At 66.8% G+C, this 110579-nt stretch carries 116 protein-coding genes, 1 tRNA gene and 4 pseudogenes (1 of these 121 only partly in view); 56 read left to right on the forward strand and 65 right to left on the reverse strand.

The features are described 5' to 3' along the window. The 3 genes from F6X53_RS10680 to F6X53_RS10690 all read left to right on the forward strand — a co-directional run. On the forward strand, positions 1–162 hold the final stretch of the coding sequence (locus F6X53_RS10680; protein ID WP_373876014.1) for a sigma-70 family RNA polymerase sigma factor. Its footprint begins 366 nt before the window's first position; the window shows 162 of its 528 coding nt (coding positions 367–528); its start codon lies off the left edge, out of view; its stop codon occupies positions 160–162. Next, positions 159–980, forward strand: coding sequence for a zf-HC2 domain-containing protein (locus tag F6X53_RS10685; protein ID WP_151000013.1), 822 nt, complete (start codon positions 159–161; stop codon positions 978–980). The genes F6X53_RS10680 and F6X53_RS10685 overlap by 4 nt, the downstream gene beginning before the upstream one ends. A gap of 295 nt (positions 981–1275) precedes the next feature. After that, positions 1276–1764 carry a lipocalin-like domain-containing protein gene (locus F6X53_RS10690; protein ID WP_151000014.1) on the forward strand — a complete coding sequence of 163 codons (489 nt, stop codon included), beginning with the start codon at positions 1276–1278 and terminating at the stop codon, positions 1762–1764. Between the two features lie 94 nt (positions 1765–1858). Here F6X53_RS10690 and F6X53_RS10695 read toward each other — a convergent pair whose 3' ends face one another. The 4 genes from F6X53_RS10695 to F6X53_RS10710 form a co-directional block, all read right to left on the reverse strand. Then, the gene (locus F6X53_RS10695) at positions 1859–2056 is read right to left on the reverse strand and encodes a hypothetical protein (protein ID WP_151000015.1); all 198 of its coding nucleotides are present in this window, start codon (positions 2054–2056) and stop codon (positions 1859–1861) included. 408 nt (positions 2057–2464) lie between these two features. Further along, complete coding sequence (locus F6X53_RS10700; protein WP_151000016.1) at positions 2465–4156, reverse strand: arylsulfatase; 1692 nt, start codon at positions 4154–4156, stop codon at positions 2465–2467. A 59-nt stretch (positions 4157–4215) separates the two neighbouring features. Beyond that, positions 4216–4503: a hypothetical protein gene (locus F6X53_RS10705; RefSeq protein ID WP_151000017.1), complete on the reverse strand. Its 288-nt coding sequence runs from the start codon at positions 4501–4503 to the stop codon at positions 4216–4218. A 294-nt stretch (positions 4504–4797) separates the two neighbouring features. Next, positions 4798–6216 (reverse strand): TAXI family TRAP transporter solute-binding subunit, encoded by a 1419-nt coding sequence (locus F6X53_RS10710; RefSeq protein WP_151000018.1) that lies wholly within the window; start codon positions 6214–6216, stop codon positions 4798–4800. Between the two features lie 634 nt (positions 6217–6850). Between F6X53_RS10710 and F6X53_RS10715 the strand changes: the two genes are divergently transcribed. The 4 genes and pseudogenes from F6X53_RS10715 (at position 6851) to F6X53_RS10730 (ending at position 11384) form a co-directional block, all read left to right on the forward strand. Then, positions 6851–7702 carry a S1 family peptidase gene (locus F6X53_RS10715; protein WP_191970790.1) on the forward strand — a complete coding sequence of 284 codons (852 nt, stop codon included), beginning with the start codon at positions 6851–6853 and terminating at the stop codon, positions 7700–7702. A 514-nt stretch (positions 7703–8216) separates the two neighbouring features. After that, positions 8217–9086 (forward strand): annotated as a pseudogene (locus tag F6X53_RS10720) (sulfatase-like hydrolase/transferase); the annotation flags it as partial. 151 nt (positions 9087–9237) lie between these two features. After that, positions 9238–10068, forward strand: coding sequence for an LssY C-terminal domain-containing protein (locus tag F6X53_RS10725; RefSeq protein ID WP_151000020.1), 831 nt, complete (start codon positions 9238–9240; stop codon positions 10066–10068). Positions 10069–10682: 614 nt separating this feature from the next. Then, positions 10683–11384, forward strand: a complete 702-nt coding sequence (locus F6X53_RS10730; RefSeq protein ID WP_151000021.1) for a hypothetical protein — start codon at positions 10683–10685, stop codon at positions 11382–11384. Positions 11385–11414: 30 nt separating this feature from the next. Here F6X53_RS10730 and F6X53_RS10735 read toward each other — a convergent pair whose 3' ends face one another. Together F6X53_RS10735 and gcvA are read right to left on the reverse strand one after the other, a co-directional pair. Then, positions 11415–11738 carry a hypothetical protein gene (locus F6X53_RS10735; protein WP_151000022.1) on the reverse strand — a complete coding sequence of 108 codons (324 nt, stop codon included), beginning with the start codon at positions 11736–11738 and terminating at the stop codon, positions 11415–11417. Between the two features lie 1107 nt (positions 11739–12845). Continuing rightward, positions 12846–13811, reverse strand: a complete 966-nt coding sequence (gene gcvA / locus F6X53_RS10745) for a transcriptional regulator GcvA (RefSeq protein ID WP_151000023.1) — start codon at positions 13809–13811, stop codon at positions 12846–12848. A 95-nt stretch (positions 13812–13906) separates the two neighbouring features. On the opposite strand from gcvA, the gene F6X53_RS10750 reads away from it, so the two are divergent. Continuing rightward, a complete protein-coding gene (locus F6X53_RS10750) occupies positions 13907–14863 on the forward strand; it encodes a zinc-dependent alcohol dehydrogenase family protein (RefSeq protein ID WP_151000024.1) in 957 nt (318 codons plus the stop codon). 119 nt (positions 14864–14982) lie between these two features. Here F6X53_RS10750 and F6X53_RS10755 read toward each other — a convergent pair whose 3' ends face one another. From F6X53_RS10755 to F6X53_RS10770, 4 genes are all read right to left on the reverse strand, one after another. Further along, entirely contained in the window at positions 14983–15378 is a 396-nt protein-coding gene (locus F6X53_RS10755) for a nuclear transport factor 2 family protein (protein WP_151000025.1), read from the reverse strand. Between the two features lie 48 nt (positions 15379–15426). Beyond that, the gene (locus F6X53_RS10760; protein ID WP_191970791.1) at positions 15427–15675 is read right to left on the reverse strand and encodes a hypothetical protein; all 249 of its coding nucleotides are present in this window, start codon (positions 15673–15675) and stop codon (positions 15427–15429) included. Positions 15676–15774: 99 nt separating this feature from the next. Next, positions 15775–16515 carry an SDR family NAD(P)-dependent oxidoreductase gene (locus tag F6X53_RS10765; protein WP_151000175.1) on the reverse strand — a complete coding sequence of 247 codons (741 nt, stop codon included), beginning with the start codon at positions 16513–16515 and terminating at the stop codon, positions 15775–15777. Positions 16516–16558: 43 nt separating this feature from the next. Next, complete coding sequence (locus tag F6X53_RS10770; RefSeq protein WP_151000026.1) at positions 16559–17209, reverse strand: hydrolase; 651 nt, start codon at positions 17207–17209, stop codon at positions 16559–16561. A gap of 142 nt (positions 17210–17351) precedes the next feature. Here F6X53_RS10770 and F6X53_RS10775 point away from each other — a divergent pair, with 142 nt between their 5' ends. Together F6X53_RS10775 and F6X53_RS10780 are read left to right on the forward strand one after the other, a co-directional pair. After that, complete coding sequence (locus F6X53_RS10775) at positions 17352–18266, forward strand: LysR family transcriptional regulator (RefSeq protein WP_151000027.1); 915 nt, start codon at positions 17352–17354, stop codon at positions 18264–18266. Between the two features lie 139 nt (positions 18267–18405). Beyond that, complete coding sequence (locus F6X53_RS10780) at positions 18406–19341, forward strand: pirin family protein (protein ID WP_151000028.1); 936 nt, start codon at positions 18406–18408, stop codon at positions 19339–19341. Between the two features lie 32 nt (positions 19342–19373). On the opposite strand, the gene F6X53_RS10785 is transcribed toward F6X53_RS10780, so the two are convergent. Both F6X53_RS10785 and F6X53_RS10790 read right to left on the reverse strand, forming a co-directional pair. Then, on the reverse strand, positions 19374–19757 hold the full coding sequence (locus tag F6X53_RS10785; protein WP_151000029.1) for a nuclear transport factor 2 family protein: 384 nt from the start codon (positions 19755–19757) through the stop codon (positions 19374–19376). A gap of 87 nt (positions 19758–19844) precedes the next feature. Continuing rightward, positions 19845–20255 (reverse strand): DUF2867 domain-containing protein, encoded by a 411-nt coding sequence (locus tag F6X53_RS10790; RefSeq protein WP_151000030.1) that lies wholly within the window; start codon positions 20253–20255, stop codon positions 19845–19847. Positions 20256–20302: 47 nt separating this feature from the next. Here F6X53_RS10790 and F6X53_RS10795 point away from each other — a divergent pair, with 47 nt between their 5' ends. After that, positions 20303–20647: a hypothetical protein gene (locus F6X53_RS10795; RefSeq protein ID WP_151000031.1), complete on the forward strand. Its 345-nt coding sequence runs from the start codon at positions 20303–20305 to the stop codon at positions 20645–20647. Between the two features lie 151 nt (positions 20648–20798). Beyond that, entirely contained in the window at positions 20799–21047 is a 249-nt protein-coding gene (locus F6X53_RS10800; protein WP_151000032.1) for a DMT family transporter, read from the forward strand. Between the two features lie 215 nt (positions 21048–21262). Here the strand turns inward: F6X53_RS10800 and F6X53_RS10805 are convergent, their stop codons facing one another. Then, on the reverse strand, positions 21263–21682 hold the full coding sequence (locus F6X53_RS10805; RefSeq protein ID WP_238298781.1) for a zinc-binding dehydrogenase: 420 nt from the start codon (positions 21680–21682) through the stop codon (positions 21263–21265). A 447-nt stretch (positions 21683–22129) separates the two neighbouring features. On the opposite strand from F6X53_RS10805, the gene F6X53_RS10810 reads away from it, so the two are divergent. Both F6X53_RS10810 and F6X53_RS10815 read left to right on the forward strand, forming a co-directional pair. Then, positions 22130–23098 carry a sulfurtransferase gene (locus F6X53_RS10810; RefSeq protein WP_373876023.1) on the forward strand — a complete coding sequence of 323 codons (969 nt, stop codon included), beginning with the start codon at positions 22130–22132 and terminating at the stop codon, positions 23096–23098. 16 nt (positions 23099–23114) lie between these two features. After that, positions 23115–24356, forward strand: a complete 1242-nt coding sequence (locus F6X53_RS10815) for a YeeE/YedE thiosulfate transporter family protein (RefSeq protein WP_238298779.1) — start codon at positions 23115–23117, stop codon at positions 24354–24356. A gap of 7 nt (positions 24357–24363) precedes the next feature. Here F6X53_RS10815 and F6X53_RS10820 read toward each other — a convergent pair whose 3' ends face one another. The 5 genes and pseudogenes from F6X53_RS10820 to F6X53_RS10840 form a co-directional block, all read right to left on the reverse strand. Beyond that, positions 24364–25689 carry an LLM class flavin-dependent oxidoreductase gene (locus F6X53_RS10820; RefSeq protein WP_151000033.1) on the reverse strand — a complete coding sequence of 442 codons (1326 nt, stop codon included), beginning with the start codon at positions 25687–25689 and terminating at the stop codon, positions 24364–24366. 19 nt (positions 25690–25708) lie between these two features. Beyond that, entirely contained in the window at positions 25709–26278 is a 570-nt protein-coding gene (locus tag F6X53_RS10825) for a cupin domain-containing protein (RefSeq protein ID WP_151000034.1), read from the reverse strand. Between the two features lie 19 nt (positions 26279–26297). After that, positions 26298–27236, reverse strand: coding sequence for an ABC transporter substrate-binding protein (locus tag F6X53_RS10830; protein ID WP_191970792.1), 939 nt, complete (start codon positions 27234–27236; stop codon positions 26298–26300). Next, positions 27236–28333, reverse strand: coding sequence for an LLM class flavin-dependent oxidoreductase (locus F6X53_RS10835; RefSeq protein ID WP_151000036.1), 1098 nt, complete (start codon positions 28331–28333; stop codon positions 27236–27238). Before F6X53_RS10835 ends, F6X53_RS10830 begins: the two co-directional genes overlap by 1 nt. Positions 28334–28359: 26 nt before the next feature. Beyond that, a pseudogene (locus F6X53_RS10840) lies at positions 28360–29503 on the reverse strand (acyl-CoA dehydrogenase family protein). A 551-nt stretch (positions 29504–30054) separates the two neighbouring features. Here F6X53_RS10840 and F6X53_RS10845 point away from each other — a divergent pair. From F6X53_RS10845 to F6X53_RS10855, 3 genes are read left to right on the forward strand one after another with little or no spacing between them, the layout of a single operon-like run. After that, on the forward strand, positions 30055–31137 hold the full coding sequence (locus F6X53_RS10845; protein WP_151000037.1) for an ABC transporter substrate-binding protein: 1083 nt from the start codon (positions 30055–30057) through the stop codon (positions 31135–31137). 10 nt (positions 31138–31147) lie between these two features. Further along, a complete protein-coding gene (locus F6X53_RS10850; RefSeq protein WP_151000038.1) occupies positions 31148–32149 on the forward strand; it encodes an ABC transporter permease in 1002 nt (333 codons plus the stop codon). After that, positions 32143–32943 (forward strand): ABC transporter ATP-binding protein, encoded by an 801-nt coding sequence (locus F6X53_RS10855; RefSeq protein ID WP_151000039.1) that lies wholly within the window; start codon positions 32143–32145, stop codon positions 32941–32943. Before F6X53_RS10850 ends, F6X53_RS10855 begins: the two co-directional genes overlap by 7 nt. A 7-nt stretch (positions 32944–32950) precedes the next feature. Here the strand turns inward: F6X53_RS10855 and F6X53_RS33140 are convergent. Next, positions 32951–33288: pseudogene (locus F6X53_RS33140) on the reverse strand (fumarate reductase/succinate dehydrogenase flavoprotein subunit); the annotation flags it as partial. Between the two features lie 194 nt (positions 33289–33482). Between F6X53_RS33140 and F6X53_RS10865 the strand changes: the two are divergent. Genes F6X53_RS10865 through F6X53_RS10885 form a run of 5 tightly spaced genes read left to right on the forward strand, consistent with a single transcriptional unit; the run spans position 33483 to position 37961 of the window. Next, positions 33483–34223 carry an ABC transporter ATP-binding protein gene (locus F6X53_RS10865; RefSeq protein ID WP_151000040.1) on the forward strand — a complete coding sequence of 247 codons (741 nt, stop codon included), beginning with the start codon at positions 33483–33485 and terminating at the stop codon, positions 34221–34223. Positions 34224–34251: 28 nt separating this feature from the next. Next, entirely contained in the window at positions 34252–35478 is a 1227-nt protein-coding gene (locus tag F6X53_RS10870; protein ID WP_151000041.1) for an ABC transporter substrate-binding protein, read from the forward strand. Further along, positions 35475–36320, forward strand: a complete 846-nt coding sequence (locus F6X53_RS10875) for an ABC transporter permease (RefSeq protein WP_151000042.1) — start codon at positions 35475–35477, stop codon at positions 36318–36320. Before F6X53_RS10870 ends, F6X53_RS10875 begins: the two co-directional genes overlap by 4 nt. A gap of 10 nt (positions 36321–36330) precedes the next feature. Continuing rightward, positions 36331–36876 carry an OsmC family protein gene (locus F6X53_RS10880; protein ID WP_151000043.1) on the forward strand — a complete coding sequence of 182 codons (546 nt, stop codon included), beginning with the start codon at positions 36331–36333 and terminating at the stop codon, positions 36874–36876. An 8-nt stretch (positions 36877–36884) separates the two neighbouring features. Further along, the gene (locus tag F6X53_RS10885) at positions 36885–37961 is read left to right on the forward strand and encodes an acyl-CoA dehydrogenase family protein (protein WP_151000044.1); all 1077 of its coding nucleotides are present in this window, start codon (positions 36885–36887) and stop codon (positions 37959–37961) included. Between the two features lie 822 nt (positions 37962–38783). Here F6X53_RS10885 and F6X53_RS10890 read toward each other — a convergent pair. Genes F6X53_RS10890 through F6X53_RS10910 form a run of 5 tightly spaced genes read right to left on the reverse strand, consistent with a single transcriptional unit; the run spans position 38784 to position 44252 of the window. Beyond that, complete coding sequence (locus tag F6X53_RS10890) at positions 38784–39779, reverse strand: ABC transporter ATP-binding protein (protein ID WP_151000045.1); 996 nt, start codon at positions 39777–39779, stop codon at positions 38784–38786. Further along, positions 39742–40758 carry an ABC transporter ATP-binding protein gene (locus tag F6X53_RS10895; protein WP_151000046.1) on the reverse strand — a complete coding sequence of 339 codons (1017 nt, stop codon included), beginning with the start codon at positions 40756–40758 and terminating at the stop codon, positions 39742–39744. The genes F6X53_RS10890 and F6X53_RS10895 overlap by 38 nt, the downstream gene beginning before the upstream one ends. Continuing rightward, positions 40755–41627 (reverse strand): ABC transporter permease, encoded by an 873-nt coding sequence (locus tag F6X53_RS10900; RefSeq protein WP_151000047.1) that lies wholly within the window; start codon positions 41625–41627, stop codon positions 40755–40757. Before F6X53_RS10900 ends, F6X53_RS10895 begins: the two co-directional genes overlap by 4 nt. A gap of 4 nt (positions 41628–41631) precedes the next feature. Next, positions 41632–42618 carry an ABC transporter permease gene (locus tag F6X53_RS10905; RefSeq protein ID WP_306426597.1) on the reverse strand — a complete coding sequence of 329 codons (987 nt, stop codon included), beginning with the start codon at positions 42616–42618 and terminating at the stop codon, positions 41632–41634. 14 nt (positions 42619–42632) lie between these two features. Then, positions 42633–44252 (reverse strand): ABC transporter substrate-binding protein, encoded by a 1620-nt coding sequence (locus tag F6X53_RS10910; RefSeq protein ID WP_151000048.1) that lies wholly within the window; start codon positions 44250–44252, stop codon positions 42633–42635. 519 nt (positions 44253–44771) lie between these two features. Here F6X53_RS10910 and F6X53_RS10915 point away from each other — a divergent pair. Together F6X53_RS10915 and F6X53_RS10920 are read left to right on the forward strand one after the other, a co-directional pair. Beyond that, positions 44772–46142 carry an LLM class flavin-dependent oxidoreductase gene (locus F6X53_RS10915; protein WP_151000049.1) on the forward strand — a complete coding sequence of 457 codons (1371 nt, stop codon included), beginning with the start codon at positions 44772–44774 and terminating at the stop codon, positions 46140–46142. Between the two features lie 702 nt (positions 46143–46844). Next, positions 46845–47492, forward strand: coding sequence for a 2-hydroxychromene-2-carboxylate isomerase (locus F6X53_RS10920; protein WP_151000050.1), 648 nt, complete (start codon positions 46845–46847; stop codon positions 47490–47492). A 1266-nt stretch (positions 47493–48758) separates the two neighbouring features. On the opposite strand, the gene F6X53_RS10930 is transcribed toward F6X53_RS10920, so the two are convergent. The 3 genes from F6X53_RS10930 to F6X53_RS10940 form a co-directional block, all read right to left on the reverse strand. Next, positions 48759–49127: a hypothetical protein gene (locus tag F6X53_RS10930; protein WP_151000051.1), complete on the reverse strand. Its 369-nt coding sequence runs from the start codon at positions 49125–49127 to the stop codon at positions 48759–48761. Positions 49128–49304: 177 nt separating this feature from the next. Continuing rightward, a complete protein-coding gene (locus F6X53_RS10935) occupies positions 49305–50309 on the reverse strand; it encodes a hypothetical protein (protein ID WP_151000052.1) in 1005 nt (334 codons plus the stop codon). Positions 50310–50758: 449 nt separating this feature from the next. Next, on the reverse strand, positions 50759–52036 hold the full coding sequence (locus F6X53_RS10940; protein WP_244965556.1) for a Y-family DNA polymerase: 1278 nt from the start codon (positions 52034–52036) through the stop codon (positions 50759–50761). A 116-nt stretch (positions 52037–52152) separates the two neighbouring features. Here F6X53_RS10940 and F6X53_RS10945 point away from each other — a divergent pair, with 116 nt between their 5' ends. Continuing rightward, complete coding sequence (locus F6X53_RS10945; RefSeq protein ID WP_151000054.1) at positions 52153–52875, forward strand: glutathione S-transferase family protein; 723 nt, start codon at positions 52153–52155, stop codon at positions 52873–52875. A gap of 14 nt (positions 52876–52889) precedes the next feature. Here F6X53_RS10945 and F6X53_RS10950 read toward each other — a convergent pair whose 3' ends face one another. Beyond that, complete coding sequence (locus F6X53_RS10950; protein ID WP_151000055.1) at positions 52890–53345, reverse strand: LexA family protein; 456 nt, start codon at positions 53343–53345, stop codon at positions 52890–52892. 405 nt (positions 53346–53750) lie between these two features. On the opposite strand from F6X53_RS10950, the gene F6X53_RS10955 reads away from it, so the two are divergent. Next, positions 53751–54338 (forward strand): response regulator transcription factor, encoded by a 588-nt coding sequence (locus F6X53_RS10955; protein WP_191970794.1) that lies wholly within the window; start codon positions 53751–53753, stop codon positions 54336–54338. 282 nt (positions 54339–54620) lie between these two features. Here F6X53_RS10955 and F6X53_RS10960 read toward each other — a convergent pair whose 3' ends face one another. The 9 genes from F6X53_RS10960 to F6X53_RS11010 form a co-directional block, all read right to left on the reverse strand. Then, positions 54621–55277: a LuxR C-terminal-related transcriptional regulator gene (locus F6X53_RS10960; protein WP_151000057.1), complete on the reverse strand. Its 657-nt coding sequence runs from the start codon at positions 55275–55277 to the stop codon at positions 54621–54623. Positions 55278–55452: 175 nt separating this feature from the next. Beyond that, the gene (locus F6X53_RS33655) at positions 55453–63882 is read right to left on the reverse strand and encodes a peroxidase family protein (protein WP_191970795.1); all 8430 of its coding nucleotides are present in this window, start codon (positions 63880–63882) and stop codon (positions 55453–55455) included. Positions 63883–64262: 380 nt separating this feature from the next. Next, positions 64263–64739, reverse strand: a complete 477-nt coding sequence (locus tag F6X53_RS10980; protein WP_151000058.1) for a hypothetical protein — start codon at positions 64737–64739, stop codon at positions 64263–64265. A 53-nt stretch (positions 64740–64792) separates the two neighbouring features. Further along, on the reverse strand, positions 64793–65218 hold the full coding sequence (locus tag F6X53_RS10985; protein WP_151000059.1) for a lysozyme: 426 nt from the start codon (positions 65216–65218) through the stop codon (positions 64793–64795). Then, positions 65215–65523 (reverse strand): DUF7940 domain-containing protein, encoded by a 309-nt coding sequence (locus F6X53_RS10990; protein ID WP_151000060.1) that lies wholly within the window; start codon positions 65521–65523, stop codon positions 65215–65217. Before F6X53_RS10990 ends, F6X53_RS10985 begins: the two co-directional genes overlap by 4 nt. Positions 65524–65556: 33 nt before the next feature. Next, the gene (locus F6X53_RS10995) at positions 65557–65916 is read right to left on the reverse strand and encodes a septal ring lytic transglycosylase RlpA family protein (protein ID WP_151000061.1); all 360 of its coding nucleotides are present in this window, start codon (positions 65914–65916) and stop codon (positions 65557–65559) included. A gap of 72 nt (positions 65917–65988) precedes the next feature. Beyond that, complete coding sequence (locus tag F6X53_RS11000; RefSeq protein WP_151000062.1) at positions 65989–66600, reverse strand: DUF4376 domain-containing protein; 612 nt, start codon at positions 66598–66600, stop codon at positions 65989–65991. A 9-nt stretch (positions 66601–66609) separates the two neighbouring features. Next, complete coding sequence (locus F6X53_RS11005) at positions 66610–67551, reverse strand: DUF7483 domain-containing protein (protein WP_151000063.1); 942 nt, start codon at positions 67549–67551, stop codon at positions 66610–66612. A 1-nt stretch (position 67552) separates the two neighbouring features. Next, positions 67553–69979, reverse strand: coding sequence for a LamG-like jellyroll fold domain-containing protein (locus tag F6X53_RS11010; protein WP_151000064.1), 2427 nt, complete (start codon positions 69977–69979; stop codon positions 67553–67555). Positions 69980–70025: 46 nt separating this feature from the next. Here F6X53_RS11010 and F6X53_RS11015 point away from each other — a divergent pair, with 46 nt between their 5' ends. Then, positions 70026–70304, forward strand: a complete 279-nt coding sequence (locus F6X53_RS11015) for a hypothetical protein (protein ID WP_151000065.1) — start codon at positions 70026–70028, stop codon at positions 70302–70304. A 459-nt stretch (positions 70305–70763) separates the two neighbouring features. On the opposite strand, the gene F6X53_RS11020 is transcribed toward F6X53_RS11015, so the two are convergent. Next, positions 70764–71027, reverse strand: coding sequence for a hypothetical protein (locus F6X53_RS11020; protein WP_151000066.1), 264 nt, complete (start codon positions 71025–71027; stop codon positions 70764–70766). 500 nt (positions 71028–71527) lie between these two features. Continuing rightward, positions 71528–72418: a LysR family transcriptional regulator gene (locus F6X53_RS11025; protein WP_191970796.1), complete on the reverse strand. Its 891-nt coding sequence runs from the start codon at positions 72416–72418 to the stop codon at positions 71528–71530. A 278-nt stretch (positions 72419–72696) separates the two neighbouring features. Here F6X53_RS11025 and F6X53_RS11030 point away from each other — a divergent pair, with 278 nt between their 5' ends. From F6X53_RS11030 to F6X53_RS11050, 5 genes are read left to right on the forward strand one after another with little or no spacing between them, the layout of a single operon-like run. Continuing rightward, positions 72697–73749, forward strand: a complete 1053-nt coding sequence (locus F6X53_RS11030; protein ID WP_151000068.1) for an SDR family oxidoreductase — start codon at positions 72697–72699, stop codon at positions 73747–73749. 44 nt (positions 73750–73793) lie between these two features. Continuing rightward, entirely contained in the window at positions 73794–74228 is a 435-nt protein-coding gene (locus F6X53_RS11035) for a cupin domain-containing protein (protein ID WP_151000069.1), read from the forward strand. Next, on the forward strand, positions 74225–75010 hold the full coding sequence (locus tag F6X53_RS11040) for an SDR family NAD(P)-dependent oxidoreductase (RefSeq protein ID WP_151000070.1): 786 nt from the start codon (positions 74225–74227) through the stop codon (positions 75008–75010). The genes F6X53_RS11035 and F6X53_RS11040 overlap by 4 nt, the downstream gene beginning before the upstream one ends. Before the next feature lie 51 nt (positions 75011–75061). After that, positions 75062–76069, forward strand: coding sequence for a TRAP transporter substrate-binding protein (locus tag F6X53_RS11045; RefSeq protein WP_244965554.1), 1008 nt, complete (start codon positions 75062–75064; stop codon positions 76067–76069). Between the two features lie 35 nt (positions 76070–76104). Further along, entirely contained in the window at positions 76105–77958 is a 1854-nt protein-coding gene (locus F6X53_RS11050; protein ID WP_238296000.1) for a TRAP transporter large permease, read from the forward strand. A gap of 178 nt (positions 77959–78136) precedes the next feature. Here the strand turns inward: F6X53_RS11050 and F6X53_RS11055 are convergent, their stop codons facing one another. Then, complete coding sequence (locus tag F6X53_RS11055) at positions 78137–78877, reverse strand: hypothetical protein (protein WP_151000073.1); 741 nt, start codon at positions 78875–78877, stop codon at positions 78137–78139. Positions 78878–79173: 296 nt separating this feature from the next. Here F6X53_RS11055 and F6X53_RS11060 point away from each other — a divergent pair, with 296 nt between their 5' ends. Next, complete coding sequence (locus tag F6X53_RS11060) at positions 79174–79686, forward strand: hypothetical protein (RefSeq protein ID WP_151000074.1); 513 nt, start codon at positions 79174–79176, stop codon at positions 79684–79686. Here the strand turns inward: F6X53_RS11060 and F6X53_RS11065 are convergent. The 13 genes from F6X53_RS11065 to F6X53_RS11125 form a co-directional block, all read right to left on the reverse strand. Beyond that, on the reverse strand, positions 79649–80044 hold the full coding sequence (locus F6X53_RS11065; RefSeq protein ID WP_151000075.1) for a hypothetical protein: 396 nt from the start codon (positions 80042–80044) through the stop codon (positions 79649–79651). The genes F6X53_RS11060 and F6X53_RS11065 overlap by 38 nt on opposite strands. 2 nt (positions 80045–80046) lie before the next feature. Further along, positions 80047–80709: a metallophosphoesterase family protein gene (locus F6X53_RS11070; RefSeq protein ID WP_151000076.1), complete on the reverse strand. Its 663-nt coding sequence runs from the start codon at positions 80707–80709 to the stop codon at positions 80047–80049. A 50-nt stretch (positions 80710–80759) separates the two neighbouring features. After that, entirely contained in the window at positions 80760–81191 is a 432-nt protein-coding gene (locus F6X53_RS11075) for a Ros/MucR family transcriptional regulator (protein ID WP_151000077.1), read from the reverse strand. Between the two features lie 267 nt (positions 81192–81458). Beyond that, complete coding sequence (locus F6X53_RS11080; RefSeq protein ID WP_151000078.1) at positions 81459–82898, reverse strand: primase-helicase family protein; 1440 nt, start codon at positions 82896–82898, stop codon at positions 81459–81461. Beyond that, positions 82895–83482, reverse strand: coding sequence for a hypothetical protein (locus F6X53_RS11085; RefSeq protein WP_151000079.1), 588 nt, complete (start codon positions 83480–83482; stop codon positions 82895–82897). Before F6X53_RS11085 ends, F6X53_RS11080 begins: the two co-directional genes overlap by 4 nt. Further along, positions 83479–84600 carry an ATP-dependent DNA helicase gene (locus F6X53_RS11090; RefSeq protein ID WP_151000080.1) on the reverse strand — a complete coding sequence of 374 codons (1122 nt, stop codon included), beginning with the start codon at positions 84598–84600 and terminating at the stop codon, positions 83479–83481. The genes F6X53_RS11085 and F6X53_RS11090 overlap by 4 nt, the downstream gene beginning before the upstream one ends. Then, positions 84597–84905 (reverse strand): hypothetical protein, encoded by a 309-nt coding sequence (locus tag F6X53_RS11095; protein WP_151000081.1) that lies wholly within the window; start codon positions 84903–84905, stop codon positions 84597–84599. Before F6X53_RS11095 ends, F6X53_RS11090 begins: the two co-directional genes overlap by 4 nt. Positions 84906–84909: 4 nt before the next feature. Further along, entirely contained in the window at positions 84910–86184 is a 1275-nt protein-coding gene (locus tag F6X53_RS11100; protein ID WP_151000082.1) for a DNA-methyltransferase, read from the reverse strand. Beyond that, complete coding sequence (locus tag F6X53_RS11105) at positions 86181–86429, reverse strand: hypothetical protein (protein WP_151000083.1); 249 nt, start codon at positions 86427–86429, stop codon at positions 86181–86183. The genes F6X53_RS11100 and F6X53_RS11105 overlap by 4 nt, the downstream gene beginning before the upstream one ends. Then, entirely contained in the window at positions 86426–87022 is a 597-nt protein-coding gene (locus F6X53_RS11110) for a RuvC family protein (RefSeq protein ID WP_191970797.1), read from the reverse strand. Before F6X53_RS11110 ends, F6X53_RS11105 begins: the two co-directional genes overlap by 4 nt. Positions 87023–87059: 37 nt before the next feature. Continuing rightward, positions 87060–87452 carry an Acb2/Tad1 domain-containing protein gene (locus tag F6X53_RS32335; protein WP_191970798.1) on the reverse strand — a complete coding sequence of 131 codons (393 nt, stop codon included), beginning with the start codon at positions 87450–87452 and terminating at the stop codon, positions 87060–87062. Positions 87453–87462: 10 nt separating this feature from the next. After that, entirely contained in the window at positions 87463–87678 is a 216-nt protein-coding gene (locus tag F6X53_RS11120) for a hypothetical protein (protein WP_151000084.1), read from the reverse strand. After that, positions 87675–87911: a hypothetical protein gene (locus tag F6X53_RS11125; protein WP_151000085.1), complete on the reverse strand. Its 237-nt coding sequence runs from the start codon at positions 87909–87911 to the stop codon at positions 87675–87677. Before F6X53_RS11125 ends, F6X53_RS11120 begins: the two co-directional genes overlap by 4 nt. Before the next feature lie 172 nt (positions 87912–88083). Here F6X53_RS11125 and F6X53_RS11130 point away from each other — a divergent pair, with 172 nt between their 5' ends. Beyond that, positions 88084–88383, forward strand: a complete 300-nt coding sequence (locus tag F6X53_RS11130) for a hypothetical protein (RefSeq protein ID WP_151000086.1) — start codon at positions 88084–88086, stop codon at positions 88381–88383. 85 nt (positions 88384–88468) lie between these two features. Further along, positions 88469–88702 carry a hypothetical protein gene (locus tag F6X53_RS11135; RefSeq protein ID WP_151000087.1) on the forward strand — a complete coding sequence of 78 codons (234 nt, stop codon included), beginning with the start codon at positions 88469–88471 and terminating at the stop codon, positions 88700–88702. A gap of 268 nt (positions 88703–88970) precedes the next feature. Here the strand turns inward: F6X53_RS11135 and F6X53_RS32340 are convergent, their stop codons facing one another. Further along, positions 88971–89117: a hypothetical protein gene (locus F6X53_RS32340; protein ID WP_191970799.1), complete on the reverse strand. Its 147-nt coding sequence runs from the start codon at positions 89115–89117 to the stop codon at positions 88971–88973. Positions 89118–89239: 122 nt separating this feature from the next. Between F6X53_RS32340 and F6X53_RS11140 the strand changes: the two genes are divergently transcribed. Next, complete coding sequence (locus F6X53_RS11140) at positions 89240–89572, forward strand: hypothetical protein (RefSeq protein WP_151000088.1); 333 nt, start codon at positions 89240–89242, stop codon at positions 89570–89572. Here F6X53_RS11140 and F6X53_RS32345 read toward each other — a convergent pair. Next, on the reverse strand, positions 89550–89939 hold the full coding sequence (locus F6X53_RS32345) for a hypothetical protein (protein ID WP_191970800.1): 390 nt from the start codon (positions 89937–89939) through the stop codon (positions 89550–89552). The two genes, F6X53_RS11140 and F6X53_RS32345, sit on opposite strands and share 23 nt — an antisense overlap. Positions 89940–89996: 57 nt before the next feature. On the opposite strand from F6X53_RS32345, the gene F6X53_RS11145 reads away from it, so the two are divergent. From F6X53_RS11145 to F6X53_RS11175, 7 genes are all read left to right on the forward strand, one after another. Then, complete coding sequence (locus F6X53_RS11145) at positions 89997–90719, forward strand: LexA family protein (protein WP_191970801.1); 723 nt, start codon at positions 89997–89999, stop codon at positions 90717–90719. A gap of 594 nt (positions 90720–91313) precedes the next feature. After that, entirely contained in the window at positions 91314–91700 is a 387-nt protein-coding gene (locus F6X53_RS11150; protein WP_151000090.1) for a hypothetical protein, read from the forward strand. 103 nt (positions 91701–91803) lie between these two features. Beyond that, positions 91804–92187 (forward strand): hypothetical protein, encoded by a 384-nt coding sequence (locus tag F6X53_RS11155; RefSeq protein ID WP_151000091.1) that lies wholly within the window; start codon positions 91804–91806, stop codon positions 92185–92187. A 5-nt stretch (positions 92188–92192) separates the two neighbouring features. Further along, on the forward strand, positions 92193–93170 hold the full coding sequence (locus F6X53_RS11160; RefSeq protein WP_151000092.1) for a PD-(D/E)XK nuclease family protein: 978 nt from the start codon (positions 92193–92195) through the stop codon (positions 93168–93170). Next, positions 93167–94141, forward strand: a complete 975-nt coding sequence (locus tag F6X53_RS11165; RefSeq protein WP_151000093.1) for a DEAD/DEAH box helicase family protein — start codon at positions 93167–93169, stop codon at positions 94139–94141. The genes F6X53_RS11160 and F6X53_RS11165 overlap by 4 nt, the downstream gene beginning before the upstream one ends. After that, positions 94141–94362: a hypothetical protein gene (locus F6X53_RS11170; protein WP_151000094.1), complete on the forward strand. Its 222-nt coding sequence runs from the start codon at positions 94141–94143 to the stop codon at positions 94360–94362. The genes F6X53_RS11165 and F6X53_RS11170 overlap by 1 nt, the downstream gene beginning before the upstream one ends. Before the next feature lies 1 nt (position 94363). Next, complete coding sequence (locus tag F6X53_RS11175) at positions 94364–94810, forward strand: helix-turn-helix domain-containing protein (RefSeq protein ID WP_151000095.1); 447 nt, start codon at positions 94364–94366, stop codon at positions 94808–94810. 127 nt (positions 94811–94937) lie between these two features. Here F6X53_RS11175 and F6X53_RS11180 read toward each other — a convergent pair whose 3' ends face one another. Then, complete coding sequence (locus F6X53_RS11180; RefSeq protein WP_151000096.1) at positions 94938–95225, reverse strand: hypothetical protein; 288 nt, start codon at positions 95223–95225, stop codon at positions 94938–94940. A 56-nt stretch (positions 95226–95281) separates the two neighbouring features. Between F6X53_RS11180 and F6X53_RS11185 the strand changes: the two genes are divergently transcribed. The 6 genes from F6X53_RS11185 (at position 95282) to F6X53_RS11210 (ending at position 98307) form a co-directional block, all read left to right on the forward strand. Further along, positions 95282–95599 (forward strand): hypothetical protein, encoded by a 318-nt coding sequence (locus F6X53_RS11185; RefSeq protein ID WP_151000097.1) that lies wholly within the window; start codon positions 95282–95284, stop codon positions 95597–95599. A gap of 420 nt (positions 95600–96019) precedes the next feature. Continuing rightward, the gene (locus F6X53_RS11190) at positions 96020–96241 is read left to right on the forward strand and encodes a hypothetical protein (protein ID WP_151000098.1); all 222 of its coding nucleotides are present in this window, start codon (positions 96020–96022) and stop codon (positions 96239–96241) included. Further along, positions 96234–96443 (forward strand): hypothetical protein, encoded by a 210-nt coding sequence (locus tag F6X53_RS11195; RefSeq protein WP_151000099.1) that lies wholly within the window; start codon positions 96234–96236, stop codon positions 96441–96443. Before F6X53_RS11190 ends, F6X53_RS11195 begins: the two co-directional genes overlap by 8 nt. Positions 96444–96446: 3 nt before the next feature. Beyond that, complete coding sequence (locus tag F6X53_RS11200) at positions 96447–96695, forward strand: hypothetical protein (protein WP_151000100.1); 249 nt, start codon at positions 96447–96449, stop codon at positions 96693–96695. Further along, the gene (locus tag F6X53_RS11205) at positions 96692–97726 is read left to right on the forward strand and encodes a tyrosine-type recombinase/integrase (protein WP_151000101.1); all 1035 of its coding nucleotides are present in this window, start codon (positions 96692–96694) and stop codon (positions 97724–97726) included. The genes F6X53_RS11200 and F6X53_RS11205 overlap by 4 nt, the downstream gene beginning before the upstream one ends. Continuing rightward, positions 97723–98307 (forward strand): hypothetical protein, encoded by a 585-nt coding sequence (locus tag F6X53_RS11210; RefSeq protein ID WP_151000102.1) that lies wholly within the window; start codon positions 97723–97725, stop codon positions 98305–98307. The genes F6X53_RS11205 and F6X53_RS11210 overlap by 4 nt, the downstream gene beginning before the upstream one ends. Before the next feature lie 19 nt (positions 98308–98326). On the opposite strand, the gene F6X53_RS11215 is transcribed toward F6X53_RS11210, so the two are convergent. Beyond that, positions 98327–98400 (reverse strand) — tRNA-Gln (locus F6X53_RS11215). A 504-nt stretch (positions 98401–98904) separates the two neighbouring features. Between F6X53_RS11215 and F6X53_RS34220 the strand changes: the two are divergent. Both F6X53_RS34220 and F6X53_RS11220 read left to right on the forward strand, forming a co-directional pair. Further along, positions 98905–99207: pseudogene (locus tag F6X53_RS34220) on the forward strand (PAS domain-containing protein); the annotation flags it as partial. 42 nt (positions 99208–99249) lie between these two features. After that, positions 99250–100683: a methyl-accepting chemotaxis protein gene (locus F6X53_RS11220; protein WP_483403760.1), complete on the forward strand. Its 1434-nt coding sequence runs from the start codon at positions 99250–99252 to the stop codon at positions 100681–100683. A 111-nt stretch (positions 100684–100794) separates the two neighbouring features. On the opposite strand, the gene F6X53_RS11225 is transcribed toward F6X53_RS11220, so the two are convergent. The 3 genes from F6X53_RS11225 to F6X53_RS11235 all read right to left on the reverse strand — a co-directional run bounded on the left by F6X53_RS11225 (position 100795) and on the right by F6X53_RS11235 (position 101858). Continuing rightward, the gene (locus F6X53_RS11225; protein ID WP_151000103.1) at positions 100795–101067 is read right to left on the reverse strand and encodes a PilZ domain-containing protein; all 273 of its coding nucleotides are present in this window, start codon (positions 101065–101067) and stop codon (positions 100795–100797) included. A gap of 175 nt (positions 101068–101242) precedes the next feature. Further along, complete coding sequence (locus F6X53_RS11230) at positions 101243–101464, reverse strand: hypothetical protein (protein WP_151000104.1); 222 nt, start codon at positions 101462–101464, stop codon at positions 101243–101245. Between the two features lie 100 nt (positions 101465–101564). After that, complete coding sequence (locus F6X53_RS11235) at positions 101565–101858, reverse strand: DUF1488 family protein (RefSeq protein ID WP_151000105.1); 294 nt, start codon at positions 101856–101858, stop codon at positions 101565–101567. 370 nt (positions 101859–102228) lie between these two features. Here F6X53_RS11235 and F6X53_RS11240 point away from each other — a divergent pair, with 370 nt between their 5' ends. The 3 genes from F6X53_RS11240 to F6X53_RS11250 all read left to right on the forward strand — a co-directional run bounded on the left by F6X53_RS11240 (position 102229) and on the right by F6X53_RS11250 (position 103657). Beyond that, positions 102229–102645, forward strand: a complete 417-nt coding sequence (locus F6X53_RS11240; protein WP_151000106.1) for a hypothetical protein — start codon at positions 102229–102231, stop codon at positions 102643–102645. A gap of 43 nt (positions 102646–102688) precedes the next feature. Further along, positions 102689–103102 (forward strand): VOC family protein, encoded by a 414-nt coding sequence (locus tag F6X53_RS11245; RefSeq protein WP_151000182.1) that lies wholly within the window; start codon positions 102689–102691, stop codon positions 103100–103102. A 150-nt stretch (positions 103103–103252) separates the two neighbouring features. Further along, positions 103253–103657, forward strand: a complete 405-nt coding sequence (locus tag F6X53_RS11250; protein ID WP_238297148.1) for an MliC family protein — start codon at positions 103253–103255, stop codon at positions 103655–103657. Between the two features lie 29 nt (positions 103658–103686). Here the strand turns inward: F6X53_RS11250 and F6X53_RS11255 are convergent, their stop codons facing one another. The 3 genes from F6X53_RS11255 to F6X53_RS11265 all read right to left on the reverse strand — a co-directional run bounded on the left by F6X53_RS11255 (position 103687) and on the right by F6X53_RS11265 (position 108591). Continuing rightward, entirely contained in the window at positions 103687–104856 is a 1170-nt protein-coding gene (locus tag F6X53_RS11255) for an amidase (protein ID WP_238297146.1), read from the reverse strand. Positions 104857–105065: 209 nt separating this feature from the next. Then, on the reverse strand, positions 105066–105926 hold the full coding sequence (locus tag F6X53_RS11260) for an outer membrane protein (RefSeq protein WP_151000107.1): 861 nt from the start codon (positions 105924–105926) through the stop codon (positions 105066–105068). Between the two features lie 232 nt (positions 105927–106158). Beyond that, on the reverse strand, positions 106159–108591 hold the full coding sequence (locus F6X53_RS11265; RefSeq protein ID WP_342353993.1) for a PAS domain-containing protein: 2433 nt from the start codon (positions 108589–108591) through the stop codon (positions 106159–106161). Positions 108592–108976: 385 nt separating this feature from the next. On the opposite strand from F6X53_RS11265, the gene F6X53_RS11270 reads away from it, so the two are divergent. Next, positions 108977–109438, forward strand: coding sequence for a Ros/MucR family transcriptional regulator (locus F6X53_RS11270; RefSeq protein WP_151000109.1), 462 nt, complete (start codon positions 108977–108979; stop codon positions 109436–109438). Positions 109439–109540: 102 nt separating this feature from the next. Beyond that, positions 109541–109975 (forward strand): CHRD domain-containing protein, encoded by a 435-nt coding sequence (locus F6X53_RS11275; RefSeq protein WP_151000110.1) that lies wholly within the window; start codon positions 109541–109543, stop codon positions 109973–109975. Between the two features lie 24 nt (positions 109976–109999). Here the strand turns inward: F6X53_RS11275 and rmf are convergent, their stop codons facing one another. Together rmf and F6X53_RS11285 are read right to left on the reverse strand one after the other, a co-directional pair. Continuing rightward, the gene (gene rmf / locus F6X53_RS11280) at positions 110000–110182 is read right to left on the reverse strand and encodes a ribosome modulation factor (protein WP_151000111.1); all 183 of its coding nucleotides are present in this window, start codon (positions 110180–110182) and stop codon (positions 110000–110002) included. Between the two features lie 95 nt (positions 110183–110277). Continuing rightward, positions 110278–110553, reverse strand: coding sequence for a hypothetical protein (locus F6X53_RS11285; RefSeq protein WP_151000112.1), 276 nt, complete (start codon positions 110551–110553; stop codon positions 110278–110280). Between the last annotated feature and the right edge of the window lie 26 nt (positions 110554–110579).

Consider the following 110579-nt stretch of genomic DNA (forward strand, 5'->3'; position numbering starts at 1 on the left):
TTCCGGGAGGTCCTCGTGCTGCGCGAGTTCGACGACCTGTCCTACCGGCAGATCGCGGAGATCACCGCGACCCCGATCGGCACCGTGATGTCGCGTCTTGCCCGGGCGCGACAGATGCTGGGCGCGGCCTGGCGCTGCCAGGATGATGGGGGCCGGCCATGATCGGCGAACCTGCCGGGTCCTGCGGGCAGGAGGCCACGTCGCTGAACGCGCTCCTCGACGGAGAGCTCGACGCGGCCAACAGCCTGCGCTGCGAGACCCATGTCGCGCAATGTCCGGCCTGCGCCGCCGAGCTCGAACGCCTGCGCGCGCTGCGCGCGCGCCTCGCCCGCGACGGGATCGCCTGGCGCGCGCCCGCCGCTTTGCGCGCGCGGATCCTCACCACCCTCGCGGAAGAAGCAGGACGGGCTGCGCGCGACGGGAACGCCACCCCGGCGCAGACGCAGGCTCCGGACCGATGGGCCGCGCGCCTGCGCGCCGCGGCGACGCGATGGGGCGGCGTGCCGGCAGGCCTCGCGCTCGCCGCGAGCCTCGCCCTCGCCGTCCTGGTCACGCGGCCCGACGAGGGGCCGGACCTGTCGAGCCAGCTCGTCTCAGGGCACGTGCGCTCCCTTCTGGCGAGCCACCTGACCGATGTCCCGAGCTCCGACCAGCACACGGTGAAGCCGTGGTTCTCCGGAAGGACCGACTTCTCGCCCCCGGTCGTCGACCTCGACGCCCGGGGGTTCACCCTGGTCGGCGGGCGCCTCGACTACATCGAGAACCGGGTCGTGGCGGCGCTGGTCTACCGGCGGCGCAAGCACGTGATCAATCTGTTCCTGTGGCCGTCCGACGGACGGAGGCCGAGGGCGTCCGCCAGGGAGGGCTACAACATCCTGGGCTGGCAGCAGGCCGGGCTGTCCTACTGGGCCGTCTCCGATCTCAATGCGGTCGAGCTCAAGGAATTCCAGGACGACTTTGCCGAGGGCGCCCCGCGCTGAGATCTCCCGTGAGACTGGCTCCGGCGCGGGCGCCGCCTCGTCACGGCTCGCCCAGGACGACGCGTCGAGCTTAGGGAGCGCGTCACATCACAGACCGAGCACACACCGGTCCCGTTGCGTGGTGACCCGTTCGACGTCAATCCGCCAATGATCGCACAAAATCTCCGAAGCTTTCATCGTCGTCAGGTGCATTGCGGTCCGATCTGCAGGTCTTGTCCAACGGCGAAACCACAGTTTATAAATCGATGGTGATTTGGCGTAAGGAGCCAAGTAGTCACATTCGCGGGAGGGTGCGATGCGCAAAGCTGTGGTGCTGGCATTGGCATGCTTTGGTGTAAACACAGCCTACGCCCTGGAGGCTGAGGAAATACTGGGAACGTGGAAGCTGGTCAGCAGCACGCGGAAAATTCTCGAAACCAACGAGGAGTTCAACACCTACGGACCCCGCCCGGTTGGGTGGATAAATTATGGGCGAGACGGGCGGATGATGGCTCTGATTGTCAACGATGACCGCCCGAAGCCCGAAAGCATCGAGAAGATGACCGACCCAGATCGTGTCAAGCTGTTCAAGACGGTTCTGGCGTATAGTGGGACATACACGTTCGACGGCAAAAGCGTGACGCACAAAATCGACACGTCCTGGAACGAGGTTTGGACCGGAACTTCGCAAATTCGGGATGTTGAGCGGCAGGGCAACCGCTTGGTTTATAGAACGAGGCCGGCCCCATTCAGTGGCGACGGCAAAATGAGCGTTGTGACTTTGATCTGGGAGAAATCACCCTGAACGGGCACGACCGATCGGCGGTGTTCCATCGGGGCGGGGCAGGCCAGGAGGGGCCATTGCCGGCAGAGTCCAAGCATCACGGGCCGTCACGCGTTCAGACCTGGCAAAGGGCCGCGACGGCCTCTTTGCCCGCGTCGGTGATGACCAGCACGCTGCCGCCCGCGTCAAGCTTGGCATAGCCTCGCTCGCGAAGTTTGATCGAGGCCGCATCGTATATGGCACGCTGAGGCCCGAACTTATCGAGGATGCGCAGGATCCGGCACTCTTCGGTCGAAAGCGGATCAAGGCTCACACTGATCTCCACCGGTTGAAAACCGAGCATTGCCCAGGCCGGCGCATTCTGATCTCCTCCTGACGGGTCGGCACAGAGAGGCGTTTACACCGCACGAACCGTATCCCTGTCCATCTCCTCAGCCACCATTTCGGCATTGAGAGCCGTTCCGGATCGCATTGCAATCGGGAGCGGCTCTCCGTCGTTGATGTGATGCGCGCTCGCGCGCCGAAGCGGTCTCGGCTTCGGAGGCGAGCGCTCGGGGGGCCGGGCGTCGACAAGTTCGGACCGTGCGCGCCGAGGCCAGCGCGCAGGATCCGCAGGACGGGACCGGCGGTCAGGAGCCGCCGCAGCGGCCGGAGAGGCGTGACAGTCCGGGCTCCCGGCCAGGCGCCGGCGCCGCGCCAATCCGCAGGCGCGGCTGATTGTTCACTTGGCCATCGCGCTCCTGGCCGCCTGGATCTTCTCCTTCACCGCCTCGAGGTTGAAGCTCGCGCCCTTCTGCATCGGCGGGAACTCGATGGCGGTCCTGGCGAGCTTCTCCACCTCCTGCTGGACGAAGACGAAGCGCCAGAACTCGTAGAGGAACCAGCTCATGTAGTTCTGCGCCCCGCCCTTGGTGCCGTTGTCGGGCCAGCCGGTCCGCTCGAAGGGGTCGAGCCGCAGGTTGGTGATGTAGGGCACGTCGGGCTTGGTCTTATCGCCCAGCCATCCGGCCGGCTGGTCGATGAAGCGGTACTTGTAGTCGCCGATCCGAACGGCGCCCAATTCGCTCTCGCCGAAATACCAGATCTCCTTGCGCTTCGACGGGCCCTTGCCGGTGAGCATGTCGAGTTGGTTGTAGCCGTCGAGATGCACCTTGTAGGTCCGGTCGCCGATCGTCTTGCCCTTCTTCAGCGCCTCGCCGATATCCGGGTCGCCCGCCGCCGCGACGAGGGTCGCGAACCAGTCGAGGCCCGAGATGACGCCGTTCTCGACCTTGCCGGCCGGCACCTTGCCGGGCCAGCGGATCATCGCCGGGGCGCGGAAGCCCCCCTCCATGACCGTGCCCTTCGATTGCGCGAATGGGGTCTGCCCGCCATCCGGCCAGGTGAAGACCTCGGTGCCGTTGTCGGTGGTGAAGACCACGATGGTGTTGTCGTCGATCCCCAGATCCGTCAGCTTCCTCATCACCGCGCCGACGACGTCGTCGAGCTGCGCCATGCCAGCTTCCTGGATGCTCCAGCCGTTCTGGGAGTTGCGCATTCCCTGATATTTCGGCGACAGGTGCGTGGTGACGTGCATGCGGGTCGGGTTGAGCCAGAGGAAGAACGGCTTGCCGTCCGCCTTGGCCTTGTCGACGAAGCCGAGCGCCAGGTCGCGGATCTCCTCGTCCACGGTCTCCATCCGCTTCGGGTAGAGCGTGCCGGCATCCTCGATCCGCTGCTTGCCGACCTTGCCCCAGCGCGGGTCCTCGGTGGGATCGTCGACGCTCGTCGCCCAGGAATGAACCATGTTGCGCGGGCCAACCCGGTTCAGCAGATCCTGCGGGTAGGCGGGATGGGCCGGGTCCTCCATCGCGTCGAGGTGGTAGAGGTAGCCGAAGAACTCGTCGAAGCCGTGCACGGTCGGCAGGAACTCGTTCTTGTCGCCGAGGTGGTTCTTGCCGAACTGGCCGGTGGCGTAGCCCATGCCCTTCAGGGCGGTGGCGATCGTCACGGCCTCCGCCGGAATCCCGATGGGGGCCCCGGCCTGGCCCACGGTGGTCATGCCGGTCCGGATCGGCAGCTCCCCGGTGATGAAGGCGGCGCGGCCCGCCGTGCAGCTCGCCTCGGCGTAGTAGTCGGTGAACAGCATGCCCTCGGCGGCCAACCGGTCGAGGTTGGGCGTGCGTCCGGCCATCATGCCGCGATGATAGGCGCCGATGTTCCAGATGCCGATGTCGTCGCCCATGATCACGACGATGTTCGGCTTCTGCCCGGCGGGCGTCGGCTGCTGCTGGGCCTCCGCGGGGGTGGTCGCGGCGGCCGAGACCAGGGCGGAGGCCGCGAGGGCCGAGGTCCCCGTGAGAAGCATGGTGCGGCGGCTGAGGGTGCTTCCCGGACCCGCCTGGCCCGCCGCATGCGTGTCCTCGTGGCTCATGGTCAGCTCCTCTCCTGGACGATGCCGCCGAAGCCGAGACCTTCCGAAAGCGGGCTCGCTTACATTTGCAGGCATGTCAGCAAGGCGACGTAGCTCGGTGGCCCCCCGATGCTCGATTCCTGGACGCAGGCCTCGCGGCGTTGCGCGTTGAAGCCGGACCAGTGCTGCGCAAGCTGCTCGCGAGCCTGCGTTTCATCCCGGACGCAACTCCGGTCGGTGTTTCGGGCGCCGGCTTCCAGGCTCGGAGCCGCGCGGCACATCGCTTCGACGTCGTAACGTGGAAGCTCGCCGCCGAGAGCAGGCGTGATCGCCAGAGCAATGAACGCCAGACTTGCAGGGCGAATCATTTGGCCGCCTCCTGATGAGCGGGGCGCCTGGAGGGCTCTCGCCGAATGCGGGCGTCGTAATTATAGTGTATGACGCCTGCGAAATCTCGTCTGGTCTTGGGAGAGGATCAAGGTTGTTTTGACCGTACGCTGATGCCCGGCGCGCTTCGCCGGGAGTACTCTTCGAGACCCAACCTGCGCGCGCCGCACCCCTTCAGGTTCGGTGGAGCAGGTCCTATCGGGGCGATCACGACGGCCGGAGACCTGCTCGACCGGCAGGGTCGCTGCCTCATAGGGCCGCCTCATGGGGCCGTCTCATGGGGCCGCCGCTCGGGTCGGCATGGCCATGGGCCCGGTGCTCGGCCCCAGCCTTGGGCCGAGGGCCGACTTTCGGGCGTCGAGGGCGTGCCTTGCATGGGCGAGCGCCGTCGAGAACGCCGATAACCGCTCGGCGCCGACAGCCCCTGCCTGCCTGCCGAGCACGGATGAGGCGATCGCCTGGGTCTCGTGCTCCAGAGCCCCCAACGCGATCCACTCGGCGCCGGGCGCCTCGTCGGCGATCTCGACCAAGCGCTTGATCGGCCGCCAATCCTCGTCCGACCTCCGCCGGTTCCAGTAGCTCGAAACCAGGGCGAACAGGGATCCGGCGACGCTGATGCCGATCCCGATGACGTAGAAGTATTTCTGGAACTGGTCGAGGAAGCTCTGGTCACCCCCGCTGAGATAGGCCGCCACGCCGGGGTGAACCGGGAGAAGGGGACTCTTGTCGTCGGGGTCGGGCGCCTCGATCTGGTTGGCGAGCGGGGTCGCGGCCATCAGCTTCGCCTTCGTGGTCAGGATCGAGCGCGCGATGGCGGCCGCCACGACATTGCTCATCAGTTCCGAGGCGGCGAAGCGATAGGTGACGGCGAGTGTCGTGACGGTGTCGCTCGGCGTGGCTGGCCTGGCCCGGAACGCGCCGACAGGAACGTCGATGGATTCGAAGCCGGGGAAGCGCTTGCCGATGGTCTCCGCCTCGTCGATGGCCAGAATGCCGGGGGTCCCCTTCGTCGCGCGTGCGATGGCGGCCACGACATCGACCACCTCGCCCGGGGCCATCGGGCCGACCGCGAGCACCGCCGCGACCTTCTTCTGCTGGACGGCCTGCCCGAGCTCAGCGACGGGCAGGAAGACCCGACCGACGTCTTTCGCCGGGATGTCGAAGAAGCTGAGAAGCGTGTCGAGGGCCTGCGCATTGTTCGCCTGGACCGGCCCGGCCACGATCCCGACGGTCTTGCCCGCCAGCCCGGCGACGGAACCGACCTTGCTGTGGGGCGGCAGGACGAGGGCCACCACGTCCCGGCGCAGGATCACGATGGTCTGCCCGTTTGCCGGCGCCGCCGCATCGCTGCGCACGATGGCCAGATCCGTCCGGTCATCCTCCAGGGCCTTGGCGCTCGCGCCGAGGTCAGGAACCGGCACGAGGTCCAGGTGAACGCGGGGGTGCTGGATTGCCGACACGGACACGAAGGCCGCCATGAAGCGCTGCGCGGCACCGCCCTGTGGACCTGTGGTCACGCGCAGGTTGGCATGCGGCGACCAGACGTGAGCCAGCGCGAACCCGGCGGCGGCCAGCAGCAGCACTCCGACGATGGCGAGGAGGCGCCCCCATCGCCGCCGCGGCAGGCGCAGAACCGGACTTTCCGGGCGACCCGTCTCAGGACCGGGACCTGTGGCATCCGTGTCTCGCAACATCGGCGCGCTCCTGGCGCTTCTGCCCCACGATCATCTTGGCCTGTCGCGGGTCGATGCCGGCCTGGCGGGAAAGCGGACCTCCGGATCTGCGCCCGTTGCCGCCCTGCCGGCGACCCGAGCGACCTCTCCGGAGCGGTCGTTGCTGCAGCCCGGCTTACCGGCCTGTGATCCGCCGCGAGACGATCGAAAGCGTCACGCTCGGTCGGAATCTCTCGGCGCGCACTGCCTCAAATCAGGTTCTCAGCCTGTCGATGACGGCACATCTGTACCAGCTGCGGCTGCCGGAGCACACGGTTGGTCCTGATCCGACAATCGGTCCCCGCAATGCGCGAGGTGTCCGGGCATCCTGCCAGCGTCGTACCTGGCTGCCGAGCGCCGGTGTCCGCACGGGGACATATTGGCGGCTCGGAATCGGGCAGGCCGATCGGTCGGAGCGGACAGCAGGCCTGGGAGCGGGGCAGCCCGATAAGTGTCGGCACAGTCAAGATTTTCCCGTGCGAAGCGCCCGGTCGCACGGCCACTGCGCCAGGAACAACCGGCCTCCTCCGAGGGTTGAAATCGTACCTCCTGGTCCTGTGCGCGTCAGCGTCGTCCCGATGTTCCGCAGCTCCAGCAGCGGAAGATGGGGAAATGCATGGTCCCGCCATGGCAGGTCCGAGGAAAGCTGCGCGCCATCGGCCTGGCGCTGATCCCGATCCTGTTCAGTCTGCAAGGACTTCCCGCTCGCGCGGGATCGCCGGAGGGCGGAGGACCTTGCGTCGATCCCGCGGCATCCGCCCGGGCTGTCGTCAGCATCTTCTGGCGCTTCGGCGCGCCGCGCCGTGACGGGTGGGAGGAGATCGTCGGAGAACGGGCCACCGCCTGGTTCTACACGTCGCCCCGGCTCCTGGTGACCGCTGCCCATTTCGCGAATGAGCTGCCGACGGACGGATGGCAGGAGGCCGAGTTGCGCCAGGCTGTCCGTGAGGGAGAGCCGGAGGTCACGGCGCGGGTCAGGCTTCGCGTTGCCGTCAATGGCAGGCTGTCCGGCCGACGCGACGGCGGGGCAGGCCGGAATGCAGGCTTGGCGGACGATGTCGCGATCATCGAACTCCAGGAGCCCTTCCCGCACGCGACCGTGCTCGAGGTTCAGCCGAGACCGCCGGAGGAGGACGCGGCGGTGCTGGTCCTTGGCTATCCGGGGGGGCGGATGGAGGCTGCGCAGGGCATCGTCCGCAGGAACGGAGAGCTCGCCGCGCGGTATGCGGGTTTGGCTCTCTTCGAGGTGCAGGGCTCGAACCGCCTGCTGCTCGGGGGCGGCGCCTCCGGGGCGCCGGTGCTCGATTGCGGACAGGGGCGGGTCGTCGCGGTGCTCAACGGGCTCCTGACCGGTCCGGCCTTGCCATTCCTGCCGCCGGGCAGGGTGATTCCGACGCCCTGGGGCAGCCCGACCAACACTGCGGTCCCGGCTTCCGCCTTGGCCGCCATCCGGAACTGCATCCCCTGAGAGCTGCCGAGCCGGGGCAGGGCTCGGCCGGATCGGACGCTGTCCCGCTCGGGTTGAGGAGCGGCAGGCTGGCCCCGCCTTCGCCCGCATCTGGCGGACGCTCCGATGGGGATCCAGGTTCGGCAAAGGCGCGTCAACACAATCATCGGGAGCATGTCCCGACTGCATGTGTTCGAAGACGGATCCAGCATAAGGCATAGATGACACGCTCGGGCGCAGCGTCCTGAGTTTGATTCCCGGATGAACAGCCGAGCGCGGTCTCGCACAATAGCCGCGAATGCATGGCGCGATGCACGCATTTTCTGTAAGATGCGCGCCCGGGAGGACCCTTCAGTCCATAAGAGTAAAGCCGAACAGCAGTATCGGACTGGCGCCAAATTGGGGCTGGGCGTGTTCGGCCGACCCGACGCTGACAGCGTCACGGCTCCCGCGGGGCTGGTGCCCGTACGCTTGACGGGCGCGGACGAGGCCGCCGCCCGGAGCCGCGAGGCAGGAAACCTGAAGGAGCGCCGCCATGAGAACGAGCCGTTCTGCCTGGTTCGGCTTGGCCGCGTTATGCGCCGCTTCCACGGCGGCGCCGGCCTTCGCCCAAGCGCAGCCCCAACAGACGCCCAACATCCTCTTCATCATGGGCGACGATATCGGCCTGATGCAGCCGAGCATCTATCATCGCGGCTGGATGGTCGGGGAGACGCCCAACATCGACCGGATCGGGCAGGAGGGCGCGGTCTTCATGGACTACGTCGCCATGCAGAGCTGCACCTCCGGCCGCAACGCGTTCTTCACCGGCATGTACCCGCTGCGCACGGGCATGATCCCGCCGCAACTGCCGGGCAGCCCCTCCTACCTGCGCCCCGGCACACCGGCGCTCGCCAAGTTCCTGCGCGATCTCGGCTACAACACCGGCGAGTTCGGCAAGAACCACCTGGGCGACCACACCGAGTCGCTGCCGACGGCGCACGGCTTCCAGGAATACTGGGGCTATCTCTATCACCTCGACGCCATGCAGCAGGTGAGCTTCCCCGACATCAACAAGACCGCGACGGAGCAGGGCATCGCGCCGCCCTGCAGGAACACGCCGATCCCCGGCCTGCCCGAGGTGCCCGGCGCCGTCGACCGCAAGACGACGCGTTGCCTGACCCCCCCGCGTCCGGTTCTCGCGTGCAAGTCCTCGGACGGGACGGCCAAGAACCAGACCTGCACGGATGAAGGACCGCTGATGCTGGAGCGCTCCAGGACGGTGGACGAGGAAATCTCGGCCAAGGTCGTCGACTTCCTCGACCGCAACGATCCCAGGCGGACCAACAAGCCCTTCTTCGTCTGGTACAACCCGGCGCGCATGCATGTCGTGACGATCCATCCACTGGCGGGCAGGCCGCGGGGCGTCGGTTAGGCCGGGGCCCGCCGGTGAGGCGGTCGGGAGCTTCGCCGTCTCGCGCGGCGTGCTCGCGCCGCCTCCGGACATCGAGGCCGGGCACGCACCTCCGAGCGACGCGCGCCGGTCCCGGACGGCAGGCGCAGGAAGGGAGCACCCCGTGCGACGCCTGAAACGGCTTGGCCAACGCGCGCTGGTGGCACTCCTCGGCCTCGTGACGGTCTGGCTGATCCTGGTGCTGTTCTACGACGTCGCCGACCGTCGCCTTCCCCTCATCCTGGCGCTGGCCTCCACCTACGCCGCCGCTGCCTACCTGATCCTGCCGCGTGCGATCCGGCTCGGCGCGCGCATCCTCAACCGGGGCCAAGTCCCCTCCTACGCGCTGACCGGCGATGGCCTGCCGGGCGATCCCGTCAACATTGCCCTGATCGGCACCTCCGAGGCATTGCGCAGCGCGTTCCTCCGGGCTGGTTGGACGCAGGCGGATCCGCTCGGGATCGGCAGCTCGTGGAGGATGGCATGCGCCTTCATCCTCAACCGTCCCTATCCGGGTGCCCCGTTCAGCACGCTCTACCTGTTCGATCGGGGACAGGATGTCGGCTTTCAGAGGCCGATCGGCGACAGCCCGCGCAAGCGCCACCATGTCCGCTTCTGGGGCATCCCGATTGAGCGCGCGGAGGATACCCTCGACACCGCGGCCTTCTGGCTCGCGTCGCACCCGCCGATCGGCGCGGAGCGCGCTTTGTGGATCGGCGCTGCGACCAAGGATGTCGGCATCTCCCTGACGCGCCTCAGTTTCCAGATCACCCACGCGACCGACGCTGACACCGATGCGGAGCGCGCGTTCCTCGTCGGCGAACTGACGGAGCATGGAGGGATCGGACCGGTGCGCTATCACCGCCCCGGCGAGCGGCTGTCGATCGGCACGGTGAACCGCTACGTCAGCGACGGCTTGGTCGCCGTGGCGGATCTGGGCCGGCAATCCCGGTGATGCGCCTCTGGACGGCTCGGCTGCGTGAGAGAGGCGCGTTCACGCTGACGCAGACCTCAGGGCGTCCTGTCGTGTCGGTGGCGGAGCCATCGGCCTGTCGCCTGCGGACATCGGATCTTGCAATCGAACGTCCGAAAACCAATCAGGGGCGGACATTCGGCCCATTCACGCCCGTTGCAGCAATCCAGAAGCAGATGAGGGGAAGGCTCCCGCTCCCGGCTTGGCGAAGAAGGGTGAGCGACTGTCACCTGCGATCAAGCAACACGCCACCGCTCCGCTCTCGTGGGATTGTTCAGGATCGTCGGCCACAGCCGGGAGGGGCCGATGCACTTGCGGGCGCGCTCCTTCACGCAGCTGAGCGGCCTGACGGCGGCCCCTGTTCTCGTTCCGTCCCTCGGCGACACCATGAAGCCAGCCGCGCTCCCGCCCGAGAGGGCCTCCATGGGCGAGGCTCCAGACGGCAGCTCGGCGACGCCCGCCGACGACCTTCAGAGCGGTGCCTGCGGGTGTTGCCGCTGGCCGGTCCGCCCCTTGTTCGAGTGCCCCTTCGGGCACTTAACCGAATCCATACCGATCACCGCTAGGCGTGATGCACTGGCCCCGGGCTCCCGCGCATGCGACCGCAAAAAGATCGTCCGAGATTGTTCTGGCGCTGCCGGGTTCCTGATCTGGCGCCGGCCCGGGGGCCGGCCCTCGGCTTTGCTTTCACCCTCTCGGCCCTGATCCTGGGCCCGACGCAGCCGCGGGCGGAGGATTCTGCGCGCGCCGCGGAGCCGGTAACCATCGATTCCCCGGCCCTGGCAGTCCGGATCTCGCCCGCGCCGGAAACGACCGGCGCCCTGCCCAATCCGTCGGCGGCCGAGGTCGGGACCCTGGCGGGAGGCGACCCGTTCGCGGGCATCTATCTCGGCGGCGGGCTGATCGAGTTCTTGCTGACCGGTGAGATCGCACCGCGGCGGCGCGCCGGCACCTTGCCCCCGCCTGTCGCTCCCTCCGGGCGCGATCCGGGGGCGGCCCCCGTGACGGTCCCGGCTCCCCGCATGGTGGTGGTGCCGTATGACGGCGACCTGCCGCCCGGGACCGTGATCGTCAACGAGACGCGGCGGGAGGTCTATCGAATCCTGCCGGGACGGCGGGCGGAGTGCCACAGCGCCGGCGAAGCCTTTCTCGATCTCGCCAAATCCCTGACCGACAAGTCCCGATCCGGCCAGTCTTCACCCGACACGCCGAAGGCGGGAATTGCGTCGCGCGGACGCGTGTCGAGCGGGTCGGAACCGCGCCGGCAGAGTCAGGAGCGCCGGCGCGGCTCCGTGTAATGGCCCCAGGGCCGAATGCGCAGCTGAAGATCAGCGCAGGCGACGCGGGCAGCCCGTCGGGCGCATCGAGTAATATTCCGGGCTCACCACCGTGCGGGTCTCGAGATAGATCGCAGGGTTGTAGACGTTCCGAGCGACGCCGCCATGCTGATAGATGATGTTGGACCGGAACTCGTTCGACGAGGGCTGCTGCAGAACGCCCTGGGGGTTCACCAGATCGACCTGCTTCTTGTACATCACCCGGTAGCACGTATCGTTGTTCGGAACGACTTCCTCGGTGTAGCTCTGTGCCAGAGCCGAAGTCGTGGCCGAGACTGAAAGGGCCAGTGCGGCCATTGCCAGAAACCCGCGCATGTCATCCCCTATACAAGTGTTAAGGTGTCGCTAAGAATTTTGGATTAAGCGTACAAAATCGTACGGTCACTCCGTATTCTCTACCGACCGGAGGCCCTTCGAGAATTGATTCTGTTCCGCCGCCGGCGCGCGGTTGGCTCGAATCATGTCTCGGCTGCCGACAGGGGCGCGACGCTGATCCGCGACGTTTTGCGGGAGGAGAGGGCGCGGCGGTGGGGCTCGGGACGACGAGAGGCCGCAGTCCCGGGGGCATGTGGACAACCTGTAGACAGGCTGGGGATCGTCAGGCCATCCCGAGCGTCCGGGACCCCAACGCGCCGCCTGTCGCGATCCCTTCCAGCCCCGGCATGATGATCGCCCAGGCCGCCTGGATCCGGTCTTGGTCCGGTTCCCCTCAACCGTGCCGCGGCGCTCACCATGCCCACCGCGTCGCCGTGCGAGATCGCGTTTGTCCGCCTCGATCTCAGCGCGAGGGATGCTTGAACTCGGGAAGACGGATCGGGAGATCGCCGACACGCTCGGCCAGCGCACCACCTCCGCGAGCCGACCTGTCACCGGAGGGCCGACATGAAGCGCTCAAACGCCCGCGTTCCGGCGGACCTGCGCGGCCCCGACCGTTCCGGCAAGGCGGAACTACATGGAAAAACCCGCCGAGGCGGGTTCATGGGATGAGGCTAAGTCGTTGATTTGATTTGGCTGGGAGACCTGGATTCGGACTCGACGGCCAGCAGCCAAATATCCTGAGTGATCGCAACGGTTTAGGTCAACACCGCCGTCCCCCTGTGTAGCACTCAGAGGGGACACCGTGTCAACCGGACGGCTGTCGTAGGGCTGTGGGAACTCCTTCCGGTTCAAGCAGCACATTCGGCAGAAATCTGACCCAACACCCTCTACGTTGACCGCAGCCCGCAGGTGCAGGACCACGCTGAAGGGGGAGGGGGCTCCAGCCACTTCATTCGCTTGCCGAGTTGCTCCTCTTCTCAGGATTGAAGTCCGTGAACAGTGTCCCGCCCAGGAAGCGAGTGCCGCCGATCACCGCCACGTCGTCGAGCAGCACGCAACAGCTTAGGCTGGTCTCAGCGAAGCCGCTCCGCAGCGGCGCGGCTGTTATGCACTATCGGCGCGAGCGTTGACTTGGAGCAGCCCCAACGCGCCCAACTCGGGGGCTTGCGCGTCATAGGAGCGCCGCCGACCTGCGGAGCCTAGCCAGTCGACCAGCTTCCCGACATCCCTCGCCCGAGCCGGATGTCGTGGGTGGACGACCCAGTAGGGGTGGGCGTCGAGGACCGGCCCGAAGGGTTGGACCAGTGCGCCGCTTGCCAGGTCGTCGGCGGCAAGCACGACCGACAGGAGCGCTATCCCCTGACCTGCAATCGCGGCCTGAATGACGTGACCTTCGTCGCTGAAGTGAATACCCGCGCCGGCATCGACGTCCGTGATCCCGGCCTTCCGCAGCCAGGCCGGCCATGTCGGCGTCTCGTCGGTCAGGTCGGGCCACTCGAAGTGCAGCAGCGGGTAACTTGCCAGATCTCGCTCGGATCGAACCGCGAGGCGAGGACTGCAAGCGGGTGTGACCCGGTCGACCACCAGCCTGTGAGCGTCGAGGTCAGGGTAGGGACCGGGTCCGTATCGGACGGCGACGTCCACTCCGTCGCGAGCGAAGTCGATCAGGCTGTCGGACGCGTGCAGGCGAAGGTCGCAACCGGGATGCGCGGCACGGAAGTCGGCAAGCCGTGGCACGAGCCACTTCGCGACGAAGGCAGTCGGGGCCGAGAGCGTGAGAAGACCGGCCGAGTGTCGGCCGCGGATCTGGTCGATGGCTTCGGCGAAGGCGTCGAAACCGTCGCGAAGCACGGGCAGCAGCACGGCTCCCTCGACGGTCAGCCGGACCCGGCGCGTCTCGCGGTGGAAGAGGCGAAGCCCCAAGGTCTGTTCGAGGAGCCGGATCTGATGGCTGATGGCGGTCGCCGTGACGCCAAGCTCGTCGGCGGCACCGCGAAAGCTCAGGCGGCGCCCGGCCGCCTCGAAGGCCCGCAGCGCCGCGAGCGGGGGGAGTGGTCTCCGCATCATCATGGTTGAACGTAGCTCATCCATCCCCTGAGGAAAACGAGTTCGTCATCCCGCCTCCCGGCTGACACGAGGGCGCCTGCCAAGGACAGGAGGCTCACTTGAAAGCGATGGTGTTGACGAGGTTCGGCCGGCCGGACAGCTTCGAGCTTCGGGACCTTCCCGACCCCCGACCGGGACCTCGGCAGGTCCGTGTGGCCGTGCATGCGACGTCGATCAACCCGCTCGACTGCCAGATCCGGCGCGGTGACTACGCCGACCAGGTCGAGCTGCCGGCCATCATCGGGCACGACGTCTCCGGGATTGTCGACCAGATAGGATCCGACGTGACGGAGTTCAGCGTCGGGGATGAGGTCTACTACACACCGAGGATCTTCGGCGGCCCGGGTTCGTACGCGGAGTACCACGTGGCGGACGCCGGCATCGTGGCGCGAAAGCCGGTCAACCTAACCCATTCCGAGGCCGCGAGCGTCAGTCTCGTCGGCGTGACCGTCTGGGAAGGTCTGGTCGAGCGCGCTCGATTGCAGGTGACCGAGACCGTCTTGGTCCACGGCGGCGCGGGGGGCGTCGGGGCCATCGCCGTCCAGGTCGCGAAGGCCATCGGCGCGCGGGTCCTGGCGACGGCGCGAGGCAGCGACGCGGCACTCGTCGAACGGCTCGGCGCCTCGGCAGTCATCGATTTCGAGCGCGAGGATTACGTGGACGCCGTCGATCGCCTGACCGAAGGTAGGGGCGTCGACGTCGTCCTGGATACGATCGGGCGGGACACGCTCTCGCGTTCCCCACGCATCCTGCGCGAGGATGGGCGCGTGGTCACCCTGGTCGACACCTCCACGCCCCAGAACCTCATCGACGCCTGGGGCCGGAACGCGACCTACCACTTCGTCTTCTCTCGCCAGAACGGCAGCAAGCTCGGCGCCCTGACGCGCCTCCTTGAGCGAGGCCTGGTGGTGCCGCAAGTCGGCTTGGAGTTTCCCCTCGACGAAGTCGCACACGCTCACGCGCGCTCCGAGGAGGGCCGGCTCAAGGGCAAGATCGTGCTCCGCGTGAGATCGTGATGCCGTCGGATTCCTGCCGAAGTCCCTAACCTGACACCGGCGGGGCCGGCGCCACGAAAGGGAAGCGGGCCGCTTTGAGATCGAGCCCGCTGAGACCGTGATTTCGCACGGTGGCGGTCTCAACTGGCCGGCGGGTTGAGCAGCACCCAGAGGCGCGCGATCCTGCCGCCGACGACCTCGGCAACGTCCGTTCCGGTGACCGCGACCGGTCCGCCTTCCGGACCCGCCTTCCACCGCAGGGAACCCAAGCCGTGGTGCCCGACGGCCACGCCAACCGGGGTGAACCGGAAAGTGGGCCCGAACTGGTCCAAGAGCTTGCCGGCGACGGCGGCGATGGCGGCCCGCCCCCGCACGACATCGGCCGGCTCGAACATGACCGGCTCGTCGACGAAGAGCTCGTCGAGGGCCGCAGCCCGCTTGCCGGCGTCCCGCTCGTTGAAGACACGCTCCAGGTTGGTGCGCAGCAGTTTGTCGTAATCCGGCTCCTCCGCCGGCGGGTCCTTGGTGTCGGGCAACGATCTTCTCCTACGAATCGCGACGCGAGGTTAGCTGGCGACGCGAGGTTAGCTGGATCGTGTCGGCGGCCCACCGGGGATCTTCAGGTCAGGTAAGCCGCTGTCCTCGGTCAAGGCGGCGCCCGCGATGAAGCCGGCCTCCAGAACAAGCGGGAACGCCGCCAGGGCCGCAATCGCGGTGTCCTGCCTGATACGGCCGAGCGAGATCACCAGCGTGAGCATCGCCTGCATGCCGGCCATGGGGGCCCGAGGTCGCGCGAGGCGGCGGGTCAGGGAGGCAACGGCCGCCTTGATCATGCTGTAGACCCTCGCCGCCTTCTGGTTTGAGGGCCACTGTCGCGCCTCGGCCGCCAACCTCCACGGCAGCCCCCCGAACCGAGAGCGCTTGGTGCAGCCTCAGGCGTTGGCACCGCCATCGACGGTGATGGCCGAGCCCGTGATCTGCCGCCCCGAGGGGCCGGCGAGGAACACGACCGCCGCGCCGACATCCTCAGGCTTCCCGAACCTGCCGAGGGCGTTGAAGCCCAGCTGCGCCTCGGCGTCGGGCCCCGTGGCCGGGTTGGCGTCGGTGTCGGTCGAGCCGGGATGGATCAGGTTGACCGTAATGCCGCGCGGGCCGAGCTCCCGCGCGAGGCCCTTGTTGAAGGATATGAGGGCCGACTTCGTCATCGCGTAGGCCGTCAGCCCGCCGAAGGGCACGCGCTCGGCGAGAGTGGAGCCGACCGAGACGATGCGCCCGCCGTCGGGAAGGTGGAACAAGGCCGCCTGCGAGGCCAGGACGACCGCACGCACGTTGACGTTCAGCAGCGCGTCGATGTCGGCGAGCGGGATCTCGGCGACCGGCCCGGCCCGACCGATGCCGGCGTTGTTGACCAGGATGTCGAGGCCGCCGAGCTTCTCGGCCGCCTCGTCCACGGAACGCCTGACGGCCGCCGGATCGGCGCTGTCCGCCTGGATCGCGAAGCCCCGACCGCCGAGACGCTCGATCCTCGCCACCACCTCTGCGGCCCGCCCGGCAGATTTCTCGTAGGTGACCGCGACGTCGGCCCCGGCCTTGGCAAGGGCCGCCGCGATGCCCGCGCCGATGCCGCGCGAACCCCCGGTCACCAGCGCACGCCTGCCCTTCAGGTCACTCATCATGCTCACTCCGTTACCGAGGGTCGCGCGTCCGCGGGCAAAATCACCCGGCGGCTGGCACCGGCGTGTTGAGGAGCTGCTGCTCCCAGAGGTAGGCGATGCCGCTGCCCGCGGCGTGCTGCTTGAGCACCTCGGTGAGGCCGATGGCGGTATCCAGCCGGGCCCAGTCGCGCTGCCATTCGGCCGCCAGCGCCAGCCAGGTCATCATGTTCACGCCGGCCCGGGCCATGCGCTGGATGGCGATCTCGTGAGCCTCCACCGAGGTGCCGCCGGAAGCGTCGGTGACGACCGTTACGTCCCAGCCCTCGCCCGCGGCCTGGATCGCCGGCATCGCGACGCAGATCTCGGTCCACAGCCCGGCGATGATCAACTGCTTGCGGCCCGTGGCCTTGACGGCGTCCACGGCCTTCGGGTCCTCCCAGGTGTTGATGAAGGTCCGGTCGATCACCTCCTGGCCCGGGAACACGTCGGTGACCTGCGGGAAGATGACACCGCCGCGCTCTGCGATGACGCTGGTCAGGATGGTGGGCACGCCGAACACCTTCGCCGATTTCGCCAGGGCGGCCGTGTTGTTCACGACCATGTGCGGGTCGTGGCTGTTCAGGTTCGTGAGCTGGTAGGGCTGGTGGTCGATCAGGACGAGGACCGAATCCTCGGGGCGAAGGAGTGAGTCGAGTCCGTTCCGAAAAGCCATGTGCGAGTTCAACCTCCGTTGGCGTCGGCCTGCGCGCGCCGCGCTTCGGCCGCCGCATCGACGCGCAAACAGTGGCGGTTCCGATATTCGCGCGGTAGGCTGGCGTTCGGCTACACCGTGTCGCCGAACGGGGAACGGCATCTTGGAGATCGAGGACCTGCGCACCTTCGTCGAGGTCGCCGACACCGGAGGCGTCTCGTCCGCCGCGCGCCGGCTCGGCGTGTCGAAGTCCATCGTCAGCCGCAGGCTCATGCGGCTGGAGGCCGATCTCGGTGTCCTGCTCCTCGCCCGCACCACGCACGGCGCCTCGCTAACGGAGGCCGGGACCACGTTCCGGGATCACGCGGCGCGGGTCTGCGCCGAGATCGACGTCGCCAGGGAGACGGTGTCACCCGGCGGCGATCTTCGAGGCCGCCTGCGCGTGGCCGTGCCGCTGACGTTCGGCCCGACCCATTTCGCGCCCGTGGTCGCGGCGATGGCCCAGCGCCATCCGCTGCTCCACGTCCATGCGAGCTACGGCGACCGCTTCGTCGACCTCGTCGCGGAGGGTTTCGATTGCGCGATCCGCGTCGGGTACCTCGCCGATTCCAACCTAATCGCGCGGCGTGTGGGACCGATCCACGGGAGCTTCGTCGCGAGCCCGGACTACGTCAGGGCGCACGGCTCGCCGGAGACGCCCGAGGAGCTCGCCGGCCACCAGGCGCTCATGCAGGGAACCGAGACCTGGCAGTACACGGACGGCGACGGGGTCAGGACGGTCCGTCCGCAGGGCCGGTTCAAGGCGGACAATGGGGTCGCCCTCGCGGCTGCGGCTGCGGCCGGCCTCGGCATCGCCTGGCTGCCGGACTGCATCACCTACGAGTACGTCGCCTCGGGCAGGCTCGTACGCGTTCTGACGCGTCATCCGCCGCCGCCGGCGGCCGCCTACGTGGTTCGGCCACCCGGCCCCCATGCCTCCCGCAAGGTGCGGGTCCTAACCGAGTTGCTGATGGAGTATTTCCAGGGGGCACCGGAGCTTTGGGGCCTGGACGCTGCGGCGCGCGGGCCGGGCACCTGAAGGAAGGCGTTCCGCATCCCGCGACATGGTTCTGCATTCCGCGCGACTACCCGCACGACGTGACCGCCGGCTAGACAGGAGGTCCGGCTTCTCGACGGGACGACCCGTCCACGCCGCTCCGGGCCGAGAGGATGACGTCATGAGCTGGAACCCGGCCCTGGAACCGGGCTGTCCCGACGAGATCGGCATCGACGCGGTCGAGACGCTCATCGTTCCCCGCGCGCGGGACCTTGGTGGCTTCGAGGTCCGGCGCGCCTTGCCGGCGCCGAACCGGCAGATGGTCGGGCCGTTCATCTTCTTCGACCAAGCCGGCCCCGCCGAATTCCTGACGGGCCAGGGCATCGACGTCCGGCCGCATCCGCATATCGGTCTGGGCACCGTCACCTATCTCTATCGCGGCGACTTCCATCATCGCGACAGCACCGGGGCCGACCAGGTCATCCGTCCCGGCGCGCTGAACTGGATGGTGGCGGGGCGCGGCGTCACCCATTCGGAACGCACCACGGCGACGGCGCGCGGCGGGCCCAACGGCCTGTTCGGGATCCAGACCTGGCTCGCCCTGCCGGAAAGCCACGAGGACGTGGCGCCGACCTTCGAGCACCACGGCAAGGAGGCGCTGCCGGTAATCGAGGACGGCGGTGTCTCCCTGCGCCTGATCCTCGGGACCGCCTATGGCAAGGCCGCCCCCGCGACGATGTTCTCCGAGACCTTCTATGCCGACGTGAGGCTGGAGGCGGGAAGCCTGCTGCCGCTGCCGGACGATCACGAGGACCGGGGCATCTACGTCGTCGAGGGCTCGATCTCGGTCGCTGGCCGGGAGTACGGGGCGTCCCGGATGATGGTCTTCCGCCCCGGCGACAGGATCACCGTCGCCGCCGGCGACCGTGGCGCGCGGCTGATGATCCTGGGCGGCGCGACGCTCACGGGGCCGCGCTACATCTGGTGGAACTTCGTCGCCACCTCCAAGGAGCGCATTGAGGCGGCGAAGGCCGAATGGCGCGCGCAGAAGTGGGGCGAGGGTTGCTTCGATCTACCGGCCGACGATCGGGAGGAGCACATCCCCCTTCCCGATTGAGGGGACTGGGGCATTCGGATGCGCTTCGTCGCTCAGAACATCCCGTTTGAGTTGGCGGACGTTTCGGGCAGGACCTGAAGCACATCCCAGTGCTCGACGATCCTGCCGTCGCTGTCGAGCCGGAAGATGTCGATGGCCGCATAGTCGTGGTCGCCCGGCCAATGCTGGAGGCAGTGCAGCACGACCAGGTCGCCCTCGGCCATGGCCCGCTTCACCTCGACCCGCTTGCCCGGCCACTCACGGGCCATGCGTTCGAAGTAGGCGACGAAGCCGTCCTTGCCGGTCGCCACGTGCGGGTTGTGCTGGATGTAGTCGGCGCCGACGTAGCGCTCAATGGCCTCGCGCGGCCGGCAGTCGTTGAACATCAGCTCGTAGAAGGCGATCACGTTCGCCTTGTTCTGCGCGAGATCGGTCATGCCATCCCTCTGAGGGTGGGCTTGGGACGACCGGATGATACGGCTGAAGCCGGGCCCGCGGTCAACGGCAACAGCCAAGCATGCCGCTCAACGCCTCCCGGCCCTTGCTAGGGCGGACCAGACGACGAGCACGTGTCCAGGGTGGATGGCGGCGAGGTAGGCGCGTCCCCACAGGTTATGGCAGCGGACCACGCTGGTGACGGTGAGGACTTCCTGACCATCGTCGCGCGTGTGCAGGAAGAGCGGCAGGCGGAAGTCAAGGTGGCGGTCGTCCTCGCCGAACACGATCTCCCGTGCCGACCGGGAGAGGACGGGAAGGAAGCCGAACCGGTCCCGACCGTCGCGCTCAAGTTGGTTTCGCATCTCGCCCGACGTCAGCACGCCGAACGGGCGAACCCCGAGATCGCGGACCGCCAGCGCGTTCGAGAACCAGGGGGCCGGATGCCGGAGCGCGCGCTCGGCTAGGCTCGACAGGTCGCGCGGGCCTGGCCCAGCCAGCGTCCCTGCGCGAGGCCCAGATCGCCACGATCTTCGCGGAGGCGGAGATGGCCCGCGCCAAGATCGAAGGCCTCTTCAGGCTCTACGTCGACCTCAGCCAGGGCAAGGATGGTGAGCTCGGCGGCATGGTCGTATCCGGGATCACCGCCCTCGATCAGGTCGGGCGCGGTGCCGACGTCTTGCGAGCCCAGATATCGGGCCGGCGGGACATGCTCGCCCGGCTGGTCGAGGAGGGCCAGCGCGACGGCTCGGTCTCGGCGCATGACGAGCCTCATACAATTGCTGCCGTCCTGCTCGCCCTTCTTCACGGCATACGCGTCGTCGGTAAGGCCGGCGGCCTGGCGGTGGACCGGAACGCGTTCGTCGCACGCGCCCTCCGGGTCCTGGACTGACGATGTCGCTCCTCGCGCTCCTTGCAGGGACGATGCTGCCTCTGCAGGCCGCGTCCAACGCGCGGATCGGGTGCGCTCGGTTCGCCGGTCCGGGCGGCGTCGGGGTCCGGCGTCGTGATCACGCTGGCGCTTGTCGTGACCGGCTGCCGCATTGCGCCGAGCTCCGCCTCGGACCGCGGCAGCCAGCCACCCGCCCTGGCGTGCGTGGGCCGGAGGCTTCCGCGGCGTGCTCGCGCTCTTCGGCATGACGGCGCCGCCGCGCCTGGGCGTCGCCACCATGATCGCGGCGGTCGTGTGCAGCCAGGCGGTCCTCTCGCTGCTGCTCGCCCGCTTCAGCCTGTTCGACCTGCCTGCCCAACACCTGTCCGCGCGACGCACGCTGGCCGCCACCACGCTGTGACGACGCCCGGCGGCTCATGGCGGACCCAGGACACGTGGTGGGCCGGGAGGTCATAGGGCGTCTCCTCCGCACACTCGACGGTGTCGGGGTCGATCCCGTTCGCGCGCATGCCGGGGGCGACCAGCGCGCCATGACGGTGGAGCCCGTCACCTTGTGGGTCCAGCCGCATGACGCAACAAACTCGAGCCGTTCGTTCGGGCTGCGTTCGAACGGCATCACGTTCTTACCCAAAGCACGCTTTTGCCTTTGAGCCGGCCCTGTTCCGAGCGCACATGCGCCCGCGCAACTTCGTGGAGAGGACATTTCATACCGACTTGCGGCACAACCAGGCCCCGCTCAAGGAGTGGCGTGAGCGCATCGAACTTGCTCCTGTTCTGGCGAGAGAACACGAAGTGGTCGGTCGCATTCCGGCCCCAAGCTTCGATGAGGTTTTGAGGCGCTGCGGTATCGACCACCGAGACCACCCGGCCATCGACACGCAGGATGCGGGGAGAGCGCGAAAGCGTGTCGCGCCCGATGGTATCCAAGACGACGTCCACGCCTCTGCCTTCGGTCAGGCGCATGACGGAGTCCACATAGTCCTCGCGTTCGAAATCGATGAGAGCCGAGGCGCCGAGTTGCTCGACGAGCGCCACGTCACTGCATGGCTGACACCGGCGTTGCCCCGATGTCGCTCGGCGACGAGGCCGTCTCCGAGACCGCCACGCCCGCGCAGCTGCCGGATCTCTCGCGGCGCAGTCGACCGGATGCCTGAACCGAGCCGCAATCTTGCGCTGTGCGGCGTACGTCCCAAAGGCCAAGATAGTCCTTCGTGTATTGCGGCCAGCAGAAGATGAAGTCCAAGCCTGAATTGCCCCAAAAAGAAAGTTAATTTTCTTGACTGGAGCCGGAAGAAATCAATAGTATTCCTCTCAGGTTGGTCCTTACCTGAGAATAGAGCGATATGAGAACTGTCTTGCGCCCGTATTCAGGCGGGCGCTTGGCGACAAGCTCAACCATATCGTGATGAATCCTGCATGGCGCGCGGCACGATGCCCGTACCGGCTCGCAGGATCGTGTCGAACTCACCCGGAGTCTGTCCTGTGTCGCGCTTTCCCGTCCGCCTGCTCGCGATCCTCGCAGCTACCCTCTTGCCCGTCACCGGGGTCGCTGCGCAGGAGCCGTCCGCGCGCCCAGAGGCCGTCGTGAACGACCCGAAGGCGAGCCCCCTCGTCTCCACCGTATGGCTGGAGAACAACCTCGACGCGAAGAACCTGCGCATCGTGGAAGTCAGTGTCGAGCCCGGCGTCTTCGAGCGCGGACACATCCCGGGCGCCCAGAATGTCGTCTGGCACACCGATCTCGTCGAGACGGTGAGCCGTGACATTGCCGGCCCGGAGAAGTTCACGGCCCTCGCGCGCCGCCTCGGGATCGACAAGGACAGCACGGTGGTCCTCTACGGCGACAACAACAACTGGTTCGCCGCTTGGGGCGCGTGGGTTCTGGCCCAGTATGGCCTCGTGGACAACGTCAAGCTGCTCGACGGCGGACGCAGGAAGTGGGAGGCCGAGAAGCGTCCCCTGGACACGCGTACGCCCGAGGTCGCGGCCTCCGGCTTCACGGCGTCAGCGCCTTCCCCGGCCTTGCGCGCACGCTTCGGCGACGTTCTGGCAGTGGCGAAGAGGGAGCGTGATGAGCAGATCCTCGACATCCGCTCGCCGGACGAGTTCAGCGGCAAGATCATCGCGCCCGCCGGCGTGCAGGAGCTTGCCATCCGGGCCGGCCACATCCCCGGCTCCGTCAACGTGCCCTGGGCCAAGGCCGTCAACCCGGACGGGACGCTCAAGTCGCCCGCGGAGCTGAAGGCACTCTACGCGGCGGCTGGGATCGACGGCACCAAGCCGATCATCACCTCCTGCCGCATCGGCGAACGCTCCAGCCATTCCTGGTTCGTGCTGAGCCGGGTCCTGGGCTACAGCGTGCGCAATTACGACGGGTCCTGGACCGAGTACGGCAATGCCGTCGGCGTACCGGTCGTCAACCTCGCCGGAACGATCTGGGGCGGCAAGTGACAGCCCGGAGGGGCCGGTGACGGACCGCGTTACCGAAGGGACCATGCCGCTCCGGTGGGAGCGGCATCTCGTTGCCTGGACTTGGCGGGCAGCGTGCCTGCGCTGGGGATTGTCGCTCGCCGTCGTCCTCGGGCTCGCGGGCGCAGCCTGGCGGCTGTCGAGCGAGCCCGGGGGATCCCGGCTCGCTTTGTCGCTGACCTTCGGCGCGCTGTTCGGCTTCGTGCTGCAGCGCAGCCGATTCTGCTTCTACTGCCAGTGGCGGGATCTGCTCATCCATGGCGATCCGCGCGGGATGCTCGGCATCTTAGCGGCGCTCGCCGCGGGGCTCGCGGGCTATGCAGTGGTCCTCGGCGCCTGGATGCCGGACCCGTCCGGCGCGCGTCTGCCGCCGGACGCCCACATCGGTCCGGTCGGCCCGGTCCTCGTCCTGGCAGGCGTGGCGTTCGGCGCCGGGATGGCGGTGTCCGGCTCCTGCATCAGCGCGCATCTCTACCGGCTCGGCGAGGGCTCGTCGACCGCACCCTTCGCGCTTCTCGGGACTGCGCTCGGCTTCGTGCTCGGCTTCGCGAACTGGAACACGCTGTATTTCGGGGGCGTGTCCGACGCGCCGGTGGTCTGGCTGCCACGGCATCTCGGCTACGCAGGCAGCCTCACTCTTGGCCTCGCGCTGCTGGCCGGGCTCGCTTGGCCGCTGCTGAGGCGGTTGCCGGAGACCCGGACGGGTGAGCCCGGCCCGGGGGGCGATCCTCTTCGCGCAATATTCTCCGGACGCTGGCCCGTCTGGCTCGGCGGCCTCGCCGTCGGGGCGATCGGCACGATGGCCTATCTGCGAACCGGCCCCCTCGGTGTTACGGCGGAGATCGGTGGACGGGCGCGGCAGGCGGCTGCCGCCTCAGGTCTCCTGCCCGCGCGCCTCGAGGGTCTCGACACGTTCCGCGGCTGCGCGACGGCGGTCCGCGATGCGGTTCTCACGCCGAACGGGCTGTTCGTGGCTGGGCTGGTGTTCGCCGCTTTCGCGGCCGCGCTCGCGGCCGGGCAATTCCGCCCCGAACGGCCGCGCCTCGGCCACGCAGTTCGCGGCCTGCTCGGCGGCCTGCTTCTTGGATGGGGCGCGATGACGGGCCTGGGCTGCAGCGTCGGCACTCTCCTGTCCGGCATCATGGCCGGAGCCCTCTCGGGCTGGGTTTTCGGCTTTGCCATGTTCGCGGGCGCGGCCGCGACGCTCTGGCTCGGCCGGCGTGCGGGCCTCCTTGCGTAGCGCGGCGTCAGGCGAAGAAGCGATTGCCGGGGCGCGGCAGACCGAGATGGTCGCGCAGGGTCGTGCCCGCGTAATCGCGGCGGAACAGGCCGCGGCGCTGCAACTCCGGCACCAATCTGTCGACCACGTCGTCGAGCCCTTCCGGTACGAACGGAAACATCACGTTGAAGCCGTCGCAGGCACGGCCCTCGAGCCACTCCTCCATCCGGTCGGCGACTTGCGACGCCGTGCCAACCATCTGCAGCCCGCCATAGCCGCCAACCTTGCGGGCGAGTTCGCGCACGGTGGCGCCGGTCCGGTGCGCGTAGTCAACGATCTGCGCCTGCCCGCTCTTGCTGGCATTCGTCTCGGGGATCCCGGGGAGCGGTGCGTCGAGGTCGAAGCCCGAGGCATCGACGCCGAGCCGAACCGAGAGGTTGGCGAGCCCGCTGTCGGGGTGGACAAGGTCGTCGAGGCGCGCCTTCTTGGCCCTGGCCTCCGCCTCCGTCTCTCCCAGCACCACGAAGCAGCCGGGCAGGATCTTCAGGTGCTCCGGGTCGCGGCCCGCGGCCGGCATCCGGCTCTTCACGTCGGCATAGAAGGCCTGCGCGGCCTCCAGCGTGGAGCCCGATCCGAACACCATCTCGGCGGTCTCGGCCGCGATCTGGCGGCCGGCCTCGGAGGCGCCGGCCTGCACGATCACCGGCCAACCCTGGACCGGGCGCGCGATGTTGAGCGGCCCCTTCACCTTGAGGAAGTCGCCCCGATGATCGAGGACGTGCATCTTCTCGGTCTCGAAGAACAGGCCGCTCTCCGCGTCCATCCGGAAGGCGTCGTCGGCAAACGAATCCCATAGGCCCGTCACCACGTCGAAGAACTCGCGCGCGCGGGCGTAGCGGGTGGCGTGGTCGAGATGCGCATCGCGCCCGAAGTTCAGCGCCTCGTCCGGATTGCCCGAGGTGACGAGGTTCCAGCCGGCGCGCCCCTTCGAGATGTGGTCGAGCGAGGCGAACTTCCGAGCCACATGATAGGGCTCGTTGTAGGTGGTCGAAGCGGTCGCGATTAGTCCGATGCGCTCGGTCAGCACGGCGAGCGCCGGCAGCAGCGTCAGCGGATCGAACGAGGTCACGGTGGCCGAGCGCCGGAGTGCGGCCATCGGCATGTTCATCACGGCGAGGTGGTCGGCCATGAAGAATGCGTCGAACTTCGCGGCCTCCAGACGCCGCGCGAAATGCGCCAGGTGCTCGAAGTTGAAGTTCGCATCCGGATAGCCGCCCGGATAGCGCCACCAGGCGGTGTGGATCCCGATCGGGCGCATGAAGGCGCCGAGATGCAACTGGCGGTCCTGGCTCATGCGTGCGCGCTCCGGCGGATCAAGGATGCTTGTGGATGGGATCGATCCAGTGGACGGCCTCGGGCCGCTCCACCGGCTCGACATCGGGCAGGTTGACGACGACCGCCTCGTTGTCCGAGCGCACCAGCACGCAATGCAGGGGCTCGTCCGTCGAGGCATTGATCTCCTGATGCGGCACGAAGGGGGGCACGAAGATGAAGTCGCCGGGCCCCGCCTCGGCGACGTATTCGAGCCGCTCGCCCCAGCGCATCCGGGCACGGCCCGAGACGATGTAGATCACGCTCTCGAGCGCCCCGTGGTGGTGCACGCCGGTCTTGGCGTCGGGCTCGATCGCCACGGTGCCGGCCCAGATCTTCTGCGTACCCACGCGCGCGTGGTTGATCGCCGCCTGGCGGAACATGCCGGGCGTCTGGGCGGTGTTCGGATCGAGCTGGCCGCCCGGGATCACCCGAACCCCGTCATGCTTCCAGCGCGCTTCCCCGGCCGGGCCGGCGCGGGCCTCTCCGGCCTCGGGGGCAGCCTCCCCATGCGCGTGGTCAGGGTCGTCGGCTTCGTGGTGGTGCGTGTGGCCGTCGCCGCTATCGTGCATGTCGCTTCCTCTGGCCGCATCATCGCACGGCTGCGAGCGCTTCGGAGAACGAGGCATCGAGGATTGCCTCGGCGCGGGGTGACCTGGCCTGCGGGATCAGCCCGGCGCGGACGTAGAGATCGATGATGCGCTGCTCGTCGGCGATCACCGCCGCGTCGATCGGCACGGCGCGATACTGCGCCCGCCCAAACCAGCGCAGCGGCACTGCCTCGGGCATGCCGATCAGCTTCGACCAGAGAGCGGCATAGGGCGCGGGATCCTTGAGCGCCCAGGCCCGGGCCTGAGCGAGGCGGCTCGCATAGTCGGCGAGCAAAGCGCGCTTCGCCTTCAGCGCCGTGTCGCTCGCCACCGCAAAGCTCAGGCCCGGCGTGATGCCGTTGCCGTCGCGTACTACGCGCACGAGGCCGGCGAGCTCGGCCGCCGAGGTGTAGGGCTCCCAGGTTGACCACGCGTCGACGGCGCCCGAGGCCAGCGCGAGCTTGGCGTCGGCCGGGGGCAGGAAATGCAGGCGCGCGCCGCCGGCCGGCAGGCCTGCCTCTTCGAGGGCCGCCAGCACGACCTGATGGCCGATCGAGCCGCGATTGGTGGCGATGCGCTTGTCCTTCAGGTCCTGCACGCTGCGGATCGGCGAATCGGGTCGGACCAGGATCGCGAGCCCGTCCTGCCGGTTGCGGAAGGCCAGGAAAGCCTTCACCGGCACACCGGCGGCCGCCGCGAAGGTGAAGGGCGCGTCGCCCACTCCGCCAGCGTCGATCGCGCCGGCATTGAGCGCTTCCAGCAGCGGCGCCGCCGCCGGGAACTCGCTCCATTCGAGCCTGTAGGGCAGCCCGTCGAGGACGCCCGCGGCCTCCATGAGCGCCCGGGCGTTCCCGCGCTGATCGCCGACCCGCAGCACCTCCCCGGCCCAGGCGGGCGCAAGGGCGAGAAGTGCCAGGAACGCGAGGATGAGGGCCCGCATCAGGCGGCCTCCGCCGTGCCGCCGCGGCGCGCGAGCAGATCCTTGAAGGCCGGCAGCAGCGCCCGACCGAATTGGAGTGCGTCCTCCAGGGGGTCGAAGCCGCGGATCAGGAAGGTGCGCACGCCGAGATCGTGGTAGTCGAGGAGCGCGTCCGCCACCTGTTCGGGCGTGCCGACGAGGGCGGTGGAATTGCCGGCCGCGCCGGTCTCGGCGGCGATCGCCGTGTAGAGGCGCTTATCGAGCCGCGGCCCAGCCGCTGCCGCCGCGAGGAGGCGGCGCGAGCCCTCGTTCTGCGGCGCGGTCGCCGGGCCGAGGCCCTTGGCCGCCCGCTGCGCTCGGGTTTCGGCGAGGATGCCCTCGGCCCGCGCCCAGGCCTGCTCGTCCGTCTCGGCGAGGATCGGGCGCAGCGACAGGCTGAAGCGGGGCGCGCGCCCGTGCGGGGCCGCTGCCGCCCGCACCCGGGCGATCAACTCGCGGACCTGATCCTGCGTCTCGCCCCAGAGAGCGTAGGTGTCGGCGTGTCGCCCGGCGACCGCGAGCGCTGCCGGCGAGGCACCGCCGAAATAGACCGGGATCTCGGTGATGGGCTTTACCTCCGAGAAGCCGCCCGCAACGCGGTAATACGCGCCCGCGTAGTCGAAGGGCGCCTCCGACCTCCAGGACAAGCGCAGGATGTCGAGGAATTCCTGCGTCCGGGCATAGCGCTCGTCCTTCGTCAGGTGGTCGCCGTCCCGGGCGAGGTCGCGGTCGTCACCGCCGCTGATCGCATGGATCGCGACGCGCCCGCCCGTGAGCTGGTCGAGCGTCGCGAACTGGCGCGCGGCGACCGTGGGCGCGACGAAGCCGGGGCGGTGCGCGATCATCAGGCCGACCCGCTTCGTCACCGCCGCGATCTCGGCGGCGATCAGCAGCGGGTCGGGCGCCGTGGAGTAGGAGGCGACCAGCACGCGGTCGAAGCCGCCCCATTCGTGCGCCTGGGCCAGGAGGCGCAGGTAGTCGCGGTCGATGACCCCGCCCTCCGGCGCGTGGGTCTCCGACACCTCGCGCGGGGCGACGAAGCCGATGAACTCGGTCTGCTCGGGGTTCAGCAGGCTCATGGGGAAGGTTCCTGTGCGCTCTTCGGTCAGCGGTCGAGGACGGCGCGGCCGGCGGCGGACCGCACGGCATCGCCTTGCGGCCAGTGGATGCGCGCGCAGAGCACGTCGCGCAGGTGGCGTTCCAGCGGGTTCTTCCGCGACAGCGCGGCGTTCCCGCAGAGTTCGGCGACGCGCTGCACCGCCTGGATCGCGTTCTCCGTGACGGTGACCTTCACGAAGCCGGCTCCGCGCGGCCGGTGGGCGTCCGGCATCGGTCTCCCCGGCGAGGCTCGCGACGAGGCGCAGATTCACTGCGAGCAACCGCTCGTTCTCACCGACGGCCTCGTGGAAGCGCGGCAGGCTCGCGAGCGGCGCACCGAGGCTACCGGGCCGGCGCTCGCGCAGGAAGCGAATGAACCAAGCTTGCGCCGCCTGCGCGACGCCGTCGTAGAGGGCGGCGAGGAGCGCGCAACTCCAGGCCTGCTGCAGCGCGTCCGGGGCCTGCCAGCCGGCGGGCGGTCGCAGGTCCACAGCGTTCGCGCCCGGCACAAAGACGTTCTCGAAGACCACGTCGTGGCTGCCCGAGGCACGCAGGCCCAGATGGTCCCAGGTCTCCTCGATCCGGATGCCCGGCGCGCCGAACGGGACGAGCAGGTTGCCGATCCAGGGTTTGGGTTCGTCGGTGCGGACAAAGACGACGCCGTAGGCGAGCGCCGGCGCGCCCGTGGAGTAGATCTTGCGGCCTGTGACCCGCCAGCCGTCGCCGGTGCGTCGCGCCACCGTCTCCGGCAGGCCGCCGCGGGCCGGGGTGCCGAGTTCGGGCTCGACGCGGAGCGCGTTGATGAGCGCGCCGCTGGACACCGCCTCCCGCCCGACCCTGTCCGAGAGGGCCCGCGGCCAGGGCGAGCCCTCGCGGTGGATCAGCCCGTGATTGAGCAGCGTCATCGCCAGGACGAGGGCGGTGCCCGGATCACCCGCGCCGATCGTCCCGACGACCTCCGCGGCGCGCGCGAGCCCTGCGCCGCCACCGCCGAGCCGGCGTGGCACCGTGAGGGCGAGGAGACCGGCCTCATGCAGGGCCGCGAGGCTGGCATGCGGGAAGGCGCCGCTGCGGTCGTGCTCGGCCGCGTGGGCTGCGAAGCCCTCGGCGAGCGTGCGGGCGGGATCGGGCGGCGGGACGGCGACGGTCATGGGGATTCGCGAAGGCAGAGGCCGCCGCGGCGAAACCCGGGAGCCAGGGCCTCAGGATCGGACCGGATCGTCAGGTCGTCAACGCAGTCGATTTCTAAAAATCAGTCTACAGGGGGGGATATTCTTCGCGGATTAGATGATGGGCGAGCATAAAAATGCGATCTCGGTTCGATGGTGCGCAAGATATCATCTTCCGATCTTCCAGGAATGCCGCTCGAAACCGCCGGCGGCATGATCGTCGATCGGTCGGCTAGCTCGCGAGCCGCCGATCCGACCCAAGCTGCAGGCGTGCCGGTCTAAGGCAGGACCGATGCCAGCGCACAAGAACGTTCTCGCGGAGCAATCCTGGGCGAATATACACATGCTGCGGATGGACAAGAATGAGAATACGCTTTCGTTGACATCGTGGTCTCGTGATTGAAAATTAAATACATCGGTTCCCCCAGAGAGCCGTTCTCAGAACTGCGCCGGCACGCTGCCCGAATGACCGGACGGTGTCGCCTGCGCGCCGTCCGCCCGTGCCCACCGCCGCGCGGCACCCGGAGACCATGATGACTGACAAGCCTCAGCGCCCCGGCATCGCGCCGTCGCGCCGGTTCCTGCTGAGCGCAGGCGCGGCCGCGGCGGCTTTGCCCCTGTTCGGCGTGAGCGCCGGCCGCGCCTGGGGGCCCGGCCCGGCCGCCCCGTTCGATCCCGGTCCGCTCTGCCAGCCGGCCGCCGCGGAGGGGCCGGCGGGCCCGCTGAAGCCGATCAGGCTCGCCTGGAACGCCACAGCGATCTGCACCGCCGCGGCGCCGCTCGCCAAGGAGCGGGGCATCTTCGCGAGGCACGGGCTCGACGTGGAGTTCGTCAATTTCGGAGGCTCCACCGAGGCGCTGCTCGAAGCAATCGCCACCGGCAAGGCTGATGCCGGCATTGGCATGGCTCTGCGCTGGCTGAAGCCTCTGGAGCAAGGCTTCGACGTGAAGATCACCGCAGGCCTCCATGGCGGCTGCCTGCGCCTGCTCGGGGCGAAATCCGCCGGCATCACCGAGATCGCGGCCCTCAAGGGCAAGACCATCGCGATCAGCGACCATGCGAGCCCGGCCAAGAACTTCTTCGGATTGTTGCTGGCCAAGGCTGGGATCGACCCCGAGAGCGGCGTCGAGTGGCGGCCATACCCGGCCGACCTCCTGAACCTCGCGGTCGAGAAGGGCGAGGCGCAGGCGCTCGCCGATGCCGATCCGCGCACCTGGATCTGGCTGAAGGATCAGCGCTTCACGGAGGTCGCCACGAATCTGTCTGGCGAATACGCCGACCGCACCTGCTGTGTCGTAGCGTTGCGCGGCAGCTTGATCCGCAACGACCGCGCCGCCGCGGCCGCCCTGACCCGCGCGGTGCTGGAGGCCGGCCACCGCGTCCACGAGAACCCGGAGGATGCCGCCCGGATCTTCTCCGGCTACGGCGGCAAGGGCTCGGTGGAGGACCTCGCCGCGATGCTGCGCAGCCAGCACCACGGCGACCGCCCGGTCGGGGCCGACCTCAAGCGGCAACTCGTCCTCTACGGCGACGAGTTGAAGCAGGTGAACGTTCTCAAGCGCACCACCGATACGGCGAAGTTCGCCGAGCGCGTCTACGCCGACGTGCTGAGCTGAGGGCGCCCGCATGACAAGCCTAACCAGCTTCGTGGGCACCATCCCGCAAGGCACCAGCCATCGCTTCCTGCATCTGCCGTTGCGCGCCCTCGCGGTGGGGGCGGCCTGGCTCGCGCTCGCGGGGGCGACCTACGCCCTGCCGGAAGAGGGCGACTTCCCCTACACAGCCACGCTCGCGGGCGCTGCCCTCTTCCTCGGAGCGGCGACGCCGCTCGCGGCGGCGTTCGCCAACCGGCTTGGGCGGTTCGGCGCGTCCCTGGCCCACTGGACACCCTGGCTCGCCGTGCTGGCGCTCGCCTTCCTCGCCTGGGAACTCGTGACCGCGAAGTTCGCGCTCCTGCCGATGCCGTTCTTCCCGCCGCCGCAGGCGATCCTGGAGGTCTTCCTGGAAGACTGGCCGAAGCTCGGCGGCAGCATCCTGAACTCGCTGAAGCTGCTGGCCGGCGGCTACCTGATCGGGGCCGCGCTCGGCTTCGCGGCGGGCGTCGCCATCGGCTGGTCGAAGACGGTGGGGTATTGGGCGCATCCGATCCTGCGCTTCGTCGGCCCGCTGCCCGCGACCGCCTGGCTGCCGCTCGCCTTCTTCGTCTTTCCCTCCTCGTGGTCGGCGAGCACCTTTCTCGTCGCGCTCGCCACGGGCTTCCCCGTCACCGTACTGACCTGGTCGGGGGTGGCAGGGGTCAACAAGGCCTATTTCGATGTGGCGCGCACCCTCGGCGCCTCGCCGGCCTTCCTCGTCCTGCGGGTGGCGATCCCGGCGGCGCTGCCGCACGTCTTCGTCGGCCTGTTCATGGGGCTCGGCGGGTCCTTCGCGGTGCTGGTGGTGGCCGAGATGCTCGGCGTGAAGTCCGGCCTCGGCTGGTACCTGCAATGGGCGCAAGGCTGGGCGGCCTACGCCAACATGTACGCGGCGCTGATCGTGATGGCACTGATGTGCTCCGGGCTGATCACCTTGCTGTTCCGCCTGCGCGACCGGGTCCTCTCTTGGCAGAAGGGGCTGGTGCAATGGTAGCCGCAACGCGCGAGCGCCCCGCCGCCGAGATCGACCCCGGGAGGGGCGGTGCCCGGCTGACGGTCGAGACCGTCTCCCATGCCTTCGACATCCGCGGCACTCCCCTGCCGGTGCTCGAGCGGGTAAGCCTCACGGTGGAGCCTGGCCGCTTCGTGGCGCTGCTCGGCGCCTCGGGCTGCGGCAAGTCCACCCTGCTGCGGCTCGTCGCCGGCCTGGAGCCGCCGGACGCGGGCCGCATCGCGGTCGACGGCACGGCGGTGACCGGGCCCGATCCATCGCGTCTCCTCGTCTTCCAGGACCCTACCCTCTATCCTTGGCGCACGGTGCGCGGGAACGTGGCTCTGGGCCTGGAGGCGCGGGGCCTCGGCCGCGAGCGAGCGGCCCGTGCGGACGCGGCCTTGCGCCTCGTGGGTCTCGATGGGTTCGCCGAGGTCTATCCGCACCAGCTCTCGGGCGGCATGGCCCAGCGCGCAGCGCTCGCCCGAGCCCTGGTGAACGAGCCCCGCCTGCTCCTGCTCGACGAGCCCCTCGGCAAGCTCGACGCGCTGACCCGGCTCGCCATGCAGGCTGAGATCCTGCGCCTCTGGCAGAAGGCGCGCTTCACCGCGCTCCTCGTCACGCACGATGTCGAGGAGGCGCTGGTGCTCGCCGAGCGAGTCGTCGTGCTCTCCGACCGCCCGGCCGCGATCCGGGCCGACATCCCTGTCGAGCGGCCCTATCCGCGCCACCGGGACGATCCAGAACTGGTGCGCCAGCGCCGCGAGATCCTGGGGATCCTCGGCCAGCCCGCCTGAGCCGCATCTGCTCGCTGACTCCGCGCCCATCCACTTTCCGCAAGATCGTGTGGCAGAACCATTCTGCGTCGTTCTTGCCCGGGAAGTCGGTGCGGTTGTGGTAGAGGCCCGAGCGGCTCCCGTGCGCTGGAGCGAGGCGCGGGCGACCGTCCCGGCGCAGTCGCGGATCGAGAAAGCTTCGAGTGCCCGCATCGGTTCGTGGCTGTCGCGGGCGACCATGCAGGTCTCAAGATCCTCGCGGATCTCACCCAGGCGGCGCCGCCGGATCTCCATCTTCGCCGTCACCTTCGGCGGCTGAAAGTCGTCGTTCACGAAGCGGCGGGTCTTGTACGCGATCTGGTTGGGAGCAGGCAACGATGCAATCTATCTTCATCTCTTGGTCGCAAAGAATAATCTCGCCGAGTTGGCGCAATGTTTAGATTTTGTATCCATTGATATTCCCGTCTCTCATCGGTCATTTTGGCCTTACGCGGCCCTCGGTGCCGATCGTCGGCTCGTTCGGCCGGGGGCGGTGCGGCCGCGCCCAGTTTTCCGGATCGATGACACGCTCCAGCCCCCAGCTCTCCCTCGTGGCCGTCGCCTACCGCTACGGCCGGCATTCGGTGCTCGACCGGGTCGATCTCGCAGTTCGACCGAGCGAGCGTGTCGGCATCCTCGGTCGCTCGGGTGTGGGCAAGTCGACCCTGCTGCAGATCCTCGCCGGGCTCGTCGCGCCGTCCTCCGGCACCGTGCGGGTCGATGGCGCGCCCGTGCGCGGGCCGGTGCCGGGCTGCACCGTGATGTTCCAGCGCCCCGCCTTGCTCCCCTGGGCCAGCGTCCTCGACAACGTCCTGCTGCCCGCCCGCCTCGCCGGGCGGCTCGGGCGCGAGCGGGCCGACAGCGCGGCGGAAGCCCACCGCCTTCTCGACGATCTCGGCCTGGCCGAGCGGGCGCAAGCCAAGCCGCACCAACTCTCCGGCGGGCAGCAGCAGCGGGTGGCGCTCGCTCGGGCGCTCGCGAGCCGGCCGCGCATCCTGCTCCTCGACGAACCGTTCTCGGCGCTCGATCCCGAGATGCGCGGCGCCTTGCGCACCGACGTGCTGCGGCTCGCCCGCGAGCGCGGCCTCACCCTCATCGTCGTCACCCACGACCTCGCCGACGTCGCCGCCCTGGCCCAGCGCGCGGTGGTGCTGAGCGGGCGCCCGGCCCGCGTCTCCGACGATTTCCTGCTGTCGGACGACGCCGAGGCGGAGCTCCGCCGCCGCCTCGGCCCATCCGCCCCCGAGCGTGCCGCTGCCTGATCCGTTTTCCGAACCCTCACGAGACCCGATGAGCGCCCCCGACGACCTCTCCGCCCTATGGACGCATGAATGGGCGCGCGCCGACTGGACCCGGCGCGACACCCTCGACGCGCTCGCCCGCGGCGGGCTCGCCGCGCTCTTCGGTGCTGGAGCGCTGGCGCTCTCGGGTCGGACCGCCCACGCGGCCGACGACGAGACCGTGCGCATCGGCTACCTGCCGATCACCGACGCGACCGCGCTGCTCGTCGCCCACGCCAAGGGCTATTTCGAGGACGCCGGCCTCAAGGTCGCCGAGCCGACGCCCGTGCGCTCATGGTCGGCACTGGTGGAGGGTTTTGCTGCCGGCAAGTTCAACCTCGCCCATCTGTTGAAGCCCATCCCCGTCTGGATGCGCTACAACAATAAGTTTCCGGTCAAGGTCCTGGCCTGGGCCCACACCAACGGCTCCGGCATCGTCGTCGGAGGAAAAAGCGGCATCGCGGACTTTCGAGGGCTCGCGGGCAAGCGCGTCGCGGTGCCCTACTGGTACTCGATGCACAACGTCGTGCTGCAATACGCGCTGCGTGAATCCGGCGTGACGCCGGTGATCCGCGGCGGGCCCGGACCGAACGAGTGCGCCCTCCAGATCCTGCCGCCCCCCGAGATGCCGGCGGCGCTCGCGGCGGGCAAGATCGACGGGTACATCGTCGCCGAGCCGTTCAACGCGCTGGGCGAACTCAAGGCCGGGGCGCGGATGCTGCGCTTTACCGGCGATATCTGGAAGAACCATCCCTGCTGCGTCGTCGTCGCCCACGAGCGGCAGGTGACGGGCAACCCCGAATGGACGGGCAAGGCGGTCGACGCCATCGTGCGCGCGCAGGTCTATTGCGTGAAGAACCGCGAAGAGGTCGCCCGCCTGATCTCGAAGGATGGCCGCGGCTACCTGCCGATGCCGGCCGACGTGGTCATCAAGGCCACCACCGATTACGGGCCCGCCTACGAACAGAGCGGGGCGATCCGCCACCGCGACTGGGCTGCGAGCCGCATCGACTTCCAGCCCTGGCCTTATCCTTCCGCGACACGGCTCATCGTCGAGGCGATGGGCAAGACCCTGGTCGAGGGCGACGCCACGTTCCTCAAGGGGCTCGACCCAGATTTCGTGGCACGGGACCTCGTCGACGATCGCTTCGTTGCGGCCTCGTTGAAGCGCTACCCCGAATGGCCGGGCGCCGCCGATCCGGTCGCGCTGACCCGCCAGGAAACCTTGAGCCTGTGAGCGGGCGCGCGCTTCCCACCGCCCTCGCCGTCGAGGGAGGTGTCGCGGCGGACCCGGCGCGCCGCCGGGCCGGGCTCCGCCCCGCACTCGACCGGCTCGCGCCGCTCTTCGGGCTCGCCGGTCTCGGGCTCATGTGGTTCGCCGCCGGCCTCGTGCTGGTGAGCGTGCCGGCCTACTCCGCCTTCGCCGGCTTCGCGCCGGGCCCGGCACTCGCCTCCTTCGCCGAACTCCTCGCCTCCGGCGAGGCCTGGCGGGCCGCCGCTCCGAGTCTCCTGCGAGTTGGCCAGGGGCTGCTCGTCGCCTTCCTGCTCGGTGCGCCGCTCGGATTGCTCATGGGTGCCTCTCCCCTGGCCGAGCGCGCGCTGCAGCCGCCGTTCCAGCTCCTGCGCATGGTCTCTCCGCTAGCCTGGATGCCGGTGGCGGTGCTGGCCTTCCCGAACTGGGACGGTGCCATCGTCTTCCTCATCACCGCTGCCGCCATCTGGCCGATCCTGTTCTCCACCGCCGCCGGAGTGAAACGGATCGACCCCATCTGGCTCACCCTCGCACGCAACCTCGGCGCGAGCCGCGTCGGCACTCTGAGGAGGATTATCGTCCCGGCCGTGCTCCAGGACATTTTGACGGGCCTGCGCCTGTCGCTGGGCGTCGCCTGGATCGTGTTGGTGCCGGCCGAGTATCTCGGGGTTACCAGCGGCCTCGGCTACGCCATCAACGACGCTCGCGATACCCTCTCCTACGACCGGCTTGCGGCCCTCGTCCTGCTGATCGGACTGATCGGCTACGCCCTCGACAGCGGCCTGGGGCGCCTCGCCGCCCGCGCCCGCTGGATACCCGCAACCTGAGGAGTTTCCCATGACTGCTTCGGCCACACGTGAAATCATCCAGACCTTCGAGCCCATCGACCGCGACGCGCTCGCCGCCTTATCCGAGAAGGGTCGCGCCGATCCGAGCGCCGTGCGTACCGTCCGCGCCCGCACGGTCGCCGAGGGGCGCCGCTTCCGCCACCTCAACTATGTACGCAACCTCGACGCTCACATCGTCGACGAACCGCCGGGATTGCTGGGCGACGACACCGCCCCGAACCCGACCGAGGCGTTGCTCGCGGCGCTCGGCACCTGCGTGGCGGTGGGCATCCAGGCCAACGCCGTCGCGCGGGGCTGGGTCGTGCGTGGCATCGAGATCGAGAGCGAGGGCGACATCAACATCACCTCCGTCTGGGGTACCGGCGACCTTTCGCCGAAGTCGGTCGGGCTGACGGCCGTGCGGCTGAAGGCTCATCTCGACATCGAGGGCGCGAGCCCGGCGGAACTCGACGAACTCGTCGCCCATGCCGCGCTGTGGTCGCCTGTCCTCAACACCGTGAAGAACCCGGTCGCAGTCACCCTGGCCCGGGCCTGAGAGGCAGGATGAGCGCAGCTCTCTCGCTCGGACCGGAACGCGCCCCCGACGTCGCGGAAATCGTGCGCTCCGCCCTGCAACCGCAGGTCGGAGCGATTGATCGTGGCCTCTACCCGGAGGCGGTGCTGCGCGCGTTGGGCTCCGCGGGCGCCTTCACGCACCACGTCGACGGCTCGACGGAGGGCCTCGTGCGAGCGGTCGATGCAATGAGCGAGGTCGCGACCGCCTGTCTCTCCACCGCCTTCTGCACTTGGTGCCAGGACGCGTTGGTCTGGTACCTCGCCCGCAGCGAGGAAGCCGGCGCTGCTGACCAAGTCGCGGCTGTCGCAAGCGGAGCTCGGCTCGGCGGCACCGGCCTGTCGAACCCGATGAAGTCATTCTCGGGGATCGAGCCTCTGGCACTCAACGCCCTGCGGGTGCAGGGCGGCTACCGGGTGCGGGGGCGGCTACCCTGGGTCTCGAATCTTGCGCCGGGACACCGCTTCGCCGCCATCTTCGCCTTGGAGGACGGCACCCGGGTCATGGCCGTGCTCACCGCGGGCACGGAGACGGTGGGGCTTGTCGCCAACACGCGCTTCGTGGCGCTGGAGGGTACAGGCACCTACACGGTACTGGTGAGAGACGCCTTCGTGCCCGATGTCGACGTGATCGCACCCGACGCTTCGACCTTCGTGCCGCAGATCCGCAATGGCTTCGTCCTGCTCCAGACCGGAATGGGCCTCGGCCTTGCCCGGGGCGTCGTCGCCCTGATGCGAGCGGACGTTCGCGGTCGACAGCAGGCGGCCGCCCTGCCGCTCGGGCCGGCAGCAATCGAGGATCGTGCGGAGGGGTTGCACGCACGGGTGGCAGCCTTGGCGGACCGGCACGCCGACCCGGCCCGCACGACCTTCCTCGACGTGCTGAGGCTACGCCTCGAAGTCTCCTGGCTCGCGCTCGAAGCGGCGCAGGCTGCGATGCTTCAGTTCGGCGCCCGTGGCTATCAAGAGGGCTCCGAGCCCTTCCGGCGCCTGCGAGAGGCGCAATTCGTGGCCATCGTCACGCCGTCGGCGAAGCACATCACTGCCGAGCTTGCGCGTGCCGCATAAGGACCTCGGGCATCCCGGATCCTTCGGCGCGGATACGCCAGGATCGACTCACAGCGCGTCGTCGAACAAGTGGAATGCGAAATGCTGACCCCTTGCGGACCTTCGACCTCGCTTCGGACGTCCGCTCACGAGCTGGAAACGGACACAGCAATGGCCGCCACAACATCAGGATGTTGTTCCTTGGCCGGGGCGCTTTGAACGCTCCCGCGGCTTGAGGCAGACACAAGCGCTGAGGTCGGTGCCCCGGCAAGAACCAGCGCTTCGACACCCACGACGTATATCGAGGGGCGAGACCCTGCGCGAGCCGATCGAGCACGACCACCAGCGTGGGACCATCTGGATCTCAGACAACAACACGGCCGCGCCCGCGTCAGAGGACGACCGGTTGGTCACGTTCGGTGAGTACGGGACGAAGATGGCCACCATCGAGCCTTCTTTTGCGCGAGGCGCGGAGGACCGGCGTCCCGATCACGGTCTTCCGGCCGGGCCACATCGTCGGGCTGGGCGCCGATGAACCCGGTTGCGAGCGCCAATCCGGAGGTGTTGACCGACTCCGCGCGCCGAGGCGCTTGCACTTCCAAGGTCTGGCCTGGAATGCGAGCACAACGTCGTCGGTTACTGCCGCTCCATTGGAAAGGCATGTCACCGGTTAAGCTAAGGGCCGCGCGACGCCTGCGAGGCGGCCGTCTAGGAGATTGTCGCCGCCCGTGTCGCTGAGGGCCAGATCGAAGCGTCAGTCTCGGTGGAGGCGGTCTCACCCTGCCCGCGTGCCGGGATGACCGGATTCGTGGCGGCCCGGCGCTGCTTGCTGGGGGCTGACGCTCAGGCGAGGTGACAGGCAACGCGATGGCCTGCTCCGGAGGTCACTCGCAGCGACGGCACCTCCGCTCTGCAGCGCTCCACCGCCATCGGGCAGCGCGGATGGAAGTGGCACCCCGAGGGGGGTGAGTAGGGGCTCGGCAGCGTGTCGTGATGATCGATTCCGCGCCCGGCCCTCCGGCCCCGACGCTCAAGCGACGGGACGGCCGCGAGGAGCTTGCGCGTGTACGGGTGAGCCGGCGCCCGCCACAGCGCCTCGCGCGCAGCGATTTCGACGATCCGGCCGAGATACATCACCGCCACCCGGTCGGAGACGTGCTCGACGACGGAGAGATCGTGGCTGATGAACAGGAAGGCGACGCCGCGCCGTGCCTGCAGGTCGTGCAGGAGATTCAGGATCTGGGCCTGGATCGAGACGTCGAGGGCCGAGACCGGCTCGTCGCAGACCACGAGATCGGGTTCGAGGGCAATTGCGCGGGCAAGGCCGATGCGCTGGCGCTGACCGCCCGAGAACGCGTGCGGGTAACGCGCCGCTGCATCGGCCGGAAGCCCCACATCGGCGAGGAGCCGCGCGACCCGCGCCCTACGCTCGGCGAGCGAGCCGATGCCGTGAACCCGCAGCGGTTCCTCGATCAGCTGGCCCACGGTCCAGCGAGGGTCGAGAGCGGCGCCGCTGTCCTGGAACACCATCTGCAGGCGCCGCCTCTCGCCTCGAAGGGCCGTTTGTGAGAGCCCCACGAGTTCTCGCCCGTCGAGGCGGATCGAGCCTCGGCTCGGCTCGACGAGACGCAGGATCGCCCGACCCAAGGTGGACTTGCCGCAGCCCGACTCGCCGACCAGTCCCAGGGTCTCACTCTGGTGGATCTCCAGGGAGATCCCGTCCACCGCCCGCGACGTACCGCGCGCGGTCCGGTAATGGACCGCGAGATCTTCGACGGCGAGCAGCGGCTTTGCCTTGAGCTCAGGCGTCGAGCGATACAGGGGATTGCTCTGGAGCATGAAGATCCTTCCAGCGGAGGCAGGCAACCCGCTCTGCCGCGGCGCCAGCGGCTTCCAGGAGCGGTAGGGTCTCGCGACAGGGAGCGCCGGCCGCCGGGCAGCGCGGCGCGAAGGCACAACCACGCGGCACCGCGCCGAGCGATGGCACCTGGCCCGGGATCTCCGCGAGCCGCTGCCGCGCCCCGGACCCGATGCGCGGGCGGGCCGCGATGAGGCCGCGCGTGTAGGGGTGGCGGGGCGTGGCGAACAGGCTCGCCGCGGAGCCGGTCTCCACGGCGCGGCCCGCATACATCACCAGAACCCGGTCGGCATGCTCGGCCACGAGGCCGAGATCGTGGGTGATCAGCACGACCGCCATGCCGGTCTCCCGGCGCAGGTCGTCGATCAGGTCCAGGATCTCCGCCTGCACCGTGACGTCGAGGGCCGTCGTCGGCTCGTCCGCGACGAGGACGGCCGGCGAGCAGGCGAGCGCCATCGCGATCATCACCCGCTGGCGCATGCCGCCCGACAACTGGTGGGGATACTCGACGAAGCGGCGCTCCGGGTCCGGAATGCGGACGCGCGCGAGAAGCGCGCCCGCGCGCGCGCGGGCTTCGGCGGCGCTCACCGCATCGTGCTCGCGGATCGCCTCGACGATCTGCGCTCCGACCGTGAGGACGGGGTTCAAGGCCGTCATCGGCTCCTGGAAGATCATGGCGATGCGCGCGCCGCGCAGACGCCGCATTGCCTCGCCCTGGAGACCGAGGATGTCGTGGTCCTCCAAGCGGACGCGGCCGCGGGCCCGAGCGTTGCCGGGCAGCAGGCCGAGCAGCGCAAAGGCGGTGAGCGACTTGCCGCAGCCGGATTCGCCGACGATCGCCAGGGTCTCCCCGGCGGCCACCGAGAATCCGATGCCGTGAACGGCCGCCCGCTCGGCAGCGCCCTCGCGGAAAGCAATTCTGAGATCTTCGACCTGCAGGACGGGTGAGTCGGCGCTCATCGCAGCTCACGCTTCAGGTCGAGTGCGTCGTTGAGACCGTCGCCTAGCAAGTTGAGGGCGAGCACCGCCGCGACGATCGCGAGCCCAGGGGCCGCTGCAACGAACCAGTCCGTGCGAATCACCTCGCGCCCGGCGCCCACCATGGCGCCCCAGCTGACGACGTTCGGATCGCCGAGGCCCAGGAAGGCGAGGCTCGACTCGGTCAAGATAGCGTTCGCCACCAGGATCGAGGCGGAGACGATCACCGGGGCGAGCACGTTCGGCAGGATGTGGAGCCCGATGATGCGGGCGTCCGAGGCGCCGATCACGATCGAGGACTGGACGAGTTCGCCGTCGCGCAGGCGCAGCACTTCGGCGCGGACCAGCCGAGCCAGCGCCGGCCAGCCGGTCAGCCCGATCGCCAGCACGATGGTCGGGATGGAGGGCTGCAGCACCGCGACGATCGCCAGGGTGAACAGGAAGGGCGGAATGGTCTGAAAGAGTTCGGTGAGCCGCATCAGCGCGGCCTCGATGTGCCCGCCGTAATAGCCCGCGGCGGCCCCGATCCCGACCCCGATGACGAGCGCCACCAGGGTCGCGACCGCGCCGATCATCAGCGAGATCCGGGCGCCGTGCGCGATCCCGGCGGCGATGTCGCGCCCGAGCATGTCGGTGCCGAGCGGGAAGGCCGGATCGGTGCCTGGCCATTGCAGCGGGGCGCCGACCATGTCGAGCGGATCGCCGGGAAAGAGGACAGGCGCAGCCAGGCCCGCCCCGGCGACGAGGCCGAGCAGGACCAAGCCGATGCAGGCCGAGGGGCGCCGCGCGAGGCGAGCGAGAAGCCCGACCCGGCGCGGTCCGGTCGCTGGAAGCGTGAGCACACCGGCCATGGCGTCAGGCCCGCGCGGTCCGCGGATCGAGCACCGCGTAGAGCAGGTCGACCGCGAGGTTGGCGAGCACGACCACGACCGAGCTGCAGAGCAGGATGCCGAGCAGTAGGTTGAGGTCGCGTTGGAACAGCGCCTCGAAGGCGAGACGCCCAAGGCCCGGCCAGGCGAAGACCGTCTCGACGAGGACTGCGCCGCCCAGGATCGCGCCGAGCTGCAGCCCGAGTTGCGTCACCACCGGCAGAAGCGCGTTGCGCAGGACGTGCCGGTACGCGATGCGGCGCGGGCGGACACCCTTGGCGACGGCGGTGCGCACGTAATCCTGGCCGTAGGCCTCCAGCATCGCGGCCCGGGTCAGGCGCGTGTAGATCGCCAGGTAGTAGAGACTGAGGGTCAAGGCCGGGAGCGCGAGGTGTCGGGCGACGTCAACCAGATGGGCGAGGCCGGTGAGGCCCGTCCCGATCTCAGCCATACCGCCGACCGGCAGCCAGTCGAGCCAGACCGAGAACACGACGATCAGCATAACGCCGATCCAGAAGACTGGCGTCGCGTAGAACAGGAGCGCCAGAACCGAGATCGCGGTATCGAGCGGCTGGCCGGCATGGCGGGCCGCGACGAATCCGAGCGTGCCCCCGACGAGCACCGCGAAGGTGATGCTCACCCCCATCAGGACGAGCGTTGGCCCGAGCCGGTCGAGGATCAGCTGCGACACCGGGAGTCCCTGACGGAACGAGAAGCCGAGATCGAAGGTCAGCACATTGGCGAGGTACTTGGCGAACTGCACTGCCAGAGGCTGATCGAGACCGAACTGGGCGCGGAGCGCCGCGATGTATTCCGGCGTGGCCGAGCCCGCTTCTCCTGCCAGCACCTGGGCGGCATCGCCCGGCGCCAAGTGCAGCAGGAAGAAGTTGATCACCGCGATGCCGACCACCACCGCCACCATCTGGCCGAAGCGTCGAATTGCGGCCAGCGGGCCGCCCACGCGCATCTGCATCGGAACCCGCTCACTCAGTTGGCGCTGGCGCGGGTTTGGCCGGGGGCCGGATTCTCAAAGCGGAAATCGCGAAAACTTCCGTAGACCTGATCGCCGCGGGCGCCGTGGCGCAGCGCGGCCGCTTCGACCGTGAAGAATTTGAGCTCAAGCAGCGGCAGGGTCGGCAGGTCGGTGAGTACGATCTCCTGGAAGCGCCGAAACAGGTCTTGCCTCTTGGCCGGATCGGCTTCCCCCTGCACCGCCGCGATGATGCTATCGATCTCCGGGTTGCGGTAGCCCGAGCCGTTCGTCCAGGGAATGTTCTTGCCGACGGAGGCCGACCAATAGGCGCGGGTGACGCCGACCTGCGGATCCGAGAAGGCGGCGAACCACGTGATGGCGATGTCGAAATCGCGGTCGCCGTAGATCCGGCGCGTATAGCTCGGCGTGTCCTGGCTGCGGATATTGGCCTCGACGCCGACGCGCCGCAGGGAGGCCTTCAGGAACTCAGCCGTCCGCTTGAAGTCGTCACCGTAGGGAATGTAGTCGATGTCGAGGCTGAAGCGCGTCCCGTTCGCGCCGCGCGCCCATCCGGCCTCGTCGAGGAGCGTCTCAGCTCGCCGGGTGTCGAACGGATAGACTGGCACGTCCTTGGCGTGGAAGTCGGCGAGCGTGGAGGGCACCGGGCTCGTCGCGGGCGTTCCGAAATTGAACCAGACCACCCGGGCAAGCGCCGCCCGGTCGATGGCCTGCGCGAGGGCGCGGCGCACCCGCACATCCTTGAGCGGCCCGCGCTCGACGTTGAAGTCGGCGAACAGCCAGGGCGACAGCCACTCGTAGCCGGAGGTCTCGACGCGCAGGTTGGGCAGCCCTCCGAGGCGGGCGGCATCCTTCAGCGGCACCGGACTCAAGGGGGCGTATTGCGCCTCGCCCTTCTCCAGGGCCGCGGCACGGGCGGCGGCGTCGGGCAGGACGCGGAAGACGACGCGGTCGAGATAGGGCTTGCCCGCATCCCAATAATCGGGGTTGCGCTCCAGCACGATGTGGTTGCCGCGGCTCCATTCCTTGAACTTGAACGGACCGGTGCCGACCGGCTTGTTGTTGTAGGGATTGGAGAGCGGATCGGTGCCCTCGTAAAGATGCTTGGGAAGGATCTGCGCGCCGTTGCTGTTAAGCGACGACAGGATCGCGGGTGACGGCTGGCTGAGGCGCAGGATCACGGTGAGCGGATCCGGCGTCTCGACGGCCGAGACCTTCCCGAAGGTCACCTGGTTGCGCGGATGGACCTTGGTCCAGACGTTCTCCAGCGTCCATTTCACGTCCGCCGCCGAGAAGGGCTGGCCGTCGTGCCACTTCACGTTTGGGCGCAGGTGGAAGGTCAGGCTGAGGCCGTCGGGGGCAGTTTCCCACGAGGTGGCGAGCGCCGGGATCGGCTTGAGGTTGCGGTCGTAATCGACGAGCCCGTCGAAAATCGTCCCGCTGACGACCCCTGTCGGAGCGGCCGTGTTGACCGCCGCCGTCAGGACCACGGGTTCAGGCTGCACGATCGCCGTGAGCGTGCCCCCGGACCGCGCGGGATCGGCGAGCCCCGCGCCGGCCGTCAGGACCAGGCCGAGCGCCGCTCCTGCAAGCCCCTGGATGCCTCGTGATGCCATCTCGCACTCCCAACGGTGTCGCGCCCGGTCCGCAGATGCCGGACAGATTCCCTGGGTCGCGTTCTATATACAGAACGTATCCATTGTTCCAGCAGATCGTCAGCCCGAGATATTTCGCAGAATACCGCCCATCTCTCCAAGGTTGGAAGATTCCCCTCATGATAATCTGTTCCTTAAATTATCATTCCTCGCGTGGTTTTTTATTTGGTCTGCCCGGCTTTCTGCAGAAGGCCATGCTCTCGCTGGCCTAAAATTCGGGCGAATTTTCGCCCACAGGAAGTGGCGCCCGGCGGCCCTCGATCAGAAACCAACCTGAGGTGTCGCGAGAGTTCAGGGTTCCATCTATGCTCTATTACTGATAATATTAGACTGTATGAGCGTAAAAACACAAAATAAGGTTCTTGTTGATCGAGATCGTGCGCCGAATATGTTTTGCCCGTCTACGGATCTACACGTCCACCCGGCCAGCGCCTCCGACGGAGCCGCCGCACCGCACGCCCCCCTCGATGGAACCCTCCCATGCCCCGGCATCGCGAATTGCTGCTGAACGCCTTCCAGATGGCCGCGCCGGGCCACACCTGGGCGGGGCTGTGGCGTCATCCGCGAGACGCGAGCGCCGCTTACAACACCCTGGACTACTGGGTTTCCCTCGCCCGAACGGCCGAGCGCGGGCTGTTCGACGGCGTGTTCCTCGCCGACGTGATCGGCCAGTACGACGTCTATGGCGGCGGCGCCGAGACGGCGCTCGCGCGCGCCGCGCAGGCGCCGAACCTCGACCCCTTCCTCCTCGTGCCGGCAATGGCCCAGGCGACACGGCATCTCGGCTTCGGCGTCACCGCGAACCTGACCTACGAGCACCCCTTCACCTTCACGCGGCGGGTCTCGACCCTGGATCACCTTGCCGGGGGCCGCGTCGGCTGGAACATCGTGACCGGCTACCTCGAGAGCGGCGCGCGCGGCATGGGGCTTGGCGAGGCGCGCGCTCACGACATCCGCTACGAGGCGGGTGAGGATTTCCTCGAGGCCGCCTACAAGCTCTGGGAGGGGAGCTGGGCGGAGGGCGCGGTGCTACGTGACGCGGCGCGCGGCGTCTTCACCGATCCCGCCGGGGTGCATCGCGTCCGTCACGAGGGGCCCTACTACCGGGTCGACGGCCGGCACCTGAGCGAGCCCTCGCCGCAGCGGACCCCGGTGCTCTACCAGGCCGGCACCTCGTCGCGCGGGCGCCTGTTCGCGGCCCGCCACGCCGAGGCGATCTTCCTGAACGGCCACACAAAGCCGGCCGCCGCCAAGGCCGTGCGCAGCATCCGCGAGGCGGCGCGCGCGGCGGGCCGCGATCCGTACGACATCCGCATGTTTCTCGGCGCCACGGTGATCGTCGCCCCGACCCGCGCCGAGGCGCTCGACCTGCGGGACGAGTACGCCCGCTACCTCGACGCGCCGGGGCAGTACGCCCTGGTCTCCGGCTGGACGGGGATCGACCTCGCCGGCCTCAAGCCCGACGAGCCGCTGGCCTACCAGGCGACCAACGCGATGCAATCCCTCGTCGAGTCCCTGACCGCACCCGGCGAGCGGCCCTTCGCCCTCGCGGACTTCGCCGAGTTCGGTCCGCGCGGGGCACGCGCGCCCTTCATCGTCGGCTCGCCTTCGGAGGTCGCCGACGAACTCCTCGACTGGACGGAAACGGCGGATGTCGACGGCTTCAACCTGACCCGTGCGGTCGCGCCGGAGACGCTGGAGGCCTTCGTCGATCTGGTCGTGCCCGAACTGCAGGCGCGCGGTGTCTTCAAGACGGCCTACCGGGAGGGGACCCTGCGCGAGAAGCTGTTTCCCGGTGCCGGTCCGCACCTGAAGGACAGCCATCCGGGCGCCGTTTACCGAATATCGTAAGTCAGCACGCTCCGGCCTCTGAGGCCTATTCTGATCGCCTCAGAATTCCCGAGCGAACGCACCGCGTGCCTGCGAGCGGAATCCGAACATGTTCAGGTGCCGCGATCGACCGAATTGTCGGCGCTCGACGCAGGTATCGATGCCTGTGGGGCTGCCGGCGAAGGTCACGGACCGGAGCTATTGCGGCGGCCATCATCGCTGCGATTCCGAGGCGTAGGCAGCGATGACGGACGGCGCCGAAATCGAGGCTGGCCGAATTGGCTGCGACGCACCCCACGGGCGGTCGACGGTCCAGGATGGGCAATCCATCGTGGTCTTTGACCTCGCGAGACCCAGTCCAGGCGCCTTGCACGAAAAAGCCCAAGTCAGATGCTGTGCCCGCCGCGCGCACAGGCACCAGGAATCGTCTGGCAGATCCGATACAAGGGTTTTGGATCGAACGGATCCACTAAACATGCCTGAAACCTCTAAACTACAGCAATAATCATTCCTCAGGCAGGTCCGATGAAATATTAGATCCGATTCTCGCCTGTTGGAAGATTGTTATTGGCTGCGCGGTATCGCACTTGGACGTGACCGGAGCCTCAGTGTAGGTTTGTTCTCTGGAATCTTGCGGTTATCCGTCCCCGGGCCGAGAGGCCGCAGGGATCCGGAAGATCGCCCACCCGGCTCGACGAGCATCGTCACTCGGATCATCCGCCCATGACCACAGACCCGCGCGTCGTCGAGTACTATTTCAGCTTTCTCTCGCTGTGGTCCTATGTCGGAAGCCTCGCCTTCCGCTCTCTCACCGACCGGACAGGCACACGAGTCGTGTATAAGCCCGTCGACCTGCTCGCTGTCTTCGCGCCGGGCGGCGGGAAGCCGGTGAAGGAGCGTCCTCCGCAAAGGCAGGCCTATCGCCTGGTCGAGATGCAGCGCTGGCGCCGCATCCGTGGGATCCCGCTCGTGCTCCATCCGAAGTTCTATCCCTCAAACCCGTCAGTGGCCCACCGCGTCCTTCTGGCAGCCCTGGACGAGGGCTCTGACGTCGCCGGCTTCGTCCATGCCGGACTGAAGGCGGTTTGGGCAGACGAACTCGACATCAGCGACGCGGCCACCATTCAGCGCCTCGCGGATGCCAATGGCCTCGACGGCGACCGCCTGCTGCTGCGCGTGGAGGAACGAGGCTTGCGTGAGCGCGAGGCTGACCTGACGCAAGAGGCCATCGCACGCCAGGTCTTCGGCGCACCATTCTACTTCCATCGCGGAGAGCCGTTCTGGGGTCAGGATCGGCTGGACCTGCTCGAGGCCGCGATCGTCGATCCCGGCGAACCGATCCCGCTGTCGCTTCCGTCGGATTCCGCTTGATTCCGGCCGTCCACCGCGCCCTCAATGGCGGTTCCGCCTGATCCATCCGGCTCCGCCCGCGATGACGTTGTCCCCAGCAGAGCGTTGAGGACGATCGCCGCGATGGCTGTGAGCAGGATCGGATCCCTCAGGATGGGCTGAAGCACCTCGGGCAGCGCCCGGAAGAACTGCGGCTGCACGATGGGGATCAGCCCGAAGCCGAGGGATACCGCGATCACGAGGGCATCTCGGCCGCCCGGCCGCGCGTAGCCGACTTGTGCCCTACGAAGCTATCTGCAAAGCCTGGACGGAGGAGCCCTCTAGGTTCACCCGGAACCCGCACCACCAAGTACCGGGACCAAACACTACCTGAACCGCGATCCGGCACTGGCGGCGATCAGGAAGCTTGAAACGAGAACGCAAATTCCCGACCGGATGCCCGACCAGGCCTAAGTGTTCTCAGTCTGAAGAGGAAAAAGCGCTGTAAGATCATTTGGCTGGGGGACCTGGATTCGAACCAGGACTAGAGGAGTCAGAGTCCACCGACATTGCTCGCAATGTCAAAGACTTAGACCCTTCCCAGGACGTAAAACCAAGCACTGAAGAACAACAGCTTTTCGGCGGTTTTGGAAAACCGCCTGGGGTCATTTTCGCGCGTACGCGAGGCTCCCGCAACCGAGGCATTCTGATCATTGCATGATTTATAAAAATGAGACATTAATCCCGTGAGTTTCACGAACAAGCGGGCTCGGTTCGTTTCCTAAAGCAGGTAGCTATATGTCTCGCGATGACGTCAAGTTACTTCGCTTCGCTGAGGCAAATGTGGCGTTCCAACAGATTTTGCGATATCTCTCGAAGGCAGATCCGTACAATAATGCTTCCCTAGCGAGAATGGTGCCGCTTACCCAACATTGTGTTTCCAAAGGAAACTATTCATGCTTGGTTCGCGGTGAAGTAATAGTCGGGCTTATGGCATGGCTCGATGTGAACTCCTCCGACTGTCGAGCGAAAATTGGGGCAGGGTTAAGCTACGAGGTCGAATGCAGCCTGCCTAAGGACGGAATATTCGTCAGCATTATACACGCCAAAAATCGCTCTGATTTGCAGCTTCTAGTCCGACAATTGCGAACATTTTCGCAGGAACGAGATGTGATCTGGGACAGACACAAAGGAAAGCTAGGCTTTCGCAGCAGTAAATTGGCTGGAGTTGCAGGGCCCGGTTAAGCAGAGGTGAGACCGGACACGAAAAAGCCCGCGCCGGCGAACCGGGCGGGCTGACGAGGTCTGCTACTTGGGCTTGATCAGCTCATAGCCCATCCGCTTCTCGCCGTTGAACGCCCAGATGCTCTTGTAGCCGCCGGCATCGTCGTCAACGAGGAGCGCCGTACCGCTCGAACCTTCGCTGGTGAAGCTAGCAGCCAAGATGCGGGCGTCGCCGACAGCGTATCCCGTGTACTTGTCGCCACCGATATTCCAGTTGAGCTTAAAGGTATCTTTGCTTGTTTGCGCGATAGTCAATGACCCAGTATATTCGGTTCCGGGCTCGCCGTTACTGCCCTGAACGCTGTAGTTTCCAGCGCCGCCAGCAAAAGCGGTCGCGCTTGCACACATCGCGAAGCCAAAGATCCCGGCCGCAAAAGTTTTGATCATCGTCATTGCCCCCAAACTCGTTGGTTCGAGCCGCCCGGATTTTTCAGGCAATGGGTCCTACCTCACTTCTGCTTACGAAATTCCGCACTGAGTCAAGCACAAGAAAGCCCGCCGCGGCGAACCGGGCGGGCCAACATTCGGCGGAAAGTCGGTCGCTTAAGTCCGGCTACCTATCAGCGGGCCTCAGGCAAAGAAGACGCCGTCATCAACCACCGACCGGCCCTCAGCAGCGCCAAATCGCAGGTAATGCTCAAGTGGATTGACACCGGCAGCCGCGACATCAGGGTTTTCGGCGAGATACGCCTTTGTGTCGAAACGGCCGGACGGGTCGCGTCCCTCCTTCGCGCCATTGGCTAAATAGTGGGACAGAGGATCCGCGCCGGCAGCGCGCACGTCCGCATATGCGTTGAGATAGCCCTTCACATCGAAGAAGGCGTTCGGATCACGCCCCTCCGCCCGGCCATTGGCTGCGTAGTGAGCTTCAGGGTCGAGATTGGCCTCAGCTACGTCGCTGTATCGGCTTAGGTAAAACAGATCATCGATCAATGCATTCCCGTCATCCTGTTTAATGACGAGATCACCGAATACGTAGGTCTCAACGGAATGAGTCTCTACGTGGATATTCCCGACGTCGCTCGCATCGTCGTCATCATCATCGTCGCCCCCAGCACCGGCCGTCCCGACCGGTGCATCGTCGTCATCGGCAACGGCCTCCGTGACGACGTCATCGTCATCATCGTCGTCGCTCGCCTGTTCAACCGAACCGCCATCATCATCATCGTCGTCGCGAATCGGCTCAAGCGAGCCGTCATCATCGTCGTCGTCATCTTCGTCGAAGCTGCCGCGGGAGATGGTCGCCACATTGCCGGCCGAGAGTACGACGAAGTCGCTCAGAGGCGCATCGATATTGAGGGTGTCGTTGCCCGCACCGCCGTCGAACTGATAATCCGCATTCCTCAGGTCGAGGGTATCGTCGCCGTCTCCGCCTAGGAAGAAGCCCGAACCGTAGGTGACGTTTAGGGCGTCGTTGCCGCCACCCGCGATGACGTTCAGGACGCTGTCCTCATCATCATCGCCAATAAGATTGACAACATCGTCACCGGCACCGGCATCGAGCAGTCGCTCATCGTCGTCCGCATCGAAGTTAAACAGATCTGATCCCGCAGTGCCCCGAATGATCTCAGCCATCGTTCTTCCTGGCAAAAAATTGTAGCAGTTCGCACTTACAGCGTAGGGACATATTCTCGCGCTGTTAAGTGCGAGTAGTCCCCGCTTGATGTTGCCGAAGGCTCCCGACCAGATCCAAAACAGCCCGCCGCGGCTAACCGGGCGGGCTGGAAGTTCGGGATGAAGATCGGCCCCACTAGCGAGGCGGGACAGCTCCGCTAGCAGGGCCTAGCCGCGGTCCCAGGGGAACTTGGCCAGCTCTATCTGGCGTGGTTGCGGCGCTCCGCAATCAGGCAGACGGGAAAGCTGAATTGCTCCGCGCATCACCCCCACCAATCCCGCGCCACCGCCGCGACCGCAAGGCCGAGGAAGATGCCGGCGAGGAGCGCCATGGCGAGGTGGCCGGAGGGCAGATATGGCTCGCCCGTCCGGAGCGGCAAGATCTCGAACTCAAGCCCTCGCGGTGCAGATTAAGCAAAGGCGGTCGGCAGTTCGGCGAGCTGGGTCGTGTAGCGCGGGGTCCGCATCTCGAACTTCGTGCTCCAAGCGCGCTTCTCCTCCAAGCCAGCGCGGGCGGGCACGACAGTCCCGCGCCCGAAGCGGGCGTTGCAGGTGTCGATCGCGGCCATGAGCGGGCCGGAGTGCTCCCGGTCGAGCTGCCCGATCAGCGCCCGTGGGCTGTCCTCCAGCAGCATCAGATCCGTCGTCACCACGCCGGCCTTGCTGTAGCGCCAGGGCCGCTCGCCCGGCTCGCGCCACGTCTTCTCGACGCCGAGGCGTGCGGCCTTGATCAGCGCCAGCGTGTCGTTCGTGGCCTCAGGCAGCGTCACGGTGGTCGAGACCGAGCGCATCGGCTCGCCGCGGTCGTGCTCGCTCGTGTGGTAGAAGACGCTGACGTGGTTGGTGCCGAGCCCTCCCCGCCGCAGCTTCTCGCCGAGCCGCGTCGCGTGCGCCGCGACCGCCTGCTCCAGCGTGGCCCGGTCCTCGATGCGCTTGGAGAACGAGCGGGTGACCGCGCAGCCTTTGCGCTGGGCCGGCAGGAGCTCCAGCGGCAGGCAGGCGAGGCCGCGCAGCTCGTGGATGATGCGCTCGCCCACCACCGTCATGGCCTTGCGCACCGGGCGCGGGTCGAGGTCGCGCAGATCCGCCACCGTGTCGACGCCCATGGCCTCGAGCTTGGCAAGCGAGGCGCGTCCGATGCCCCAGACCTCGCCGACATGGACCCGGCAGAGCCAAGCGGCCCGCTCGTCCTCGTCCGTCAGGTCGCAGACACCGCCGAGCTCGGGGATGCTCTTGGCAATGTGATTGGCGAGCTTGGCCAGCGTCTTCGTCGGGCCGATGCCGACGCAGGTCGGAATGCCAGTCCAGGCCCGGACCGTCGCGCGCAGGTCGCGGGCGAGCTCCAGCCGCTCGCGCTCGCGCACGTCCGAGAGGTCGAGGAAGCTCTCGTCGATCGAGTAGATCTCCACCCGCGGTGAGAAGTCCCGGTATACCGCGTTGGTGCGGGCCGACATGTCGCCGTAGAGCGTGTAGTTCGAGGAGAACACGCGCACGCCCTGGCGCCGGCACAGGTCGCGGATCTTGAAATAGGGCTCGCCCATGCGGATCCCGAGCGCCTTCGCCTCGGCGGTCCGGGCGATGGCGCAGCCATCGTTGTTGGACAGCACGATGACCGGCACGGCCGCGAGCTTCGGATCGAACACCCGCTCGCAGGAGCAGTAGAACGAATTGCCGTCTATCAGCGCGATGGCGCGTGTCGTCTTTCCTGGGTGCGCTTGCCTTTCGCTTGTGGAGAGTGCGAGTTCACAGGACGGATCTAAGATCTGTTCCGGCCAAGCCACAGCCTTGAGATGGGTCATGCGAAATGCCTGACGCCCCGTTGGAGCCATCGCCGCGTCTGATCGTGTTGGCGCCCTCGCACTTCTGCGAACGCGCGCGTTGGGGTCTCGATCATGCGGCGCTGCGCTACACCGAGCAGGCATGGGCGCCGCTCCTCCACCTGCCCCTCGCTCGTCGGCTGGCCAAGGCCAGCACGTTGCCGATCCTCGTGGTCCGCGTCGGCGAGGTCATTCAGGGCAGCGGAGCCATCCTGAGCTGGGCTGGTTTGAAGAGCGATGCCGAACTCGTGGAGCGGCGGCTTGAGAAGCGCACTGGTCCGCTCGTGCGACGCTACGTCTATTCGGGCGTGCTTCACGATCCGCGTGCGGGCGTACGCGACATCCTCCTCCACGGCGTTCCGCCGTGGCAGGCAAGGGTCGCGCGGACGGCGTGGCCCGCGATCCGCCAAGCGATGAGCGTCAGCATGAAGGTCGGGCCGGCCAAATTGGTCGAGCTGGAGCAAGCGCTCGAGCGCGAGCTCGATTGGATCGACGCGATCGTGAGCGAAGGCCCCTACCTCGATGGAGATCAGTTCGGGCGCACGGACATCACGGCTGCGAGCCTGCTGGCGCCGCTGGCACGTCCGGTCGATCTTCCGCTTTATCGGCAGTTGGTGATGCCGGCAGAGGTGGAGAGAGCATTCCAGCGCTGGGCCGATCGGCCGTCGATACGCTGGGTGCTGCGCATGTACGCCGCCCATCGCAACTGACGAAGCTGCCTGGCTCATCGCACGAGGCCGCCGCGCGCGATGTGCCAACGGATCGAGAAGCGCACCACGCCCCAGATCTCGCCGTCGGTCAGCTCCTCGACCGCGAAGGCTGGCAGGTCCGGATTGTCGAAGGCGAGGCGCGCGACGTTGCCGTCGATGACGAGGCGCTTGATCGACATCTCGCCGTCGATCGCCGCGACCACGACGCTGCCGTGCCCAGCCTTGAGGCTGCGATCAACGACGGCGAGATCCCGGTCGAAGATGCCGGCGCCGCGCATGCTGTCGCCGGAGATGTTCCAGGCGAAGGTGGCGGGCGGGTTCGGCGCGAGCCAGCGCGGCAGCTCCAGCGCGCCTTCCAGAAAGTCGTCGGCGGGCGAGGGAAAGCCCGCGCAGAGGCACTGCCCCAGGATCGGAACGTGGATGACCGCTTCCGAGCCCGCGTGTAGCTCGCCGATTCGATAGAGGTGCACGGCAATCCCCACCATGCGAACAGACGGAGAACAAACAGCGCGGCGAGTCTCGGTTCAATCCGCCTTGAGCCGATTTCGAACGAGCCTGTGCACGACTGTGGATAACTATGAAGAAGTCAAAATCTGCCGTGGGTTGAGGCTTCCGGCCCCAGTGGAAAGCGGCAAGCCTAGCAACAGTCTGACGAACGATGCCTGCACGGCAGAGCAGCGTACGTATCGGACATACGCTGAAGGCTGGCTCTTCCAGCACGCAGCGTCCAGTTGTACTAAACGACAACGATTTCAGACAGTGTAAAAATTCCTGATGATGTTGGCGCCAAGGGGTGGGGAATGAGGAAATGTACTGAGTCGAGTGCTGCTCTGATCGTTGCCGACGAGGGGCTGTATAGGTCAGGACTCTCTGAATTGCTGACGAATGAATGCGGCTTCTCAGAATGCATCGAATGCGATTGTCCGGGTGATGCTCTTAAAATCCTCAGGAATAATCCAAAAATCTCGCTCGCAGTTTTCAATCATGGTGAATTTGGCAACAAATTAAATTCGAATTTGCGTATTGTGTCTCTTGTATGCCCTGCGGTCCGCATCTTGATTGTTGGAGATTTTAACTATAAAAATGAGCTATTTGCTGCTTTGAACGCTGGAGTTCATGGTTACATACCGAGAAGATTTGGTAAGGCGGAGATTAGTCGCGCGTTCGAGATTGTATCGCGTGGAGGATTTTTCCTGCCGACTGTGATTGATGAGCAGCAGTACCAGTGCCGGGTCGCTCAGGAGAGCAGAAAGCAAACCCAAGAAGTTGCAGAGTCAGAGCTGACGTCAAGAGAGAAATATATATTCGATGCAATAAGACGGGGTGAGACGAACAGAGAGATTGCAGAAGTGCTTCGCCTTACTGAAGGTACGGTGAAAAATCTCGCATATGATCTCTACCGCAAGTTAGGAGTTAGTAAACGTACGGATCTGATCAACCACAGTGTTGTGCCGAGAGATTGACGCGCTGCTTCGGCGCCTAACTGAAGCTGATCTGCTCATTCGAGCAGTATCTTGAGGCAAAAATTCGCGAAGTATGTTTATCTAAATCTCGCCTGAAGCTTATTTCTTCAAGATTATAGTGCTGTTTGTCATGCGACATTGCGGGTATCTGGCGAAAATTCGCCTAAAACATCACTCGATGCAAAGCGGGAATTTGGTTTTTGCGGGATATGGGCGTGTTATTTCTAAGAGCTATGGCAAGCTATTGTGATGCTTAGGTATGATACGAAAAACTGCACTGGGTCAGTGCTTTAATGCAAGCATTGATTCCATCAGTTCTTTTCGCTTGCTGATACCGAGTTTGCGGTAGAGCGCATAGGCGTGGACCTTGACGGTGTTTTCGGTAAGATTGAGTGATCGCGCGATGTCCTTATTCCGCATGCCGCTTTTTATAAGCATAAATACGTCTTTCTGCCGACGCGTCAGCTCCGCATAGCTCTTATTCAGCTCCGGGCCTACGCTTGTGCGGCTTGCCTCCGATTTGGGGGGGAGCATCGACATACTGACCGGAACGAAGATGTCGTCTTGTCTGATCATTCGGAAGGCTTCGAGTAGCTCAAGCTTACCGAGGCTCTTCGGGATATAGGCGTGGGCGCCGGCCTGCAGAGCGCCCAGGATGTCGATGCGGTCGTCGGATGAGGCGAGGACGGCGATGCGAACCTGACAGAACCGCGTTCTTAGATGGCGCAGGTTCGCTTCGTGCTGAGCGATCGGGGGGGAGAGGTCCAAGGACGCCAGCGTTATATCGGAGCGATCCTCGAGGGCCTTTAGTGCCTGGTCAAAGGACGTCCGCTCGATTACCTCGGCAAAGCCGCATTCCGATTTCAGCAAGTCGGAGAGATATTTGCGGTAAGTCGCCTGACCGCTCGCGATCAGCGTGATACCTGATCGGCTGCACATCGCTTGTCATCCATCGTTCGTTAGCAAGGTTCTTGGGACGCTGGTCCGTCGTTCGACGATCCGGTCAAGCGGGGCCGAAACTCACCGAGCCGAAGGCTACTGCGCACCTGGGGGGTGACATGACAAGGGGCGGGCGGTTTGCACGCCCGCCCCCGTTGTCTTGTGGCAGGCCTCCTCAGACGAGGTGCCATCCCATCTCGATCTGCGGCAGCAGATGCTGCTGGGCCTCTGCGCTCTGGGTGATGCCGACCGCGACCTCCGCTCGTGAGGTTCCCTGAGTCAGGGCTGCGAGCCAGGACTGCGCGCCGACCGCATCGGGTGCGCGGCCGAGAGCACCGTCGTAGAGGGCCTCGATGAAAGCAGCGTCGCTGAGGTCCGCGAACTTCGCCGCGTATTCTGGCGAGTTGAGGACCCCCTGTACTACGCCTTGCAGCGACACCCCGCTCTCAACCGCGCCGGTGAGGGCTTGAAGGCCCCCTTGGTCCGGAGCGCGGTCGAGCATACCGTAATAAAGCCGTGCAACACTGCTTGCATCGAGATCCGGCGTGAATACGCCCTGTTCGAAGGCAGGCTGCAGGCCCTCCAGGTTCTCCGCCGAGAAGGCGAAGACGGTTACCACATCCGCACGCGAGGTGCCTTGATCGAGCGCGCTCACCCAGTTCTGCACCCCGGCCATCTCACCTTGGCGGTGCAGAGCGGTCTCGTAGAGGTTCTGCACGAAGGTGAAGTTGTCGGACGCCCCCAGATGTGACTGGCCTTCCTGGGACTGAAGCAGGGCGGCGGCGAGATCGTGCAGCGAAAGGCCGTTGCTGTGCGCGGCCGTCCAGGCCTGCTGCCCAGTTGCATCCGAGGACCGGTCGAACACCGCGTCGTAGAGGGCGTAGACCTCCCCGGCTGCACTGTGCACGTCGTGGGTGACGGTTCCGAAGAACATCCGGTTCTCTGGTTCGCTGGCGCCAGCGCCACCCCCTCCGCCAGTGCCAGGGTCCGTGCCAGGGCCGGTGCCGGGGTCCGTGCCAGGGTCGGTGCCAGGGTCCGTGCCAGGGCCGGTGCCGGGGTCCGTGCCAGGGTCGGTGCCAGGGTCCGTGCCAGGGTCCGTGCCAGGGCCGGTGCCGGGGTCCGTGCCAGGGTCGGTGCCAGGGTCCGTGCCAGGGCCGGTGCCAGGGTCGGTGCCGGGGTCCGTGCCAGGGTCCGTGCCAGGGCCGGTGCCAGGGTCCGTGCCGGCGTCGTCTTCCGGATGATCATCATCATCCCCATGGCCGAAGTTCGGCAGGCGATCGTCCTCACAGGTGAAGGTTATAGTGTGACCATCCTTCTTCATGGTCGTCACACCGGCAGTGGTCGTGATCACATAGTCCTCGGGTGTCGCACCCTCGGGAAGTTCGATCACGTCCTGCGGGCGTATCGTACCGACGATCGTGTCATTGCCGCCGTTGGAGCGGAACACGATGCGGTGAGCTGAGGTCAGCGCCGAGATGTCGACCGTGTCGTCGCCTCCGTCACCATCAATGGTGATGGTGTTGAGTCGCAGGCTGGTGGTCGAGAAGTCGCCGAAAATCTGGAAGGTGTCGTTGCCAGCACCTCCGGATGTTCCGGCAGGATCGAAACCGTTGAGCCGGATTTCTTCGATCTCCGTCAATTCCGCGATGATCGCGGCGTTGCCGCTTCCGTTGCGGGTGACCACGATCTCGGTGTTCGCGTTCAAGCCGGTGATGCCAGCGGCGGTTGCCGCTGCCCTCGTATAAATGCCGTAAGTCTCGGCAGAAGCATTACCGTTGATCACGAACGTATCGCCCGCCGTGCCTTCGGTCCCGCCATTGACTACATCTCGGCCATCGGTGGCGCCTGAAGCATTGGCGTTCCAGATGATAGTGTCGTCGCCATTGTCGCCGTTGATGGTGTCTACGCCGACATTGAGACCAGGTTTCGTGACGTTGATCGCCAGATTGTCGATCGTCACGGTATCCTGCGCCTCAAGGCTAGAAGCCACGAAGCGGATGGCTGCGTTCTCGGTCATAGGACCGGTGCCGAACTGCGTCAGGTCAATCGACCGGTTGGCAGTGTTGGTCGCACTGTTGATGAGGTCGACCTGAACGAAGTCGATACCGTCGCGCGAGAACCAGACCGCAACCGTATCGTTGTCCGCACCGGTATCCAGCCCCGCCTCCTGCACCGAGTAGGTCAAGGTAGCCGCGGTCACGCCGGACAGATCCACCGTACGCTGGAGCTGTGCACCGTCAAAGCCGGTCCCCGTTCCGCCGATGAACTGCAGTGCGTTACTGCCGTTCGCGTCGATACGAATTTGGCCAGCCGTCGCGCCGCCGCTGTCGCCACTTTCAGACCAAGTGGTGGTCCAGGCAACGGAGCCGGTCGAGTTGGTCACACTGCTGTTGAAGTTGTCGGCATAGGCCCCGTTATCTGAGCCGGTGCCGCCAACGAGTGAGTCGTTGCCATCACCGCCGTTCAGCGTGTCCGTGCCCTCGCCGCCGTTGATGACGTCGTTGCCGCCAAGGCCGTTCAGCGTGTCGTTGCCACCCAGCCCGTTGATTGTGTCGGCATTGGCCGTCCCGTTCAGCACCTGCCCGGCATTCGTGCCATTGATCGTATTCGCGGGCGTCGTCGCTAGGATGAAGTCGGCAGACGTAACGCCATTGACGCCAGTTGCTTCAACCTCCTCGAGACGAATGGTACCAAGCACAGCCCCACCGGTAATCCCAGCGGCGTCGTAGACCGTGATCAGCGTATCGTCGATTGTGCCGTCCTCGATGTCGGCGATCGTGACCCGGCTAGCGAAGTTCGCAGCGGTGATGCCAAGTGCGCTCAGGTCTATCAGGTCCTGTGAGGCGATGTTTCCGCCTACAGAGTCGAAGCTGTTGATCACGTCGTTGCCGAAGCCAGCCTCGGTGTAGCGGATGATGTCATTGCCGTTTCCCACATCGATGGAGTCGTTGCCGGCCCCGCCGATGATGGTGTCGGTGTCGTTGCCCGTCCCGCCGCTCAGGATATCGTTGCCTGTGCCGCCGTCGATCAGATCGCTGCCGTCACCGCCATCGATGGTGTCGTTGCCGCCACCGCCGAAGAGCTGATTGGCTCCGCCATTGCCGGTGATGACGTTGGCCACCTCATTGCCCGTGCCGTTGATGGCAGCGTTGCCGGTCAGCGTCAGGTTCTCGACGTTGGCGCCGAGCGTGAAGCTGATGGAGGACCGCACGGTGTCCGTGCCACCCACTGTACCGGCCACTTCGGTGACCGTGTCGCCGGCATTGTCGACGATGTATGTGTCGTTACCCTCGCCGCCAGACATGGAGTCGGCACCAGCGCCGCCGTCTAGAGTGTCGTTGCCGAGTCCACCCGACAGGGTGTCGTTGCCTGTGCCGCCGGTGATGGTGTTGTTGAGTTCGTTGCCCGTGCCGGTAAAGGCCGCGGCACCGGTATAGGTCAGGTTCTCGACGTTGGCAGTGAGTGTGTAGGCGGCAAGCGTCGTCTGCACCGAGTCGGTTCCGCTATTCGCAGCCTCGACTACCACATCGCCAGCGTCATCAACGACGTAGGTGTCATTGCCGGTACCGCCGACCATGACGTCGGCGCCAAGTCCGCCGCTAAGACTGTCGTTGCCCGCGCCACCGACGAGGAGGTCGTCGCCGACGCCGCCATCGAGCAGGTCAGTGCCGCCAGCGCCGAACAGCAGGTCGTCGCCCGCACCACCGTTCAGTCTTGTCTCCAAAGTACCCGTCTGTGTAGCCGCGACGAGAACGTCGTTCTGATCGGTGCCATTGAGATCGAGCGAGCGCGAGGCGTTGATGTTGTAGGGGTCGGTTCCGACCGCATATCCGTGGATGTTGGCGCCGCCACTGAAGGAGATCGTCTCGACGGCTCCCGACCCGGGGGTCTGGGACGCTGCTGTCGCCGAATAATGCGATAAGACGTCGATCCGCGACGTTCCGAACGTGATCCTGAGGTCGTCGGCGTTCGTGCCGACGGTTGCCACACGCTCGAAGGTCAGGCCCGAGAGATCAGCGCCTCCAGCGAGGATCTGGACGCTATCGGTGCCGCTGGTGTCGGTGATCGTGTCCTGGCCGTCGGCCAGCCCGAAGGCGTAAATATCGTTTCCGGCTCCGCCGTTCAGCGCGTCGTTACCAGTTCCGCCGATCAGGATGTCATTGCCGCCGAGGCCATTCAGCGTGTCATTGCCCGCCTTGCCGACGATCAGGTCGTGCTGCGCGGTGCCGTTGAGCGTCTCACCCGCGGCAGTGCCCTCGATAACGTTGAGAACGCTGCCGGTGAACTGGAGCTTCTCGATGCCCCGAACGGTATCGCGGCCGTCCGACAGCGGCTTGGGAGCCGCTTCGTCCTCACCTCCGCCATCGGCTCCTTGAGTTTCTACGAAGCCCGTGTGGTCAACGAAGATGCTGCCGTCGGAGTTGGTGCCGAAGGTGTAGTTGGCGACGACATCGGTATAGACGGCCGTGTCGACGTCGCCAGCTTTGTTGCCATCGACGATCTCACGGACAATGTTGAGTTGACCCGGATTGAGCGTCCGGCTGAACATCAAGGCGTCGAGCCCCTTGCCGTTGTAAAGCGCGACAGCTCCAGCCCGAATCTCGCCATTCACATAATCCTCAGGCGCGTAAACCTTTCCGCTCATCCCGTCGGCTGTTCCAATTACAGGACCGGTGCCGTCCTTGTTCGTGTGAATGGCGATGCGGACATTGAGCCATTTGTCGCCGTCGATCACATCGTTGCCGGCGAGACCCTTGATCACGTCGCTTCCTCCGCCACCGAGCAGGATATCGGAAGCGTCTGCGGTCTCGAGAACCACCGATTCGACGACGCCGTCCCTACCGGTCTGATTGGTGCGGGTGACGTGAGCCACCAGAGCGCGCAGCCCGGTAATCAGATCGACGTTCGTCTCCAGAAGTGCGTTGGAGTATGTGTCCAGCGCAGAGCCATCGTTGGGAATAGCAGCCGTGCCTTCGGCTTCAGCGCGGGTGTTCACCGCGACGCTCCGACCGGTCAGCGTGTCATTCTTGTTCCAGCCCGAGAGCCCTTCGACGAGGTCGAAGCGATCGCGCAGGATGAAGGCCTCCTGGGTCTCGAAGATCGGAATGCCCAGGTCGGAATTGGCGGCCTGGCTGTCGCCCTTGTGGATGCCCCAGTCGAAGCCAGCCATACCATTCGAGCGCTGGATGCCCTCGCTATTCTGGGACATGATGTCGTCGCCGGACTCACCATCGTAGTCCGTGTCGCCACCGCCTCCGAGCAGGACGTCGTGTCCGATGATCGAGGAGTTGAAGAACAACTCGGAGTTCTCGCCGGCTAGCGTGTCGAATCGGTCACCACCTTCGAGCCAGTCGTTGCCCTCGTTGCCAAGGAGGACGTCACCGCCGGTGCCGCCGAGGACGAAGTCGTCACCCGTGCCGGCGAAAGCCTCCTTGCCGTCGGGGCCGGTGACGATGAAGTCATTGCCTTGGTTGCCGAACAGCAGCGACAGACCCGAGCCTCCATGGATGACGTCGTTGCCTTCGTTGCCGTGCAGGAAGTCGGCCTCGCCGATGTCGGTGCCGGCATTGGTGATGATGTCGTCACCTTCGCCGCCGAACACCTTGTCGACGCCGTAGCCGGCCTCGATCGTGTCGTCACCTCCCTTACCCCAAATGGCGTCGTCGCCGCCGCCCGACACGATGGTATCGTTGCCCTCGGTGCCGCCGATGGTGAAGTGCTCGTTGCTGTTGACACGAATGTAAGCTGCAACCGTGGTCTTATCAGTCGCGGCGATGAGGTTGCCTGCTGCGTCGCGCCGCTCGACCAAGTTGGCGAAGGGCAGGAACGGGTTGTCTTGAAGCGGGTCGTCGCCGAGTTGCTTGCTCGGATCCATTTCCAGCGTCGGCATCTGGAACGCCGAGAAGAGATTGCCCGGCAGCGCGGTCGAGTGTTCATCACCGAGGTCGGTGTTGCGCATCACGAGTTCGGCGAAGGTGTTGTTCTCCAGCTCGTTGAGCAGGTTGAGGCCCTGGGTGCGCGACAGGTAGTAGAATCGGTCGGCATCCTGCAGGTTCTCCATTGTCATCTGGAAGACGAAGGCGAAGGTGGAGCCCAGCATGCCGCCGAACGCCATCTTCTTTTCGGCCAAACCGCCGATCCAGAAGTCGACGGTGTTGAGGCCACCGAGCTTAGGGTCATTGGCGTAATTACCGGTGGCATTGAGGAAGTCGAGGCGATCCGCAGGGGCGCCAGCGCCGCCCAACACGAGCTTGGTAGCTGCTTCGCGCAGTTGCTCGACCGTCTTCGGTTCATCCTGCGTGTTCTTCAGCGTGTCATGAGTACCGTAAGCGGCGATGAAGTTGATGATCGACGCCGGATTTTTAAGGTTGAGTGCGTAATCGGCCCAGCTCTCGTAGGGCTTGAGCAGCGTATCGCCGGTCTCCTCGAAAAATGTCTGGCGCCCGATATTCAGCGCCGGCGTGCCGACGTCGCGGCCACGGGCCAAGTTGATCGTGGCAAGGTCGAGCGGGATGCCGAGCAGCTGGTTGCGCAGCACATCGGTGACGAACTCGTCGATCTCGCTGCCGGTCTGGCGGCTCATGCCGCGGATGATGGCGCCCGACGCGGCTTCGGCATCGCCAAGCGAGTCGTACATGACCGGGTTGAGGAAGCCATCAAACAGTTTCACGTCGCTCTGGACAGGCTTGCCGTCTGGGCCCATCTCGATGATCGCGATGTCCTGGCGCAGCATCGAGTGGCCGAAGCGGTAGACCACGTGCGCGAACTCAGCGGCGATGCTCGGGTTAATATCCGCCGAGGGCTCGAACACGAAGGCATCGATGTCCGGCTGCATCATGCGGCCGAACTCCTCGAAGACGAGGTGCTGGTACTCCATCTCGTTCGTGAAGCGCCCCGCTTGGAACAGACGCTCGCCGTCCCACACCAGCGCGGCCTTGCCGGCCTCGGTCGTCGGAATGGCGGTGACATCGACGAGCAGCCACTCGTTGAGGAAGTTCAGGTCGCCAGACGTCAAGGCAATATTCTTGGTCATCTCGACGACGCGGTTGTGCTCCGAGTGGAACACCTGGTGCACCGCGGTTAGCGCGATGTTCTCGTTGGCACGTCCGTCGCCGGCGACGAAGTGGCGGTCGAGCAGCTCATTGTCATAGGCAGAGGGCCCCCGCTGGCCCTGGGGACCGGGCGTGCCGTCGGCATTGGCGTAGCCGAGTGCTGTGTCGGTATCAGCCTGCAGCACGACGACGCCGTCCACCGTTGCCGTGATCGGCACAGCCGCGTGGGCGATGTCGTCGAGGAAGGCGTGGCCGGTCAGGACTACACCTTGAGCGCTGACCGGAGCAGCAGGGTTACCTTCGCGCAGCACGTCGTCGGCAGTGCCGAGCTTGCCGTCCGGGCCCATGCCCACGACCAGCTGCGGATAGCCATTCGGGCCGGGGATGAAGTTACCGTATTGATCCGCTGCGATCAGTGGGATGTTGCCGACATTGAGGTCGGTGAGCTCGATGCCGAGGACGGTTTTTGCCTGCGCCTTGATGTCGGCCCAAGTGGCGAGGCCGCCGTTGCTGCCCTCCAGCAGGTGACCAGACGCGATCGGCTTGCCGTCGGGACCCGGAACATACTCGCGCATGAAGACCTGCTTCGACGCAGTCGAGGCGTAGGTCTGGTTCTGGTCGACCCAAGGCGTGGTGAGGTTCTTGGGTCCCGCGCCATCATCCGCGGTACCGAGAATGCCGTCCGCACCGGCATTGACGGTGACGCGGGTCAGCGGGATGTAGTTCTGCGCGCCCGGAGCCGTGCTGTACATCGGATCGTCCGGCGACAGCGGCACGTAGACGGTGCCATTGCCGCCCTTGGCGACAAGATCGAGGCCATGATCGAAGAACTGGCCGAAGATCGTCATCCAGCCATTGAACGGCGAGGAGAGCCCTTCATCCGGCGAAACGTTCGGCAGGAAGACGGAGTTGCCGTCCATCTCGACGCCGTACTGCGCAAGCTTCGCATCAAGGGCGGCCTCGGCCAGCGTGTAAGCGGCCGAGGGCTGTTGACCAGCGGAAGGGGCAGGGATGGCTTTGAGAACAGTGTGCGCGTTAGCAATCTCGCTAAGCGCCGTCATCAGGGGCTGCCCCGACATCCCAGCGTGCGTCAGCGCCGCGGCGATGGCAGCCGGATTATCTAGCGTCTGGTCGACCACTAGGTTGGAGATGATGCGCGGATCGGCGTCGATAACGGTGCCGCTGCCGGGCCCTGGCTGCGAGCCGGAGCGCGTACCGGCGTAGGCGTAATTGTTGTTGGTGTACCAGGTCTCGGCGTTAGGTGCCGGATTGAAATCATAGCGATCGCCATCCGCTTCATTGATGTAGGTCGGCGTGAACAATCCTGGGAACGACTGGTCCGAAGCGCCCCAGTTTTCACGTCCCGGAAGCAAGTTGTTGTAGCTGCCGTCAACTGTGCGAAGGCCGTAAGGGAGCAGGTGCGCCTGCGTCAGCCCGTCATTACCGTTATATCCGGCAACCAGCTTGGCAAGGTCTCCCCCTGCGGCATGAGCTTCCGCGATCTCGATCTGCTTGAGAATGAACTCGAGATCGTGCTTGACGAGCGCAACCATGATAATCTCCCAGTAAAACCCGCGCTTTTCACGGAGAGTGCGCATCGCTCGCCACTTAGGCGAGGTTTGCCTCTCATGATTGTCAGCAGCGCTGAAATTTGCCGCCTTTGCGGTCGTCGTACTGGTTAAATCTCTTTTAACGTCCTGTATAGATGTTATTCTTACTTAAAACCCGCAAACTAAAACTGTTTAGTTACTTAGAGCTAGTACTAACTAAGCCGACAGGTTGTGCTTGTGTGTGGATAGAAGGCAACCAAGTCGGGTCGCAAACTGCCCTTGAGAGTGGGGGTCAAGATCAGACCTGGACCACCGAAACGCAGAATGCGCCCTGGAACCGAAGCTCCAGGGCGCATATGGACAAGGTGTAGACAGGCTGTGGATCAGTCGCGCGTCTTGAACTTGTCCGCCTCCAGCCGGTCGAGCCGCTTCTCGATGCGGCCCTCGACCCGGCTGATGCGGTCGCGCTGGAAGTCGTAGAGCCGCTCCTCCATGCGCCAGTGCACCTCGTGTTCGTCACGAGTGACTTGGGTCTTCGCGAGCGCCTCGACGCGTTTGTCGGCGCGCTCCTGCATCATGAGCAGGGCGGCCTTCAGGTCCGACATTCCGGTCGTGACCGGCCAGAAGGCCAACCCGCCAACAACGGTGAGCACGGTCATGCCGACGCCGACGGCCGACCAGATCACCGCCCAGGGCGTCTGGCCGCGCCGATCCAGCTTGTCGCTGAGGCCAGTGACTGCGGACGCCACGCTCTGCAGCGTGCCGACGATGCCCTCGACGCGGGTTTCGAGCGCGGAGAGGCGCGAGTCGGATGTGGGCAGCTGCTGCATCTGCTGCTGCTGCGTGAGCTGTGCGGTCATGATGTCGGCCCCCAAGGCCTCAGGTGCGCCGGTCTTCCGGTCGCGCGGGGATGTCAGCGGCCGACGAGCTCCTTCTGCTTCGTCCAGAGCATCATGGCCCGGCAGGCCTCGACCTTGCGGCCGGCGTTGTAGAGCCGGACGGTCGAGGAGGAACAGAAGCCCGCCTGCCCGATGTTGTAGGTGAAGGAGACGAAGGCGATCTCCGTCTTGTCGCTCATCGGCGCCTTGACGCAGTGCTCGACCTTGTTCGCGAACTCGTCGATGCGCTTCAACAGCATCTCGTCGCATTGGGCCTTGGTGAAGACCATGCCCATCTTGATGTTCTTGGTCTCGCCGTAACAGGCCGTGCTCACGCCTACGGTGTCCTTGTAGGACTTGAGCCTGAGACCTTCCTCCTGGCCGACGTGGTTGATGGCGGCGACACCGAGCGCGGTCGCGACGAGCCCGCCCATGAGCGAGCGCTTGACGAGGCGGCTCATTCTCCGCCCTCCGGCAGTTTCCTTTGGGCGACGAGGCGGGAGATCGCGGCGGCGGCGGTGCACAGGGCCGAGAGCAGGCCGAAGGTGCCGCGCGAGACCGGGATCACGCTGTCGAGGTACGGGAAGGCCACCTCAAGCGCCGAGAACGCGATCGAGAGCGCCATGAAGCGGATGCTCCAGGCGTGGCGGATGATCGTGAGCCAGTTCGAGTAGAGGCTCAGGCGGAAGGCCGCGGCGGCCTGGAGGCGCGCAGCAACGGCCGCTCGCAGGCGCGCGAAGGCGCCCGCGTCGGGAAGCAGGTTCATGATGATGATCCTGGAGGAGGGGAGGGGCTGGCCTCAGCCGATGACGGTCGTGCGCACCGTCACGACGCCGCGGCGCGTGATGCCGAGCGCCCGGGCGGCGCCGAGCGACAGGTCGATCAGGCGGTGCAGGCGCGGATGCGGGCCGCGGTCGTTGATCGGGACCGCGACGCTCCGGCCTGTGGCGAGGTCGGTGACACGGACCCGGGTGCCGAGTGGCAGCGTCCAGTGCGCAGCCCCGAGTTGCTCGGGCACGAAGGGCTTTCCGTCGGCGCGACGGGATCCGCTCTCGTGGCCGTAGAACGAGGCGCGGCCGATCTGGTCGGCGCAGGCGGGCGCGATCGCGAGCACAAGGCAAGCGAGGACAGCCCGCAGCGCGAAGCGCTGCAGGAGCATGGTGGTCTCCGGACATGAAAAGGCCGCCCGGAGGCGGCGCGCAGGCTTAGGAGCGGAGCCGAACGGCCAGGGCTATCCCGGCCAACCGGCCGCGATGTCGACGGCCTCGAGGGCGCCCCGATCGGCAGCGCCCAGGATCTCTGTCGTCAGGGCCTCCTCGCGGTCGAAGCAGGCCTGCACATGAGCGCGGGCCGTCATCGCGGCGAAGTCGATCGCCAGGGCGTCGAAGGTTACGAACTGCCCCGGGCCGGCCTTCCAGCGGATGGAAAACCCGGGGTCGTCCTTCGCGCTGGCCTGGGCCGCCGTGAGGTACAGGATCGTCTTCTCGTCCGATGCGAGCGGGGCGCCGGCAAGCGATGTGCCGCCGACCTCGTGCTGCCAGCGGACATTCGCCAGGGCCGCGAGTTTGGCCGCCTTGAGGTCGGCCAGCGGCGTCACCGGCTCGTCGTCGAGCACGAAGGTCCGGGTCGGCAGATCGTCGAGCACCGCAAGCCCGGTGATCCGCACCACCTTGCCCTCGGGCGCCGGCGGTGGCTCGACGATGTCGAGGACGCCGTGCGCGGCCCGGTCCTCGTCGTTGGAGAGGTCGAGCCAGTTGGCCGGGTAGCTCGTGCCATCCGGGCCCGTGAACGGCGCGCCCGCGAATAGCTCGACGGGCTCGCCGTCCTTGATGATGGCGGGCATGACTGCTCCTTAATAGGGTTCTCGGATGGCGAGCCAGAGGTAGGGACCGCCGCCGCCCCCGCTGCTGGTGAAGCCGGTCGACGTGGGGACGACAGGCCCGTTCATGGAAGTGGCGGCAACCTCACCATTTGGCGTATTCGGCTGGAGCGTGAAGGCAAAACCGCGCGCAGCGTCAAACATATCCCAGTTTTCGCTGACGTTTGCTCGCTTGCGGAGAACGAGTTGCGGCTTCCAGCCCAGTGTTACCGTCTCGGCGTTGCTCGCGTAGGATCCGCACTGGATGATACCGCTAGGGTCGGGATTGTGAGCCCAGATATAGGCGACGTACCGCCCCCCGGCGGCGTTGTTGTTGCTACCCGCTCCGACAGTGAAGCTAGAGCCGTCCGCTGTAATGATTTCGGACCCGCCGTAGACCCCAGAAGCGGTGGGTTGATTGAGAAAAACGGTAGCGCCGACAGCCAGTGAACGGTGCCACGTTGTCCAGTTGCTCGTTGTATCCAGGCGCTTGACGGAGACCATCCCGACGGCCACCCCAAGCCCGTGCGGGATCTGCCTCCCCGCTACGCCGTCGCCGATCCATGTAACGATGTCGAAGAACCCGGGCCGGCGGGCGAAGGCCAGCCCCGACATCGTGACGCCGGCCCCGGAATTGACGGCCGGGGACGTGTAGCCGGACGCCCCGAACGTGTAGCCGCCCCCTGACCCTTCGGCAGCCGTGGAGTTGCTTCGGAGAAACTTGCTGTTCCCCCGAACCGAGTCGACAAGGATGTGCTCATAGGCGTTATTCCGGGATTTCTCCCAGATCAGACCGCCCCGGCTGGCAAGGTCGACCCCGTTCGCGACGGGAAAGTCTGAGCCGGTCCCGGTGTATACGCTTGCCGCGAACACGTCCTGCGGCCGGAGGATAGATCCCCCGGCCTGCGCCAGCATCCCGCTCGGAAAGGGGTGCATGTCAGTATCCCTTTCCGATCCCTATGAAGTCGAATTTCGGCGCGCCCGGCGTAGCATCGACACAGAGGAACGAGAACACGTCTTCCTTGCTCGCCGTCCCGGTCAGCATGGGTGCGCCGGCCGCGCCGAAGTTGAAGCAAGAGGCGTGGGCGAGCGTGCGGGAGCCGGTCGCGTCCTGCGCCGCGCGGAGGACGTAGACGATCCCCGCGCTCATCCCGGTCGGCACCCCGAGCGTGCGGGCGCCTCCGAGCGTCACCTTCGCGTTGTAGCCTTGGTCCATCGGCCACGCGATCGTCGCGGCGTCCGTCAGGGTTTGGAACGCGGCCGAGCCGGTGAGCGCCGCCGCCGTGACCGGCTTGGTGGTGTCGGTCCCGATCCGGACCTCGGCGGCCGTAGCCGCCGCCGGGGCCGGAGCCGGCGGGTAGCGGTTCAGCATCGCCATCAGGTCGCTGGCGTCGTTGTGCGCGACCGCCTGCGCCCCGCCGATCAGCAGTCGCCGGCCGCCCTGGACCGACACCGACTTCATGGCGTCGTTCGTCAGGGGCGCGACGTTTGCCATCGAGAGGTAGTTCACCCGGCGCAAGCCCTGGAACTCGCTCACGCCGTTGCCCGTGGCGACCGCCAGGATGCCCGTGGCGGCGTCCACGTCGAGGTCCGCGACGGCGTTCGATGAGCCGCCGAGGAAGCACTTGGCGCCGTCCTGAAAGAGCGGAGCCTCGTCGCGGTACATCTTGGCGATCTGTGCCGGGGTCGAAGCGTAGGCCGAGACGCGGGCCAAGGCGATCTGTGAGCCCGCGCTCGCCGGGGCGAGCCCGTTGGGGCGCACCCCTAGGCGAAGCGGGGCCGTCGCTTGCGATAGGTTCGTGGTGTCGGCGCCAATTCCAACGCGAACACCGTCCACCCAAAGCTCAGCCACCCCGCTGCGCCTAGTGCCGACGACGAGATGCCAACCCCCATCCGCGATACCGACACCGGAAACCGTCGCGGCTCCACAGACGAAGCGAGCAACGCTGCCGCCAACATCAATCCCGTACTGCGCGCCCGCACCGCCGGGATCTTGACGCCACAGGATATTCCCCGTCGTGAGCCCCTTGCTCCACGCAGCGACCATGAAATCGCCCGTGCCGAAATCCAGGTCGGCCGAGTAGGGCTGTTCCAGATAATTGGTGCCCGAGAACCCGCCGACCGCCGTCAGGTCCGCACCCGTCGCAACGGCCGTGCGGGAGAGCGTGCCGACGACGGTGAGGGGCTTGGCCTTGTAGGAGCGGTCGGGGACAGCGACATCAAGCCGAAGGTCATCGGCATAGATCGTCTGCCCAGCAGCCGGTGTGGTGCCCGTGAACAGCAACTCCACGATCAGCGTGGTGCCGGTGGGTGTCACCTGCCCGGCCAACTCAACTGCGGTCGTCGTCGCGTTGTCGGCGCTGATGAGCACCGTAGTGCCATCCCGCACCCGCAAGCGGGCCGAGCCGTTGGCCGTGCCCTTCCGGTATTTGCCACGGAAGGCGTAGGTCTGGCCCGCCGTCAGACCCGTGACGGTGTATAACGCTCCGCTGGCGTTGTCCTGATACGTCACCTCGATCTCGCCGCCGACCGACGCGATCGTGTTCGTGCCGGCTAGCGTCCATCCCGCCGCACTCGTGCCGTCGAGGTTGAGCGGTGTCGCCCCCACGACATTGCCCGTCGTCGCCTCACCGAGAGCGGCAAGCCTGATGTCGCCAGCCTGCCAGCCGGTCGCGTAGTCCTTCGTGGCATAAGCCACCATGCCGTTGGCAGGGGTGCCGGTGTCCTCCGCGAGGAAGGTCAGGCCAGCCGATTTGCCAATGGCGCCGGGCGCGAGAACCTTGTTGGAGGTCCCCGGAAGGATTGAAGGCGCCGCTCCGTCGAACAGGTTCGACGTGCGCCAAGCGGTATTTGTGGCACTGGCGGCATACGGCAGCGGGCCGATGTCGATGATATTGCTGGCCCCTTGGCTACCGATGATGCGCCCGTCCGCAAGGATCATCACGCGCTCGTAGCCGTTCGTGGCCCGCGTGATGTTCGCCACCGCCCCTGTCGGGTGAATTACCGAGACGCCGCCCGCCGTCGCCACTGCCACCGTGGGGATGGCGAGGCCCACAGCATCGAGCGGGGCGCCGGGAAGAACGCGCGCGTGGACATGGTTGACGTCGATCGAGACGAGGCCAGGTGTTGAAATGACCACATCGGCGGCGGTTACATTGCGGCTGGCGACGTTCCCCCGCGCGGTTCGACCGCTCGTGGTGTAGCGCCCGATCATGTCCTGTGCGAACTCGATCACCACCATACCCGTAGAGGTCAGGGCGGCGCTCATGGTGATGTAGAGCCGGCCGTTCAGAGCACATACGGAGCTGATCGGCTTCTGCGTTGTGAGCGGGACGACTGCGGTGCCGATGCCGTTGAACACCATCCACGTCTTCGGCACGCCGAGTATGTCGAGGTCGGTCTCGTCGTAGATGATGATCGCAGCCTGCCGCGCGACGAGCCGGGCGATGGTCGGGAAATCCCGCTTCGTGCCGCGCGTGTCCGAGGCCGCCTCATTCCACCAAGAGGTGTTCTGGCAGCGCCGCGGCCACGTCGGATCGGTATCGAGCCGCGTAGAGCCCAGCCGCTCGGACGGAGAGCTCGCGGCGCAGGCTGCGGAGCTTGTGCAGTTCCGCGATCGGTCCGCCGGCGACAGAGTCGACGACCACTTGGCTGCTGAGCGGCGCGCGAATCCGGGGCGTTTCCGCTGAGGGATGAACCAGATCGGCGTGTGGCCGGCGGCGAGCCGTCCGAATTCTCTGATGGGAGGCCGAGGCGACCCCGTCGGGCAGCCTCGGCCTTGATCCCAGTGGGTCTGATGCTCCCCCGTTCGTACCGCCAAGGAACGGGTTCGCTACCGTCCGGACGAGGGCTCCGGCGCCGCCGCGGCCCGGATCTGATTGCGCGGTCCCAACTGAGTAGTCCGAGACGCTTGCCCGACTCGGCAGTCGGCGTTGGGCTGGTGCGCTGCTCCAGCCTCCTGGAGGAGGCTGGGCGGCCGGCGGGCCGGGCTTCGCGCGATGATTGGTCCGGCCCGTCGTTAACCGGTCGTTGGCGATGATCGGCGATGATGCCTTGTCGCTCCGGCCATTTCCCCTGTCAGGCCGAACGGCCATCGGGCTGCGCAGCGCCGGCTCATTCCCCCGAGCCGCACTGCCAGTCCGCTGTCGCTATGCCCGCGCCGCGACGCGCTTCGGTGCTCGATCCCGTATCACCACCTGGACGGAGCGGCGTCCAAGCGTCCGATTGCCCGGCATCATCGAGAGCAGGGCTGGGGTGCCGATCGCGCGCACGAGATCGGCGATGAGCCGATCCATCTTCGCGCAGTGGCTGTCCTTGGCCTCGAGGCATTCGGCCTGGTCGCCATAGCGGGTGCGGCGCCGGTACTGGCGCAACTCGGCCCGCATCTCGGTGGCGATCATGTGAGCGCTCATCGGGTGCCGATCATGTCATGGAAGCCGCCGCGCGTCTGCCACCTCAACGCCTAAGCTGTTGAGCGAGTTCGCGGACAGGTGAGGGGGCCGGAAACGCTGAGCGCCCGGCGTCGAAGGGTGGTGCGGGTCGGAGCTACAGCGCTGCGCGGCGGCCCATGGCCGTTGACGCGCGAGCGAAAGGGCGTCCTGGGCTTCCGACGATACTGCGAGGCCTTGTTCTCCGCGCGATCCGCGCGCCGCACCAACTCGTGCGTCGATCAGGAGGGCACCCCAAACGACGACGGCCCCGGAGCAGTTGCGCCGGGGCCGATACATCTTTGCATGAGGAGGTATGCGTCAAGCCGATCTCCCGGTCAACCGGTTGTAGAGGCCGGGCGCCTAATACCTGCTCCCCAAGTCCGCTACGGGTCAGAGGTTCGGGTCGACCGAGGAACAGCCGAAGGCCCAAGGGGGCGCAAGCAGACCCTCTCAGGGGCTGCCAAGCGGCAGGTCTTGGCCACCTAGTGCCTCATTCTCCTCTGCAAATAGGTGACGAAGGCGCGCACCTTGGGTGGAATGAGGCGACTGCTTTTATGGGCAGCATAGATTGGCGTTGCCGCCAACGGCTCGAAGTCTTGCAGAATCCGTCTCAGCCGCCCAGACGCAATATCCTCGCGACCTCGCAGATCCGTAATTCGACCGATACCGAGACCCGAGATGAGTGCCTCGTAGTGGCCACTCCCTCCGTTAACGACGAAGTTGCCGGTTGTGCGTATTGATCTGTTCCCTTCACTGTAGCGGAATGTCCATTCATTGTAGTCGAGGCCCAGCCGGTTCATCATCAGACAATTGTGGTTGAAGAGGTCTTCCGGGGTGCTTGGCGTGCCGTGCCGTTCGAGGTAGGAGGGCGCCGCGCAGACGACTTGATGACTTTCGCCCAGCCGGGTGACAACAAGTGTCGAGTCTTCTTGCTCGCCCCACCGCAGCGCAACATCATGGTGGGTTAGTGACTGGTCGATCACGTCGTCGGAGAGGCTGAGCTGGATCTTCACTAGTTTATGGTTCATTAGAAATTCAGGAAGCAGCGGAATCAGCTTCTGGTGTCCAATCATGATTGGGCACGTAACCCTCAAAACGCCTTGCGGCTCAGCGCTGAACTCGCTAACGACCAGTTCGGCTTCTGAGATCTCGGCAAGGATGTGCACTGCGCGTCGGTAGAGCACGTCGCCCGCGTCGGTGCGACTGATCTGCCGCGTAGTCCGGTCGAACAGACGCACCCCAAGCCGTCGCTCAAGGCGTTCAATGCGCCGCAGCACCGCCGAGCGCGTCGTGCCGAGTGTGCGCGCTGTAGAGGCGAAGCCGCCGTGCTCAACCACAGCTGCGAACACCCGCAGGTCGTCTTCACCAATCACTACGTGACACCGATTGTTGCGTTTGCAGCACCAGTATGTCGCTGCGGTCGCTCTTCCGCCAGTCGCTTGATCGACTATGTTGCTGACAAAATCGGCGCTTGCGTGCTCAGCAGGCAGCCTTCTGGGAGGGACAGATATGATCACGCTCAGGCGTGCTCGACGAATCCCAAACTCGCAACCGACACCTTTCGACGCCCCCAGGGCGCTTCGCAGCCAGATGTCATGCAAGCGCGCTCCCTGCGTGCGCCTCTCTGTCCCTCGGAAGGGGAGCCGAACCTATGTCGGATAAAAAGACCGCCCTGGTAATCGGTGCGACAGGTGTCGCCGGTCGAGCCTTGATTACGCATCTGGACGGGCTTGAGGAGTGGGACGTCATCGCCGTCTCGCGCAAGCCACCTTATTTTGAATCGCAGGCACGCTTCGTATCGGTCGACCTCCTGGATCCAGCGAGTTGTCAAGCCGGTCTCAGTGGCCTCGGTGAAGTCACCCATGTCTTCTACATGGCCTACCTTGACAATCCGGTGGTCGCGGAAACCCGCGGACCGAACACTCGAATGTTCACCAATGCCATGGACGTCGTGAAAAGTCTTCCACGGCTCCAGCACGTCTGCCTGTTGCAGGGAACCAAGTACTACGGCCAATACCTTGGGCCGTTCAAGACGCCAGCCAAAGAGTCCGACCCGCCGATCTCTACGCCTCATTTTTATTATGATCAGCAAGACCTTCTGGAGTCCCTGCGCGCAGGGCAGAGCTGGTCATGGTCGTGCGCGCGTCCCCACGTCATCTGCGGTTTCGCACTCGGCAACCCGCTGAACATCATCTCCACGCTTGGGGTCTATGCGACCCTGCTACGCGAAGAGGGCAAGCCGCTGACCTATCCTGGTAAGCCAGGTGCGTTCTCCTCAATCTACCAGGCGACCGATGCTGGGCTCTTGGCACGTGCGATGGTCTGGATGGCGACCCGTCCTGAATGCGCGGACGAAGCCTTCAACATCACCAACGGCGACTTCTTCCGCTATCAGAACCTTTGGCCTGCTTTCGCACGCTGTTTCGACATGGAAGCCGGCGGTGTCGAAACTGTGGACCTCACAGTTACGATGGCGGGTAAAGATGCGGAGTGGGACCGCATTACCAAGAAGTATAAGCTTGAACCCCACCCTCTCTCTCAACTTGCAGCTTGGAAGTTTGCCAATTACGCGCTGTCGAACGACTGGGATGTGATGTCAGACACGACAAAGTGCCGCAAGTTCGGCTTCCTTGAGTTCATCGACTCAGAGGAGATGTTTTTGCGTCACTTCGAAAACTTGAAGCGGCTACGGATTATCCCCTGAAGTCAATCATCAAGCAAGCCTTCTTGGACGTGAGGACATGCGACATGGCCAGTCAGCCTGCATCGAGCCACACTGACCCCCAGCTGCAAGCCGAGCTGCAGCGGAACGAGTTTAATGCCTGCGTTGGTCAGGTCCTGCTGTCGGAAAGCGAACGGTCTAGGGTCTGGTTTATCAGGTTGAAGCCAGGAGAGCGCCTGGGTTTCCACCGCCACGTACTTGACTATTTCTGGACTGCCCTCACGCCAGGCACGGCAAGGTCGCATATCAACGGCGGTCCAGCGAAGCTTGCGAGCTACACGGCTGGTCAGACCCAGCACCTAAGTTTTGGTGCTGGCGAGTCCATGATCCACGATCTTGAGAACGTGGGGTCGACGGACCTCATCTTCGTCACCGTTGAATTCCTGCAGAGCGCCAACAAGCCGCTTTCCCTTCCTGCCGGCGTTGCGCCGCAGGGCCTTGAGTCTGGAGTCTTGTCATGAATCCTGTGCTGTCGCACGCGAGCAACTCTCGTTTCGACGGTAAGGTTGCCTTCGTCACCGGTGCAGGCCGTGGGATCGGCCGGGTCTTGGTCGAGCAGCTCAGCGGAGCCGGCGCGAAGGTTGGCGTATGCGACCTCGTTCCTGAACGAGCTCAAGCCTCAGTAGACGCGATCAAGGCTGCCGGTGGCCAGGCCCTGGCGCTGCCAGCTGATGTTGGGGACGAGGAACAGGTTTCCGCGGCTGTGGAGAGACTATACGGCGAGTGGGGCCGGGTCGATATCCTGGTGAACGGGGCTGGGAGCTACGGCGCCGCGTTCCGCAAGACGCACGAGACGCCGGTGGAGGAATGGGATCAGGTCTTCGCCTCAAACGTCCGCGGCACGTTCCTGTGCGCCAAGTTCGTTATACCGCATATGGTGACAGGCGGCGGCGGTCGGATCATCAACGTCGCCTCTAACGCCGGCCGGTCTGTAAGCCCTCTGCTCGGCTGCTCCTACACAGCAGCGAAGACGGCAGTCATCGGGATCACACGCCACCTCTCGCGCGAATATGCCAAGGACGGCATTCTGGTGAATACTATAGCCCCCGGCCCGGTCCGCAGTGAGCGAGTTGCGGGCCTGATCGAGGAAGAGAGCGCCGTCGAACTAGCGACCCAAATCCCGATCGGGCGTCTCGCCGAGCCCGAAGACATCGTCGACGTCATCCTGTTTCTGGCGTCCGACGCCGCTCGCTACATGACGGGGGCAATCGTCGACGTCTCTGGCGGCCTCATCCTCTCCTAGATATTCAGCGCAGTCCGTTCAACCAGAACAATGATTCCAAAGGGGGAAACCATGCTGAACCCAACCCGCCGCTCAGCTCTCCTGACCGGGCTCGCGGCTTCGACTTTCACGATCCTGCCCTCGATATCACGTGCCGCGACTGTCGCGCGCCTCGCCAGCAACCTGCCGAGCAACCATCCGATGGTGATCCGTCTCAAGGAGGCGGCAGAGGCGATCAAGAAGGATACCAACGGCGAACTCGAGATCCGCATGTTCCCGAGCAGCCAGCTCGGCGGTGACCTAGAGGTACTCTCGCAGCTTCGCTCAGGAGCGATCCAGTTCTATCCATTGGCGGGCGCCCAGCTCTCGACGCTGGTTCCAGTCTCTTCGCTGAGCGGTGTTGGATTCGCTTTCCAGAATATCAACGATGTTTGGAAAGCCACAGATGGCGAGGTCGGCGGCCTCATTCGGGGTGCGGTCGCCGACGCGAACCTGGTTGTCTTCGATAAGATGTTCGACAACGGCTTCCGGCAGGTCACTACTGGCAGCAAGCCCATCGAACGTCCAGAAGATCTCAAGGGGCTTTCGATCCGAGTTCCGCCGAGTCCGCTCTCAACTTCGCTCTTCAAAGCCTTTGGTGCGGCTCCGCAATCGATTAGCTTTGGTGAAGTTTATACCGCTCTCCAAACAAAACTCGTCGAGGCACAGGAGAATCCACTCGGACTTATTGACTCCAACAAATTTTACGAGGTGCAGAAGTTCGTCAGCATGACGAGCCACATGTGGGACGGTTTCTGGACGCTTTCCAACAAAACCTTCTGGAATCGATTGCCCCAAGCGACGCGGGATATCGTCATCAAGCGCTTCGACGAAGCGGTACTGGCAGAGCGCGAGGATGTCGCCAAGCTCAACGACAGCCTTATCCAGAAGCTCAAGGGAGCAGGCATGACGTTCGTGGAGCCGAACCGTCAAGGCTTCCGGGAAGCACTGAACAACACTTCGTTCTACCAGGAGTGGAAGGGCCGCTTCGGTGCGAAGGCATGGGAGACGCTCGAGCGCTACACCGGGAAGTTGGGGTAACCATGCTGGGCGAATCTTTCGAGAGGAAACGGGTCATGTCCGCTCCGATTTTGCGGCGTGACTGGGCGTCGGGGCACCTCGATCGTGTCGAGCGGATGATTGGAATCACCATCGACGTAGTTGCCGCGACGCTTCTTGCCGTGGAGATCGTGCTGCTCGCCGGAACGGTGTTCGCCCGCTACGTGCTTAAGTCGCCGGTCACTTGGGTCGACGAGATCGCGACGCTGGCGTTCCTGTGGCTCGGCATGCTTGGTGTCGCGAGCGCACTGCGGCGTGGTCTGCACATGCGCCTGACATTTCTCCTCTCGAAATTCTCCCCAAACCGGCGGGCCGGCATCGAGACTTTGTCCGAAGTGGTGCTTCTCACTTTCCTCGCGACCTTGCTCATTCCAGCAATGGAACTCGCCGAGCTCAACCACGCACTTTCTTCGCCCGATCTCAGTATCCCGGGTTCGGTCGGATCTATGGCAACCGTGGTCAGCGTTTTGCTGATGATTGTCCTTCTTCTGATCCGATTGTTCCGGACCCTCTCGATCCCGGCCTTCATCCTCGCCATACTGGGTGCCGTCGTTGCGGTCACGGTCCTTATGCTGGCTGGCCCCCTTCTCTCAGATCTCGGCAACCTCAACTTACTTTTGTTTTTCGGGTTCGGCGTTGGCGTTTTGATTCTGGTTGGGGTTCCGATCGCCTTCTCGTTTGGAACGGCCACGCTCGCCTATTTCCTGCTCACCAGCGATCTTCCGGTCAGTGTCATCGCAGGACGCGTGAACGAGGGCATGTCGCATTTCATTCTGCTGACGATCCCACTCTTCATCTTCCTCGGATACCAGATCCAGTACACGGGGATGGCGCGGGCCATGGTCGATTTCTTCTCGGCCCTAATCGGGCGCGTTCGAGGCGGCCTCGGTTACGTCCTTCTGTGCGCCATGTACTTGGTCTCGGGCATCTCCGGCGCGAAGGCGGCCGACATGGCGGCGATCGGCCCGATCCTTGCGCCGGCGATGAAAGATCGCGGTATGCGTGAGGGCGACATTCCTGCACTCCTTGCAGTGTCGGCCGCGGCAGCAGAAACAATTCCGCCGAGTCTCGTTCTTATTATCATTGGATCGGTGACGGGCGTATCAATTGCTGCCCTGTTCACCGGTGGGCTGCTACCGGCGATTGTGAGTATGCTAGCGCTTGCGCTGGTGGTCTACCTCCGCTCGCGCAACGAGCGTCGCGGTGAAGGGCGCTACGATTTCAGACTTATAGCCCGCACCTTCATCGTAGCATTGCCCGGCCTCGCGCTGCCGCTGATCATTCGGGCAGCAGTCCTCGAAGGGGTCGCAACCGCAACCGAGGTCGCCACCATCGGCATCGTCTACGTGCTAGTGGTCGGCCTCGCCACCATGCGCACAATCTCTCTCAAGCGCATGGCGAAAATGCTCGTGGACACCGCCGCTATGTCCGGCGCAATCCTCATCATAATTGCGCTGGCCGGAGCGATGTCCTGGGCCCTAACTCAGTCGGGTTTCGCTAGCGATCTCGTGCGATTCATGACCAGCTTGCCTGGAGGCAAGGTGAGCTTTCTCGCCGTTTCAATCGCCGCCTTTGTTGTGCTCGGGAGCGTGCTCGAAGGCATTCCTGCAATCGTGCTATTCGGCCCACTTCTCTTCCCAGCCGCGCAGGCCTTGGGCGTCAATCAGGTTCACTACGCAATCGTTGTGCTGCTCTCGATGGGCCTAGGATTGTTCTCGCCACCTTTCGGCTATGGCTATTATACGGCCTGCGCTATCGCGCAGGTCTCGCCGGACGCCGCCATGAAAAACATGATTCCATATCTGCTGGCTTTCACAGCCGCCATCATCATCATCGCAGCGTTCCCATGGTTGAGCACTGGGTTCTTGTAAACGTGCGGGTGATGCAGAGCTCATGTAAGATCCGACTACGTGCCGAAGCTCCTAAAATACTCCTTGCACCCGCAGGGGCGTCCACAGATGACGCTTGGTACCCGCTGCCAAGGGGCGCACGCGGACCTCGCGAGTAGGCTGAGCCGCGCACTGCGAGCGGGCCTTCGCCCGGCATTGATCAGGCGGCGTGGGTGTAGGTGGCCGGGTCGATGTGTCGGACCGGGGATGCCGGGCGTGGCCGCGGGCGCCGCACGGGATGACGGGCTGGGGTCAGATCGGTGTCGTTGGCCGGGATCAGACTTTGCAACGGCGCCGGCGGCGTCGGTTGAGAGATCCATGGGGTGGCGGGTGCGAGCGGCGCCCGTACCTCGACGCTCCTGAGCTCTGGCAGACGGCCGGCCAGATAGGTGAGCGCAGCGTGCCAGACGGCATACCGAGCCCGATCCTCGGCGACATCATCGGCATTGCGGGTCCAGTGCAGCGCACAGAACAGACCGACGTCGCGTAAGTCGCCCTTCGAGACGGCGACTTCGTCCGAGGTGATGAACAGCGGTTGTCCATGCAGGTCGGTGCCGCAAGGCGTGGAAACAGTGCGCCAGACCGTGACCTTGCCGTTCGCCGAGAGCGCCGGCTCACAGGTCACGTGCTCACCGATGTCGGGCCGCCCGCCCTTCTTCGCGAAGGTGATGAGCCAGGCGATAGCGTCGCGGCGCACGAGGCGACCGATGCGCTCGACCTCGCAGTGCGGCCGGAGGCCGTGGCCGATCTGGTAGGGCGCGAGGTCCAGCGCCTCAACGTCGAGGTCGCGGATCTCGGCCTCGATCACCTCGGCGTCCGGGTGGCACTCGCCGAGGGCGAGCGGCATGCCGGGCTCGCGCGACCAGTTGTCGACGCGGGTGAAGAGGCCGTTTCCCCACATCGGGTGCACGCTCGGGAGCGAGGGCGCCTGGGCGATGGACGGGTCGGGACGGCGCTTCGGCAGCTCATCGCGGATGGCTCAGCGTAGGACCTCTTCGATCGGCAAGACGCGACGCTTCGTGGCTTCGGTGCGGGTGGTGGACGACGACTTCGTGGCCGACGCGATCACGGTGGTGCCCCTGTGCATGTTCCCGATGCGTTCGATCGGGGGTATGCCTTTCGATGTCCGTATCGATTGGTACCAGTGTCAAGCATTTATTCCGACGGCGCGTCATCATGGAGTGGGGGAGTTCGGACATGAGTACCGAGACGCCAGAACAAGCGAAGGCCCGGTTGGCTGACGCTCGAGCAGACGCGAAATTCGTTCATGAGCTTCACCACAAGGCTCTGCTCGGAAACGTGCCGGTCATCACGAACCTCGGCACCGAGGCGATCAAAACGGCGATCCTGATCAACGGCGGCACTGCGGCTGCGCTGCTGACCTTCGTCGGCAAGGAGCGCCTGATCCAGCAGCCCAATATCGTCTGGGCGCTTCAGTGCTTTGCCGTTGGACTGATGTTCGGAGCCGCCGCTGCGATGCTGGCCTATGTCACACAGTTCTTCTATGGGACGGCACATGCCAGCATGAAGTACTTCACCGAGCATCCGTACGTGAGATCAACGCGCGGCTCACGTATCTGCGAGGGGTTTGCAATCTTCACGCACATGTGTTGCGCCGGATGCGTGTTCGCGGCGTATGGCTATGCCGTATACGCCTTCTATAATGCTGGTCTCACCCTGTCCGCACTGACGCTTCCGCCGAAGCCCTGATCGCTTCGTTGATGCCTTCGGCGATCCGCTCGGCTGCCCACCGCCGCCAGCGGTCCGCCGAGGATCGTGACCATCCCCGATCACGGCACAGCCCGCGCCACGTCGCATTGCCAGCCTCGCACCAAGCCCACATCAGCAGGAAGGTGCGGGCCTCACTGCGCATCCGGTGCGCGACCGGCAGGTACTGGTCGGGCCAGTTCAGGGCATTGCCGACGGCGGTATCCCTCCCCTCGTACTTGGCAAAGCGATCTGACTTCCAGGCAATCACGGTCCACCGCTCGACGAGCTGGGCGTCGAACGACGGCGTTCTACCGCTGGGGCTGACGGGTGGATCGGGTCCTTCGATGCGGTCCGGCAAGGCTACTCGACCTGGAGGAACTGGATGGCCGGACCGCGCTCGTCCGTGAAGACGCCTGCAGTGAGCGCCGCGCCATAGACGCAGCCGGTATCCAGGTTCGTGCGATACGGACGGACATCCGGGCCGTTGAGGAGAACCGGCGTATGCCCGTGAATCACGTACTTGCCGAAGTCGTGCTCCTCGGACAGGAACGGCTCTCGGATCCAAAGACGCGCGTGCGCGTCGGGGTCAGGCGCAGGCGCACCAGGCCGGAAGCCGGCGTGCACAAAGAAGCGCTGGCTGTCCTCGTGGACGGTCGGCAGGTCTTTGACCCACCGGACGACGTCACTGGGTAGATCCTCAGGAGCATCGATGCCGAACGAGCGGAGTACCGCGTTGCCGCCGTTCATGAGCCAGTTGAGCCTGAGCCCAGGCACGTAGTGGGCGTGGAGCATCAGGTCCTCATGATTGCCCATGAGACAGACGACGTTCTCGGGCTCGCGCTCCTGCAGTTCGCGAAGCAGGGCGATGACACCGGCGCTGTCTGGCCCGCGATCGATGTAGTCGCCGAGGAACACGAGCTTGCGCGACCGCCCGGTGCGGTGCTCCTCGATCTTGTCGAGCAGCACGCGCAAGTGCTTTAGGCAGCCGTGAATGTCGCCGATCGCGTAGGTCAGTTCAGGCATCGGGGTCATCGTTCAAAGCTTACGGAGGAATTGCTGAAGCGGGGCGCTGCTCACTCCGCGGCTTGGCGCATGCCGCCCGGCGAGCCGAGGCCTATTGCCTTCGCCAGTTCGGAGCGCTGGGCCGAGTAGCTCGGGCACGTCATCGGGTAATCCGCCGGCAGGCCGTAGCGGGCCCGGTAGCCGTACGGGTCGAGCCCGTGCTTCGTCAGGTGCCGCTTCAGCGTCTTGTAGGGCTTGCCGTCGATGAAGCTGATCAAGGCGTCCGGCGTGATCGACTTGCGGATCTGCGCGGCCGTGGCGAGCTCCACAGCGGGCTCGGAGGCCGTGGCCGCCTCTCCGGACGTGGAAAGCGCCTGAAGGCCGCCAGCGACCGCCTGGATGAGCCCTGGCAGGCGATCGGCGGGCAGCGGGTTGTTCGACACGTAGGCGCAGACGATGCCCGTGGTGAGTTCGTGCAGGTCGATGGTCTCGGCGTGGTCCATGGTGGCTCCTCGGGGTTCCGGGCTTCGTGCCCTACCTGCCCAACCTACGGTTTTGAGGTTGGGCGGGTGTAAGTGTCTGATTTCGTTGGCTCTGCCTTACCTGCCCTACCTGCCCTACCTTTTTTGAAGGTCATGTATTTTTTCAGGTGCGCCGGATTTTCCATACGCGCGCGAAAGGTAGGGCAGGTTGGGCAGGTAGGGCACGGCCTTTGTTCTCAATGACTTATGACCGCCCTACCTTGAAACTGAGGTAGGGCAGGTAGGGCACTACTCCTCGAGATGGGGCAGGATGGGCTCCGGCTCGTCGTCCGGATCGTCCCAATTGACGGCCTGCCCGACAGCCTTCTCGAAAGAGGCCCGGCAGTCCTTCAATGGCGGCAGCAAGTAACACCACACCCTCCGGGTCCCGTCCGGCGTCTCGATGTAGCGTTTCTGCTTCTGGAGCAGCGGCACGAGCTTCTTCAGCCGCGCGCCAAGCACTGTCTCGGCACTTCGTCGTCGGACGCCCCCGCGCTCGGCGGACGAATAGAAGTCGTCTCGCACCAGGTCGGTCCAAACTTCCTCGCGCCACTCGTCGAACTTGCGCGTCGGCGACCCGGCCATGAGCCGGTCGAGCCACCAGGAGTCGACGGGATCGAGCGAGTGGATCTTCTGCTCCAGGAGCGCCGCGGTGCGCGGGATGTGCCGGAGATCCACGCTCGACAGGTCGAAGGCAAGGAGATCCGCGAGCAGCGCCTCCCGGCCGCCCTCGTCGAGCTGCTGGTCGAGCTCGGCGAAGTAGATCGAGTTCTGGGCGCAGCGCGGGTTGATGTCGAGCACGCAGAACCGGCGCTCATCCTTGCCGGCCGGCACGACCCAATCCTCGTTCGAGGTCATGACGACCCGCACGTAGTTCCGCAGCCGGATCGGATCGATGCCCTTCGATTCGACCATCTGCTCGGCCGAGGTGATCAGGCCCTTCAACCGCCCCTCCGCCTGCTTGTCGCCGGCCCAGACCGCCTCGTCCGCCTGCAGCAGGAGGCAGGAGGCCATGTGGGCGTTGAAGTTACCGGTGAGATAGCGGGCGCTGTCGACGAGGAAGTAGTGGGCCGGGATCAGAGACCCGAACACCTCGCCGACCTTGGTCTTGCCCGAGCCCTGCCCGCCGCGGATCACGACGGCGGCGCCGAGGCGCTCGCGCGGGCGCTGGAACAGGTGCGCGAAGAAGGCGAAGACCCAGCGGTACAGATCCTGGTCGCCGCCGCAGACGTTGTTGAGCAGGTGGTCCCGGAACACGGCGTAGGTGCCGCCGCGCTTCGGACGAGTGGACCAGCCGCGCCAGAGGTTGAAGTAGCCGGGTGTGCCGCCGGCCTCTTCGGGATCCGGGTTGGCGTCCGGATGAAACTCGACGCCGTCGTACTGGCGCCGGTTGAGGCTGCCGAGCCAGCGCTTGGCCCAGGTGACCGTCTTCACCTCGCCCGAGGCTTGGTCGCGCATCTCGGTGAAGCGGTTGAGCGACCACTGCCGGAACGCGTCGAGGGTGAGGAAGCGGACACGCTGCTCGATCGGTGCATCGACGTTTTCGCGGATCACCACGGCCTTCGAGCCGATCAGGACGAACGCGAACTCGCCGTTCATCAGCTCGTGGCTGTAGCCGCCGGCGTCGAGGTCAACCTGGGTGCGCTTGGCGCCCTTCTGGGCCTTCTTCAGTTCGACCACCGACGTCATGCTGCGGCCCTCTCGCTCTCGAAGGCTGGGACGACGATGCGCGGCAGGCGCACCTCGCGCAGCATGGCTTCCAGTGCCTCCCCATGCTCGATCCCAGCCGCCTGCACGGTCCCAGCATCGAGGAGGACAGGGCGAGCAAGCCGCTCATCGATCACCACCACGCCGCGGCGCTCACCGGCGAGCCAGGCGGGCAGGTCAGGAAAGACCACCAGCGGGTCGTCGGCAGTTGCCGCCGTCGGATGGTCGAGACCGAGAAGTCCGGTCTGGCCGGACCAGACGGCCACGCGCTCGCTGCGCGGGTGCCACGCGACGACATCGAGCGGCGTGCCATCGAGATCTCGAGCAAGGAGCGTGTAGGCGGCCACCGGCTCGATCTCGTCGCCACGCAGATCGCGGGCGAAATCGAAGCGCCGGCCGCGCCGGAACACAACGGCGGCGCGTAGCAGCGGCTCGAAGTTGCCACGGCTCCAGTTCACGACCGGACCAGGCACGCCCTGTCGCCGTAGCCAATCGAAGTCGCCGTCGCGCAGCGGGCGCCCGCGCCAGAAGGCAGTCTCCGGGTCGAGGTGACGCCGCGCGCTCATGACAGCACCACCGTGACGCGCTCGGCCGCCCGGGTCAGGCCAGTATAGAGGTGCCGGGCCCGATCTTGCCGGAAGGTGCTGCTCTCATCGATGAGGAGCACGTCGTCCCACTGCGAGCCCTGCGCCTTGTGGACCGTGAGCGCGTAGCCGTAGGTGAAGGCGTCGCTGATCTTCGCGATGGGGTAGGGCACGTCCTCGGCCCGCCCGTCGAAGTAGAGGCGGTGCACCCGCACGCTGGCGCTGAGGCCGCGCACGTCGCAGGATTCGACTTTGAGCGCGAAGAAGTCGCCCTCGGCCTCCTCGATCTCGCGCACCGACCAGAGACCGCCGTTGAGCAGCGCCTTGTCCTTGTTGTTCTTCAGGCAGACGAGGCGGTCGCCGGGCTCGGGCCGGGCCGCGTCCCGCCCTTGGAGCCGGCGGATCTTCGCGTTCACGGTTCGCCGGGTCTGATTCCGTCCGACGAGGACCTGGTCGGCTCCCGTCACCATCCGCTGCCCGAGTCCGCCGACATCGATGACGCGGCTGTCCCCGTAGGCGCCGCGGCCGAGGCGCCGCCCTTCGCGCACGTCCATCGACATGCGGATGATCGGATTGTCGGCCGCCTGCCGGTGGATCTCGGTCAGCATGAAGTCGGGCGCGACCCGGGTGAAAAAGCCCTCGCCCCGCACCGGCGGCAGCTGCGCGGGATCGCCGAGCACCAGGACCTTCGTCCCGAACGACAGCAGGTCCTCGCCGAGCCGATCGCCGACCATCGAGCATTCGTCGATGACGACGAGATCGGCCGTGGTCACCGCCGAGAACGGGTCGAGGCCGTAGCGCCACTCGACGCGCAGGACTTCGCCCGTGGCCTCGTCCAGGACCTCGTGCTCGTAGGCCTTGTAGATGAGCGAGTGGATCGTCGAGGCGCTGGTGCAGCCCTTCGACTGGAGCACCAGGGCGGCCTTGCCGGTGAAGGCGGCGAAGAGCGCGTGCTGGCTCACGCTCGACGCCGCCTCCTTCGCGATCGTCGTCTTGCCGGTGCCAGCGTAGCCGCCGAGGTAGAACACCTGGTCGTCGGAATCGCGATGCCAGTCTCGGATGGCGCAGAGCGCCGCGTCCTGTTGCGGGGACCAACTCATCGGCCACCTGCCACGACACGCAGCTGCTGCCGACGGCGCTCCGCATTGCGAGCGTCGAAGAGCATCTTCTGGATGGAGCCGTCGCACAGAGCGTCGAGGATGGCGTCGTCGAGGCCGGCCAGGAACGCCGCGGTGTCGCCGGCCCTGCGCAGGCGCCGCGCCTCGGCGCGCCGGCCCGCCGCGTTGGCGCTCTTCATCGCGTCGAGCGCATCGGCGGCGCCGGCTGCCCGAACAGCATCGCTGCTGAGCGCGCAGGCATCCTCGTAGAGCTGATCGCGGACGAGGATCTTGTAGGGATCGAGCATGGCCCTACTCCGCAGCCATGAGGACGGGGGCAGGCGAACCGACGATCTCGGCCGCCGGGCCAATCCGGCGCGCGGACATCGCCGCGTATTCCGGGTTCAGTTCGATCAGCGACGCGTCGAGCCCCATCTGCGCGGCGACGAGCCCAACCGTGCCGGCGCCGCCGAACGGGTCGAGGACGCGGCCAGGAACCGGCGGCGTGAGGCTGCACAGTCCGTGGCAGGACGATTGGGGCATGGCCCGTCCGCAGAGCCCGCAGGCCTGCACCGGGACTCCGGCCTTGATGCAACGCTCGGCCAGCGCCGGCGGGAAGGTGGCGAAGTGGGCCTCTCGGTAGGCGCGCGGCGCGATCGTCCAGACGTTGCGGGCGTTGCGGGTCGCGAGCGGCGACAGGCTGAGATCGGCAAGCGCGGCGTCCATGCTCGCGTTGTTCTTCGTGCCGCTGCCCGGCTGGGCGAGCTTTCGCGAGAGCGGCACCCGGTCGATGTTCTGCCGGCTGTTCGGCCCCGGGCGCTTGATGCGGTTGCGCCCGCGGTCCGGCTGATCAGGATCGAGCTTGTCGAGGCGGCCCCAGCCCACGCCGGTGTCGGTGCCGCGCACTGCAGCGCGGACGTGCGCGCCGCCTGTCACCGGCTCCCGGATCGCTTCGTGATTGTAGAAGTAGTCCTCGCTCTTCGTGAGCAGCCAGACCTTCTCGTGCGCGGACGTCGGCCGGTCGTAGACGCTCTCCGGCATCGGGTTCGGCTTGTGCCAGATGATCTCCGAGCGGACCCACCAGCCATCGTCCTGCAGGGAGATCGCCAGCCGGTTCGGGATCATGCAGAGGTCCTTCGGCTTCAGGTAGCCGCCGGCTACGATGCGGCCGCCATGATCGCTGGAGCCGTTGCCCCGGTTGTTGCTGGTCCCGACGCGCAGTGTCTTCGCGTAGGCCGGGTCGAACACCGGCCCGACCGTCGAGAAGGGCTTGTCGCGGAAGGTCCGATCGTCGCTGCCGTCGGCCTTGTAGGCGGCGGCCGACTTCCCGTTCGGGGTCGCGGCGTAGCAGTCGCCGTAGTTCAACCAGAGGGTCGCGTGGGGCTTCATGACCCGGCGGACCTCGCGGAACACGTCGACCATCACGGCTAGGTGCTCGCCCAGCGTTGGCTCGAGGCCGATCTGGCCGGCCACGCCGTAATCGCGCAGACCCCAGTAGGGCGGCGAGGTCACGACGCAGTCGAAGAAGGCGTCGGGCATGGCGCGCAGCTGCTCGCGCACATCACCGATGTGGATGCGCACCATCATGCAGCCCTCGCGAGATCATCGGCGCCGAACAGGTCGGCCGGCTTGAACACGCGCGCGCCTCGCTGGATCGCGGCCTGCGCGGTGCGGTCCTGGATCGGCTTCGGGAAGGGGCGTCGCGCGATCGGCAGGCCGCCGGGCACGTCGAGGCGCCAGCCGCGGCCGTCCCGCACCAGGGCGCAGCCGAGCGAGCACCAGACGAGCAGGCGCTGAACGCCGTCAGGCAGGTCGGAGGAGATGCGCGTCACCGCACCACCTCGCAGCCGTAGAGGGCGAGCAGCGCAGCCTCGGCGCGGCCGTCGTCCTTCTTGCGGGCGAAGTCGCGCGAGGCCGGCCACGTGCGGATGGCAAGCGCGCGGGACTGCTCCTTGTCGGAAGAGAGCCGGAAGTGCTTTTTCCACCGCGCCGGCGTCTCGAGCCGGTAAGGGATATGCAGCGCGCCGAGCGCGCCGAGCACGGCCCCGTATGCCATGCCGAATTTGAAGGTCGACGAGACGCCCTGCTTTGGCATCGCGGAGACCCGCTCGACGATTGCCTCCGTCGCGCCGTGGTCGCGGATCAGCCGGCCGAGCTCGGCGCCGTCGATCTGACCGTCGGCGAGAGGCGCGTCGAACACCAGGATCTCGCGCGGCCGCCCCGGCCGGTAGAAGGCGAGGGCGCCCGAGGCTCCAGGATCGACGCCGAGCACGACGCGGTCCGGATCGGTCAGCGCCGCAGGAGCTACCAGGATCTGCTCGTCCGCATCAGCGCAGGAGCGTACGTCGTCTTGAAAGGCGAACAGACCTGTGGCTTCCATGGTGTCCTCTGAAACCGAGAGACCAGACTTCACGCCCGGCGCCACTGCTTCCCCGCAGGCGCCGGGCGTCTTCGTTGCGGGGTCAGGGGTGAGGGCGGCCGGGCGGTAGGCCGCCGTCGGTGCGCGGCACGCGGGGCGGCGCGTCGAGGTACTGGCCTGCGTTCGCGGCGGTGGTCGCGTCTTCCGGCAGCGTCACGCGACCCGGCTGGAAAACCGAGCGGTTCACCGCCATGAAGCCGTTCTCGATTGCGGTGCGGCCGACCGCGAGCCACCGCTTGTCGACGTCGTCGCGCTGGGCGAGCTCGTCGAGGATGCGGAGGGTCCGCTCCTCTGCCTGCTTGTTGGCGTTGACGATCCCGACCTTGTCGCCCGTCTGCGGACGGTAGCCGGCGACGGGCAGACCCTGATACTCCGTCTGCCCAGGAACGTTTGGCTCCTGCTGTACGGCATCGCGACCAGAGTTCGCGCTTTCCATTGCTCTCTCCTCAGTATTGACGGTCGGCGGGATCGCGCTCGGGGTGGCGTGCCCAGAGGCGGGGCAGCCATTCGCGCGGGCGCAGGATGGTTTCCGGCATGTCCGGATCGGCGATGTCCGCCGCGACCGACAGCAGCTCACCGAGCCACAGCGGCAGGCGCGCCAGCAGGCGAAGCAGGGCGGACAGGCCCGAGCGGGCGATGGCGAGGAGGCCTCCGGATCTCACCGTTCGCCTCCATCGAGCCGGGCCTGGAGCGCAGCGATCTGCGCCTCGAGGCGGCGCCGCTCCTCCTCGCGCGCGGCCCGGTCGAGCCACGCCGGAGGATCGGTCATCACCGCGCAGGCGAGCTCGGGCCCGTAGGCGCTGAGCAGGCGCAGGAACGCCCAGGACGTCGGCGCCGAGCCGCGATCCAGCCACTTCGCGATGGTGTTGGGTGAGATGCCGGTGTCGGCAGCCACGTTCTCCGCAGTCTTCGTCGGGTAGACCCGGCGTAGAAATGCGTTCGTCCGTTCTTGGACAACTGTACGTTCGGCGTCGCCCTGCTGGGCGACAATCCGGTGCGACTTTCCCATTGCTTTGCCCGATGTTCGAGACATCGAGCGAGGCTCGTTGGAGAAGAGGTCAGGACCGATGGACGGGGCGAACGACATGTCAGCGCCTCGCATCACAGAGGAAGCGGGTACGCAGAACACGGGCGCGATCGACGGCCGGGAAGCTGAGACGATCGCGCAGGAACACGCGGGCAGCCCCTGCAAGGGCCGCACGCGGAAGACGAAGAAGATGCTGGGCTGGCAGACGCGCCTCAGGCGCGCTGCCGCCGCTCACGCTCGCAAGCAGCAGCGAGCGAAGGATTCCACCGACCACCCGCAGCAGCTCGATGCGCGCGGTCTGATGGTCTGGCTCGACGACACCCTTACGCAGAGCTGGTGACCCGTGCAAAGCGCCAGTATTGCGCAGCGTTTTGCTGATGCCGCATTCGGCGGTACTGTGGGGTCGAGTAGCGTAAGAGTGTGTTATGGACTTCTCTGCCGAACAACCCGGCTGCCCGTTGATGACGAGGCTTGTTGCATTGCTCGAAAGCGAGCAGCGCTCACGCGGAACGAAGGCGCGAGCCGATCTTGCTGCCGCGCTCATCGACTTGGAGCGCGAGGCGATCGAGGCCGGCGCAACAGAGCGCACGTTGACCGCGATCCGCGCCGCGCACGCGATCGTAGACTTCAGCGAGATGCCGCTGTCGCCGGCGGGCTGAGCGGGATAGCTCACGCGAGCTTCGTGCAGATCTGGCAAGCCATGGTGCGTGCTCGCCCCGAAAGGGGCCGGAGCCCGAAGGCTCCGGCAAGTCTCAAGGGAGGAAGTGCCCCATGGGGCTTCGGACGCGGCGAACCGCGAATTGACGCTGAGGCTTTCTCGGCCCGTGCCCAGCAACGGGTTCCGCGCAGGGACTATCCCGGTCAGCGTCATGCCGAACGGCCCCTGGTCGAGATCGGACGCGCCGGAGCGCGAAAGGGTGAGGGCGCTCATGGCAGCGCCCCGACAATGAAGCAGGCGAGCCCAGCCACCGCATCCGCCAGCCCGATCACCAACGCGCGCACCGAGCCGTTCAGCCCGGCAGCCGCGAGGTTCAGCACCGACAGCGCGGCGAACAGGATTGCGAGCGCGGCCATGTCAGGCGCTCCCGACCGCACGGCACCGCACCATTGCGAGAGCGCCGGCCTGAAGCCATCGAATGTTAAGTCCGGAGCGGAGAGCCGCCCCCACGCTCGTACGCACGTGAGCGGAGGCGCCGATGCGAGCCCAGAGCCGAGACATCCTCGACGTGCAGCACTGCGCGAAGACGCGCGCCGCGCCCGAGCCGGCACCACTGCGGCCCGAGGACTTCGACGACATCATCGCCGAGCAAGCTGCCCAGCAGCAGGTGCTGTTGATGGCGCTCCGGCGGATCGCGGCGCTCACACGAGCCGAGGGGAGGGAACCGGCGCAGCTCGCGGCCCGGTGGCGCACGGTCGGCAGGCAGGCAATGGACCGCGCAACGTTCAACGTGGCTCCAGGCCACGAGCGCACGGTTCGGCAGGAGGCAAAGGCGCGGCTCGACGAAATCATCGAGATTGGCCTTCAGTAGCCGAGGTCTTCAGCCCATGCGGCTTTCGGCAGGCAACTGACGGCTGCACCTCGTCGGAAAACGCCGCCTCACTGCCGGCCGCCGGCTCATCTAAACGCTGCTCGGTGCTAGGTTCAGGCCGCGCAATCCCCTCCGGCCAAGCGGCGCCTTCGGGCCAATGATCCGAAAGCCATTGGAAGGCCGCCGCGAGGAAGCGCGAGCCGATGTCCCCGCCTTCGCGGAGAAGCCGAATGCGCTTGCCGTCATTGAACAACAGCGTGGACACACGAGAGTCAGAGACCCCGCGTACACTGCGGAAAGCGTCAACGACGGTCAGGAGATGGTCGGCGGTCAACATGGCGCCGAAGGTGCGGGCAATCTCCCTCATCAGTCAAGGGGTACTTCCCGCTCTCTGTGCAAAAACGATGCGGGTATCTTCCCGCGCATGGCCACTGATCTCCGCGAGCGCATCCAGGAGCGCCTTAAAGACCTGAGCAAATCGATGCGTGCCGCGTCTCTGGATGGTGGTCTCGGCCCCGATGCAATTCGCGATCTGATGCGCCGGCCGAATGACTCCCCGACGATGGAAACGATTGAGAAGCTTGCGAGGGGCTTGAATACGACGGCGGCGTGGCTCGCATTTGAAGCTGGCCCGAAGACCCTACGCCCGGGGGGAAGCGGCCTTATCAACGCGAATCGCCAATTCACCTTGGCAAGGGTGGACAGCGCGGTAAGGGCCGGCGCCTTCCTAGCGGCCCCGAGCTTCGATGACGACTTGGGCGAGGTCATTTCGGCGCCGCGCGATCCTGAGTATCCCTTTGCCCGTCAGATCGCTTATCGAGTCGAGGGAGACTCGATGAATGAAGCAAAGCCGCGTCCCATCCGGGAGGGCGATTTCATCATCTGCGCGGCTTGGGAGGATCTTGGTATCGAGCCGCGCGATGGGCAGCTCGTGGTCGTTCAGCAAACAATCAATGATGGGCAGCTACGCGAACGCTCAGTTAAAGCGATCCGCTTGATGCCAGACCAAGCTGAGTTTGTGCCGATGTCTTCTAATCCGAGGCACGAACCGATTGTCGTGCCTCGCAATCTTGAGCCGAACGACGGGCGCAAGGTCGAGATTCTTGCGCTCGTCCGCTACGTCTTCGATAACCAGCTCATACGATAGATCGGGCAGGTTCATCGCCTGGTTGACGCTGATAAGCAACGCCCAGGATCGTTGCGCTAGTCTCTCCGCAGTAGATACAATCTGGATCAATCTCAGCTGTGGCGCCGGACGACCAAAAATCGTGGATTGTCGCCGGGTCGTTAGGCTCATCAGCAAGGCAGATGATTTGCGAGCGCTCGCGGTCGCACGTGTTGCACCGTAGCCGAACATTGAAGGCGCGCTCCTGAAGCAGGGGCAGCGACTCGGAACCGGAATGCGTCTTAGTCGGGAACAGCAGCGACACGGGTGTTCTCCCTTCACCTATGTTCCTATTCCGTTCTCTTTCGTACCGGGAGTCAATGGCGCTCATAATCTGCCGCTTGAGCTGTGGAAAGACGCCTCAGCATCGGCGCCAATTAGTTCACTGCGCTAACGAATTTCCGAGGGGCTGAATTGTGAATTGCATGGGCAACAGTGCGAATGCCCGCGTTTTTTTAGGCCGTGCAGCCGCGCGCCGCCCATGAAAATAAGGGCAATCTCCCTCATAATCCATTGACGCGGGCAATCTCCCGCATCTACCTTAATTCCATCGCCTCTCGCGGTGGAGCCGCCCAAGTGTCAGCCCCCCACACATCGAACGTCACACACCTCATCCGCTACAGGAGCGCCCGGGACGGCAGATCCTGGCTCGATCAGCATCCGATCGGCGAGACGCGGGCTGCCGTCGTCGACCAGCTCGTCGGCTTCGGTCACCGGGACACGCTTGAGGCGGTCTACGCGCTCGACATGCTGACCCAGCACGTCACCGACGTGACCCGCGACGTGCTCCACGCGCTCGCCGCCCACCTCGAGGCCGAGAACGACGAGCTGCCCGGCGGCCTGGCTGAGGCCTTCGAGCGCTACGACGTGCCGGTGCCCCAGTTCGTCGAGGACGACGCCGAGGACGCGCACGCCGAACATCGGCTGAGCTTCGCCCAGCTCGGGCTGGAGGCGCGGTCATGACCGACCCTCAGCTCGCCGCTCTCTTCAGCACCGCCGGGCCGACCTTCCTCGGCATCCTCTGGGCCCTCGGCAACGCCGTGGGCAACGCGCTCGGGCCGCACTCGTGATCCTCGCGGCCTACTCCGAGGCCCTCGTCCTCGAGGTGCGGGCCATCCTTCCTCTCGACATGGAGGCGGCTGTGGCTGCCCAGAACACCACCGCCACCAAGCTCTCGCTCGCTGGGTTCCGCGGCCCCTTCGCGGTCCGCTCGGCCTGGGAGCCCGTCATTGTCGACGAGACGGGTGCGCCCGTCGCGATGGCGCTCCCGGGCCCGAGCGCCGCCTACCGCATGCTGCTCGCCGAGGAGATCGCCGCGGCGCTGAACACGCGCTGCGCCATCCCCGAGCCGGCGATCGCCGACCGCTTCGACCCGCATCACCTCGCGGCCGTGAAGGCCGAGAGCCGGCGGAACGACGACCGCCTCAACCCACCCCAGGCCGCGGAGTGACCGCCATGAAGATCATCGAGCACACCGAGGGGCGCGTGCGGGGCCCAGGCCTCTACCGGATGCCGGCCGCGCTCTACCATGCTGATCCGAGCCCTGAGCCGAGCCTGTCGTCGTCGATCGCGAAGCTCCTGGTCTCGCACAGCGAGGAGCACGCCCACGCCGCGCACCCGCGCCTAGGCGCGCAACCCGGCGCCGACGAGGCCGATGCGACCCGCCCGCGCGAGATCGGCACCGCGGCCCACAAGCTCATCCTGGGGCAGGGCTCCGACCTGGTGGTGATCGACGCCGACGATTACCGCACGGCCGCCGCCAAGGCCGAGCGCGCCGCGGCCTACGCCGCTGGCCACTGCCCGATCTTGCGGCCTGACAGCGCGAAGGCCGAGGCCATGGCCGACCAGGTCGCCGAACGCCTGGGCGAGATCGAGGGCTGCGGCGCGTTCGCGTCAGCGCCGGCCGAGGTGGTGGCAATCGCGCGCGACCGGTCCGGCACCTGGCTCCGGATTATGATGGACAAGGTCGAGCTCGGCTCGCACCACGCGATCATCTGGGACGTGAAGACCGGCGACCAGTCCGCCGCGCCCCAGGGCCTCGGCCGCCGCATCGAGAGCATGGGCATGGAGGTGCAGAGCGCCCTCTACGTCCGCGCGCTCGAGACGCTGATGCCGCAGCTCGCCGGCCGCATCACGTTCCGCTGGATCTTCGTCGAGAACGACTTCCCGCACCCGCTCTGCGTCGCGGAGGCTGACGGCGCGACGATGCATGTCGGCGCCCGGAAGGTCTCGGCCGCGATCCACCGCTGGAACGCCGCGCGCGCCTCCGGGGTCTGGCCGAGCTATCCGGCCCGCATCATCCGCGCCGAGTACCCGGAATGGGCGGCCAAGCGCTGGGCCGAGCGCGAGGAGCTGGACCCGGCCCTCGCCGGAGTCGGCTACGACATCGGCCAGAGCCCGCACCGTCCTCTCGACTGGGAGAATGCGGCGTGAGCTTCACCTTCGCACCAGCGACGAGCTTTACCGAGCGCGCCGGCCTGTTCGTCTCCCTCACCGGAGGGACGAACAGCGGCAAGACGTTTTCCGCGATGCGCCTCGCGCGCGGCATCGCCGGCCCTGAGGGCAAGGTCGCGGTTCTCGACACCGAGGGCGGCCGGACGCTCCACCTGAAGGAGGCGTTCCGCTTCGACGCGAATGTCATGGATCCGCCGTTCCGGCCCGAGCGCTTCGCCGAGGCCGCGCTGGCCGCCGAGAAGGCCGACTACGACGCCCTGGTGATCGACAGCTTCTCGATGGAGTGGGTCGGGCTCGGCGGCGTGCTCGACTGGCAGGCGGCCGAGCTGCAGCGGATGGCTGGCGACGACTTCCGCAAGCAGGAGCGCATGAAGATGGCCTCCTGGATCAAGCCGAAGACCGCCCACAAGGCGATGGTCTACTCGCTCCTGCAGCGCCGCATCCCGATCATCTTCTCGATCCGGGGCGAGGAGAGCGTGAAGCCGGGTGAGGCCGGCGAGAAGCCGACCAAGATCTTCAAGTCGGTCTGCAACTCGCAATTCCCCTACGAGGTCACCGTCTCGTTCCGGCTGGAGACCGAGCGGAAGGGCTATGTCGATCTGTCGGACGCGCGCTCCTACAAGATGGAGGGCGCCCACCAGGACATCTTCCGCCACGGCGACCGCATCGGCGAGGAGCACGGCGCTGCGCTGGCGGCCTGGGCTCGGGGCGAGCGCTTCGCTCCCGCACAGGCGCCGACCGATGCTCCACGCCGCGGCCGGGACGCGCTCTTTGCCGACGCCCGGGCAGCGGCCGACCAGGGCACGTTCGCGCTGAGCGCGTGGAGGAGCGAGCTGCCGGAGCGCCCACGCAAGGCTCTCGATGAGATCGCGGCCGAGCTGGACGAGATCGCGGCCGCTGCGGATGCGCGCGACGCCGGCGACTACGGGCTGAACGGGGAGGCCGCCTGATGTGCCTCGCCTGTCACATGGTCTGCTGCGCCTCCGACGAATTCCAGGGCTGCGGCTGGGTCCACTGCGACGAGCCTGACTGCTGGGACGGTCCGGACGAGGTCCGCGAAGACCTACCCGACGACGATTCGGACGGCGACGGCTACGACCTGCGCCGCCTCCCGCTCGCGGCCTGCTGCCGCCCCGCACCCTCCCGATTCCGCTGCGTGGAGATCGCCTGAGATGGATCCGCACAACCTCACCCGCGCGCAGGTCATCGCCCTCATGGAGGAGCGCGACACCCTGAAGGAAGCGCTCCGGCAGATGGAGCAGGCGATGGCTCCCGTCATGCAGCTGCCGCGCGAGTGGCGGCTGACCGGGTGCGAGACGAAGTTTCTCTTCGCCGTCCGCGCTGTCGCTCCGAACGTCGCTCACAAGGAGCGGGTGCTGGTCGCCATGTACGGCGTCCTCGATCAGGACATGCCGGACCAAAAGGTAATCGACGTTTACGCCTGCAAGGTCCGGCGCAAGCTCATGGTGGCGCAGACCCAGATCCACGTCGAGACCGTCTGGGGACGCGGCTATCGGCTCAGCCCCGAGAGCCTCGCCCGGTTCGACGCGGCGATCGAGAGCATGCGTGCTCCCACCACGTGGCCAGCCGGCCTCCCGCTCCTGGTCGCGGCCGAGTGAGCATCATGGCCTGCGAGTTCATCGGTTGGGCAACGACCGATCGCGGGTCGGTCAAGGCGAAGAGGAGGGTCGCCTGATGGTCACCTACAGCTTCAAGAAGCAGTTCGCCGCGCCGATCCTGACCCGATCAGAGGTCGGTTTTGCGTTCGCCGGCGACATTGGCGGCATCTGCGCCTGTGTCGGTCAGTCCAACGTCAGCGTCATCAGTAGAGACCGCGACCGGCTCGTTCGTAGCTGGCTCTTTGGCTTCCGGCTCGCCCGCCAGCAGCTCGCCTCCAATGACTTGGTTGCCGGCCCTCTTCGCGAGCTCGGCGTCGTAGGTGCTCTCGGCCAGGTCGGTGGTGTTAGTGGTCTTGTCGGGCATGGCTGTCTCCTGCTGCGGAACAACCTGCAAGGGATCATCGAGTTCAGTCACGCCTGCCTTCAGGGCACTTCACGGTTGCCGAGCAATCGCCGATCTGTAGCGATCGCGTGGATCGTCTGGCCGCTCAGTCCATCAGCAAGAGCCTGTTCTTCAAGGTGCCGCAGCCGTCCGATGAGAGCAGAAATAGGCTCACTTCAGGCGGCGAAAGCAACCGCCAATGTTCGCTGTTTGCGCCGCGTGACCTTACATCGACGATCCCTGACATCGCCCTCGACAGTGAGCCTAAACCCGTCAGGGATGACCTCACTAAAACCGACCTCGATCAGCGCACCAGCCTCGGATACATTAAGCACGAGACATCCGATTGGGTACGATGTGCCATCGAGATGCAGTTTGCCGATCCGTTGCAACTCCCAGCGTGCTGATTTGCGTCGTTCCATCGTCGCGCTCCGTCTGCGCTTGTACCAACTGCAAAGCGCGAGCCTGGAAGCGGGGCTGATTTGGAAAACAGCGACAGTGGTTTCTGTATTCTTACGGAGACTTCGCAAATCAGAGTCGCGGCATGCCCGCTCCAACGCTCTTGTCGGAGCCAGCGAGCCGATGATCTCAGCTCTCTACGCCGCTGACATCTGCTCTCTTGCGGAGCCTATGAGGGCTCGGATCCAGCCGCCCCGTCACGATCATGCGGGGTCGGTCGCAGACCGCCCTCTCCGCCTTCCGCCGTTCGCTCTCGCGGGTCGGTTCGTCTGCCATGGGCGCCTCCTCGGCTGCCAAACAACAACTCTGCGAGTGGATGCCGGTATCCCGCTCGCCCCCGCCGACGCGCTCTACATCGGAGCCGCAGCATGACGACGACCTTCACCGCCGCCGACAAGCTCCGCTGCGCCGAGCGCGAAGTGCGCCAGCGCCGTCGGGTCTATGCCGGCCTCGTCGCACGCGGAGCCATGAAGCCGGCCGGCGCCGAGCGCGAAATCGCGACCATGGAGGCGATCGCGACCGATTACCGGGTCCAGGCCGCTGCCGAGAAGCCGGACCTGTTCGCTATGGGGGAGGGTGGCCGTGGCTGAGGCGCAGAACGACGGTTGGACTCTCGCGCAGGCCCGCCGCGACGACGGCACGGTCGACATCGTGTTCGAGATCACGCGCGACGGCACACTGACCACCATCATCGTCAACCTGACACGCGAGGAGGCCCGCACCCATGCCCGGGGCGTGCTCGCCGCGGCTGGCGATGCGATTGAGCGGACGTTCGGAGGGGAGGGCGCCTGAATCATGACAATGCACACCGTCTGGCCCCGGCTCATGACGCCGGCCACGGCCGCCCGGTACTGCGACATGTCGCTGAGCGCCTTCGAGCGCTCCTGCCCCGTCACGCCGATCTCGCTGTCGAACGAGGAGCGCCTGGACCGGCGCATGCTCCGCTACGACCGGGAGGCGCTGAACGCCTGGATCGACGCGCTGTCCGGCCGCCCTGGGGAGGGCGCCGAGCCTGAAAACTGGGCTGCGAAGGTGTTCGGATGACCGTCCGGATGAAGATCGCGGGGGTGCAGCAGATCTACAGCAAGAAAGTCGACAAGACCTACTTCTACCACCGAAGCACCGGCACCCGGATCAAGGCGGAATACGGCACGGCCGCCTTCGCGGTCGAGGTCGAACGCCTGGACCGTGCCCACAAGGCGAAGACGGCGGTGAAGGGCACCCTCGGCCACCTGATTAAGCAGTACCGGGCCACGCCCGAGTTCCTGAACCTGAAGCCGGTCACCAAGGGCGATTACGAGCGCGTCCTGCGGGAGTTCGAGAAGGCCGAGGACATGCCCCTCTCGCAGATCGACCGGCCGACCGTCGTGGCCTGGCGCAACCGGGCCTTCGCCAAGCACAAGCGCCGCTTCGCGAACTACGTCGTGCAGGTCCTCTCGCGCATGTTCGGCGTCGGGATCGATCTCGGCCTGATGGAGACGAACCCGGCCGCGCGGATCAACAAGGTGCGGAAGCCCACCGGCGAGCGCCACCGCAACCGGCCGTGGACGCTGGCCGCGCGCGAGGCAATGCTGGAGGCGGCCCCGATCCAGCTCAAGGCGCCGCTCGCCCTGATGCGCTACCTCGGCGTGCGCCTCGGCGACGTGCGCAACATGAAGAACGACGCCTACCGCGACGGCATGATCTCGTTCCGCACGGGCAAGGGGGATGTCGAGGTGACGGTGCCCTGCCCCGCGCCGCTCGCCGAGATCCTGGACCAGCGCCTGCCGCACGCGACGCACCTGTTCCGGTCGACCGATGGCGGCCCCTGGACGGATGGCGGCTGGAATGCCTCGTTCCGGAAGCTGCGGGCGAAGCTCGAGGAGGCCGGCACGGTGAAGCCGGGGCTGACGGCGCACGGGCTACGGCACAGCGTGGCGACGGACCTGCGTGAGCTGGGCAAGACGGATCGGGAGATCGCCGACGTGCTGGGCCAGCGCACCACCTACGCGACGCCGACCTATCACCGGACGGCCGACATGAAGCGCTCGAACGCCCGCGTTCTCGCCGACCTGCACGGGCCGAGAGAAAAATGAGCTACGGCAGCTACGTCAAAACGATTTTCGCCAAAGGGCACGCCTACCATTACCTGCGGCCACCTTTGCATCTGCGAGCGCAAGGCGTGCGCTCGGTCAGGTTGGTCACGGAAGATCCCGTCGCCGAGGCCGCCGCCATCATCGAGCGAGCACTGAGCACGGAGCCTGACAATCAGCAGCGCTTCGAGAGACATGTCAGGGTCATCTACCGGAAGGCGTTTCGGCACGCGCAGGATCGCGGCATCCCCTTCGCGATCTCCTACGAAGACATCTCGGCAGCGCTGGATCGATCAAAGCTCAAGTGTGAGGTGACCGGCATCGCCTTCAGGATGGTCGTCGATCACAACGGATACCGTCAGCCATTCCGGCCCAGTCTTGATCGGATCGACGCGTCGAGAGGGTACACGCCGGACAACATCCGGATGGTCTGCGTGGCGGTGAACACCGCAATGGCCGACTGGGGAGAAGAGGTGTTCTGGGCGGTCGTCCACGCCGCGAAGAGGCGGAAACCCAGAACGGTCACCAAGCGCGAGGTGTTAAACCGGCCTGTAAAAATTGCCAAACCAGGCGGTGCGGAATGACTAACCTGTTGAATTTAAATGGCTGGGGGACCTGGATTCGAACCAGGACTAGAGGAGTCAGAGTCCACCGTTCTACCGTTAAACTATCCCCCAACAAATCCGCCGGACGCGTGCGGATTCGGGCCCGACGACGAGGCGAAGGACGCGCTGTCGCGCTGCCTGCCGCTCGGGAGCGCTCGCAATAGGAGAAATGGGGCTGGCGGTCAACCGCCTTCCGGAGGGCGGTCCGGCCCACAGCCCGGTATCCTGTCGCCGCCTCCCAGCGGGGTCGCCGCTTCCCGGCGAGGCCGCGCTGGTCCCGGGTCGGGCGAAGGGGCAGGGGGCCCAGGCCGGGGCTGCGCCGATCCTGCGTCATGGGGATCGATGGTTCTTGAAGATTGCGGTGGTGTCATATTCAGCAATAAATTCGAGAGTTGTTGTATTGAGTGAAATAAATTGGTTTAAAAGACGAATTTTAACGTTGAGTTATTCATTAAGATCTTCGTGCGAAAAAGCTGCGCTCAGCCATAAGACCCCCATGACGTCGAGGCCGGTCCAGCCATGTTCTTCACAGATCTTCCCGCCGTCATCCAGGCGATCGACCGTTCGCAGGCGCGGATGGACCTGTCCCTCGACGGTCAGGTCCTGCACCTGAACGAGGCCGCGCTGGCGCTGTTCGGGTATGGCCTGGATGAGGTCCGGGGCCGGCCTCACGGGCTGTTCCTGCCGGCGCAGGAGCGCGAGGGCGCCGCAATCCAGCGGTTCTGGGAGGGGCTGCGTCGCGGGGAGGTCCAGTCCGGCCTGTTCCGGCGCCTCGCCAAGGATGGCCGGCCGCTCTGGATCCAGGCCTCCTACAGCCCGGTGCTCGACCGGCGCGGACGCCCCGTGAAGGTCGTGGCGATCGCCGTCGACGTCACCGAGCAGACCCAGCGCAACGCGGGCTACGAAGCCCAGCTCTCGGCGATCAACCGCTCGCAGGCGATGATCCATTTCAAGCTCGACGGCACCATCACGGATGCCAACGCCAATTTCCTCTCCGCCGTGGGCTACAGCCTCGAGGAGATCCGGGGCCGTCATCACAGCCTGTTCGTGACGCAGGCCGAGCGGGAGAGCGCGGCCTACGCGACCTTCTGGCAGGCGCTGGCCCGGGGCGAGTACCAGGCCGGCGAGTTCAAGCGCTTGGCCAAGAACGGTCGGTTCCTCTGGATCGCCGGATCCTACAACCCGGTGCTCGACCGGCGCGGACGCCCCGTGAAGGTGATCAAGATCGCCTCCGACGTCACCGAGCAGACCCAGCGCAACGCGGCCTATGAGGGTCAGGTCTCGGCGATCAACCGCTCGCAGGCGGTGATCCATTTCGGGCTCGACGGCACCATCACGGATGCCAACGCCAACTTCCTCTCCGCCGTGGGCTACAGCCTCGAGGAGATCCGGGGCCGGCATCACAGCCTGTTCGTGACGCAGGCCGAGCGGGAGAGCGCGGCCTACGCGACCTTCTGGCAGGCGCTGGCCCGGGGCGAGTACCAGGCCGGCGAGTTCAAGCGCGTCGGCCGCAACGGGCGCGAGATCTGGATCTACGGGGCCTACAACCCGGTCCTCGACTGCGAGGGCAAGCCCTGCGCGGTCGTGAAATTCGCGAGCGACGTGACGCAGCAGGTCACCGAGCGCCTGCGCCGGGCCGAGGGCCAGCGCATGATCGACGTGGATCTCGGGGCGATCACGCACGCCATGTCGGAGGTCAGCAACCAGGCCGTCGTCACCGCGGAGGCGGCCGCCCTGACCTCGGGCAACGTCCAGGCGGTCGCGGCGGGGGCGGAGGAATTCGCCGCCTCCATCGAGGAGCTGAGCCGCCACGCGACGGAGGCGAAGATGGCGTCCGACGTGGCGGTGCGGCGGGCCGAGGAAGCGGGGGCGATCGTCTCGGGCCTCACCTCGGCCGCCGAGAAGATCGGCGAGGTCGTCACGGTGATCCGGTCGATCGCCGACCAGACGAACCTGCTGGCGCTGAACGCCACCATCGAGGCGGCGCGGGCCGGCGAGGCGGGGCGCGGCTTCGCGGTCGTCGCCGCCGAGGTCAAGGCGCTCGCCAACCAATCCTCCCGGGCGACCGAGGAGATCGGCCTGCAGATCAGCGCGGTCCAGGATTCCACCAACCAGGCCGTCAACGCCATCGAGGCGATCGCCCGGACCATCGGGCAACTCAGCGAGATCTCGCTCAGCGTCTCCTCGGCCGTCACCCAGCAATCCGCGGTGACGCGGGACATGTCGGTGAACATGCAGAACGCGGCCAACAGCGTCGAGCTCGTGCGCAACAACATGGACGGCATCGCGCAGGCCGCGAGCGATGTCGACGTCTCGGTCCAGAAGGTCGCGGTCGCCGCCCGGGCGATCGCCTGAGCCCCGGCAAGACTGTCGCCTGAGCCCCGGCAGGGCGATCGCCTGACGAGGGCCAAGGCCCGGAGCGCCCTCGGGCGGTCGCGCTCGCTTGGCGCGGGCGCGGGGGGGGCGTCAGGCCGTGAGGGCGATCCGCTCGGCCGGCTGATCGAAGAAGGCGCCGATCTCCTCCGAGGTGCGCCAGGCGGCGGTGCAGATCCGGGCCCCGGGGAAGCGATCCCCGAACAGCACGAAGGTGTCCGGGACGCCGGAGGTGTCCACCATCGTCAGCCGCACCCCGATGCTCGACTGATCGTAGATCAGGCACGGGATGTTGGTGTGCTCGTCGATGGCGACGGAGCCGATCTCGTTGACGCGAAAGCGTTGTTCTGCACGACGATCCTGCACGCGGATCTCCAGAAAGCGACGGTCCAGGCCGCGACGGCCCGAGGAGGTATGCTGCACCGGCCCCTTTGAAGATCGTGTTCGGGGAAAGCATCAAATTGTCCCGGTGCGGCGGGACGCCGGCTCGGTCCGGTTCCGGACCGAGGGCCCCTTCACCCGCCCCGTCCCGGGGCTTTCCTCAGACCTTGATGTCGAGAAGGCGGCGCTCGGTCAGGGGCACGCTGCGCAGCACGTCGCTGCCCGCTTGCGCCCGGGTCGCGGGATCGACCGGGCGGGCGATCTCGACCGACACGGTCTTCGTCTCGGTGTTGTGCCGGCGCGCCGCCTCGTTGCGTGCGGCGAGCTGCAGGTCGGTGGCGCGCAGGATGCCCACCTGGGTGATCGGCGCGATGCGGGTCATGGCTGTCCTCCCGGCGGCCAGCCGAGCACGGCCGTCTGACGATCGGGTTGCGGGAAAGCCTCGCATTCGATCGAATGGCGCGAATCCGGAGGGCTGCGCCTCAGGGCTCGTCGAAATCCTCGGCATAGAGGTCGAGGACGTTGTCTGGCGCGCCGGCGCGGTCGAATTTCGCGCTCGCCGCGTCCTCGATCGGCCGGCGATGGTGCAGGAACAGGGTCATCGGGTCGGGATCGGGGTCCGGGTCGGGATCGGTCCCGGCGAAGCGGGCGCGGAGCACGTCGATGCCGAGGCGCCCGGCGATGACCTGCTGCCCGTCCGTCATCGGGAAGCGGATATGCTCCGAGGTGGCCTTGTCGATATGCGGGTCGCCGAAAGTGTAGGGTCTCAGCGGCATCGTCCCCTCCCTGTCCGGAGGCCATTGAGGCGGGCGCGTCCCGGGCCGGTCAAGGGATTGCACGAAAGGGGACGCATGCGGACGAGAGGGCCTGCGCCGACCCGGCCAATGCGGTAGGGTTTCGTTAACCATGCCGGCCTAGTGAGGCGATGCGCACCGCACTTTCACCGTCTCAACACCGGGCGGGGCGCCACACGGGCGGGGCGGGCAGGGTTGCCCGCCGCCGCCCGTCTTCCTGTCCGGCTCTGGACTTGGCCCCCGCCCTGCATCGTGCCGCCCCTGATCGCCTGGCCCCCCGAGGGGGATGCCGCGCCCCGCCGGGCGAAACCCGACCGGGCGATCCGGCGTTGGGGCGCAGAGGGAGGTTCGCATGCCCGCACGAACCCTGGTGCCCCACCATCCGGTGCCTGAGAGCCCGCTGCCCGGGCCCGGGCGCGCGCCGCCGCGTGTCGCGATGCCGGGCCGTACCGGTCCAGGCGCCCCGCTCCTCGGCATCCTGCTTCTGGCGGGGTCCTGTCTTTCGGTGGGGGCCTGCCTACTTGTGGGGTCCTGCCTTCTTGCGGGGTCCTGCGGCGCGCGGGCACAGGACGCGGTGCAGGGCATGGCGCTGACGCGGCCGCCGGTCCCCGCCGCTTCGCCCCAGGCCGACGCGCCGCCGGCCCCGGCCCGGCCGCTTCCCCTGCGGGCGGAGGCATCGGTGCCGGCCGGGCGCCTGCCGGGCCAGGCGACGGGGCGGATGCGCGAGCGGATCGTGCGCGACATCTGCATCGGCTGCGATGCCCGGTAGCGCCGCGCCGGTGCCGGGGGAGCGCCCGCCGGTGGGGGCCGCCCTGCCGCGCCTGAACGGCGTCCTCGAAACCGTCCTCTACGTGGCGGATCTCGACCGCGCCGACGCCTTCTTCGGCGGGATCCTCGGCCTGCCCTGCCTCCATGCCGACAGGCGGATGCGGGGCTACGACGTGGCCGGGCGGGGCGTGCTCCTGCTGTTTCCGGAGGGCGGCTCGCTGCAGCCGATCGAGACCCCGGGCGGCACCATCCCGCCCCATGACGGGCGGGGGCCGGCCCATGTCGCCTTCGCGATCGAGGCCGGCGCGCTGGGAGATTGGGAGCGCCATCTCGGCCAGGCGGGGATCGCCATCGAGGGCCGGACGCGCTGGCCCCGCGGCGGGACCAGCCTCTACCTTCGCGATCCCGACGGGCACCTGATCGAGCTGGCGACGCCCGGCCTCTGGAAGGGCTACTGAGCATCCGGGCTGGCGTCATGCGCGGCAAGAATTCAGGCGAGGATTCAGGCAAGACTTCAGGCGAGAATCGAGGATCGCCCGCGCGGCGCGGGCAGGAGGGCTCAGCCGATGATGCGCCGGAGATCGCGGCCCCCGATGCGACGGGGGATCATGAGGCTCAGCAAGATGATGGGGCTCGCCGCCCTCGCGGCCGCGGGGGCGGCCGGCTCTCCGGCCGCGCGGGCGGAGGGAAGGGAGGAGCCCGAGAAGGCCCTCTCCCGCGCGGCCGAGCCCGAGGAGGCCACGATCCGCCGCGTCGTGTTCCTCTGCCCGCGCGGCACGCTCCTGACGGTCGAGTTCCTGAACACGGAGCCCGGCAGGCCCGCCATCGTGCATCCGCCGGCGGGGCCCGCGATCACCCTGGCCCCGCAGCCCAGCGGATCCGGCTTCCGCTACGGCGACGAGACCCGGGAGCTGCGCGGCAAGGGCCGCGAGGTGACGTGGAGCGATGCCGGCGCGCCCCCCATCGTCTGCACCGAGCGGGTCGCCCCGCCGGGCGGCACCGAGCCGAACTGAGCTGCGCCGGGGGAAAAAGGCCCGGCCCTTCAGCCGGCCGTCTCGCGGGCGAGATCCAGAAGGGTCTCGTCCCGTCCGGGCCCGGCGATCAGCGACAGGCCGAGCGGGCAGCCGTCGAGCTGCCCGAGGGGGAGCGAGATCTGCGGCAGGCCGGCATGGCCGGCCGGGCAGAGGAGCTCCAGCGCCCTGGCCCGGAACTCGTCGAGATCCGCCTCCGGCGTGGCGAGGCGCGGGGCGATGCCGGGCGCGCTCGGCAGGGCCAGGATCGTGTCGGCGCCGAGGCGCGCCCGCAGATCCGCCGCAACAATCCGGCGCAGGCTCACCGCTGCCGCGACCGCGTCGGCGTCGAGCTGGCGCGCGGCCTCGAAGCGCTCGCGCACGCCCGGTCCGAACCGGGGCTGCACCCGCGTGACCCAGGCCCCATGGGCCGCCCAGGCCTCGCTCGACTGGATCAGCCGGAACGCGTTGCGCCAGTCCTCCGCCGCCTCCCCCACCAGAGTGATGGTCTCCACCGTGGCGAAGCGCGCGCGCAGGCCTTCGAGAGCCCCGTGGAGGGCTTCCGTCACGGCGCGGCCGGCCCGCTCGAACAGGTCGCCGGCGATCAGCAGGCGGCGGGGCCGGGGCTGCGGCGGGGTCTCGCCCAGCAGCACGCGGCCGACCCGGGCGAGCATCTCGGGGTCGCGGGCGAACCAGCCCGCCGTGTCGTAGCTCGGCGCCAGCGGCACGGCGCCGAGAAGCGGGATGCGGCCGTGGCTCGGGCGCAGGCCGTAGAGGCCGCAATAGGAGGCCGGCAGCCGCACCGAGCCGCCGGTATCGGTCCCGATCGCGAAATCCACGAGGCCGGCCGCCGTGGCGGCGGCGGAGCCGGAGGACGAGCCGCCCGGAATGCGGCCCGGCGCCGCGACGTTGCGCGGCGTGCCGTAATGGGCGTTCTCGCCGTTGAGGCTCCAGGCCATCTCATCGGTCTGGGTCTTGCCGACGAGGCGCGCGCCCGCCGCCAGCAGGGTCTCGGCCAGGGGCGCCGACATGTCGGGAACCGGATGGGTCGCGAGCCAGTCGGGATTGCCCGCCCCCGTGGGGGTGCCGGCGAGATCGAACAGGTCCTTGAGGCCGAAGCTCAGGCCGACGAGGGGGCCGGTCTCGCGATCCTGGCGCTCGACGAGCCCGTGCGGGCAGAAGGCTCCGACCGTGTCGATCATCCCGATGTCCTCATCCGCCGCGGCGCGCGGCCCGGCGGTGGCTTCTATCGGATGCGCGGGCGCCGCCGTCAAAGGCGGCCAGCGGATCATGGGACGTCGCGGGATAGCCCCGCGCACTGCAGGCTGCGGGGAAGAGAGGCCGAAAAAATGCCCCGCGGGCCGCAGGCCCGCGAGGCAGGAAGCCGGCCCGGGGCCGGATTCTCGACGGCTCAGTAGCTGCCGAACTTATAGTTGATGCCAGCGCGGGCAATGCTGCCCTCGGTCGTGAAGCGCGAGGTGTAGGAGCCGTTGACCGCGGCGTTGCCGGTGAAGTTCACCAGGACGTTGCGGCTGCCGAGATCGTAGCGCAGGTACTCGGCCTTGAGCGTGACCGCGTTCGCCTTGAAGAAGTTCAGGACATTGTCCGTCGGGATCGCGAACTCGATGCCGCCGCCATAGGCGAAGCCGGTCTCGAAATCGCTGTAGCGGCCCGCATAGGCGAGGGGGCGCGCGGCGGCGTTGCCGAAGAACTGCGCGTCGTAGCTGACATTGCCGTAGGCGAGACCGCCGGTGCCGTAGACCAGGACGCGGTCGAAGGCGTAGCCGATGCGGCCCCGAACTGTGCCGAGGAAGTCGAGGCTCTGGCGGAAGGTCGACGGATCGTTGAGGGTGCTGAGGAAGCTGCGGCTGCGGTCGAGATCGGTGTACTGGATGTCGGTCTCGATGCCGACCACGACGCCGCTGCCGGGCGTGAACTGGTAGTTGAAGCCGAAGCCGCCGCCGGCGGTGAAGCCGTCCTGCTCGGAGCGGAACGTGCCGGGCCGGCGGTTCGCCAGCACGTTGCCGACCGTGCTCGTGTTGAAGGGGGCGACCACCGGAGCGGCACCCGGACCGTTATTGCCGATGGTGCGGATGGCGCGGTTGTCGCTGAAGGCGTAGCCCGCGTTGATGCCGGCGTAGAAGCCCGACCAGGTGAAGACCGGAACCGGCGTGAACACCGGCGGCGCGGCGCGGCGGGGCAGGTCGGCGGCTTGGGCGGCACCCGCCAGCAGGGCGGCGGTGCTGCCGGCGAGGATCAACGACTTGAACATGGAGGGGCTTCGACCTTCGAGAGCTGCGGAATGCCGGCACCCTGATCGAGACGACCGATAGATTCCAGCACCGGAAGGTCACAGACGCCCTGGAAGCATCGGAAAGACAGTTTTTCCGGCGCTTTCAGTCAGGATATGGCTCGATTGTGGCCATAATAACACAAAATGTTCTGTCGTTCTTCGCGTAATAAAGTTTTCGTGATGGATGGATTAGAATAAAAACCGAGCCGTATCAGGTGCTGGCGATCAGCTCACGGATGCGGGCGGCGAGCGCCTCCATGGCGAAGGGCTTGGTCAGCACCTGCATGCCCGGCTCCAGATGGCCGTTGCCGATCGCCGCGTTCTCGGCGTAGCCGGTGATGAACAGGATCTTGAGGTTCGGCCGCACGGCCCGGCCCGCATCCGCCACCTGCCGCCCGTTCATGCCGCCCGGAAGCCCGACATCGGTCACCAGCAGGTCGATGCGCACGTCCGATTGCAGCACGCTCAGCCCCGCGGGCCCGTCCGCCGCCTCGATCGCCGTGTAGCCGAGATCCTCCAGAACCTCCGTCACCAGCATGCGCACGGAGGGCTCGTCATCGACGATCAGCACCGTCTCCCCCTGCTCGGCCCGCGGCGCGCCCGCGAGATCGGCGAGCCCGTCGGCCTCCTGCGTCGCCCCGTGATGGCGGGGCAGTTCGAGGCACATCGTCGTGCCCTCGCCCGGTTCCGAGGCGATCCGCACCTGCCCGCCCGACTGGCGCACGAAGCCGTAGATCATCGAGAGCCCGAGGCCGGTGCCCTGGCCGAGCGGCTTGGTGGTGAAGAACGGGTCGAAGGCGCGCGCGATGATGTCGGACGTCATGCCGGTTCCGGTGTCGGTCACGCAGAGGGAGACATACGGGCCCGGATGCAGGTCACGGTCGCGGGCGGCGCGCGCGTCGAGGCAGGAATTGGCGGTCTCGATGGTGATGCGGCCCCCGTCCGGCATGGCATCGCGGGCGTTGATGCAGAGGTTCAGCAGCGCATTCTCGAGCTGAGGCGGATCGACCAGGACCGGCCACAGGCCGGCGGCGGCCACCACCTCGATCTCGATCGCGGGCCCGACGGTGCGGCGGATCAGCTCCGTCATGCCGGAGACGAGCCGGTTCACGTCCGTGGGCTTCGGGTCGAGCGTCTGGCGGCGCGAGAAGGCGAGCAGGCGGTGCGTCAGGGCGGCCGCCCGCTTCGAGGCGCCCTGGGCGGCGTTGATGTAGCGGTCGAGCTCGGTCAGGCGCCCCTGCGCCATGCGGGTCTGCAGGAGTTCGAGGCTTCCCGAGATGCCGGTGAGCAGGTTGTTGAAGTCGTGCGCGATGCCGCCCGTGAGCTGGCCCACCGCCTCCATCTTCTGGGCCTGGCGCAACTGCTCCTCGGCCCTGTGCTGGTCGGTGAGGTCGCGGCCGACGATGTAGAACAACGCCGTGTCGGGCTCGGGCACGGCCGTCCACATGATGGTCCGATCCTGGCCGTCCCGGGCGCGGACGCGGTCGACGAAGCCCGAGACCGTCTCCCCGCGCGCCAGGCGTGCCACCACCGCGGCGGTCTCGCCATGGTCGGCCGGGTCGACGATATCCAGGAAGGGGCGCGCCAGCAGCTCGGCCTCGCTCCAGCCGAGCATCTGGGTCCAGGCCGGGTTGACGGCCTTCAGGAACCCGTCGAGGCCGGCCGTGCCGATCAGGTCGTTGGAGGTCTCCCACAGGCGGTTGCGCTCGCGCGTGCGCGCCTGGACCTCCCGCTCCAGCGACTCGGCCCGGGCGGAGAGGAGCTCCTCGACGCGCTTGCGGTCGGTGATGTCCTGCACGAACACGTGGAAGCCGTCGACGCTCCCATCCGCCGCGCGCCGCGGCAGGTAGCGGATCTCGGCGTCGCGGGAGCCGCCGTCGCGGCGCGGCCAGGGCAGCTCGAACCGGACTTCCTCGCCCGCCAGGGCCCGCTCGATCGCGGCGCGGCGCGCGGCATAGCCCTTCGGATCGAGGAGGTCGCGCACGTCCCGTCCGACCACCTGATCAGGGGAGCGATCGAACCAGTCCCGGTAGGCGGCATTGGCGAAGCGGTAGATCAGGTCGCGGTCGATGAAGGCGATGAGGACCGGCAGAGCGTCGGTCACGAGGCGCAGCTCTCGCTCGTTGGCCGCCGCGCGCAGCTCGGCCGAGCGGCGGGCGGAGATGTCGTTGAACAGGATCGCGACGCGGCGCTGCTCCAGCCGGCCGATCCGGAAGGCGTGCACGTCGAACCAGCGCTGCTCCAGCGCCGATGCGAGGCTCTCGAACCGGACCGGCGCGCCGGTGAGGGCGACGCGGCCATAGGTGTCGAACCAGTGCTGCTCGTGATCGGGCGCGAGGTCGCGCATCCACCGGCCGACCGCGTCCCCGAGGCCGGTCTGCCGCGCGAAGGCGGGATTGGCCGCGAGGAAGCGATAATCGACCGGCTGGCCGCCCGCGAACGTCACCTCGACGATGCAGAAGCCGGCATCGAGGGTGTCGAACAGGGCGCGGTCGTGCTCGCCGGCCAGGCCGTCGCCCGGTTCGACGGCCGCCACGCCGGTCTCCGGGCCGGAGGTCCGCGCCAGGCGCGCGCGCAGATCCGCCACCTCCGCCTCGAGGGCGGCGGCGCGGCGGCGCAAGGCGGCGATCTCGGCCGGCCTCATCGCGGGTCCGCGCCCCGCCGGGTGGAGCGGATTGCCGCCCGAAGCCGGGCCGTGATCGAACGTCCTCTCATGCTGCCCGTCTCGCATGCCGGGCGCGAGCGTGCCAGTTCCCCGAACGGGCGGAACGGCCGGGTCCCGGGCGGCGGGGACTGCCCGCCGGCCGCAGGTCGCCCGCGCGGATCGTCCGTCCCGAGGGCAACCGCGACCGTTCCGGCCCGGAGGCAGGACCGGGCCGGTGCGCTCCTGTTCTGATGAAAGCGCAATAACCTCCCGATCTGATCATCGCTCCCGACAGGTTAGCCACGCGTCTTGGCCAGCTGCCCTTGATTTCACGAATTGCGGAATGATCTATGGCCGCGAGGGGTTCAACAACTGGATTGTACAAGTGTCAGAAGAAACACAGGGCATCGCGCCCGAATTCGTCACGCTCGCGACCGATATCGTCTGCGCCTACGTGTCGAACAACTCCGTGCCGGTCGCGGACTTGCCCGCCTTGCTCGGGAGCGTGCATGCCGCGCTGAACGGCCTGGCGAGCGGAGCCGTGGCGGCGGCGCCCGCCGAGACGGTCGAGAAGCCGAGCCCGGCCCAGATCCGCAGGTCGATCACCCCGGATGCGCTGATCAGCTTCCTCGACGGCAAGTCCTACAAGACCCTCAAGCGCCACCTCGCGGCCCATGGTCTCGATCCGCACGCGTATCGCCAGCGCTACGGCCTGCCGACGGATTATCCCCTGGTCGCGCCGAGCTACGCGGCGCAGCGCTCCGAACTCGCCCGGGCGATCGGCCTCGGCCGGCCCGGCGCGCAGGCGGAGGCGCCGGAGCGGCGGAGCCGCCGCAACGCCGCCTGACCCGGATCAGGCGCAGGCGCGGGGCGATCCCGGCTGGCCACACAGGGCGAGAAGCCTATGTCCCGGATGCAGCCCGGATCGGACTGCGTCCGGGAGGTTCCCATGATCCACGCATTTCGTTCGGGTTTCGCCGCGCTCGCCCTCGCGGCGTCGCTCACCGCGGCCGGCGCGGCCGGCGAGACGACGACCTTCCGGGCGACGCTGAGCGGCGCGTCCGAGGTCCCGGCGAACACCGCCCCGGGCACCGGGACGGTCACGGCAACCTACGATCCGGCGAGCAAGACCTTGTCGTGGCAGGGCCAGTATAGCGGCCTCACCGGCCCGGTCACGGCCGCGCATTTCCATGGGCCCGCGGAAGCCGGCAAGAATGCGGGCGTGCTGATCCCCGCGACCGTGACGGCGAGCCCCTTCAGCGGCTCGGCGACCCTCGACGAGGCCAAGGCGGCGGATCTGACGGCCGGCAAGCTCTACTTCAACATCCATACGGGCGAGAACCCGAAGGGCGAGATCCGCGGTCAGGTCGAGAAGGCTCCCTGATCGACCCGGCCGGGGCCGGCGCCGTCACCCCAGGGCGAGGGGCAGGTCCGGCGCGTGATCGCGGGGGGCGCCGTCGTAGCCCTCCATCCAGGAGGTGCGCTCCTCGCTGTCGCGCGGGTAGGGGCAGGCATCCTTCGGCCGGCCGTGGATGCGGGCCTGGGCGCCCTGCGCGATCGGGTCGGATGGGTTGTGGCGAGACTCGGCCATGGGGTGGCTCCGGCATCGGTTGTCTCTGGGACAACCGGCCGGAGGCCCGACCGATCCCGAGGCGCCGGCGCGGCCGTTCGGCGTCGCGGGCGCGATCAGGCCTTCTCGGGCCGAGCCAGGATGATGGCGGTGGTGACGGTCGCGCGCTTGGTGCGGAACGAGGCGAGCGAACTGTCCGCGACGGCGCGGGCGATCGGGTAGGCCTGAACCGCCGCCGCGATGTCGAGGACGAAGCCGAAGGCGAGCGTGTAGAGGCGCAGGCCCGGCGTGGCGAGGTAGGTCTCGGCGAGGCGCACGATCGCCTCGGGCTTCACGGCTCCGCGCTCGAGGAGCTCGAGCACGGTCGGATTCTGGGAGCGCGCTGCGGACATGATGATCGGGCTCGTGAGGTCAGCCG

It is taken from the genome of Methylobacterium soli (assembly GCF_008806385.1).
In the GTDB taxonomy this organism is placed as follows: Bacteria; Pseudomonadota; Alphaproteobacteria; order Rhizobiales; family Beijerinckiaceae; genus Methylobacterium; species Methylobacterium soli.

Coding starts and splice junctions, on each gene's coding strand:
- F6X53_RS10685 (WP_151000013.1), top strand. CDS start 159: ATGATCGGCGAACCTGCCGGGTCCTGCGGGCAGGAGGCCACGTCGCTG.
- F6X53_RS10690 (WP_151000014.1), top strand. CDS start 1,276: ATGCGCAAAGCTGTGGTGCTGGCATTGGCATGCTTTGGTGTAAACACA.
- F6X53_RS10700 (WP_151000016.1), bottom strand. CDS start 4,156: ATGAGCCACGAGGACACGCATGCGGCGGGCCAGGCGGGTCCGGGAAGC.
- F6X53_RS10705 (WP_151000017.1), bottom strand. CDS start 4,503: ATGATTCGCCCTGCAAGTCTGGCGTTCATTGCTCTGGCGATCACGCCT.
- F6X53_RS10710 (WP_151000018.1), bottom strand. CDS start 6,216: ATGTTGCGAGACACGGATGCCACAGGTCCCGGTCCTGAGACGGGTCGC.
- F6X53_RS10715 (WP_191970790.1), top strand. CDS start 6,851: ATGGTCCCGCCATGGCAGGTCCGAGGAAAGCTGCGCGCCATCGGCCTG.
- F6X53_RS10730 (WP_151000021.1), top strand. CDS start 10,683: ATGCGACCGCAAAAAGATCGTCCGAGATTGTTCTGGCGCTGCCGGGTT.
- F6X53_RS10735 (WP_151000022.1), bottom strand. CDS start 11,738: ATGCGCGGGTTTCTGGCAATGGCCGCACTGGCCCTTTCAGTCTCGGCC.
- gcvA (WP_151000023.1), bottom strand. CDS start 13,811: ATGATGATGCGGAGACCACTCCCCCCGCTCGCGGCGCTGCGGGCCTTC.
- F6X53_RS10760 (WP_191970791.1), bottom strand. CDS start 15,675: ATGATCAAGGCGGCCGTTGCCTCCCTGACCCGCCGCCTCGCGCGACCT.
- F6X53_RS10765 (WP_151000175.1), bottom strand. CDS start 16,515: ATGAGTGACCTGAAGGGCAGGCGTGCGCTGGTGACCGGGGGTTCGCGC.
- F6X53_RS10770 (WP_151000026.1), bottom strand. CDS start 17,209: ATGGCTTTTCGGAACGGACTCGACTCACTCCTTCGCCCCGAGGATTCG.
- F6X53_RS10780 (WP_151000028.1), top strand. CDS start 18,406: ATGAGCTGGAACCCGGCCCTGGAACCGGGCTGTCCCGACGAGATCGGC.
- F6X53_RS10785 (WP_151000029.1), bottom strand. CDS start 19,757: ATGACCGATCTCGCGCAGAACAAGGCGAACGTGATCGCCTTCTACGAG.
- F6X53_RS10795 (WP_151000031.1), top strand. CDS start 20,303: ATGGCCCGCGCCAAGATCGAAGGCCTCTTCAGGCTCTACGTCGACCTC.
- F6X53_RS10820 (WP_151000033.1), bottom strand. CDS start 25,689: ATGAGCCAGGACCGCCAGTTGCATCTCGGCGCCTTCATGCGCCCGATC.
- F6X53_RS10825 (WP_151000034.1), bottom strand. CDS start 26,278: ATGCACGATAGCGGCGACGGCCACACGCACCACCACGAAGCCGACGAC.
- F6X53_RS10830 (WP_191970792.1), bottom strand. CDS start 27,236: ATGCGGGCCCTCATCCTCGCGTTCCTGGCACTTCTCGCCCTTGCGCCC.
- F6X53_RS10835 (WP_151000036.1), bottom strand. CDS start 28,333: ATGAGCCTGCTGAACCCCGAGCAGACCGAGTTCATCGGCTTCGTCGCC.
- F6X53_RS10845 (WP_151000037.1), top strand. CDS start 30,055: ATGACTGACAAGCCTCAGCGCCCCGGCATCGCGCCGTCGCGCCGGTTC.
- F6X53_RS10850 (WP_151000038.1), top strand. CDS start 31,148: ATGACAAGCCTAACCAGCTTCGTGGGCACCATCCCGCAAGGCACCAGC.
- F6X53_RS10855 (WP_151000039.1), top strand. CDS start 32,143: ATGGTAGCCGCAACGCGCGAGCGCCCCGCCGCCGAGATCGACCCCGGG.
- F6X53_RS10865 (WP_151000040.1), top strand. CDS start 33,483: ATGACACGCTCCAGCCCCCAGCTCTCCCTCGTGGCCGTCGCCTACCGC.
- F6X53_RS10870 (WP_151000041.1), top strand. CDS start 34,252: ATGAGCGCCCCCGACGACCTCTCCGCCCTATGGACGCATGAATGGGCG.
- F6X53_RS10880 (WP_151000043.1), top strand. CDS start 36,331: ATGACTGCTTCGGCCACACGTGAAATCATCCAGACCTTCGAGCCCATC.
- F6X53_RS10885 (WP_151000044.1), top strand. CDS start 36,885: ATGAGCGCAGCTCTCTCGCTCGGACCGGAACGCGCCCCCGACGTCGCG.
- F6X53_RS10890 (WP_151000045.1), bottom strand. CDS start 39,779: ATGCTCCAGAGCAATCCCCTGTATCGCTCGACGCCTGAGCTCAAGGCA.
- F6X53_RS10895 (WP_151000046.1), bottom strand. CDS start 40,758: ATGAGCGCCGACTCACCCGTCCTGCAGGTCGAAGATCTCAGAATTGCT.
- F6X53_RS10900 (WP_151000047.1), bottom strand. CDS start 41,627: ATGGCCGGTGTGCTCACGCTTCCAGCGACCGGACCGCGCCGGGTCGGG.
- F6X53_RS10905 (WP_306426597.1), bottom strand. CDS start 42,618: ATGCAGATGCGCGTGGGCGGCCCGCTGGCCGCAATTCGACGCTTCGGC.
- F6X53_RS10910 (WP_151000048.1), bottom strand. CDS start 44,252: ATGGCATCACGAGGCATCCAGGGGCTTGCAGGAGCGGCGCTCGGCCTG.
- F6X53_RS10915 (WP_151000049.1), top strand. CDS start 44,772: ATGCCCCGGCATCGCGAATTGCTGCTGAACGCCTTCCAGATGGCCGCG.
- F6X53_RS10920 (WP_151000050.1), top strand. CDS start 46,845: ATGACCACAGACCCGCGCGTCGTCGAGTACTATTTCAGCTTTCTCTCG.
- F6X53_RS10930 (WP_151000051.1), bottom strand. CDS start 49,127: ATGACGATGATCAAAACTTTTGCGGCCGGGATCTTTGGCTTCGCGATG.
- F6X53_RS10935 (WP_151000052.1), bottom strand. CDS start 50,309: ATGGCTGAGATCATTCGGGGCACTGCGGGATCAGATCTGTTTAACTTC.
- F6X53_RS10945 (WP_151000054.1), top strand. CDS start 52,153: ATGCCTGACGCCCCGTTGGAGCCATCGCCGCGTCTGATCGTGTTGGCG.
- F6X53_RS10960 (WP_151000057.1), bottom strand. CDS start 55,277: ATGTGCAGCCGATCAGGTATCACGCTGATCGCGAGCGGTCAGGCGACT.
- F6X53_RS33655 (WP_191970795.1), bottom strand. CDS start 63,882: ATGGTTGCGCTCGTCAAGCACGATCTCGAGTTCATTCTCAAGCAGATC.
- F6X53_RS10980 (WP_151000058.1), bottom strand. CDS start 64,739: ATGACCGCACAGCTCACGCAGCAGCAGCAGATGCAGCAGCTGCCCACA.
- F6X53_RS10985 (WP_151000059.1), bottom strand. CDS start 65,218: ATGAGCCGCCTCGTCAAGCGCTCGCTCATGGGCGGGCTCGTCGCGACC.
- F6X53_RS10990 (WP_151000060.1), bottom strand. CDS start 65,523: ATGAACCTGCTTCCCGACGCGGGCGCCTTCGCGCGCCTGCGAGCGGCC.
- F6X53_RS10995 (WP_151000061.1), bottom strand. CDS start 65,916: ATGCTCCTGCAGCGCTTCGCGCTGCGGGCTGTCCTCGCTTGCCTTGTG.
- F6X53_RS11000 (WP_151000062.1), bottom strand. CDS start 66,600: ATGCCCGCCATCATCAAGGACGGCGAGCCCGTCGAGCTATTCGCGGGC.
- F6X53_RS11005 (WP_151000063.1), bottom strand. CDS start 67,551: ATGCACCCCTTTCCGAGCGGGATGCTGGCGCAGGCCGGGGGATCTATC.
- F6X53_RS11010 (WP_151000064.1), bottom strand. CDS start 69,979: ATGGTGTTCAACGGCATCGGCACCGCAGTCGTCCCGCTCACAACGCAG.
- F6X53_RS11015 (WP_151000065.1), top strand. CDS start 70,026: ATGATGATCGCAGCCTGCCGCGCGACGAGCCGGGCGATGGTCGGGAAA.
- F6X53_RS11020 (WP_151000066.1), bottom strand. CDS start 71,027: ATGAGCGCTCACATGATCGCCACCGAGATGCGGGCCGAGTTGCGCCAG.
- F6X53_RS11030 (WP_151000068.1), top strand. CDS start 72,697: ATGTCGGATAAAAAGACCGCCCTGGTAATCGGTGCGACAGGTGTCGCC.
- F6X53_RS11035 (WP_151000069.1), top strand. CDS start 73,794: ATGGCCAGTCAGCCTGCATCGAGCCACACTGACCCCCAGCTGCAAGCC.
- F6X53_RS11040 (WP_151000070.1), top strand. CDS start 74,225: ATGAATCCTGTGCTGTCGCACGCGAGCAACTCTCGTTTCGACGGTAAG.
- F6X53_RS11045 (WP_244965554.1), top strand. CDS start 75,062: ATGCTGAACCCAACCCGCCGCTCAGCTCTCCTGACCGGGCTCGCGGCT.
- F6X53_RS11050 (WP_238296000.1), top strand. CDS start 76,105: ATGTCCGCTCCGATTTTGCGGCGTGACTGGGCGTCGGGGCACCTCGAT.
- F6X53_RS11055 (WP_151000073.1), bottom strand. CDS start 78,877: ATGTGGGGAAACGGCCTCTTCACCCGCGTCGACAACTGGTCGCGCGAG.
- F6X53_RS11060 (WP_151000074.1), top strand. CDS start 79,174: ATGAGTACCGAGACGCCAGAACAAGCGAAGGCCCGGTTGGCTGACGCT.
- F6X53_RS11070 (WP_151000076.1), bottom strand. CDS start 80,709: ATGCCTGAACTGACCTACGCGATCGGCGACATTCACGGCTGCCTAAAG.
- F6X53_RS11075 (WP_151000077.1), bottom strand. CDS start 81,191: ATGGACCACGCCGAGACCATCGACCTGCACGAACTCACCACGGGCATC.
- F6X53_RS11080 (WP_151000078.1), bottom strand. CDS start 82,898: ATGACGTCGGTGGTCGAACTGAAGAAGGCCCAGAAGGGCGCCAAGCGC.
- F6X53_RS11085 (WP_151000079.1), bottom strand. CDS start 83,482: ATGAGCGCGCGGCGTCACCTCGACCCGGAGACTGCCTTCTGGCGCGGG.
- F6X53_RS11090 (WP_151000080.1), bottom strand. CDS start 84,600: ATGAGTTGGTCCCCGCAACAGGACGCGGCGCTCTGCGCCATCCGAGAC.
- F6X53_RS11095 (WP_151000081.1), bottom strand. CDS start 84,905: ATGCTCGATCCCTACAAGATCCTCGTCCGCGATCAGCTCTACGAGGAT.
- F6X53_RS11100 (WP_151000082.1), bottom strand. CDS start 86,184: ATGATGGTGCGCATCCACATCGGTGATGTGCGCGAGCAGCTGCGCGCC.
- F6X53_RS32335 (WP_191970798.1), bottom strand. CDS start 87,452: ATGGAAAGCGCGAACTCTGGTCGCGATGCCGTACAGCAGGAGCCAAAC.
- F6X53_RS11130 (WP_151000086.1), top strand. CDS start 88,084: ATGGACGGGGCGAACGACATGTCAGCGCCTCGCATCACAGAGGAAGCG.
- F6X53_RS11135 (WP_151000087.1), top strand. CDS start 88,469: ATGGACTTCTCTGCCGAACAACCCGGCTGCCCGTTGATGACGAGGCTT.
- F6X53_RS32340 (WP_191970799.1), bottom strand. CDS start 89,117: ATGGCCGCGCTCGCAATCCTGTTCGCCGCGCTGTCGGTGCTGAACCTC.
- F6X53_RS11140 (WP_151000088.1), top strand. CDS start 89,240: ATGCGAGCCCAGAGCCGAGACATCCTCGACGTGCAGCACTGCGCGAAG.
- F6X53_RS32345 (WP_191970800.1), bottom strand. CDS start 89,939: ATGAGGGAGATTGCCCGCACCTTCGGCGCCATGTTGACCGCCGACCAT.
- F6X53_RS11145 (WP_191970801.1), top strand. CDS start 89,997: ATGGCCACTGATCTCCGCGAGCGCATCCAGGAGCGCCTTAAAGACCTG.
- F6X53_RS11160 (WP_151000092.1), top strand. CDS start 92,193: ATGAAGATCATCGAGCACACCGAGGGGCGCGTGCGGGGCCCAGGCCTC.
- F6X53_RS11170 (WP_151000094.1), top strand. CDS start 94,141: ATGTGCCTCGCCTGTCACATGGTCTGCTGCGCCTCCGACGAATTCCAG.
- F6X53_RS11175 (WP_151000095.1), top strand. CDS start 94,364: ATGGATCCGCACAACCTCACCCGCGCGCAGGTCATCGCCCTCATGGAG.
- F6X53_RS11190 (WP_151000098.1), top strand. CDS start 96,020: ATGACGACGACCTTCACCGCCGCCGACAAGCTCCGCTGCGCCGAGCGC.
- F6X53_RS11200 (WP_151000100.1), top strand. CDS start 96,447: ATGACAATGCACACCGTCTGGCCCCGGCTCATGACGCCGGCCACGGCC.
- F6X53_RS11205 (WP_151000101.1), top strand. CDS start 96,692: ATGACCGTCCGGATGAAGATCGCGGGGGTGCAGCAGATCTACAGCAAG.
- F6X53_RS11210 (WP_151000102.1), top strand. CDS start 97,723: ATGAGCTACGGCAGCTACGTCAAAACGATTTTCGCCAAAGGGCACGCC.
- F6X53_RS11230 (WP_151000104.1), bottom strand. CDS start 101,464: ATGACCCGCATCGCGCCGATCACCCAGGTGGGCATCCTGCGCGCCACC.
- F6X53_RS11235 (WP_151000105.1), bottom strand. CDS start 101,858: ATGCCGCTGAGACCCTACACTTTCGGCGACCCGCATATCGACAAGGCC.
- F6X53_RS11240 (WP_151000106.1), top strand. CDS start 102,229: ATGCCCGCACGAACCCTGGTGCCCCACCATCCGGTGCCTGAGAGCCCG.
- F6X53_RS11250 (WP_238297148.1), top strand. CDS start 103,253: ATGAGGCTCAGCAAGATGATGGGGCTCGCCGCCCTCGCGGCCGCGGGG.
- F6X53_RS11255 (WP_238297146.1), bottom strand. CDS start 104,856: ATGATCGACACGGTCGGAGCCTTCTGCCCGCACGGGCTCGTCGAGCGC.
- F6X53_RS11260 (WP_151000107.1), bottom strand. CDS start 105,926: ATGTTCAAGTCGTTGATCCTCGCCGGCAGCACCGCCGCCCTGCTGGCG.
- F6X53_RS11265 (WP_342353993.1), bottom strand. CDS start 108,591: ATGAGGCCGGCCGAGATCGCCGCCTTGCGCCGCCGCGCCGCCGCCCTC.
- F6X53_RS11275 (WP_151000110.1), top strand. CDS start 109,541: ATGATCCACGCATTTCGTTCGGGTTTCGCCGCGCTCGCCCTCGCGGCG.
- rmf (WP_151000111.1), bottom strand. CDS start 110,182: ATGGCCGAGTCTCGCCACAACCCATCCGACCCGATCGCGCAGGGCGCC.
- F6X53_RS11285 (WP_151000112.1), bottom strand. CDS start 110,553: ATGTCCGCAGCGCGCTCCCAGAATCCGACCGTGCTCGAGCTCCTCGAG.